103 protein-coding genes and 1 tRNA gene (2 of these 104 cut by a window edge) are annotated in these 115,343 nt (G+C 38.2%); 62 read left to right on the top strand and 42 right to left on the bottom strand.

The genetic code is table 11. From position 1 onward, the window contains the following. The 7 genes from CWD91_RS00220 to CWD91_RS00250 all read left to right on the top strand — a co-directional run. Positions 1-230, top strand: partial view of a site-specific integrase gene (locus CWD91_RS00220; protein ID WP_103438950.1) — the 3' end only. It extends 991 nt beyond the left edge of the window; only the last 230 of its 1,221 coding nucleotides appear in the window; its start codon lies beyond the left edge, outside the window; the stop codon is at positions 228-230. Between the two features lie 765 nt (positions 231-995). Further along, a complete protein-coding gene (locus CWD91_RS00225; RefSeq protein WP_103438951.1) occupies positions 996-2,021 on the top strand; it encodes a hypothetical protein in 1,026 nt (341 codons plus the stop codon). A gap of 4 nt (positions 2,022-2,025) precedes the next feature. After that, on the top strand, positions 2,026-2,961 hold the full coding sequence (locus tag CWD91_RS00230; RefSeq protein WP_103438952.1) for an STING domain-containing protein: 936 nt from the start codon (positions 2,026-2,028) through the stop codon (positions 2,959-2,961). A gap of 165 nt (positions 2,962-3,126) precedes the next feature. Then, positions 3,127-3,468: a hypothetical protein gene (locus CWD91_RS00235; protein ID WP_103438953.1), complete on the top strand. Its 342-nt coding sequence runs from the start codon at positions 3,127-3,129 to the stop codon at positions 3,466-3,468. Between the two features lie 203 nt (positions 3,469-3,671). Continuing rightward, the gene (locus CWD91_RS00240; protein WP_103438954.1) at positions 3,672-4,583 is read left to right on the top strand and encodes a DUF5655 domain-containing protein; all 912 of its coding nucleotides are present in this window, start codon (positions 3,672-3,674) and stop codon (positions 4,581-4,583) included. Between the two features lie 75 nt (positions 4,584-4,658). Continuing rightward, positions 4,659-5,405 carry an ion transporter gene (locus tag CWD91_RS00245; RefSeq protein ID WP_103438955.1) on the top strand — a complete coding sequence of 249 codons (747 nt, stop codon included), beginning with the start codon at positions 4,659-4,661 and terminating at the stop codon, positions 5,403-5,405. An 18-nt stretch (positions 5,406-5,423) separates the two neighbouring features. After that, complete coding sequence (locus CWD91_RS00250) at positions 5,424-6,509, top strand: PH domain-containing protein (protein ID WP_103438956.1); 1,086 nt, start codon at positions 5,424-5,426, stop codon at positions 6,507-6,509. A 112-nt stretch (positions 6,510-6,621) separates the two neighbouring features. Here CWD91_RS00250 and CWD91_RS00255 read toward each other — a convergent pair whose 3' ends face one another. Further along, positions 6,622-7,209: a thermonuclease family protein gene (locus tag CWD91_RS00255; RefSeq protein ID WP_103438957.1), complete on the bottom strand. Its 588-nt coding sequence runs from the start codon at positions 7,207-7,209 to the stop codon at positions 6,622-6,624. 366 nt (positions 7,210-7,575) lie between these two features. On the opposite strand from CWD91_RS00255, the gene CWD91_RS00260 reads away from it, so the two are divergent. The 18 genes from CWD91_RS00260 to CWD91_RS00350 all read left to right on the top strand — a co-directional run bounded on the left by CWD91_RS00260 (position 7,576) and on the right by CWD91_RS00350 (position 26,854). Beyond that, positions 7,576-8,067 carry a hypothetical protein gene (locus CWD91_RS00260; RefSeq protein WP_103438958.1) on the top strand — a complete coding sequence of 164 codons (492 nt, stop codon included), beginning with the start codon at positions 7,576-7,578 and terminating at the stop codon, positions 8,065-8,067. Between the two features lie 57 nt (positions 8,068-8,124). Continuing rightward, entirely contained in the window at positions 8,125-9,354 is a 1,230-nt protein-coding gene (locus CWD91_RS00265; protein ID WP_157943683.1) for a DUF4407 domain-containing protein, read from the top strand. Then, positions 9,347-10,333 carry a DUF4407 domain-containing protein gene (locus CWD91_RS00270; protein WP_157943684.1) on the top strand — a complete coding sequence of 329 codons (987 nt, stop codon included), beginning with the start codon at positions 9,347-9,349 and terminating at the stop codon, positions 10,331-10,333. The genes CWD91_RS00265 and CWD91_RS00270 overlap by 8 nt, the downstream gene beginning before the upstream one ends. Beyond that, positions 10,320-12,074 (top strand): InlB B-repeat-containing protein, encoded by a 1,755-nt coding sequence (locus CWD91_RS00275; protein WP_103438961.1) that lies wholly within the window; start codon positions 10,320-10,322, stop codon positions 12,072-12,074. Before CWD91_RS00270 ends, CWD91_RS00275 begins: the two co-directional genes overlap by 14 nt. A gap of 16 nt (positions 12,075-12,090) precedes the next feature. Further along, entirely contained in the window at positions 12,091-12,549 is a 459-nt protein-coding gene (locus CWD91_RS00280) for a hypothetical protein (protein ID WP_103438962.1), read from the top strand. After that, a complete protein-coding gene (locus tag CWD91_RS00285; RefSeq protein ID WP_157943685.1) occupies positions 12,509-13,441 on the top strand; it encodes an outer membrane protein assembly factor BamD in 933 nt (310 codons plus the stop codon). Before CWD91_RS00280 ends, CWD91_RS00285 begins: the two co-directional genes overlap by 41 nt. Before the next feature lie 11 nt (positions 13,442-13,452). Further along, positions 13,453-13,758: a DUF6804 family protein gene (locus CWD91_RS00290; protein ID WP_103438964.1), complete on the top strand. Its 306-nt coding sequence runs from the start codon at positions 13,453-13,455 to the stop codon at positions 13,756-13,758. 394 nt (positions 13,759-14,152) lie between these two features. Beyond that, on the top strand, positions 14,153-14,506 hold the full coding sequence (locus tag CWD91_RS00295) for a hypothetical protein (RefSeq protein ID WP_157943686.1): 354 nt from the start codon (positions 14,153-14,155) through the stop codon (positions 14,504-14,506). A gap of 181 nt (positions 14,507-14,687) precedes the next feature. Further along, on the top strand, positions 14,688-16,277 hold the full coding sequence (locus CWD91_RS00300; RefSeq protein ID WP_103438966.1) for a type I restriction-modification system subunit M: 1,590 nt from the start codon (positions 14,688-14,690) through the stop codon (positions 16,275-16,277). Beyond that, complete coding sequence (locus tag CWD91_RS00305; protein WP_103438967.1) at positions 16,277-17,602, top strand: restriction endonuclease subunit S; 1,326 nt, start codon at positions 16,277-16,279, stop codon at positions 17,600-17,602. The genes CWD91_RS00300 and CWD91_RS00305 overlap by 1 nt, the downstream gene beginning before the upstream one ends. A gap of 331 nt (positions 17,603-17,933) precedes the next feature. Continuing rightward, positions 17,934-18,482, top strand: a complete 549-nt coding sequence (locus CWD91_RS00315; protein WP_103438969.1) for a hypothetical protein — start codon at positions 17,934-17,936, stop codon at positions 18,480-18,482. Continuing rightward, a complete protein-coding gene (locus CWD91_RS00320) occupies positions 18,483-19,697 on the top strand; it encodes a PDDEXK-like family protein (RefSeq protein ID WP_103438970.1) in 1,215 nt (404 codons plus the stop codon). A gap of 87 nt (positions 19,698-19,784) precedes the next feature. Then, positions 19,785-20,759 carry a virulence protein RhuM/Fic/DOC family protein gene (gene rhuM, locus CWD91_RS00325; RefSeq protein WP_103438971.1) on the top strand — a complete coding sequence of 325 codons (975 nt, stop codon included), beginning with the start codon at positions 19,785-19,787 and terminating at the stop codon, positions 20,757-20,759. Between the two features lie 2 nt (positions 20,760-20,761). Further along, positions 20,762-23,662: a type I restriction endonuclease subunit R gene (locus CWD91_RS00330; protein ID WP_103438972.1), complete on the top strand. Its 2,901-nt coding sequence runs from the start codon at positions 20,762-20,764 to the stop codon at positions 23,660-23,662. 311 nt (positions 23,663-23,973) lie between these two features. Next, complete coding sequence (locus CWD91_RS00335) at positions 23,974-24,648, top strand: hypothetical protein (protein ID WP_103438973.1); 675 nt, start codon at positions 23,974-23,976, stop codon at positions 24,646-24,648. Between the two features lie 3 nt (positions 24,649-24,651). Continuing rightward, positions 24,652-25,554, top strand: coding sequence for a hypothetical protein (locus CWD91_RS00340; protein ID WP_103438974.1), 903 nt, complete (start codon positions 24,652-24,654; stop codon positions 25,552-25,554). A gap of 100 nt (positions 25,555-25,654) precedes the next feature. Continuing rightward, positions 25,655-26,380, top strand: a complete 726-nt coding sequence (locus CWD91_RS00345) for a hypothetical protein (protein WP_103438975.1) — start codon at positions 25,655-25,657, stop codon at positions 26,378-26,380. Between the two features lie 72 nt (positions 26,381-26,452). Then, on the top strand, positions 26,453-26,854 hold the full coding sequence (locus tag CWD91_RS00350) for a DUF3761 domain-containing protein (protein WP_103438976.1): 402 nt from the start codon (positions 26,453-26,455) through the stop codon (positions 26,852-26,854). 27 nt (positions 26,855-26,881) lie between these two features. On the opposite strand, the gene CWD91_RS00355 is transcribed toward CWD91_RS00350, so the two are convergent. Beyond that, entirely contained in the window at positions 26,882-27,613 is a 732-nt protein-coding gene (locus CWD91_RS00355) for a hypothetical protein (protein ID WP_103438977.1), read from the bottom strand. Between the two features lie 342 nt (positions 27,614-27,955). Between CWD91_RS00355 and CWD91_RS22595 the strand changes: the two genes are divergently transcribed. The 3 genes from CWD91_RS22595 (at position 27,956) to CWD91_RS00365 (ending at position 30,738) form a co-directional block, all read left to right on the top strand. Next, positions 27,956-28,114 carry a hypothetical protein gene (locus CWD91_RS22595; protein ID WP_157943687.1) on the top strand — a complete coding sequence of 53 codons (159 nt, stop codon included), beginning with the start codon at positions 27,956-27,958 and terminating at the stop codon, positions 28,112-28,114. 73 nt (positions 28,115-28,187) lie between these two features. Continuing rightward, positions 28,188-30,062 (top strand): sensor histidine kinase, encoded by a 1,875-nt coding sequence (locus CWD91_RS00360; protein WP_103438978.1) that lies wholly within the window; start codon positions 28,188-28,190, stop codon positions 30,060-30,062. 7 nt (positions 30,063-30,069) lie between these two features. Next, entirely contained in the window at positions 30,070-30,738 is a 669-nt protein-coding gene (locus CWD91_RS00365) for a DNA-binding response regulator (RefSeq protein WP_103438979.1), read from the top strand. A gap of 373 nt (positions 30,739-31,111) precedes the next feature. Here CWD91_RS00365 and CWD91_RS22745 read toward each other — a convergent pair whose 3' ends face one another. The 6 genes from CWD91_RS22745 to rseP all read right to left on the bottom strand — a co-directional run bounded on the left by CWD91_RS22745 (position 31,112) and on the right by rseP (position 35,244). Further along, positions 31,112-31,672, bottom strand: a complete 561-nt coding sequence (locus CWD91_RS22745; protein ID WP_192877613.1) for a BfmA/BtgA family mobilization protein — start codon at positions 31,670-31,672, stop codon at positions 31,112-31,114. 304 nt (positions 31,673-31,976) lie between these two features. Further along, positions 31,977-32,639 (bottom strand): P-loop NTPase family protein, encoded by a 663-nt coding sequence (locus CWD91_RS00380; protein WP_103438981.1) that lies wholly within the window; start codon positions 32,637-32,639, stop codon positions 31,977-31,979. A gap of 5 nt (positions 32,640-32,644) precedes the next feature. Continuing rightward, complete coding sequence (locus CWD91_RS00385) at positions 32,645-33,100, bottom strand: helix-turn-helix domain-containing protein (RefSeq protein ID WP_103438982.1); 456 nt, start codon at positions 33,098-33,100, stop codon at positions 32,645-32,647. 10 nt (positions 33,101-33,110) lie between these two features. Continuing rightward, positions 33,111-33,401, bottom strand: coding sequence for a helix-turn-helix transcriptional regulator (locus CWD91_RS00390; RefSeq protein ID WP_103438983.1), 291 nt, complete (start codon positions 33,399-33,401; stop codon positions 33,111-33,113). 347 nt (positions 33,402-33,748) lie between these two features. Next, a tRNA-Asn gene (locus tag CWD91_RS00395) sits at positions 33,749-33,822 on the bottom strand. A gap of 105 nt (positions 33,823-33,927) precedes the next feature. Next, positions 33,928-35,244, bottom strand: coding sequence for an RIP metalloprotease RseP (gene rseP, locus CWD91_RS00400; protein ID WP_103438984.1), 1,317 nt, complete (start codon positions 35,242-35,244; stop codon positions 33,928-33,930). 163 nt (positions 35,245-35,407) lie between these two features. Here rseP and CWD91_RS00405 point away from each other — a divergent pair, with 163 nt between their 5' ends. The 5 genes from CWD91_RS00405 (at position 35,408) to CWD91_RS00420 (ending at position 40,703) form a co-directional block, all read left to right on the top strand. Next, positions 35,408-36,082 (top strand): SCO family protein, encoded by a 675-nt coding sequence (locus tag CWD91_RS00405; protein ID WP_103438985.1) that lies wholly within the window; start codon positions 35,408-35,410, stop codon positions 36,080-36,082. A gap of 217 nt (positions 36,083-36,299) precedes the next feature. After that, positions 36,300-36,542, top strand: coding sequence for a FeoA family protein (locus CWD91_RS00410; RefSeq protein WP_103438986.1), 243 nt, complete (start codon positions 36,300-36,302; stop codon positions 36,540-36,542). Beyond that, positions 36,539-38,776 (top strand): ferrous iron transport protein B, encoded by a 2,238-nt coding sequence (gene feoB / locus CWD91_RS00415; RefSeq protein WP_103438987.1) that lies wholly within the window; start codon positions 36,539-36,541, stop codon positions 38,774-38,776. The genes CWD91_RS00410 and feoB overlap by 4 nt, the downstream gene beginning before the upstream one ends. Positions 38,777-38,879: 103 nt before the next feature. Then, complete coding sequence (locus CWD91_RS22750) at positions 38,880-39,029, top strand: hypothetical protein (protein WP_192877614.1); 150 nt, start codon at positions 38,880-38,882, stop codon at positions 39,027-39,029. A 141-nt stretch (positions 39,030-39,170) separates the two neighbouring features. Continuing rightward, positions 39,171-40,703 (top strand): carboxypeptidase-like regulatory domain-containing protein, encoded by a 1,533-nt coding sequence (locus tag CWD91_RS00420; RefSeq protein ID WP_103438988.1) that lies wholly within the window; start codon positions 39,171-39,173, stop codon positions 40,701-40,703. A 3-nt stretch (positions 40,704-40,706) separates the two neighbouring features. On the opposite strand, the gene CWD91_RS00425 is transcribed toward CWD91_RS00420, so the two are convergent. The 4 genes from CWD91_RS00425 to CWD91_RS00440 are packed head-to-tail and all read right to left on the bottom strand — an operon-like array spanning position 40,707 to position 43,054. Further along, the gene (locus tag CWD91_RS00425) at positions 40,707-41,093 is read right to left on the bottom strand and encodes a DUF423 domain-containing protein (RefSeq protein WP_103438989.1); all 387 of its coding nucleotides are present in this window, start codon (positions 41,091-41,093) and stop codon (positions 40,707-40,709) included. A 4-nt stretch (positions 41,094-41,097) separates the two neighbouring features. Beyond that, a complete protein-coding gene (locus tag CWD91_RS00430) occupies positions 41,098-41,529 on the bottom strand; it encodes a hypothetical protein (protein ID WP_103438990.1) in 432 nt (143 codons plus the stop codon). 44 nt (positions 41,530-41,573) lie between these two features. Then, positions 41,574-42,395 carry a ZIP family metal transporter gene (locus CWD91_RS00435; RefSeq protein WP_103438991.1) on the bottom strand — a complete coding sequence of 274 codons (822 nt, stop codon included), beginning with the start codon at positions 42,393-42,395 and terminating at the stop codon, positions 41,574-41,576. Next, entirely contained in the window at positions 42,392-43,054 is a 663-nt protein-coding gene (locus CWD91_RS00440) for a metal-dependent transcriptional regulator (protein WP_103438992.1), read from the bottom strand. The genes CWD91_RS00435 and CWD91_RS00440 overlap by 4 nt, the downstream gene beginning before the upstream one ends. A gap of 78 nt (positions 43,055-43,132) precedes the next feature. Between CWD91_RS00440 and CWD91_RS00445 the strand changes: the two genes are divergently transcribed. The 4 genes from CWD91_RS00445 (at position 43,133) to CWD91_RS00460 (ending at position 50,688) form a co-directional block, all read left to right on the top strand. Continuing rightward, positions 43,133-45,436 carry a TonB-dependent receptor gene (locus CWD91_RS00445; RefSeq protein ID WP_103438993.1) on the top strand — a complete coding sequence of 768 codons (2,304 nt, stop codon included), beginning with the start codon at positions 43,133-43,135 and terminating at the stop codon, positions 45,434-45,436. 5 nt (positions 45,437-45,441) lie between these two features. Further along, a complete protein-coding gene (locus CWD91_RS00450) occupies positions 45,442-45,930 on the top strand; it encodes a thioredoxin family protein (RefSeq protein WP_103438994.1) in 489 nt (162 codons plus the stop codon). A gap of 114 nt (positions 45,931-46,044) precedes the next feature. Then, entirely contained in the window at positions 46,045-47,211 is a 1,167-nt protein-coding gene (locus tag CWD91_RS00455) for a lycopene cyclase family protein (protein ID WP_239985594.1), read from the top strand. Positions 47,212-47,277: 66 nt separating this feature from the next. After that, positions 47,278-50,688 (top strand): HEAT repeat domain-containing protein, encoded by a 3,411-nt coding sequence (locus CWD91_RS00460; RefSeq protein ID WP_103438996.1) that lies wholly within the window; start codon positions 47,278-47,280, stop codon positions 50,686-50,688. Between the two features lie 43 nt (positions 50,689-50,731). Here CWD91_RS00460 and CWD91_RS00465 read toward each other — a convergent pair whose 3' ends face one another. Beyond that, the gene (locus tag CWD91_RS00465) at positions 50,732-51,706 is read right to left on the bottom strand and encodes a polyprenyl synthetase family protein (protein WP_103439831.1); all 975 of its coding nucleotides are present in this window, start codon (positions 51,704-51,706) and stop codon (positions 50,732-50,734) included. Positions 51,707-51,866: 160 nt separating this feature from the next. On the opposite strand from CWD91_RS00465, the gene CWD91_RS00470 reads away from it, so the two are divergent. Genes CWD91_RS00470 through CWD91_RS00485 form a run of 4 tightly spaced genes read left to right on the top strand, consistent with a single transcriptional unit; the run spans position 51,867 to position 58,554 of the window. After that, on the top strand, positions 51,867-52,472 hold the full coding sequence (locus CWD91_RS00470; RefSeq protein ID WP_103438997.1) for a TetR/AcrR family transcriptional regulator: 606 nt from the start codon (positions 51,867-51,869) through the stop codon (positions 52,470-52,472). A 44-nt stretch (positions 52,473-52,516) separates the two neighbouring features. Further along, positions 52,517-53,857 carry a TolC family protein gene (locus CWD91_RS00475; RefSeq protein WP_103439832.1) on the top strand — a complete coding sequence of 447 codons (1,341 nt, stop codon included), beginning with the start codon at positions 52,517-52,519 and terminating at the stop codon, positions 53,855-53,857. A 31-nt stretch (positions 53,858-53,888) separates the two neighbouring features. Next, positions 53,889-55,058, top strand: coding sequence for an efflux RND transporter periplasmic adaptor subunit (locus tag CWD91_RS00480; RefSeq protein ID WP_103438998.1), 1,170 nt, complete (start codon positions 53,889-53,891; stop codon positions 55,056-55,058). Between the two features lie 7 nt (positions 55,059-55,065). Next, positions 55,066-58,554, top strand: coding sequence for an efflux RND transporter permease subunit (locus tag CWD91_RS00485; protein ID WP_103438999.1), 3,489 nt, complete (start codon positions 55,066-55,068; stop codon positions 58,552-58,554). A 174-nt stretch (positions 58,555-58,728) separates the two neighbouring features. On the opposite strand, the gene CWD91_RS00490 is transcribed toward CWD91_RS00485, so the two are convergent. The 3 genes from CWD91_RS00490 to CWD91_RS00500 all read right to left on the bottom strand — a co-directional run bounded on the left by CWD91_RS00490 (position 58,729) and on the right by CWD91_RS00500 (position 63,553). Then, positions 58,729-59,082 (bottom strand): toxin-antitoxin system YwqK family antitoxin, encoded by a 354-nt coding sequence (locus tag CWD91_RS00490; RefSeq protein WP_103439833.1) that lies wholly within the window; start codon positions 59,080-59,082, stop codon positions 58,729-58,731. A gap of 200 nt (positions 59,083-59,282) precedes the next feature. Beyond that, entirely contained in the window at positions 59,283-60,563 is a 1,281-nt protein-coding gene (locus CWD91_RS00495; RefSeq protein ID WP_103439000.1) for a RagB/SusD family nutrient uptake outer membrane protein, read from the bottom strand. A 17-nt stretch (positions 60,564-60,580) separates the two neighbouring features. Further along, positions 60,581-63,553, bottom strand: a complete 2,973-nt coding sequence (locus tag CWD91_RS00500) for a SusC/RagA family TonB-linked outer membrane protein (protein WP_103439001.1) — start codon at positions 63,551-63,553, stop codon at positions 60,581-60,583. Between the two features lie 179 nt (positions 63,554-63,732). Here CWD91_RS00500 and aspS point away from each other — a divergent pair, with 179 nt between their 5' ends. The 4 genes from aspS to CWD91_RS00520 all read left to right on the top strand — a co-directional run bounded on the left by aspS (position 63,733) and on the right by CWD91_RS00520 (position 67,881). After that, complete coding sequence (aspS, locus tag CWD91_RS00505) at positions 63,733-65,481, top strand: aspartate--tRNA ligase (protein WP_103439002.1); 1,749 nt, start codon at positions 63,733-63,735, stop codon at positions 65,479-65,481. Positions 65,482-65,535: 54 nt separating this feature from the next. Next, positions 65,536-67,329 carry a chloride channel protein gene (locus CWD91_RS00510; RefSeq protein WP_103439003.1) on the top strand — a complete coding sequence of 598 codons (1,794 nt, stop codon included), beginning with the start codon at positions 65,536-65,538 and terminating at the stop codon, positions 67,327-67,329. A 14-nt stretch (positions 67,330-67,343) separates the two neighbouring features. Beyond that, positions 67,344-67,595 (top strand): hypothetical protein, encoded by a 252-nt coding sequence (locus CWD91_RS00515; protein ID WP_103439004.1) that lies wholly within the window; start codon positions 67,344-67,346, stop codon positions 67,593-67,595. A gap of 91 nt (positions 67,596-67,686) precedes the next feature. After that, the gene (locus CWD91_RS00520) at positions 67,687-67,881 is read left to right on the top strand and encodes a cold-shock protein (RefSeq protein ID WP_103439005.1); all 195 of its coding nucleotides are present in this window, start codon (positions 67,687-67,689) and stop codon (positions 67,879-67,881) included. Positions 67,882-67,962: 81 nt separating this feature from the next. On the opposite strand, the gene CWD91_RS00525 is transcribed toward CWD91_RS00520, so the two are convergent. Together CWD91_RS00525 and CWD91_RS00530 are read right to left on the bottom strand one after the other, a co-directional pair. Continuing rightward, positions 67,963-68,346, bottom strand: coding sequence for a hypothetical protein (locus CWD91_RS00525; protein ID WP_192877615.1), 384 nt, complete (start codon positions 68,344-68,346; stop codon positions 67,963-67,965). A gap of 112 nt (positions 68,347-68,458) precedes the next feature. Further along, entirely contained in the window at positions 68,459-68,908 is a 450-nt protein-coding gene (locus CWD91_RS00530) for a nucleoside deaminase (protein WP_103439834.1), read from the bottom strand. A gap of 152 nt (positions 68,909-69,060) precedes the next feature. Between CWD91_RS00530 and CWD91_RS00535 the strand changes: the two genes are divergently transcribed. Continuing rightward, positions 69,061-70,839 carry a 1-deoxy-D-xylulose-5-phosphate synthase gene (locus CWD91_RS00535; RefSeq protein WP_103439007.1) on the top strand — a complete coding sequence of 593 codons (1,779 nt, stop codon included), beginning with the start codon at positions 69,061-69,063 and terminating at the stop codon, positions 70,837-70,839. 1 nt (position 70,840) lies between these two features. Continuing rightward, a complete protein-coding gene (locus CWD91_RS00540) occupies positions 70,841-71,968 on the top strand; it encodes a DUF3078 domain-containing protein (protein ID WP_103439008.1) in 1,128 nt (375 codons plus the stop codon). Here the strand turns inward: CWD91_RS00540 and dgt are convergent. After that, a complete protein-coding gene (dgt, locus tag CWD91_RS00545; RefSeq protein WP_103439009.1) occupies positions 71,965-73,308 on the bottom strand; it encodes a dGTP triphosphohydrolase in 1,344 nt (447 codons plus the stop codon). The two genes, CWD91_RS00540 and dgt, sit on opposite strands and share 4 nt — an antisense overlap. Positions 73,309-73,640: 332 nt before the next feature. On the opposite strand from dgt, the gene CWD91_RS00550 reads away from it, so the two are divergent. The 3 genes from CWD91_RS00550 (at position 73,641) to CWD91_RS00560 (ending at position 77,928) form a co-directional block, all read left to right on the top strand. Continuing rightward, positions 73,641-74,846 (top strand): porin, encoded by a 1,206-nt coding sequence (locus tag CWD91_RS00550; RefSeq protein WP_103439010.1) that lies wholly within the window; start codon positions 73,641-73,643, stop codon positions 74,844-74,846. A gap of 73 nt (positions 74,847-74,919) precedes the next feature. Beyond that, positions 74,920-77,187, top strand: a complete 2,268-nt coding sequence (locus tag CWD91_RS00555; protein WP_103439011.1) for an inorganic phosphate transporter — start codon at positions 74,920-74,922, stop codon at positions 77,185-77,187. Positions 77,188-77,214: 27 nt separating this feature from the next. Continuing rightward, positions 77,215-77,928, top strand: coding sequence for a DUF6503 family protein (locus CWD91_RS00560; RefSeq protein ID WP_103439012.1), 714 nt, complete (start codon positions 77,215-77,217; stop codon positions 77,926-77,928). Position 77,929: 1 nt separating this feature from the next. Here CWD91_RS00560 and nadD read toward each other — a convergent pair whose 3' ends face one another. The 7 genes from nadD to CWD91_RS00595 form a co-directional block, all read right to left on the bottom strand. Then, positions 77,930-78,514 (bottom strand): nicotinate (nicotinamide) nucleotide adenylyltransferase, encoded by a 585-nt coding sequence (nadD, locus tag CWD91_RS00565; protein WP_103439835.1) that lies wholly within the window; start codon positions 78,512-78,514, stop codon positions 77,930-77,932. Positions 78,515-78,600: 86 nt separating this feature from the next. Further along, a complete protein-coding gene (gmk, locus tag CWD91_RS00570) occupies positions 78,601-79,191 on the bottom strand; it encodes a guanylate kinase (RefSeq protein ID WP_103439013.1) in 591 nt (196 codons plus the stop codon). Beyond that, entirely contained in the window at positions 79,191-80,048 is an 858-nt protein-coding gene (locus CWD91_RS00575) for a YicC/YloC family endoribonuclease (protein ID WP_103439014.1), read from the bottom strand. Before CWD91_RS00575 ends, gmk begins: the two co-directional genes overlap by 1 nt. Before the next feature lie 115 nt (positions 80,049-80,163). Continuing rightward, positions 80,164-80,535, bottom strand: coding sequence for an SdpI family protein (locus CWD91_RS00580; RefSeq protein ID WP_103439015.1), 372 nt, complete (start codon positions 80,533-80,535; stop codon positions 80,164-80,166). Beyond that, positions 80,536-81,351 carry a 3-keto-disaccharide hydrolase gene (locus tag CWD91_RS00585; RefSeq protein WP_103439836.1) on the bottom strand — a complete coding sequence of 272 codons (816 nt, stop codon included), beginning with the start codon at positions 81,349-81,351 and terminating at the stop codon, positions 80,536-80,538. Positions 81,352-81,376: 25 nt separating this feature from the next. After that, positions 81,377-82,159, bottom strand: coding sequence for a 3-keto-disaccharide hydrolase (locus tag CWD91_RS00590; RefSeq protein ID WP_103439016.1), 783 nt, complete (start codon positions 82,157-82,159; stop codon positions 81,377-81,379). A 17-nt stretch (positions 82,160-82,176) separates the two neighbouring features. Next, the gene (locus tag CWD91_RS00595) at positions 82,177-83,229 is read right to left on the bottom strand and encodes a sugar phosphate isomerase/epimerase family protein (protein WP_103439017.1); all 1,053 of its coding nucleotides are present in this window, start codon (positions 83,227-83,229) and stop codon (positions 82,177-82,179) included. A gap of 144 nt (positions 83,230-83,373) precedes the next feature. Here CWD91_RS00595 and CWD91_RS00600 point away from each other — a divergent pair, with 144 nt between their 5' ends. Next, positions 83,374-85,077, top strand: a complete 1,704-nt coding sequence (locus CWD91_RS00600; protein ID WP_103439018.1) for a GMC oxidoreductase — start codon at positions 83,374-83,376, stop codon at positions 85,075-85,077. 61 nt (positions 85,078-85,138) lie between these two features. Further along, positions 85,139-85,600, top strand: a complete 462-nt coding sequence (locus tag CWD91_RS00605; protein WP_103439019.1) for an ASCH domain-containing protein — start codon at positions 85,139-85,141, stop codon at positions 85,598-85,600. A 73-nt stretch (positions 85,601-85,673) separates the two neighbouring features. On the opposite strand, the gene CWD91_RS00610 is transcribed toward CWD91_RS00605, so the two are convergent. From CWD91_RS00610 to CWD91_RS00625, 4 genes are read right to left on the bottom strand one after another with little or no spacing between them, the layout of a single operon-like run. Further along, positions 85,674-86,810 (bottom strand): Gfo/Idh/MocA family protein, encoded by a 1,137-nt coding sequence (locus tag CWD91_RS00610; RefSeq protein WP_103439020.1) that lies wholly within the window; start codon positions 86,808-86,810, stop codon positions 85,674-85,676. 17 nt (positions 86,811-86,827) lie between these two features. Continuing rightward, positions 86,828-88,057: a nucleoside permease gene (locus CWD91_RS00615; protein WP_103439021.1), complete on the bottom strand. Its 1,230-nt coding sequence runs from the start codon at positions 88,055-88,057 to the stop codon at positions 86,828-86,830. A gap of 15 nt (positions 88,058-88,072) precedes the next feature. Then, entirely contained in the window at positions 88,073-88,516 is a 444-nt protein-coding gene (locus CWD91_RS00620) for a DinB family protein (RefSeq protein WP_103439022.1), read from the bottom strand. A gap of 11 nt (positions 88,517-88,527) precedes the next feature. Further along, on the bottom strand, positions 88,528-89,517 hold the full coding sequence (locus CWD91_RS00625) for a sugar phosphate isomerase/epimerase family protein (protein ID WP_103439023.1): 990 nt from the start codon (positions 89,515-89,517) through the stop codon (positions 88,528-88,530). 135 nt (positions 89,518-89,652) lie between these two features. Between CWD91_RS00625 and CWD91_RS00630 the strand changes: the two genes are divergently transcribed. The 3 genes from CWD91_RS00630 to CWD91_RS00640 all read left to right on the top strand — a co-directional run bounded on the left by CWD91_RS00630 (position 89,653) and on the right by CWD91_RS00640 (position 93,025). Beyond that, entirely contained in the window at positions 89,653-91,365 is a 1,713-nt protein-coding gene (locus tag CWD91_RS00630; protein WP_103439024.1) for a GMC oxidoreductase, read from the top strand. Beyond that, positions 91,365-92,012, top strand: a complete 648-nt coding sequence (locus CWD91_RS00635; RefSeq protein ID WP_103439025.1) for a gluconate 2-dehydrogenase subunit 3 family protein — start codon at positions 91,365-91,367, stop codon at positions 92,010-92,012. The genes CWD91_RS00630 and CWD91_RS00635 overlap by 1 nt, the downstream gene beginning before the upstream one ends. Positions 92,013-92,110: 98 nt before the next feature. Beyond that, positions 92,111-93,025 carry a hydroxypyruvate isomerase family protein gene (locus CWD91_RS00640; RefSeq protein WP_103439026.1) on the top strand — a complete coding sequence of 305 codons (915 nt, stop codon included), beginning with the start codon at positions 92,111-92,113 and terminating at the stop codon, positions 93,023-93,025. Positions 93,026-93,513: 488 nt separating this feature from the next. Here CWD91_RS00640 and CWD91_RS00645 read toward each other — a convergent pair whose 3' ends face one another. The 4 genes from CWD91_RS00645 to CWD91_RS22600 all read right to left on the bottom strand — a co-directional run bounded on the left by CWD91_RS00645 (position 93,514) and on the right by CWD91_RS22600 (position 102,505). Next, positions 93,514-95,988: a ribonucleoside-diphosphate reductase subunit alpha gene (locus tag CWD91_RS00645; RefSeq protein ID WP_103439027.1), complete on the bottom strand. Its 2,475-nt coding sequence runs from the start codon at positions 95,986-95,988 to the stop codon at positions 93,514-93,516. A 132-nt stretch (positions 95,989-96,120) separates the two neighbouring features. After that, on the bottom strand, positions 96,121-97,110 hold the full coding sequence (locus CWD91_RS00650) for a ribonucleotide-diphosphate reductase subunit beta (RefSeq protein WP_103439028.1): 990 nt from the start codon (positions 97,108-97,110) through the stop codon (positions 96,121-96,123). A gap of 679 nt (positions 97,111-97,789) precedes the next feature. Beyond that, positions 97,790-101,842: a two-component regulator propeller domain-containing protein gene (locus CWD91_RS00660; RefSeq protein WP_103439030.1), complete on the bottom strand. Its 4,053-nt coding sequence runs from the start codon at positions 101,840-101,842 to the stop codon at positions 97,790-97,792. A 489-nt stretch (positions 101,843-102,331) separates the two neighbouring features. Further along, positions 102,332-102,505: a hypothetical protein gene (locus tag CWD91_RS22600; RefSeq protein ID WP_157943688.1), complete on the bottom strand. Its 174-nt coding sequence runs from the start codon at positions 102,503-102,505 to the stop codon at positions 102,332-102,334. Between the two features lie 320 nt (positions 102,506-102,825). On the opposite strand from CWD91_RS22600, the gene CWD91_RS00665 reads away from it, so the two are divergent. Both CWD91_RS00665 and CWD91_RS00670 read left to right on the top strand, forming a co-directional pair. Beyond that, positions 102,826-103,560, top strand: a complete 735-nt coding sequence (locus tag CWD91_RS00665) for a LytR/AlgR family response regulator transcription factor (protein ID WP_103439031.1) — start codon at positions 102,826-102,828, stop codon at positions 103,558-103,560. A 176-nt stretch (positions 103,561-103,736) separates the two neighbouring features. Beyond that, complete coding sequence (locus tag CWD91_RS00670) at positions 103,737-105,554, top strand: tetratricopeptide repeat-containing sensor histidine kinase (RefSeq protein WP_239985596.1); 1,818 nt, start codon at positions 103,737-103,739, stop codon at positions 105,552-105,554. Here the strand turns inward: CWD91_RS00670 and CWD91_RS00675 are convergent. Then, a complete protein-coding gene (locus CWD91_RS00675) occupies positions 105,544-106,119 on the bottom strand; it encodes a DUF3109 family protein (RefSeq protein ID WP_103439033.1) in 576 nt (191 codons plus the stop codon). The genes CWD91_RS00670 and CWD91_RS00675 overlap by 11 nt on opposite strands. A 151-nt stretch (positions 106,120-106,270) precedes the next feature. On the opposite strand from CWD91_RS00675, the gene CWD91_RS00680 reads away from it, so the two are divergent. After that, on the top strand, positions 106,271-106,849 hold the full coding sequence (locus tag CWD91_RS00680) for a MarC family protein (protein ID WP_103439034.1): 579 nt from the start codon (positions 106,271-106,273) through the stop codon (positions 106,847-106,849). Positions 106,850-106,870: 21 nt separating this feature from the next. Continuing rightward, complete coding sequence (locus CWD91_RS00685; protein WP_103439035.1) at positions 106,871-107,074, top strand: hypothetical protein; 204 nt, start codon at positions 106,871-106,873, stop codon at positions 107,072-107,074. On the opposite strand, the gene CWD91_RS00690 is transcribed toward CWD91_RS00685, so the two are convergent. The 4 genes from CWD91_RS00690 to CWD91_RS00705 form a co-directional block, all read right to left on the bottom strand. Next, positions 107,071-108,696 (bottom strand): S41 family peptidase, encoded by a 1,626-nt coding sequence (locus CWD91_RS00690; protein ID WP_103439036.1) that lies wholly within the window; start codon positions 108,694-108,696, stop codon positions 107,071-107,073. The genes CWD91_RS00685 and CWD91_RS00690 overlap by 4 nt on opposite strands. Before the next feature lie 16 nt (positions 108,697-108,712). Further along, positions 108,713-109,147 carry a deoxycytidylate deaminase gene (locus CWD91_RS00695; protein ID WP_103439037.1) on the bottom strand — a complete coding sequence of 145 codons (435 nt, stop codon included), beginning with the start codon at positions 109,145-109,147 and terminating at the stop codon, positions 108,713-108,715. Between the two features lie 211 nt (positions 109,148-109,358). After that, complete coding sequence (locus tag CWD91_RS00700; RefSeq protein ID WP_103439038.1) at positions 109,359-109,943, bottom strand: HupE/UreJ family protein; 585 nt, start codon at positions 109,941-109,943, stop codon at positions 109,359-109,361. 46 nt (positions 109,944-109,989) lie between these two features. Next, on the bottom strand, positions 109,990-110,727 hold the full coding sequence (locus CWD91_RS00705; RefSeq protein ID WP_103439039.1) for a TerB family tellurite resistance protein: 738 nt from the start codon (positions 110,725-110,727) through the stop codon (positions 109,990-109,992). Between the two features lie 136 nt (positions 110,728-110,863). On the opposite strand from CWD91_RS00705, the gene CWD91_RS00710 reads away from it, so the two are divergent. From CWD91_RS00710 to CWD91_RS00720, 3 genes are all read left to right on the top strand, one after another. Next, positions 110,864-111,274, top strand: coding sequence for a BrxA/BrxB family bacilliredoxin (locus tag CWD91_RS00710; protein WP_103439040.1), 411 nt, complete (start codon positions 110,864-110,866; stop codon positions 111,272-111,274). 80 nt (positions 111,275-111,354) lie between these two features. Next, entirely contained in the window at positions 111,355-112,092 is a 738-nt protein-coding gene (locus CWD91_RS00715) for a lysophospholipid acyltransferase family protein (protein ID WP_103439041.1), read from the top strand. Then, on the top strand, positions 112,089-112,745 hold the full coding sequence (locus CWD91_RS00720) for an HD domain-containing protein (protein WP_103439042.1): 657 nt from the start codon (positions 112,089-112,091) through the stop codon (positions 112,743-112,745). The genes CWD91_RS00715 and CWD91_RS00720 overlap by 4 nt, the downstream gene beginning before the upstream one ends. A 212-nt stretch (positions 112,746-112,957) precedes the next feature. Here CWD91_RS00720 and CWD91_RS00725 read toward each other — a convergent pair whose 3' ends face one another. The 3 genes from CWD91_RS00725 to CWD91_RS00735 form a co-directional block, all read right to left on the bottom strand. Further along, the gene (locus tag CWD91_RS00725; RefSeq protein WP_103439043.1) at positions 112,958-114,229 is read right to left on the bottom strand and encodes an RNA polymerase sigma factor; all 1,272 of its coding nucleotides are present in this window, start codon (positions 114,227-114,229) and stop codon (positions 112,958-112,960) included. A 173-nt stretch (positions 114,230-114,402) separates the two neighbouring features. After that, entirely contained in the window at positions 114,403-114,750 is a 348-nt protein-coding gene (locus CWD91_RS00730; RefSeq protein ID WP_103439044.1) for a YciI family protein, read from the bottom strand. A gap of 89 nt (positions 114,751-114,839) precedes the next feature. Then, positions 114,840-115,343, bottom strand: partial view of a PA0069 family radical SAM protein gene (locus CWD91_RS00735; RefSeq protein ID WP_103439837.1) — the final stretch only. It continues 570 nt past the right edge of the window; only the last 504 of its 1,074 coding nucleotides appear in the window; its start codon lies beyond the right edge, outside the window; its stop codon occupies positions 114,840-114,842.

The raw sequence follows: 115,343 nt of genomic DNA on the forward strand, positions 1-115,343 counted from the left end.
ATATAGAGCTAAAGGAAGTGGCCAAATTATGCAATATCACCAAAAACGTAAGCAGTTATGTGGCCCGGCATAGTTTTGCTAACTGCCTTAAACAAAAAGGAGTGGCTACCGATGTCATTAGCGAATCCTTGGGGCACCAAAATCTAGGCGTTACCCAAGCTTATCTCAAAGAACTGGATACTGATATTGTGGACAAAGCACTTGAAGTGCTGTTACAACCATCAAGGTAAATAATCAGAATAAGTTCTCAGCTCATATTTATTTCATTTTATGTGATTTAATGTTAATTTGTTGTGCTACAATTGGCAGACCTTTTTCCCAAATTAAATCGTAAAATGCTTTTCTTGTAATTGCTTTAGTCCTCATATTCTATTTTCAATTAATTAGCTTTTTCATGTAACATGAAAATAGAGCAAAAATGAAAATGGAGGTAGTCGGGGAACAATGAAAAAGCAAATTTATTCTCGTAATTGTACAAGTCGAATGCACATTCTCAACTAACAAAAAATACCATACAACAGATATTATCGATCTTTATCGATTAAGCAAATACAAAAACCAATAATTGCTAACTTAGAAGGTTAGAATCAAATACTTGGTTGTAATATTCCCCCTCTTTACACCAGCGAAAATTTTATAGAATTACAAGACTTCACACACATGTTAATGTGTTATAATGAAGTCTTGGTTACTTCAATAGATAGTCGGAAGTTATTATAGTATAAAGTTGCAAAACATTTTAATGAAACCAAAAAATTAAAAAAGTCAGTAGAAAGCTACTGAACAAAATTAAGTGGGGTACGGAAAACCGCAATGAAAATAAGAACTAATTCTGGAAATTTGACACGCTAAAAATCTGCTAAAAGAATGGATGTATAGATACAAGTTACTATATCCTTCATTGTCAGTAAGGCAAAAAAACAATGAAAATTGTTAAAATGTCAAAAATTTTAAACGGTTTAAAATTGTTAATTATTCATTAAAATCAATATTTCATGGCCAATTTAAATTATTCCAGACGACTTCAGAATTTACAAGACAGAAAATTTGACAGAGAACTAAATGAATCTTTAATTTCTAAATCTTTTAGTTCTAAAGATATTCCTGATAATGTAAAGTATTTAGTGGAATCAATGCGACCAATTGATCAAAAATATGATGCGCGAACTTATGACGCTGCCGCAAGAGTGCAGAAGCACTTGGAAAGTGGATTTGATTTACATTTCAAAAGAGCATACGAAAATCAGGGGTCTGTTATGACAAAAACTAACATTAAAGTTCATAGCGATTTTGATCTTTTAACAATTGTAGAGGGCTACTACTATTCAGAAAATCCAGATCCTGCAAACTCTTATATAAGGTCCAATCCGAATGACGATATAATTGAACTTAGACAACAGGCTTTAAAAATATTAAAAAACATATATGACGAGGTAGATGATAAAGGAGAAAAAAGTATATCAATTTTTAATAAATCATTAAATAGAAAAGTAGATATTGTCTTTTGCTTTTGGTTCCACTCTGATAAATATAAGGAGACTAACAATAAATTTTATAAAGGTGTCTATTTATTCAAATTCCCTACCAAAATAAAGAAAAAGGATTTCCCCTTTGCAACAATCACAAACGTCAATAATAAAGGTGACCGAACGGAAGATGGTTCGCGAAGAGGAATAAGGCTTCTGAAAAACTTAAAAGCTGATTCAGACCCTAAAATTAAATTATCTAGTTTTCAGTTAACTTCTATAGTGCACGCTATTGATGATAACCTAATTAACTATTCAGCAGGTGAAGAATTGAAAATAGCACAGGCTATATCGGGAGAATTACAGATGCTAATTAATGATGGTTTTTATCGCAAAAGAATAAAAAGTCCTAATGGATTGGAAAATCCACTTGAAAATGAAGGTGTTGTATCTGAGCTGAGAAAATTAAAAGTAGACTTAGATGCCCTTATTGAGGACTCTGCAAGAGAAATATTAAGTAGTTCTATTATTAAAAAAGCAATTCTAACATATTAATAAAATGACTGACTTAAAACCTAAAATCTTTATTGGATCTTCTGGAGCAGGAATTCCGGTTGCGAAAAAAGTCAAGAGATATCTTTCGAGTGTAGGTGATTGTTTTCTCTGGCAAGATCCAAATATGTGGGAGACAAATAATAGCACATTCGACAGCTTATTAAAAATGGCTTCACATTTCGATTTTGGAGTTTTTGTAGCCACAGCTGATGATCTAACTTTAACTAAAGATAAAATCGTAATAGAGCCTCGAGATAATGTCATTTTAGAAATGGCACTTTTTTTAGGAGCGATGGGAAGACATAAATCTTTTTTATTAGTTGAAGACGGCATAAAACTACCCTCAGATTTTAGTGGAATTTATATGCCACGTTTTAAAAGTGAAGATAAAAAGACGATAAAAGCTGGTTGTGAAGAATTTAAGTCAAAAATAGAAGAACATTATAGATTAGGGCATTTAAGTTTATATCCTACAACAGCCTTGGCAATAGGATATTTTAAAAATTTTGTACAAGGATTAGTGAACGGAGCAAAAAATTCAGAACCATTAACCATAAATAATATAAAATATTCAGACTTCAAATTAAAAATAGTCATTCCAAAAGATTTAAAAGGTAAGATTAAAGAGAAGGCTTCTTTGTTCTATGAAAGACATGGTTTTGAAGAAAACGCCTTAAAAACCGAATTCAGAAAACATCCAGCTTGGTTCCAATTAGACCCCACTAAGGCACCAACAGCTGTTCTTTATGATATGCCAACTACATTGACAGGAATCGATGATGCTATCGAATTAATCTTGGGGAAAAGTTACAAGGGCAGAACAAAACTTCAAGAAGTTGTTGAACAAAGAGAGCTAAACAATTTTAGAAGGGTTCTACAAATGCAAATTGATGAAAGTCCTTATGCTCAGGCTACTGTTGAGATTATAGATGAATATTGATAATTCAAAATAACCCAACTGCCAACTCATTATAAGATATGGCTTGGTCAGTACGCACTTGGAAAATCCTACGGCTTTTCCAAAGCTAGTTTTTATCTGGAGAGGCTAGAGTAGAGACACATCACTGCTCATATACAAACAAGTTGTCAATAAAATCAATCACCTATGACTGATGAAACTAAAAAATGTCCATTTTGTGCTGAAGAAATCAGAAAAGAGGCTATAAAATGTAAATTCTGTGGTGAGATACTAGACCCTCAGTTAAAAAAGAATCGTGAAATTGAACGGCAACGCTTGCAACCAAAAATTAAGAAATGGAGTCCTGGTATAGCAGCACTTCTTAGTTTTATTATACCGGGGGCTGGACAAATGTATAAAGGAAATGTGGGCTCTGGTTTATTATGGTTAGTATTTGTAGTAATAGGCTATGCCTTCTTATTAGTGCCAGGACTATTTTTACATCTTATTTGTATAATTGCAGCAACTGTTGGTGATCCTTATGAATAGTTTATAGGCTTTAATACACCTTTATAGAATTTTTGCTAAAACAATATTGCACTCAAAGGTTTGTGAAAGGTTTATTACCGGTTTTCGAAGGACATATCCGTCCAAATTAAAGACAAAAAAGAAAAGAAGGATTAACCCATTTTAAGCGTATTTCATGAGTAACATACAAACAGTTGGCATTCACTAAAAAACTTAAAAAATAAATGGCATTATTCAAAATAGAAAAATCATTAGAGTATATAAAAGAAAAACCTTTCCGACTTGAAAAGGAAATTCAATACATGACAGAAAGTAATCTAAAGACAATTCTCGGACTCGACTTTGTAAAATCTGAATTTGCCTTAAACAATTTTCGAATTGATACACTTGCTTTTGACAAGGAGGCAAATGCTTTTGTAATAATTGAATACAAAAGAGATAAAAATTACAGTGTAATTGATCAAGGATATGCCTACCTATCCTTAATGCTAAATAATAAAGCCGACTTTATTTTGGAATTTAATGAAAATCTTGACAAAACACTAAAACGGAATGATGTAGATTGGTCACAATCACGAGTTATTTTTGTGTCACCTGCATTTACAAACTATCAGCGTGAAGCGATAAATTTTAAGGACTTGCCAATTGAACTTTGGGAGGTGAAAAGGTTTGAAAACAATACCGTGTCATTCGAACAAATTCAAAAAGCAGGTGCACAAGAAAGTATAAAAACAATTTCCAAAACAGACCAAACAATTGATTCAGTTACCAAAGAAATTAAAGTGTACTCAGAACAAGAACATTTGGATAATGTAACTGAAGAAATAAAGGAGCTTTACGAAAAATTGAGAAGTGCAATTCTGAATCTCGACAACATTGAAGTAAAACCTAAAAAGAAATATATCGCATTTGTTTCAGGACGCAATGTAATTGATATTAACCCACAACGAAAAGCTTTGAAATTATGGTTGAATCTGAATATTGGTGAACTTGATGACCCAAAGAATTTAATGAGAGACGTTTCAACAACAGGTCATTGGGGAAATGGTGATTATGAATTGCAGATTAATTCAGACGAAGACTTGGAATATATTTTAAGCTTGGTGAAGCAATCGATTAAAAAGAATAAAAAATAACGAATTTGCAACAAGAACTGTAGTGCAATAACTTCGGGTTATGATATAGTCTAAATGTTAAACCCATTAAAGCCCATGATAGAAAAAATTAGAACATTAATTGACGATAACACCACCAGGAGTGGGAAAATATTTGATTATTTCATTCAGTTTCTAATTCTTATCTCATTAATATCTTTCTCTGTAGAGACACTCCCCAATAACAGCGCAAATACAATACGTATTCTCAACCTAATTGAAATAAGCTGCGTGGTGATATTTTCTGCTGAGTATTTGTTACGAATTTTTGTTGCTAAAAACCCGCTTAAATACATTTTCAGTTTTTATGGTATAATTGATTTACTAGCAATTTTACCATTTTATTTGAGAGCTGCTATTGATTTAAGGGCGCTGCGAGCTTTCCGTATTTTTAGAATATTTCGAGCCTTAAAATTGATTCGATACAATAAAGCATTAAAACGGTTTCACATTGCAGCAGGCATAGTTAAAGAAGAAATAATCCTGTTCTTTATGGTAACATCAATTTTAATATTCTTGTCGGCCTCGGGAATCTATTTCCTTGAAAATGAGGAACAACCTGAAGTTTTTAGTTCAATTTTTCATAGCCTATGGTGGGCGGTCGTAACACTTACCACTGTAGGTTATGGTGATGTGTTGCCGATGACCACGGGCGGAAGAATATTCACATTCTTTGTTCTAATAATTGGCATAGGAATAGTAACAGTGCCAGCTGGACTTGTTGCTACAGCACTCACAAAAGCTAGACAAATCGAGGAGGAAGAAAGACAAGAGAAAATTGAAAAGGTGCGAAATAATTATTAATAAAAAAAGTAATAAATAATGGCCAATTTCATTTTAAAAGATCTCAAAAGACCGTCTTTAGTCCAAAAACTACTTAAAAGGATACCAAAAGAAAATGCAGTAATTGAAATAAATAATTTGATTGCAAAAAACCAAGACAACCTTACCAAAATTTCGCTAGAGGAAATTGAGCAAATAACAAAAAAATATAAAATCAATCTCAATAAAAAGTTTAAGATTTTCAGACTGGACTTATTCCATAAATACTTGGATTATTGCCTAACTGACCAAACATTAGATGAAGATGAAATAGCATCAATTGGTCATTTAAGCAAATTATTGTACTTAAGCGATTCGGAAATAAAAAATATACTTAGCGCAAAAACACAGCGGATTTTTAATCAAGAAGTTCAAAAGGCAGTAGCGGATGGACAACTCGATAAGAATGAAATAGAAAATCTTGAAAAAATTAAAGAGAACTTATTGATTTCAAATGATGTGGCTGACTCCATTTTAGAAAAGGAATCCAGAGTTATACTTCAAAAATTTATAGATGAGGCAACTTCAGACGAGAGGTTGAGCGTCAAGGAAGAAAGAAGGATGGAGGAAATTGCCAAAAACCTCAATATTGATATTAAACATAGCGACAAAACCCAAGCCCAATTAGACAAATTTAAGTTGTATTGGCAAATTGAGAACGGTAATTTACCAACCATTGTACCTTCAATTAACATACAAAAATCTGAAAACCTTCACTTTCAAACTCAATTAAAATGGCTGGAACAAAGAACAATTACTAAACGTGTGGATTACGGTGGCCCAACAGCACGAATTAAACTTGCCAAAGGAATTTATTATAGAGTTGGTAGTATTCAAGCGAAACGCATTACTGAGGATGTTTGGAAAACAATAGATTCAGGAACACTTTATTTAACAAACAAGCGAATTATTTTTATGGGTAGTAAAGGGAACAAAACAATCCCGATAAACAAAATACTAACCTTTAAACCGTTTAAGGATGGGGTGGATTTGCAAAAAGAAACAGGAAAAAGTCCATTTTTGCAATTTGGCTTGAATGTGGACATTTTCTCTATGATGTTAGCGCGACTAATGAACGAAGGGTAGAAAAAACTGCAAATAAAAATAGTGCGTAAATTTCTAATTATTAAAGACTTCTTCATGTTTTTGACGTCCACCAAGGTATCATGAACATAGGTATTGACTGCATAAAAATAACCTACCTATAATCCCAGGGCGCTATAGGATTGGGGTCACTCCACAAACCCACTTTGGCCGCTCGTGCTTCCCTTTCCAGTGCGTCATAGCTCATATCATCTGAATATTTTTTAAAGTGCCAAGCCATACCCAGTCGCACCATTTCTTTATTCACATTTAAGCTGTCCTTATTGAAAATAACTCCGATTAATCTTCCGTTGCGGTCAAATTTACCATCAGATGAAACACTTACCATTTGGCCAAAACATAAGTCGGAAAGTGCTATTTTAGCCCTATTCCCAAACGGTTGTTTTCCTCTTTTTTCAGGACAATCTATATGTTCTAATCTCAGTTTAATTGGCAATTGACCATATAATATTTCTGCAGTATCACCATCCAATATTCTAATGATTTTGGCCTGTAAATGCTTCATTTTGGTGGAATCGGATTCAGAAAATGAAACAAAATTTTCCTTTCCATGATTCTTCAAATTGAAGTTCTCACTTAATAGTGTTTCATTTTTTGGTGTATTATCCCTACAACTTGAAATAAGTGCAAGTAGTATTACTATAGTAATGTATTTACCTATTTCCTTTATTAGCTTCCCCATAAAACAATTCTACTGTTTCAAAATTTTACTTATAAAATATCAAAGTTACTCGATATAAATTCAATGTCCATATTTCACAAACAAAACTAAAAAATATGGATATCCCTTGCGACTTTCCGTAGTATAACGATTCCAATTTTTACAATATTTCTCGGAATATAAACAATTCATCAAAGAATATCTCAGATTGCGGAAAACCGCAATACACTCTCAAGTATTTTGACTTATTTCATACTCCATAATATTACCAATTAACAATATATAGAGCAACAATAATTAATTATAAACTTCTTATAAAGAGTACTTATAATTTAGTATCATTACCATGATTTAACATTTCAAACTGTAAGCTTAAAAAATATAGCATTGAAAATAATATTTCAAAATTGGAATTTAATCAGCTTCTATAGATGCCGTCTAAAGGTTATTGACGCAACTCCATTTTCCAATAATCAAAATCAACTAAGATCGCTATATGTAGAAATAGAAAATTGCCTTTTTCTATATGTAAATAACCAACGTATTCCCAAAAGTACTTTAATCAGGGTGGCACCCTTGGAAAACCAAAATACAATACCTGTTAGAGCTGTTGGTATTTTCCAATCAAAAACAATTGATGTACCAGTGGGTGATCAAAGAATAGCTATCCACTCAAAACGATTTGTAAAAACCAAATCACTATTATTAAATCCACGAAAAATACAGATCAAAAACCCTCAAAGGCCTATTATAAAATCTAGAGAAGTACTAAATAAAATAACAGAAATAAGTTGGAAGAAAGGTAACCTTTCTTCAAAACCTAAAAATTATCATTTAAAATCGCAGTGCACCACTTTAAATACACTAACAAACCAATAATCAACCACATAAAAAATGCAAAAACTAACTTACCAACCGCCTAAACCATCACGTATCATGAAGCTTTTCTGGAAAGCCGCTGGAGGTGATGCATACATTTTGAGTCAGGCAACCTACAGTGATCAAATTAAATATTTCTGCCTAGGAGGAATAGTCGTAGCCACTGCAATAATGGCAGGCCTTTCAGGTGGTTATGCATTCTATGTTATTTTTAGGCCAAAAGACATTACGGAAAATAGGTATACTGAGAAATTAGCTGAGACTGCCGTAAATTCAATGGATACCGTTTCAACAGCAATACAGGAAGTCACCCATTATCCAACAATTGCTACCGCTATAATTTTTGGTTTAGTTTGGGGCCTAATAATATATAATATAGACCGCTTTATTGTCACGAGCACTGGAAAGGGTGATGGAACGGAAGCAATTACTTGGGGCGAACTTAAAGGAGCGTTACCACGAATTATTATGGGGTGCATCATAGCAATCTCAATATCGAAACCGCTTGAGATACGCATATTAAAAGGTGAAATAGATAGGCATTTGAGTTCTATCCAAAAGGATTTCATTACCGATGAAATAGAAAAAGTTAGAAAAACAGATAAAGTAATTCTGACCCAACTAGAGGAAGACATATCAACTTATACGAAAAGAGTAAACGATTATCAGGAGGACTATGACAGGCTTCAAGTACAAATAGAATATGAAAATGCAAATGGTGGTTGTAGGGGTAAATGCGAAGAATTCAAAAGACAACAAGAAAAAATTCAAAGTAAAATAGATGAAATCAAGGAAGATGGAAATTATCTTTCATTAATTAATCAAAGGAAATCAATATTTAGTAAAGAGAATAGTGAGCTCGAAACCATTACTAAAGAAGCAAAGCTTTTAGATGGTCTTGCTATAAGGGTTACCTTGGCTGAAGAACACTATCCTGCAGTTTCACTTTTTCTTACGTTATTGTTCCTTGCCATTGAGCTAACTCCCATCTTTTTTAAACTGATGCTTATTAAATCACCTTATGATTATCTATCTGATAATTATAAACAATTGGAACTTGCTGAAAATGGAATTTACATAGACGAGGATTATTACGAAGATAAGGAGGGTATACAACGTGAACTTGTAAGATACCTCGCTGCTGAAAAGTTAATTGAGGAGCAAAAGGAATTTCATGACGCTCAATTGCGCATTACGAAGCATGCCATTGCAAAATTTGAAGAACGGGAAAAGAAAAAAATAGACGAGAATCCCGATGAATATATCACATACTCTTCAAATGCATAGATTTCTTGATAATAAGAAACTTTGGTGGTTTGCAGGAGAGGATCCCTATATTTTAGGACAGTGCTCAAAATCCTTGCGAAGAACATTCAGCATTGTTGGTATTCTAGTTGTTATAATTAGCCTTCTTTCTGCCGCTAGTCTAGCTTATGGGGTACATCAGATTCTTGAATCCACCTCTGCAGATATAATAATTGGCATCTATTGCGGCTTATTTGTTTTTGTGCTCTACTTATTCCTACTGCACACATTGAGCAGAAATGTATTACCAACTGACGGTACAAATTGGAGAGGCAATCTAGCTTCCTATATTATACGGATAGGGTTTTTAATTTTTTTAGGTTTTTTGGTTGCCCAACCAGTGAGTTATCTCTTGTTCGAAAAATCTGTGGAAAACGAACTCGTAGCCTTTAAGACCCAAGAAATACTTAATGTTAATAGACAACTTAATATAAAATATGCCAAGACACTCTCTGAAAGAAAATCTGAATTAAAGTCTAAAAATCAGATTTTAAGTGAAATTGAAAATAACAACCGCCTTAAAAATAGAGAATTACGGTCTTTTATAAGGAGACAAGAAGAAAGCAACTTTTTTATTCGAAAAATCTTAATTCTGAATACCCTTTTTCACTTTGACAAAGAGGAACATGCAGATATTAATGTTCCCTTAGTTATTTCCTCTTGGGCACTTAGTTTATTCTTGATTTTCATATTTATTACTCCTGCTATTTTGAAAATTTTAATTAGTATTTCATCAGAATATTACATAATCAAAAAAACAATCGAGACTAAACTAATTGATACCCATTTCAATAAGTTTCTTAATTCCTATAATGGCATTTTACAGGAACGATATCCAGAAAAAAACCTAAGTTATTCTTCTCAATTTATAGACCCCCCATACAATACTCGATTAAAATCGAAACCGGAGCTTAAAAATAGAAATGATTTTTTAAAATGGCTTCTGGATGAAAGTAATTGAAAAGATCATAAAATATGATGATTACAATTACGTTGAAGGCATTCTTCAATTTAAGGCCTATGGAAAAAAAACACAGGATTTTACTCATGCAGAACATTTTTCGATCGATAGTATTTCAAGTGTAAGGCTAGAGGTAGAACAAAAGTACCTTGCCCCAGAAATACCTCCTGGAATAAATAAGTATAAAGTATCAACACTAAGCTTACCAGAAAAAATTCCAACGATTGTAAATGGCGATTATAGTAGGCCTTTTGGAGTCTCCTATGATGAAATAATAGTAGATGATTCTTTTGTAGATGGCAATCAGAATATCATAGGTCCACGATTCAATAGTACTAAAAATGGCAGTGAATTGAATTCTACCGTAGAGATTAAAGTCTACGGGCTAATTAAAATTGCAAAAGAGCGTATTGAAACCGAAGTGCAATTTGAAGTAAATACCATAGCACATGGCCCTGGTAGCATTGAAGTAGTGCCAAATCAAGAAAGTTACAGATCAGGGGATAAAATAACCATTAAAGCTATTCCCAATCAGAAAGGAGTATTCTTAAGTTGGCGTGACAATTTTGAAGTTTATCCAAAGGCATTTGATGTAACTATTTCAGACTACGACATTACCGTTGAAGCTAACTTCCTGGAAGACGATAAATCTTCAAAAAATGCTCGAAGTTCTATACAAAGAGGACAGGATTTTTGGAAAAACACTTCCTATAAAAGTAAATCACTTGGTTTTGAAGCAAATGGTTGTTGGGAGTTTATTGGTTGGCTCTTTACCGCCATTTTTTATATTTTCATACTAGTAGTTCTCATCAGCATTTTTGGAAAATCCTTATTTATAGTAGCGGGGATAGTTTTGTTCTTTTGGCTGTTAAGCCTTATTCCTACAGAAGTTTTTTCATGGCGTATTTTTCATTGGCTGCTAGGTTTTGGATTACTAATTTTATTTATAGCCGGAGCCACAAATTTCATGAACAATTTTGGTAGATATCGAAGCGATCGTATAAAGGAGAATGTAAAACCTGTTTTCCAGACCAAGGAAATAGAAAACGAAAATACATCTATTGATTATACACATCATTTGGAATGGAAAGATTACGATAGCATTCCTTATGAATTAGATGTGGTTATAAATAGCGATTTGGTAAAAAACGCAACAATTTTCAAAAATTCCCAGCCAAACATTACTACCGAAACTTCTTATAATAGGTTGTTGAGTAATTTATACAATAAGGCCAAAAAAGATGATTATGTGCGTTTGTTGGAACAACTAGATAGCATACAGCTTGCACATAGCATAGGTCCACAACAATTTGCAGAAGTTATGGTGAGTATGGTTCAATCTATTCCTTATTATGCAGTTGTTGAGAATAGCTGCAATCCATTTTCATATCAGGACCCGGTGATTAGAGCTTTGTTAAGCGAAACTCCCTGCGAGCCAAATATCCGCCATGGCATTAAAGCTCCCGCTGAGTTCTTGATGAACCTTAAAGGTGACTGTGACACTAGAACACTTTTTCTATATGGACTTTTGAAATCCAGGGGCTATGATGTAGCCATTTTTGGGAGTAAAAAATACAAGCACTCATTGCTTGGGATTGCCTTGCCTTTAGATAAACCACATTTTAAAATAATCAATAATAAAAAATACTATTTATGGGAGGTAACTGGAAAAAACTTTACACCAGGTGTCATACCTGTGGAGGTTGCAGACTTAAAGTATTGGGAATTAAACTTAAACTAAAACTAAAATACAACTTATGAAACCAATTTTATATACCACAATTATTACCTTGTTCTATTACATCGTTCTAATTTTTGCTGCGAATAAGATAGTCCTCAAAAAGCACAAACAAGTAAACCCTGAAGAAGATAATATTGTAAACTTATCCAATCAGATGTTATTTGCTGTAAATTTAAATATCATCTTTTTGCTTTTTCTGACACATGATTCTGTCATGAATTATGTAACCTATTTAATAGGTGATGAATCTGGATTTTTCAATATTTTTTCATCTGGATCTGTACTTATATTAGTTTATGGAGCAATGCTGTTCATCAGCTTTTACATTTCTAAACTGTTGTCCGGGGCAATTGGGAAAAATGCTCCATCATTCCTACTCCCTATCCTATGGATAACAATTAACTTGATTCTTTTAAAACTAACCTCTCTCTATTATGAAGCATATATCAGCACACAGAGTTTCACAATACTTTAGTTTCCTATTCCTTGTTATAGCTTTGCAATCCTGTAAATATGAAGCTAAAAAGGAATTTAGCCTTGAAGAAACACGCACACTTGAAAAAAATTCAATCCTTAGTCTTTTAAACCAGGCTAAACAGGAAATTGAAGACAAAAATTTTGAAGATGCTATTGTATTGTTGGATTCTATCATCAACAATTATGGAACATATAATGAAGTGGAAGATGCCTATTCGTTAAAAGAGGGTGCCCAACAACATTATGTACTTAATAAAATTATCAATAGTAATAATATAGATAGTCTAATTGTCTTTATAACAGATTATGAATCCAACGAAATAAAAGATCAGGCGAAAAACCGAATTAAAGAAGTAATTGAAACCACCCAAAATCCGAAAACACTGCAGGATTTTTTGGATAGCAATCGCTTGCCCGAATATCGTTCAGCTGCCAAAAGAAGGCAAAAAGATCTTCTAGAACAAAAGGAAAACGAATTGTATGCTGAAGCACTAAAGGCCAATGATGCCAAGACATGGAAAAATTTTGTTGCCATGTATCCAGACCATCCAAAAAACAAACAGATTGAGGATAAAATTATAGAATTGGAAGTAAATGAAATTTTTGCTGGAACCTATGGTGAAATTCCTAGTTCCGACCAGTCAGGAGTAGCTAATTATGTAAGTTCAGATATCAATATTAAAAACGACACACCCTACACTTTAACCATTAGATATAGTGGTAAGGAAAATAAACGAATTATAATATCTTCTGGAGAATCCCAAAAACTGATACTGAAAAGTGGTGAATATCGTGTTACAGCGTCGGTAAGTGCATCAAGAGTTTCTAACTATGCTGGAAGAGAATCTCTAAATGGCAGCTATTCTAGTAGTTATTTTCTAGCAAATTAATCCACATCGCTATGAACAATTTAGAAAAAAGTATTAAGATCGTCTTGGCCGTTGCATTCTTTCTATGTCTTCTTAATATGCCCTACGGATATTACGAATTGGTAAGATTTGCGGCACTAGTTGGCTTTGGCATTTTAGCCTATGACGCGCACAAGAAAAACAATATGACCCTCGTAGTTGTATATGCTGCCCTTGCCCTACTTTTTCAGCCGTTTATTAAAATTGCATTGGGACGCATGCTGTGGAATATAGTGGATGTCGTAGTTGGGCTTTTTTTACTGATCAGTCTAATCATAAAGAGGGAGAACAAAAGCTAGATAAGAAGAAATCTCCTTCTTTAATAAAGTTAAATAAAAACACTATTAATATCCCTATGCGGAAAGCCACAATTGCATTTTAGAAACTTTAACCTTATTTGTTGAGTTCAATCCAAATAGACGTATAAACCAATTCATTTTAACGAAACAATATAATATGAACTTACCCAGCTTTTTTATCGATGATTCCGAATCCTTGAAATATGAAGAAACCATTGATTTCTTTATGTCTTGGACCATACGTTGTGCTGATGAAAAATACTGAAATGGAAACAAAAAGGTTTATGAAAGTTCCCGAAAAATTGTATGTAAATTAATAGGTGAAGAATACTCTGATAAGCATCAATTTTCAAATATAGAAGTTTGGAAGCAACATCAGAATATTGACTTGTGGGTGGAGTTCAATTTTAATAGCCAGGAGTATGCACTTATAATCGAAGATAAAATGTATTCGGGTGTCCGACATAATAAATTAGTTGACAATCAATTAAGTAGATATAAAGGAATAGTGAAAGACCACTATTTGAATAGTCCATCAAGAATTGATAAATACGTTCTTTTACGACCAGACTATGAATCGGAAAAAAAAGATGAACAATTTATTGAAGCATCTAGTTTTAAGTATCTCAATTTAGAACAAATTGCCGATGTCCTGGATTCTGAAAAGACAGGCAACGAATTGTTCGATGAGTTTTGGTTTAATTGGACCAAGGACAGCCAAGCCAAAAGAGAAAAAATTAAAGGATAGGACAATATGAAAAACTAAATGTAAATTAATAGATTGGAGTTGGTAGCAATTCAGAATTAGACAACTATGGAAAACCACCAATCCAAGTCAAAAATTTTCCCCTTTTTAGCAGCTAAATTAGGCAAGAGTTTTATTCTAAATGGATATCTTTAAAACCAAATTGAATTAGTAAACCCAATTAATGACAGAACAAAAAGCACAACTGGAACAACAACTCTGGAACATTGCCAATACCCTTCGCGGTAAAATGGATGCCGATGATTTTAGGGATTATATATTAGGTTTTATTTTCTACAAGTACCTAAGTACAAAAATGGATCTGTACGCTAACCGTATTCTTAAACCCGATGGATTAACCTTTCAGCAAGTAGAAGGTCATGCGCAAGAGGCTGCGTTCATGGAGGCCATTAAAGATGCCGCCTTGGATAAACTCGGTTATTTCCTATTACCCTCAGAATTGTTTAGCGAACTCGCACGAAGGGGAAATGGTGGAGGAAAGCACCAATTTATTTTGGGAGACCTTGCCAAAGTACTGAACCATATAGAACAAAGTACCATGGGTACCGATAGCGAAGATGACTTTGGCAACCTGTTCGAAGATCTGGATCTTACTAGTTCCAAGCTGGGTAAATCTGAAAACGACAAAAACGAACTTATTGTAAAAGTCCTTACCCATCTCGATGAAATAGATTTTGATCTGGAAAATACTGAAAGTGATGTCTTAGGAGATGCTTATGAATATCTAATAGGGCAATTTGCCAGCGGCGCAGGTAAAAAAGCAGGAGAGTTTTACACCCCACAACAAGTATCCAATGTGTTGGCACAATTGGTAACCCTGGGCAAAGACAAATTAAAATCTGTTTACGATCCCACCTGTGGATCAGGTTCCTTGTTATTGCGCGTGGCCAAACAGGTAAAGGAAGTAAGTGGATTTTACGGGCAAGAAATGAACCCAACTACGTACAACTTGTGTAGAATGAACATGATCATGCACGATGTACATTACAAGCGGTTCGATATTAAAAATGAAGACACCCTAGAGCGACCACAACATATAGACCAACGTTTTGAAGCCATAGTAGCCAACCCGCCATTCTCTGCCAAGTGGAGTGCTAGTCCCTTGTTTATGAGCGACGACCGTTTTGCTGCATATGGCAAACTGGCTCCGAGTTCTAAAGCCGATTTTGCCTTTGTACAACACATGGTACACCAGTTGGATGATAACGGCACCATGGCTGTAGTGTTGCCACACGGGGTATTGTTTAGAGGAGCTGCCGAAGGGCACATCCGTAAATTCCTTATAAAAGACCGTAACTATTTAGACGCCATCATAGGCCTCCCGGCCAATATTTTTTACGGTACCAGCATACCTACTTGTATATTAGTATTAAAAAAGAATAGGTCCCAGAGTGGAGCCGAAGGGAACATCTTGTTTATAGATGCCAGCCAGCATTTTGAAAAGGTGAAGACGCAGAACATGCTACGCGAAGAAGACATTGCCAAGTTAATTGACACTTACAAGCTTTATTCCAACGGGGACTTTAGGGAAGCCCAAATAGAAAAATACAGCCATGTAGCCCCCTTAAAAGAAGTAAAAGAAAACGACTACAACCTTAACATCCCGCGATATGTGGACACTTTTGAGGAAGAAGAACCAGTAGACCTGGCAGCCGTTTCTAAAGAACTTAAGGCCATAGATTCTGACATGGCAACTACCGATGCCACCATAACTGATTACTGTAACCAATTAGGAATAGACACCCCGTTTTAATGGCAGTACAAAACACAAATAATACAGTTATCGTGATGAGGAACGACGACGCAATCATACCAAACCAAGCGTCATTGCATGATACAAAGCAATCTGCTTCACTAACCCCAAAACTACGTTTTAAGGAGTTTGAACGGGAAGCCAGATATAATTCATATAAAAAATATATATTCAATGAAATTTTTCTCTTTGCTACAGGTAAAAATATAAAGCAGAGAGAAGCTGCTCCAGAATTCAAAATTCCTTGTGTTAGATATGGAGAACTATATCATATGTATAATGAGGTGATTTATGAAATTATTAATAGAACTAATCTAGATAAATCAGAACTGCACTTTAGTAAGGGAGATGAAATTTTACTCCCTTCAGCAGGTGAAGACCCTTTGGATATTGGCTCAGCTTCGGCTTTAACTATTGCAAATGTAGCTATTGGTAGAACTATTAATATATTAAAACCTAAGAAAGATAACATTTATTCACAAATCTATGCATCATACTATATCAATGAAAAGTTAAGAAAGAAAATATCTACTCTGGCTAAAGGTTCTAGTATAAGTAATGTATATAATTCTGATTTAAAAAATTTAGAAATAATACTTCCTAATCTCCCCGAACAACAAAAAATAGCGACCTTTTTATCTGCAGTAGATCAAAAAATAAATCAGCTAAGCAAAAAGAAAGAATTGTTGGAGCAGTACAAAAAAGGTTTAATGCAACGACTCTTCTCTGGTAAATTAAGATTTAAGGATGACGAGGGGAAGGAATATCCGGTTTGGGAAGAGAAGAAGTTAGGAGAGGTAATGCAAATACCCAAAAAAGTGAAGCCAAAAAACTTTGACATCAACAAATTGCTTACTGTTAAGCTACATACTAAAGGATTGTTTAAGAACAATAACACTGAAAGTTTAAAACTAGGAGCTACTATTTATTTTGTAAGAAAGAAAGGCCAATTTATTTATGGTAAGCAAAATTTATTTAACGGTGCTTTTGGTATAATACCTGATAAATTCGATGGATTCTGTTCATCAGGTGATATTCCGTCAATTGAGTTTAAACAAAAAAAAGTGATTCCGAAATTTGTCTTGCTTTTTTTAAGTCGGAAAAATTACTACTCTAAACTAGAAAATATAGCTAGTGGTTCAGGAAGCAAGCGTATTCATGAAAATACTTTTCTTGAAGTTGAAATTAATTTCCCTTGTATAGAAGAACAACAAAAGATATCCAATTATTTATCGGCCATAGACACCAAAATAGAAAGTGTCAACCAACAAATAACCCAAACCCAAACCTTTAAAAAAGGGCTATTGCAGCAGATGTTTGTGTAGTCATTGTAAGCGAAACAGCGTGGCAATCTGCTGGTTGAGAACATCAAAGGAACAGATTGCTTCGGCCAAAGAGCCTCGTAATGAAGAATAAGAGAAACAGTAATAAAATGACTTCGACCATATTTTTAATTTGTTTTAATTGTTTGCATTTCAATGAAATTGAAGGTGGTTGTAAGGCATTTGGCGAAAATATTCCTGATAGGATTCTACGAACAAATAAACATGCCAAACCACTAAAAGAACAAACAACCTTGTATACACACCAAAAGACCAAACACTATAATTAAATAATCCAGCAACTAGAAGCACTAATAAATTATGCTAAAAAAATATGAAAAATACCTTTATTAATAACGAAATATGGATGCTCACCTATGGGGCCTCTTTTCAAAGAGCATATGCCTATACTGAGAATGCTTCTGAAGTAACAAAAGGATATTTTAAGAACATGACCTCTGGTCTTATCAATAATATGTTGGATCAATATAAAAAAGGGAACGTTTCTGATGATCAGCATATTGAAAACATAGAAGCTGTTAGAGATAATAGCAGGAATTTTTCTGAAATATTTACTGGAGGGGAAATCAACTTTGGTATATCCCAAAAAATTCTCAACCTCTATTTAAAATACCAATGGTGCTTGGGAAACATTCCTGAGCCACCTCATTTTCCAGTAGACAGGATTATTCAACAAAAATTGAACAGACATGTTGAAAACACTACAATGGTCTCTCTTCAAATAGAACCTTGGACACGTTTTAAAGATGAAACACATTATTTAAAGGTCATCAATTTTTCTAGAGAGTTGGCAAAACTAGATTCCTCCGTTCATAACCTAACACCAGCCAATATAGAATTAACCTTATTCCAAAGAAGATAAATGACACAGACAACGGAAGCTGTTTATAAAAACGCAAAGAGAATTCTAGGTAGTGCCAATCAGATACTGAAACATCAACAGGAAATAGCTGTACTTAAAGGAGAAACCTTCAATCTGTTTTCTATCCTAAAAATGGAAAGTAAAGAAAACGACACCCATTCCGCCTTTCTTGGGGAATTGCTAAATCCTAATGGTTCGCATAATTTTGGTGCTTCCTTTCTTCAATTGTTTTTAAATCAAATTGATGACGAAACTTTAGATGCTGATTCATCAAAGGTGATTCTAGAATACCACATTGGATTAAATAATCACGATGAAAAAACCGGAGGTAGAGTTGATATTTATATTAAGGATGGCTCAGAGAATACAATTTGCATTGAGAATAAAATTTATGCCAATGATCAGCCAAACCAACTAAAGCGGTATGCCAACCATAATAAAACAAAAAATAAGGTGTATTACCTCACACTTAACGGAGATGATGCCTCTAATGGAAGCAAAGATGATTTAAAGATAAATGAAGATTATACATGTATATCATATCATACAACTATCATTGATTGGCTAGAAGCATGTTCTAAAGAAGCTTCTGACCAACCTATATTAAGGGAGACTATTAAACAGTATATTATTTTACTTAAAAAACTAACCAATCAACTTTCAGACGCTAAGATGGAAAAAGAAATTAAGGACCTAATTATTACGAATTATACTGCTGCAAAGACTATAAGTAGCAACATTGAATCCGTTGAGCTGGAATATACCAGGTTGTTTTTAATCGAAATAGAGCAAAAATTAAATGAAACTTTAAATGACAGACATAAGGATTGGACTATAGAAGTAAGTGAAGATTTAAATGTGATATGGAGTGGTATTAAAATTTTCCACAAAAATTGGCGTCAAAATATCTATGTGCAACTACAAGGCAACAACAAAATACATTCTTCAGATACTGGATATGGCCTAGTTACGCACAAAAGTTCTATTCATAGATTGGAGATTGAAAGTGAATTAAAAAATAACATCATATTTGAAACTGGTTTCAAAAGCAAAGAGTATTGGCCTTTTTATAAATTGATTTTGTGGTTTGGTAGTACAGAGGAAAGAGCTAAATTATTCGACAAAAATCTGCGAAGTGAACTTGTCACATTTACCGTTGATAAATTGGTTGAAATATCCAGAGTTTGCGAAAGACCACTTTCAGAGCTTAAATAAAGTAAACCTTTAAAAAAGTACTGCAGCAGATAAAAACGTTAATTTCAAAAAGGGTACTACTTTAGCAATAGTGTCAAATTAAAAGGTATGCAAGAGATTATCATATATGAGGCAATAGGCAACCAAATTGAAGTTCAGGTTCAGTTTGATGGTGAAACAATGTGGTTAACCCAAAGCCAATTATGCGAATTATTTGAGCAAACCAAACAAAATATTAGCTTACATATTAATAACTGTTTTAAAGAGGGGGAGCTGGATGCCGATTCAGTTGTCAAGGAATCCTTGATAACTGCTTCAGATGGTAAAAAGTATAGAACAAAAAGTTACAACCTAGATGTAATTATATCTGTTGGTTACAGGGTTAAATCGAAAAGAGGAACACAATTCAGGATATGGGCCAACCAGGTCTTAAAAAACTATTTGGTACAGGGGTATGCCATAAATGAAAAACGTCTTCAGCAAAAAACCCATCAACTGGAAGCACTTAAAAAAGTAGTGGCCCTACAAGAAAGGGTACTAACAGATTATACCTTGGACACCAATGAAACCCAAGGATTAATACATGTTATAAGTCAATACAGTAAGGCACTGGATATACTTGATGATTACGACCACCAGCGCTTAGAAATCCCTAAATCAAAGCAAAAGGAAGTCTTCAAAATTAGTTATGATGAAGCAAGAAAAGCCATTGACCAATTAGGAAAACAAACTCATTTTAAAGGATTGTTTGGCAAAGAAAAAGATGACTCCTTTAAAGGGTCGCTAGCCAATATTTATCAAACATTTGATGGAAAAGACCTATATCCTTCTTTAGAAGAAAAGGCTGCACATTTACTCTATTTTGTAGTTAAGAACCATTCCTTTACCGATGGCAATAAAAGAATAGCCGCATTCTTATTTGTTTGGTTCCTGGAACGAAATAAACTGCTTATTAACAAACAAGGTTTTAAATGCATAAGCGATAATACATTGGTAGCATTAACATTGATGATCGCCGAAAGCCATCCAGGCGATAAGGATATGATGGTAAAAGTCATAACTAATCTATTAATTGAAAATTAGCTATGACCAAACAACCCGAAACCCTGTTAGAATACAACTTAATCCAACAACTGCTTGGCTTGGGGTATACTTCCGTAAAAGTACCAGATGGCGAAGCATTGGTGACCAATCTTAAATCGCAACTCGAAGCCTTTAATAAGGCAACCTATACCGATAAAGAGTTTGATGCCATCCTTAATCATTTGGCCAAAGGCAATGTGTTTGAAAAAGCAAAGACCCTAAGAGACCGTTTTAGCTTTACCCAAGAAAATGGGGAGGTGTGTTATGTGCGCTTTTTCAATTCAGAGAATTGGAACAACAACCTGTTCCAGGTCACCAATCAAGTTACCCAGGACGGTTCCTTCAAAAATAGGTATGATGTTACGCTATTGGTCAATGGCCTGCCGCTGGTCCAAATAGAACTAAAACGTAGAGGGCTGGAAATTAAGGAAGCATTCAACCAAATAAATCGCTATCAACTACATTCGTTCTGGAGCAATCATGGTCTGTTTCAATATGTGCAGTTGTTTGTTATTAGCAATGGGGCAAATACCAAATATTTGGCCAATAACAAATTACAGTCGGTAAAGCAAACCTTCTATTGGGCCGATAAAAACAATAGAAACATTACCGAGCTTCCCCATTTTACTTCCGATTTTCTAAACCCCAATCATCTGGGCAAAATGATTGCCCAATATGTAGTAATGAACGAAACCTACAAAAACATGATGGTGCTTCGCCCCTATCAATACTTTGCGACGGAAGCCATTATTAATCACGTAAAAACGAGCACAGACAATGCCTATATATGGCATACCACGGGATCCGGGAAAACCTTGACCTCCTTTAAGGCGAGTCAGATCCTAATGGATGTTCCAGAGGTATACAAAGTAGTATTTGTAGTAGACCGTAAAGATTTGGATTACCAAACCATGAAGGAATTCAACGCATTTAAGGATGGCAGTGTAGATTCTACGGATAACACCAGTAGTTTGGCAAAGCAGTTTCTTGGAAAATTCAAGGATAAAAAGGGCGTACGCAAAGATTCGGACTTGATCATCACCACCATTCAAAAACTGAACAACGCTATAACCGGTCACCACGGAACCAAGTTGGAACATTTAAAGAATGAACGTTTTGTGTTTATTTTTGATGAGTGTCACCGTAGTCAGTTTGGGGATACGCATGCCAGAATAACCGAGTTCTTTGCCAAAAGTCAGTTGTTTGGCTTTACCGGCACCCCTATTTTTGCGGATAATGCTTCCAAAAACGATTTGGGTAAACGCACTACAAAAGATCTGTTTGGTTCCTGTTTGCATAAATACGTAATCACAGATGCTATAAGGGATGAAAATGTATTGCGATTTGGTATTGAGTATGTCGGAAAATACAAAAACAAGAGTCAAACATTTGTTGATATTGAAGTAGAGGACATCGATAAAAAGGAGGTGCTGGATTCCACTAAGCGTTTGACCACAATTGTAGATTACATTATTGCGCACCACAATCAAAAAACATTTAATAAGGATTACTCTGCCCTATTTGCTGTCAGTGGAATAGATAACGTTATTAAGTATTACGACATCTTCCAACAAAAAAAGGAAGCTGGAGAGCACGATCTGCGTATAGCCACCATATTTACCTATGGAGCCAATGAAGACAATGAAGATGCCCAAGATTTTTTACCAGGTGATGAAATTCTTGCGGCTGCAGAACCAAAACTGTCCTATAGGGCCAGCCATACCCGGGATAAACTGGAAGGCTATATCGGGGATTACAATAAAATGTATAATACCAGCTTTACCACAAAGGACAGTCAGCAGTTTGAAAACTACTTTAAGGATATTAGTAAGAGGCTAAAGGAACGGGAGAAAGAAACCTTTAATGACGAAAAGGACAGATTGGATATTGTTTTGGTGGTAAACATGATGCTTACCGGTTTTGATGCAAAAAAGGTAAACACCTTATATGTGGACAAGAATCTAAAACAGCACGGTTTAATACAGGCCTTCTCACGTACCAATAGAATTTTAGGGGAGCAGAAGTCGCAAGGAAACATATTATGCTTCCGCAACCTTAAAAATGCGACGGATGATGCCATCACCTTGTTTTCGAACAAGGATGCTATAGAAGTAGTTATCATGCCGGATTATGAGGCCATTGCCGAAAAATTTGATGAAGCATTAAAAAATCTAAGGGAAATTGCACCAACCTTCCTGAGTGTTGACGATTTGAAAAGCGAGGAGGACGAAGCAGCATTTGTGCAGGCCTTTAGAAAGCTTATGAGGAATATGAACGTTTTGCAATCCTACACTGATTTTGATTGGAACGATCTACCGATAGGGGAGCAAGAATTTGAAGATTACAAAAGCAAGTACCTTGATCTTTATGAAAAAGTAAAACGGGATACAGCAAAAGAAAAAACATCTATTCTGGATGATATAGATTTCGAATTAGAACTCATCCACCGTGATAGAGTCAATGTCGCCTATATTCTAAAACTGCTGGCCAAACTGAAGGACACAAATACCTCAGAGGCCAAAGCTCAGAAAAAGGCTATTATTGATTTGTTAGGTGGCGACATCATGCTGCGCAGTAAGCGAGAATTGATTGAAAAATTCATTGAAGAAAACCTACCCAAGATTGACAATGTTGATAACATTCAGGAGGAGTTTGAAACCTATTGGCAGGAACAAAAAGTACTTGCACTGGGCAAGATTTGCGAAGAGGAACACTTGGACAAAGCACAGTTTAAATCACTCATCGATACCTATATTTATAGCGGTCAGGAACCCATTAAGGATGACGTTTTTAAATGTTTGGACAATAGGCCAAGTATTTTAAAAGCAAGGGAAATAGGCGAACGAATCCTGTCCAAAATGAAGGAGTTTGTCCAAGTCTTTATTGAAGGGATGACTGGGTAAAATCGAATTGAAACAACCCTTGTCAGTTATTCCCATCATTCCCCCCATCAAATTATCTAGACCACCTCATTGCATTAGGGCTTTTTCCAAGTTCTACAAATGAAAAATTTTTCTTCCTACTAATCACCACACTTCACAACATTTCTTGTATTGCGGTTAACCGCAATGCTTTTTTCGTTTTTACCTCTACATTGCCTTTTTAAAAACAACAAGGTATCATTAATGTTCCCTGTTTATGATAGTTGGCTACACTTTGCGAAACTGAGGTTGGTCGCAATTATATATTCCGAACTTAATATTTATAATAAGATATGGACAAAATAACTGTAAAAAAACTAATTGACTTTCGTAATAAATCTGAACGATCAAAGAAGACCTTTGCAAATAACCTTAAACAAGATAAGAAATCTGAAAACGCCTCTGGAGGAGATTATTGGATAAGTAGTTTAAGCACAATCAGTAATATTTTTAAAACTAATAATACCGACCTATTCGCTGATAAGATTGAATTATTATACAATAAAATTGAAAATTCTGAAGACAAAAGAACCAAATTGATGTTCCAACGGAATATTGATATTTTATACAGCTTTGAGGATTTTGATTTTCATAATATCAAACCAAATTTGGATTTGGAATTTCTAAAAAAACCAGAATCTAAATCAATAATTGATATTCAAGGTTTTCCTATCCATGTAAAACCCAATCACGTTTTTACATTTCACAATAATGGTAATTATGAAATCGGGGCTATATGGTTTATAGCAAAATTACAAGGGTATAAAAGAGTTGAGTTAGGAATGTTCGCCGATGTCCTATATAGGTATTTAACTAAAAACTACTCGAAAGATTATAGTGTTAATCTCTCTTATTGTTGTGCAGTAGATGTTTCTAATGGCCATGATGTTAACTACACAAATATCCAAAAAGGTGAAATTCCAATCCTAATAGACCAAACAATAGAAGATATAAAAACAACTAAATAAATTATGGATGCATTTTTAGGATTTTTAACTTTTGTTCTTTTCATTGCTTTAATAGTTGGTCTAATTAAACCTTCAATTATACTAAGATGGTCAAAAAAACCTACAAGAATAAAACTCTTTGGATTTTGGATTCTGGCAATAATTACTATAGCAATAATTGATGCTCTTAGCGCAAGTGCTGATGATCGTGCTAAATCGAATATTACATCTGCGCATAAGCATATTGTTAAAGGTTTATATGAAAACGCTATATCAGATTTAAAAAATATCAAAAAAGAAAATTCGTTTTATGAAGAGGCGCAACAGCTTCTCAAAAAGACCGATAGTTTAATAAAAATAACCGAGGAAAATAAATTACTGGCAAAAGAAGCGGAAAGAGCAAAATTAAAGGAGGATGCGCTAACAAACCAAAAGGAACAGCTTGAACGTGAGCTAAATTCCGTTAACGCGGGCGTAGATTTTTCGAGCTATCGAGAAACAGTGGAATCATTACAAATTGAACTTATTTTATTTGGTACTTGGGCCAGAATTATAACTGATGGAGAAAAATCAGAAAATTCTGAAATTCAAAAATTGGCTAAACAACTTAAACCAAAAGTGGTGAAAATGCAGTTAAAAGAATTTCCGATTTTAAGAAAAGAATATTCGAAAATAGTTGCTGCAAAATTATGGGAAAATGACATCGAAGTTTCAGTTAGCGGCAGTGGGAATAAGCACATAAATTTTTCAGGTGGAATCTTTGCTGCAAATAAGAACAAACAAGAATTTCAGAAACAAATAAACGAAGTAGTAACTATGTTCAGATTTAATCAAGCTAGGTACAGATGGTACAAGGGAGCGGATGAATATACCTATTATACTATGTATGTGGGCAAGGATTCTGATTTATATCTTAATGAGAAATAAAAGCAAGCATAAGAAATTAAAATGATATGACCAGAACCTAATTCACATAGCTACCAATTTCGATAATTTTTATTATTACTGAATCCAATTACCGATTATTATGAAAAAAATTACCTTACTATTTTTACTTGTCATCACTTTTTTAGTCCCAAAGAATACACAAGCCCAAGATAACGGAGCTGCTATAGCAGCTGGAGCGGGAGCTTTGTTAGCCATTGGTGCAGGTATAGCAGCGGTGGAGCAGATGAAGGAACGCGCCGAGTTAACGGCAACCGAATGGATTCTATCCAATAATCCGGAATTGGTAAATTTTTCCTTACAAACCCTTGATTTCAATGGTAAAAAATTAAAGGACATGTCAGAAACATCGGTAATCTCCTTTAAAATCCAAGAATTTGTTCCACAGGACAAACCAGAGTTGGATGGAAAAAAACAAATTTTGCTTGGCTTTACCAGCTATGGTTGGATAAATGAATTCGGTATCGACTTTGATAAAGTCCGCTGGTTTTTAATAGATTCCAAAGAATGGATCAAAATGATGACTTCCTATACCAAGGTTGCCTCGGGAGAAAAAAATGACAATTTTGTTAAAGAACAATTGACCAATGGGAAAATTGTAAATAAAGGAATAAAAGTAAAAAGCAAAACTATAATCCCATTTTATGAACTCTCGGGTGACATGTATGTAACTACCGATTACAATGAAGACATGAAATTTATTTATAATGAAAAATCCCTGGGTATTTATTTGAAGGAAACCAAAAATTTAATTCAAATTAAAAGGGGTAATATTATAGAAATACATGATTTCTTTTTTGATGAATAATTGAATATTTTCAAAACTTAAAAAGCATTAGTTCAGTTTGAACTAATGCTTTTTTACGGTAATTAACTAATTATGACTTTGGTCGGCGGCATAATACTTTTAGGGATAGTCATAGGAATAGCCCGTGCCTATCCCAAAACCAGTATTTTAATTGCCTTCGTACTCCTTATTTGCTACGTAAACAGTGATGCTGAACCTACTCCGGAAAAGCAAACCAACATTTCCAAATCCATAGAAAGTCCTAGCAGTTCCAGCCGTATCCAAGAAAATCCGGGCAATTACTACAGGCCCAATACCCTAGAGAATAAAAATGATTTTAATTATACGCCCTCGATTGAAACTTCAACCAAGACAAAAACCAATACTACAAAAATAAGAATCGGAGCGGTTTGCAACGATGGAACAACTTCTAGGGCAACGGGAAGAGGTGCCTGTTCACATCACGGAGGGGTTTCTTATTGGCTTTATGAATAAACTTGGCCCAATGCAAAGTCCAACTACCTAATCTGAGAGCCCAATCTCCAGGGAATCCTTGCTTTTATCCAAAGCATAGGTCTGAAAGATATGGTCCGTTACATTTTTTAAGGCTTTCTTATTTTCAGGATGATAGCCGTGATAAGTGAAAAACTCTACTTTACCATTCGATTTGTCATACCAAAGCTCTTTACGTTTCTCCTTTCTTTCCAATAAGGAATCAATTTCTGTAATTCTTCTAAGATTTTTTAAAATTAATGCATTAATAGGTATTTCCATGGGATCCCCTGTGCATACGGTTTGCTCATAATGATTCTCTCTCCATATCATGCAATTTTGCTCCTCCTTTACAAATCCAAAATAAGTTAAACAAGTAATAGTGATTGCCGAAAAAACTAATATTAAAGCCTCTTTATATTTTTTAAATACTCCTACATCATTTACTTCCACTTTTTCTTCATTCTTTTCTTCAGTTGAGACTTCTATCTCCGATGGATGCTCTGCAATAAAATGGGCATAATCCTTAAATCCCAAATATTGACAAAAACACTTGATCAGTTGAGGTTTCAGATCTTCATTATTAGCCTCTTCTTTTTCAATATAATTCGTGTAATAGTCCCGAAGTGTCCTTTCATTCAAGGAGTATTTATAATTCTCCTGAAGCATATCCGAAAGATGTGTCGCCAATCTCGTTTTCACTGGAGACCCAATTTCTCCTTCAGCTTTTTCAAAAACAAGTGTTATTAATTTTTTAGACATAGCTACTATTACCAATACCCTCTAAAACTACTACAAATTTGGAAATTCCATGGAAAAAAACTGCTGGAATTTCTTTTCCACATGATCTCCATTCCTTCTGACGCAAACCTTATTTCTTTGTCTTGTAATTGATTATGTACTCATGATAGCATACCAATTACTATAAAGGAAAACAGTTACAGTAGGCGAATAGCCATTGGGAAGTAGCTCCTAGCTTCTGTAAATGTTTTCCACTTCCCAACCTAAAAAAAGGAGTACTCCAACACACTTAATGTGTTGCTGAAAAATATTTGGACCAGTCCGAACAGCAACACCTATGTCTAATTTTTAACAATAGAAAACATGAAAAAAATAGCTTTATTACTCGTTCTTGTAATTTCAAATCTGTCCTTTATTTCGTGCGACAAAGATAACGTAGCAGATACTGACGCTTTGTATCAAAATCTTTCAGCCACGGAAGGGGATGATGGTGATGTGAAAAAAAATCCTGATGAAGATTAATCTTCCTTTCCCATTATTGGGTATTTAATTAAAAGCGTTCCTATAATGTGAACGCTTTTTGTATTTTGGAGGGATGAAACTTAAGTTTGGTTTGTCCCTCTTTTTTGTACTCATTTTCAGTTGCTGCCAGGCAGGGTTTTCCACTGAATATGTTGTGCATAATTATGACCACAATTATGCTGTTACCTTAAAAAAATCAACGGATTCAATAGCCCAACTAAAAAAACAAATTGGTGCTTTTGCAAAAAACAAAGACTATGGGAAGGCCATTATCCATTCCAAAAAATTACTCGAACAAGCCCAATTTCTAGCCGATAGCAATCATATAAGTAATGCCTATTGGAGACAAGGTTACTATTTTAAAATAATAGACCAATTAGATTCTGCTTATTACTATTTAGACAGATCATTTACCATAAATTTAAAATTAATGGATAGTATCGGTGCCGGTGACCGATTATTGGATATGGCCAATATTCAGAAAAGCTTAGGCGATTATAATGGAGGCATGATAACGGCTACGGAGGGTTTACAATATTTGGAAGGCTCCCAAGAAATAGAATCCATTACTGGTCTGTACCAAACTATTTCAGTCTGCCAGAAAGAATTGGGTAACTACCAAGAAGCCCTCCGATGGAACAATAAAATTTTTAGTTTGTTAAACCAGCATCCTTCTCCGGACATATCTACAGAAAATGTGTATGCCATGAGAATTACAAGAGCAAATATATTAGCGCTACTAGGTGAATTTAATACCAGTTTTGGCATTTTAGATAGTATTGCCAATAGCACCCAAGAAAACAATCAAGAACAATATTCACGCGCCATATGCAATAAGGGGCATTATAAGTGGATGGAAAATAAGAGCAACCCGGATAGTGAGTCCCTCCTTTTAAACTCCTTACAAATACGTCAAGAATTAAATACCGTTTCTGGACTAATATCAAGTAACGTTCATTTGGCAGAATATTATTTTGATTCCAATCCACCCAAGGCCTTGGCTTACGCTCAAGAAGCCATGAACAACTCAAAAAAACTAAATAATTCTGTCGCCATATTGGAATCTTTGGATCTTATATTACCCTTAAAAAAAGCCCTTGCCCAAGATGTATCCGAAGAGGCTATATTTTACTCGAATGTGCAAAATAAGCTCGAAAAAACAAAACAGGGAGTGCGTTCTATTTATGCTGCAACAAAATATGATAATGATTACTTAGAAAGAAAGAACCTTATCCTATTGGCCCAAGTTGCCATTAAAGAGAAACAGAAAATTATGGCGTTTTCAGTTGCTTTATTTTTATTGGCACTGATAGGCTTCGTTATATATTTTAAAAATCAGCAGAAAAAAAAGGAACAGTTGGAGACAGCTTATAAGACTGAACTACGCTTGTCTAAAAAATTACATGATGAGCTCGGCAATGATATTTTTTACTTAATGACCCAGGTACAAAAAGACTCTCCCGAAATGCCGGCTTCTAAAAACACAATAATTTTGCAAGGTTTGGATAGCATTTATAAAAGAGTAAGGGATATTTCCAAAGAATTTACGGCCATTAATACTGGAGAAAATTTTGGAAAGGAATTTTTTGCCCTGCTTAATTCCTATAGCTCCATTACAACCAAATTAATAACCAAAGAACTTGATCCCAATTTTTGGGACGATATCTCCGCAAAAGCTAAGATTGAAGTGTATAGGGTATTGCAAGAATTATTGGTAAACATGAAAAAACATAGTCAGGCTTCATTGGTTGCCATTACTTGTACAAAGACCAAAAAACAAGTTACCATTAACTATAAAGACAATGGGGTAGGCTTTTCCGTGAAGGAGAATTATTCTGGAAACGGTCTTAAGAATGTGGAAAACCGTATGAACGGTTTAAAAGGAAATATTAATTTCGATTCAAAACCAAACGAAGGTGTCACCGCCACCATTACGTTTGCCATTTAAAATACATATGCAATTCAACAGGATATTTGTTTCGGAGGATATAGACAGTAACAATCTAGGGGTCATTACCATGCTTCAATCTTTGGGATATACCAATATAGGACATTCCCAGTACTGTGATGAAGCCCTTTTGAAACTAAAAAAGGCAATAATGGATGGCAGTCCATATGAGCTTTTAATAACCGACTTATCCTTCGATAATCCTAGGGATAAAAAAAACCTCCTAAGTGGGCAAGAGCTTATTTCGGCAATAAAAGAAATTTATCCAGAAGTCAGAGTAGTGGTCTTTTCTGTGGAAGACGATCACAACACCATAAAATCTTTGTTTGAGGACCAAAAAATTGATGGGTATGTATGTAAGGGATTGAACGGTCTAAAAGAACTCAAGAATAGTCTTGAAGCCATTTCCCAAAACAAACAATTTACCTGCCCTATCGCCACAGCCGTTTTACAACGAAAAAATGTACTGGAACTGGATGCCTATGAACAGCAGCTCCTCCTGTTTTTGGCCCAAGGTCACAAACAAAATGAAATAAGTACGTTGCTAAAAGAAAAGGGAATAACTCCCAACAGCATACGATCTATTGAAGCCAACATCAGTAAATTGAAAGATTATTTCAATGCCTCCAACACTACACAATTGGTTTATGTAGCTTCGAGTATGGGGCTGATTTAGTAAATGATTAACTTCAAATTTGAGTGTCCCGCAAAACGAACTTTAAAAAACGGACACAACCCCAAATCCTTACCATAACTTACCTGCGCCTGGATCCTGCCCGATTTTTGTAGTGTTCGGGAAGATAATCGTAAAGCAAAAATCGGACAGGGCGCACTTGCCTAGGTAAATTTGGAACATCATTTTTTTTGATTCGTGGCAATAACCGTGCGTTGGCAAAGATAAAGGCCAAGGGCGTTCTTTCTACGCCCTTGGCTTTTATGAGTGGTTCCGAGGGGGTTGGAAAATCCAGAGGTTTTTCAACTTCCACAGGAAATTGGATGTATTTTGTCCAATCGCCCCTCTCAAATTCTCTTTGCCCATACTGATATTCCTAGTGCAATTCTTTTTCTATCTTTATTTTAAGCTTTTCGAAATCTTCAGGGCTCATGTCCAATTGCAATCTGGACTTTCCAAAACTGCTCTTTACGAATTGTACCTTGTTCAAAAGAGCAATAAATTCTGCCCTGTTCTGCCTTAGGTCTCGTTTTAGATTGGTATATTTTCTTTCCATCACAAGGGCCTCCTCCACCTTTTTAAAGAACCTATCCCTTTCTGGGTCGTCTTCCCCACCCTCCATCAATAAGGGTGCTTGACCACGTTTTTTTCGGGGCGAGTGTTCAAATAAAAGTTCTATCATTGCCTTGGTCGGAAGTACCCCATTCTTTTCCATATTATTCATCATGGCCGCCATTGCATTGAACCTTTTCTTGATCAGGTTTGTTATGGTCCTCACATTGGGACCAAGGGATTCCCTAGGGGAAATCTCGTTATAGATAAAAAAATCCAGCATCGTCTGCAGTGCTTCCGTATGGGTCTTGAAAGACCGCCTCGAAAATTTTTGGAAATGCTTAGCTGTTTCACTCTTAAAGCGTATACTTTTAAATGAGTTCATAATTTTCTGATTTGTCGCAAATTCTTCCCTAAGAATGGGTGTTTACAGGGCATTTGTCGCAAATTTATAAAATGTAAAAAATCAAAATATACATAACCATCTATAAATCAATATGTTATGAGCTTAAATAAATACGTAACGTGGCTTTGCCCGTTACCCTCTTGCTATTCCTTTGCTCCGTTTTACTTCGCAGCGGAAGACCTTCTTTAAAACTTCTAAAAAGCTTCTCCCTAGTTATGATTTTTTTAATGTCCCCTCCAAACGGTACATAAACTCCAATAAGTCCTCTTTTTTCTTTCACCAGCTATTTTCTTCGGCTCGGGCCGTCCAACTTTAGCCGGTTGAACATCCTTATGAACCTATCCGAGATCTGTGTTCCGTAGCGATTCCCAATCTGGGAAAGGCTTAAATTCGTCGTGACATGTGTTTTTGTCCCAAGGCTTTCAAAATTCCGATAACGGTTTAAAAGTATCCTAACAAATATTTCCTCCTTCCCGTACTGGTAAACATTGTTCCCCACAGTTTCCGATCCCAGATCATCGAATAGAAATGTCCCCTTGGAATAGTAATCTATAATGTGGTCCTTGTTCTTTTCAGCATTGTATTTTGCAACTACCTCTTGTGCCGCAATAGAGGGAAACCACAATTCCCGCAACCCATATTGTTTGGACATGTTCTGGATGATCTTAAAACTAGATGTTTTTCCCGTTCCATAGGAGCCAAAAACTATCAGGCCTTTCCTAAGCGATATGTTGTCCACATTTTCGAATTCGGGGTCACGGTTCCAATACCGACAGAAATGTCCCAAGAAAGTCTTGTTAGTATCGTCCACCTCGAAATCGAGATCCATCCGGGCATAAAATTCCTGTGCAGCCCTAAAAAAAACTTTTTTAAAAAGTTCTGGGGCGCATAACGGTTTAAGTTCCGTTTGCTTTTTTAAAAACTCGTCTGACCATCCTTTTTCCATATCGCCTATTCCAATATTGGACTTCTATTATCTTCTTCTTCTTCTTTTAAAAAGGTAAATTCTTTTTTTTCTTGTTTTATCACTTGTTTATTATACCCGACACTTTTGACCATACTGGCCTGACAAAAGTGTCCAGGCTGCACCGATAATACTGTCCGGGCCGGGTCGCCAGTTTTAAACCCAAAACTCAACAAACTTTTGAGGTAGCGTTTTCTTCCATTAAAGGAAGTCTCCTCTATCCAGCCCAATGACTTTAGTTGGGAAATGTACCTGGTGACCTGTCGTTCGGAAATATTTAGAAAGGAAGCGATGTACTTATTGGACATGTAGCACTCCATACCGTTTTCGGTAAAGCTGTGTATCTCCAGGAACAAGATCTTGGCATACCAGTTCACCTCCGTGTTCAGGTAGATCGATCTGGGTATCCAGATCCCCTGAAAATTTCTCTCCGTAGTTTTCATACCAGAGAAATTATCTCTTGTTCTTGATTAGGGACTCATTGAAACGGTGCTCCAAGGTCTCGTCCGATAGATCTGGTTCCCCCAATAGCCAAGCATCTATGGTATCCTTGTCAAAAAATTTCTGGCGGATATGGGGATTGTTGCCCATGGGAATCAACTTTAGCTGGGTCAGCTTGTAGATCTTGCTTTTGGAGAGTCCTGTGTAAAGCGCCAGGTCTTCCACGTTCATTGATTTCTTGTTGTGGGAAAGTAGCCCCTTAATTTCCGTTAAGAGGTCCACCACTTTTTCTTGTTCTTCCATGATATTTGCTTTATGATTTTCTTCAAATTAGAAAAGCAGATAGCACCAAAAGAAGAACCAGAAAATTTTAACTAAAAAAAACAATATTATTTGAGGGATTGATAACGATTATTGAAAATCTGCTAGAATAACGCAACACGCAATTATCATCTGGAAGTATATGATAGTGGAAGCTATCCATGATTTACATTAATCGCATGGTGGTGATTAATGCTGTAGGAGCTTAATCAAGAATAAATTGGGGAGTTTTTGATATAAAATCAAACGGAAAAAAAATGTTGTACCTATGTTGTACCCATGAAAAGAAAAAGGCCTCACGATTTCTCGCAAGGCCTATTCTCATTAAGCTCCCCCTCTTGGGCTCGAACCAAGGACCCTCTGATTAACAGTCAGATGCTCTAACCAACTGAGCTAAGGAGGAGTGTATTTTTATCGCCTAAGCGGGTGCAAATATAAAATGTTTTTTCAAATACGCCAAACAAAAAATGGCCGTTTTACACCTAAAATTTAAAAATATTTATTTCTCCTATAAAAACTTCTTGATGATATTCCAGATATCGTTCCCGAATACCACTGCCATAAGCCCCATAAGTATAACAAAACCAATTATTTGGCCTGTTTCCAATACTTTCTCGCTTGGCTTTCTGCCAGAAATTATTTCGTACAATAAAAACATTACATGCCCTCCGTCCAATGCCGGAATAGGAAGAATATTCAAAAATGCCAACCATACCGAGAACATGGCCATAAAATTCCAAAAGAAAATCCAATTCCATTTTTCAGGCATCAATTCTACTATTCCAATGGGCCCTTTTACCTGTTTGTAAGCTCCGGTCTTAGTGTTGAAGATTACCTTAAATTGCCTTATTTGATCCGTCAATACCTGTATAGTCCTGTTATAACCTGCCGGTATAGCTTCAAAAATGCTATAATTATCGGTTACCCGTAAATCGGTATCATCCAATTCAATTCCTATCACCGCCTCTTCGGGAACTGTTAATTGTAACTGCTGGGTGACCCCATCCCTAAGAACGTTCAGGGTCAACTTCTGATTGGCAGAGCTCCGTATTTTCGGAACCAATTCATCCCAAAACACAGTGGATACCTCATTTACCCCTATAATTTCATCTCCTGACAATAGACCTGCTTTTTCGGCTACCGAATTGGGAACCACTTTGGCAATAATCGCTTTTTTTCTATAATCCAAGAAATTTTTACCCTGGGTAGCAAAAACGGTCTCCTTGCCTTCATCCGACAAAGGAAAAGTAATTTCCTGGCCGTCCCTATTCACCGTTACCTCATCTCCGAGAATGATATCCAAAACAGCCTCCCTAAATTTCCTGGTTTTCTTATCGTCCACCATCAAAATTTGATCGCCTGTCTTTAATCCCAATTGTTCGCCAATAGAATCTACTACAATACCGTATTTTAGGCTATCTGAAGGAATATAGGTATCCCCATTACTTGCCAACATGGTAGTATATATTACCCAAGCCAACAAAAAGTTTACGATTACCCCGCCTGTCATTATAATAAGTCGTTGCCAAGCCGGCTTGCTTCTAAATTCCCACGGTTGTGGTTCTTGCTTCATTTGCTCGGTGTCCATGCTCTCATCGATCATCCCGGCTATCTTTACATAGCCTCCCAATGGCAACCAGCCAATTCCATATTCCGTATCCCCTATTTTCTTCTTGAACAGGGAAAACTTTACATCAAAAAACAAATAAAATTTCTCCACTTTGGTCTTGAAATATTTCGCGGGAAGAAAATGGCCCAATTCATGGAGAATCACCAAAATGGATATGATAAGTACAAACTGTACAATCTGTATTGCTAACGTCATTAAGTATTTTTTTTAAACTATAAAAGCGCACAAAAGTACATTATTACGCGGTCTTAAAAAAAAACTATTCCGCCCAAGGGTTTTTTTTAAGAAAGATTTAGTAGCGTTCCACCTAAAGAATCTTGAATTATCTTGGCATCTACACTACCTTTGCCAAAAAAACATGCGTTCGTTTTTTGCCAAATTTAAATTCTTGGGAATTGTTCTTCTCCTCATTTCCGGGGTCATCGTTTCCCTTTTCTACAATGCCCTTCAACCCAAAAAATTATTGCCCGTTTACCAACCTGCCATGGTAAATTTCGAATTGGTGGACAGCACCCTACAGCATGTTAAAAAATACCATACTATTGCTGATTTCGCATTGACCAATCAAAATGGGGAATTGGTGACCCAAGAGGACTACCACAACAAAATTTATATTGCCGATTTTTTCTTTACCACCTGCCCCACAATTTGTCCCATAATGACAAAAAATATGGTCGGTATTCAAGATAAAATTATAAATGACCATGACGTATTACTGCTTTCCCATTCCGTGACCCCGGACATTGACTCGGTTCCACAGTTAAAAAAATACGCCTTGGAAAAAGGGGTCAATGATAGTAAATGGAATCTTGTTACCGGAGACAAAGGGCAGATATATGAATTGGCCAGGAAATCCTATTTAGCCGTTAAGACCGATGGTGATGGAGGCCCTTACGATATGATCCATACAGAAAACTTTATTCTAGTGGATAAAGAACGTAGAATTAGAGGATTCTACGACGGTACCAACTCGGACGAAATGGAGAAATTGCTGAGCGACTTGGAAATATTGAGATCTTCTTATAAGGACTAATATTTTATAGCGCTCCTGACCATTGAAGGGGCCGGGCAATATTTGGCCTTTCCAATTCCAAAACCCCAATTACCTGCTTTGTTTCAATAAAAAAACAGTTACTACCCATCAATCGGAAGCAACAGCCATTCAAAGCGTCAACTTTTTATGGTTTTACCTGAATACTTCATCTTTTTCTTTTATTTTTGTGCTTAATTAAAATCAATCTAAATAAAAATTGACTACAACAGTAGCACATTTAAGGCGAGGGCAAAAGGGTATCATCAAGGAATTTGCTGATGGAATTCTTCCTATTAAACTATTGGAATTAGGTTGCCTCCCTGGCAATGAAATAGAATTGGTACAGGTGGCCCCTCTGAAAGATCCCATATACATTAACGTTAACGGCACACATATCGCTATTAGGCGTTCCATGGCCGCCTTAATTGAGTTAGAAATTATTGAAGATTCCCCACTATGAGCAAACAGATCAAGGTTGCTCTTATAGGCAATCCCAATACTGGTAAAACTTCGGTTTTTAACCAACTTACCGGTTTAAAACAAAAAGTTGGGAATTACCCAGGTATTACCGTAGAGAAAAAGGAAGGGATCTGTAAACTGCCCCGTGGCGTAAAGGCGCATATATTGGATTTACCCGGCACCTATAGCCTTAACACTACTTCCTTGGATGAAAGTGTAGTGGTAGAACTTTTGCTCAATAAAAATGATAAGGATTTCCCAGATGTTGCCGTTGTCATCAGCGATGTTGAAAACTTAAAAAGAAACCTTCTTCTTTTTACCCAAATAAAGGACCTTAAAATTCCGGTTATCCTGGTCATCAATATGGCAGATCGTATGTCCAGAACTGGAATTTCCTTGGATATAGCGCTACTGGAAGAAAAGCTGGATACCAAAATTGCATTGGTAAGTACTAGAAAGGGAACGGGTATAGACCGAATTAAGGAATTGATCGCCGACTATAAAAACCTATCTATTTCTCCCAATGTTGATACAACGGTAATTGCTCCGGATTATTTCGAAAAATTGAAAGCAACATTTCCTAAGGAAGATCAATATAAACTATGGCTTGTAATTACCCAGGATGTAAATTTTATGCCCATAGAGAAGAACCCGATCACCATTACGGCCTCTTTTGCCACCAAATCCAAATCGGAACTAAAAAGGCTGCAACAAAAGGAAACCATTCTTAGATATCAATTTATAAATGGTATCCTAAAACAGGCATATAAGGTAGATATTAACGCTGCCAAAGGTCTCAGGGCTACCTTGGACAAGATCTTGACGCACAAAATATTTGGATATGCTATCTTTTTTATTATCCTACTCACAATTTTTCAAGCCATTTACGACTGGAGCAGTTACCCAATGGATTTCATTGACGAATCCTTTGCTTCTGCCAGTGAATGGGTCAAAGACACTTTACCCCCAGGAGTATTTACCAATTTAATTGCCGAAGGAATCCTTGCCGGGATAGGCGGAATTGTCATTTTTATTCCCCAAATAGCCTTTTTGTTCCTTTTTATTGCCCTCTTGGAGGAATCTGGCTATATGAGCCGGGTTGTATTTTTAATGGACAAATTGATGCGTCCTTTTGGCTTAAGCGGCAAGAGCGTAGTGCCATTGATTTCGGGAACGGCATGTGCAATTCCAGCTATTATGGCCACTAGGACCATTGAAAACTGGAAGGAGCGACTTATTACCATTTTGGTTACCCCCTTTACTACCTGCTCTGCCCGCTTACCGGTTTATCTGATCATTATTGCCTTGGTTATTCCTGAAGGTAGATTTCTGGGGCTTAGCTATCAGGCATTGACCTTAATGCTCCTTTATCTGATGGGATTTGGAGCCGCTATATTTTCGGCGATGATCTTGAACAAGATCATGAAGATCAAGAGCAAGACCTTCTTTGTCATGGAAATGCCCAATTATAAACTCCCTCTCATTAAGAATGTTGTTTATACCGTTTGGGAAAAAACTAAAAGTTTTGTGCTAGGGGCCGGAAAGATTATTTTGGCCATCTCCATAATACTTTGGTTTTTGGGATCGAACGGATTTTCGGATGATTTTGCCAATGCAGACGAAATTGTTAGTGAGCAAATTGAAGAACAAGGATTTTCGGAATTTAATAAAACCAATATTGAAAGTTCGATGACTGCCTACAAACAGGCACTTCAGGATAGCATTGGGAAAAAAACATATGTTTTGGACCCTGTTGCAATAAGCGACTCCCTAAGACTGAAAGAAATGGCTCTAATTGAAAAAGCTACCAATCAGGAAATTGCAAGTTACAAACTGGAAAACTCCTATATGGGCTATATGGGCAAGGCTATAGAACCTGTTGTGCGCCCACTGGGGTACGATTGGAAAATTGGTATTGCCGTCCTAACTTCCTTTGCGGCCAGAGAGGTCTTTGTGGGTACCTTAGCCACTATATATAGTGTGGGTAGCGATGAAGAGGACACCATAAAGAACAGAATGGCGGCCGAAATAGACCCTAGAACCAAAAAGCCCCTATTTAATTTGGCCTCAGGTATTTCCTTACTGCTTTTCTACGCCTTCGCCATGCAATGCATGAGTACGCTCGCAATAGTAAAACGGGAGACAAATACCTGGAAATGGCCAGCTGCACAACTGGTATTTATGAGTCTTTTTGCGTATATTGTAGCATTGATTGCATACCAGATTCTAAAGTAATCCGGACAATCAAAAAAGAAAAAATGTAACGGATTTTGGTTCCTATAAGTAAATAAGCGGCATTAAACCTTTTTCCTTTCAACACCCAAAGCGGATAATAAAAATGAGCATTCTTCAACACATATTGGTCTATATCACAGTGGCCTTGGCCTTAGGGTATCTAGTAAAGAAATTCCTATTGCCAAAATCTTTGTTTGCAGGAAAGAAACGCAGCTCCAAATCTTGTGGTGATGGGGATTGTGGCTGTCATTGATCTTAGTAGAAAGCATTTATTTCTTCCATCCATGCTTAAAAATACTTTTTATAAAGTATAATAAATCTGTCTTAAAATAATCACAAGTCCATTGCTTTAAGAAATCCAATTCCTTAATTTGGTGTTCATTAGATGACCTGTATGCTCAATTTTAAAGCCCTATTTCCCATTTTTATAGTTGCATTCGGATTCAACTTTAATCAGGCCCAAGTAATCTCCTCTGTGGTAAGGGACTCTGCCACGCAACAGCCCATTCCCTACGCCACTATTCTTCTATCCAATAAAAAAGGGGTTATTACCAATGAAGAAGGCCGATTTAGTTTGCTATTAGATCAAAATAGTAGAGATACCGACTCCCTTTTTATTTCGTGTATAGGCTATGAGGGTTTACGCAAGCCATTGAATCAATTTACGGAAGCTGTCATTTTCCTAAGTGCCAAACCCATAGCACTAAATCCTGTAATTGTAAGTAACAAACAATATACCGCGGAAGAGCTTATAGAGCAGGTAAAAGAACATATCAATAAAAATTACAGTACAGCCCTCACCAAAAAACGCTTGTTCTTTAGGGACTCCTATCATCAAAACCTTACCAAATCCAATTATACTTTCAAAGAATCTACCATAGATGCCCTCAACGAGAAATTCTTGGACAGTGTCCTGAATACCATTCCAAAAAAATCGAGCCGATACACCGAAATATTGGGCGACTTTTATGGCAATTATGAAAAGGACAATCAAAAACTAATGTTGATAAAGGCTTCAGATCTTTATGATAAGCAAAGCGAATTGGACCTAACGGCTTTGGAAGAAAAGTTCAATGATATTCTAAAGGAAAATATAAAGCCCGATTCCTATTTCAAAATTAAATCGGGCCTATTCGGCACAAAAGTGGATGCCGACGAAATAATTACCACCGAGAGTGAAGGTGCAGATGCCGAGGCCTTGAAAAAAGAATTGGAAGAAAAGAAAAAAAAGGAAGAAAACCGAAAGAAGAATTTCGCTTCCTTTAAAAAAGGAAGCCTAGCCAAGATTTTGGAAAAACAGTTCTTTCTAAAAGATTCGGACCTCAATTTCATCCATAAAGACAATAGGTACAATTTTACATTGGTAGATTTTACCTATATAGGGAATGATGCAGTTTATATCCTTGATTTTGAGCCCAAAAGGTCTGCGGACTACCAGGGTAGGCTGTATATCCATGCCGATGATTTTGCTGTAATCCGATTGGATTACAGCAATGTTAAATCCCTGAGGACCTTTAAGCTTTTGGGAGTCTCTTTGGACCAATATTTGGATAAGGGGAAGATGATATTCTCCAAGAATGAAGCAGGAGTTTACCATTTACGCTATTTTGAAGAAGAACTGGGCGCGAAGGTGGCCATAAAAAGGCCTTTGAAAATCATTGAACTAAACAAGCGCGTAAAGGGAAGGAACAAACAGAACGAGCTTTCCTTAAAAATAGATATGGCTAGCAGTGGGGTAAACAGGCACGAAGTGATCCTTTTTGACTCTGAAGCCATAACTACCCAACAATTCAATGCCGTTCTGGAAAACAATACCGTTCTTCCTACCTATATGCCCAACTACGATCCTGAATTTTGGAAGGGGTATAACATCATAGAACCCAACCAGGCAATAAAGGATTTTACGGCCCAAGTGGAGGTTAAATAGACACTATACCAAATTTTGAATAAAGGAATAGAACAATAATCCCCAACCTATTGCCAAAAGTAATCCGCCCAATGGCGTAATAGGTCCTAAAAATCTGAGTTTTTTACCTTTGGCCGCACTTATGGATAGTCCATAAATACTAAAGGAAAATAGAAATACCCCAATTATAAGGCAATAAATCATATAACGTTCCAAAGCTGTTTCCAGATTTAAATTAAATCCCAAAACAAGCAATAAAATGGCATGGTACATTTGATACTTTACCCCCGTTTCAAAACTTTTCAACTGCTGTTCGTTCAAGGTTTTCTTAAGTGCATGCGCTCCAAAAGCACCGAAAACCACTGCCAAAAGACCGTAAAGCGAACCCAGAACATGCGCTAAAAGTACCATATTTCTATTCTTTGGGGGGATTAATTTTATTGGATAAAAACCGATACATAGTTTCCGTTTCCGTACTATCGGGCATGTTCAAAAATAATTTCATGGAATCTTGATAGACCAACCTTATTTTGGGTTGGGAAAGTCGATCCACGTAAACATATACCTTATTCAAACTTAAGCTATCTTCTTTAAAAACACCTTTTTCCCTTTCCTTAACAGAAAATCCGTTGATACGTTCCATGGAAGGAATCTTTTCCACCATAGTAACACTGTCCATGTCGGAAAATGGAATCTCGACGAAATAGATTCCAGATAATATTTCCAATTCCTCATTTTCGGTCTTGATCCAATTTTTGTAATGCGCCGTAAATGCCAGGGCAACTACAATTATTGTGACCACAATAAGCAAGTTTAAAAACCAATGCCTTTTTTCAGTATTTCCCATAATTTAAATGAAGATAAATGATTACACCAACAAACCAAAATAATTCAACTAAGCCCCACATCGAGCATCATCATAATTATAAATCCTCCTATAAAACCCATGGTTGCTATGTCCGTATACTTATCCTGTTGGGTTTCCGGGATTACCTCTTCCACCACTACAAATATCATAGCTCCTGCCGCAAAAGACAGCGCATAGGGCAAAATTGGCTGAAAAGTAAGGACCGCCCAAGCACCCAATACCGCAGCAACAGGTTCTACCAAAGCTGAGGCCTGACCGTACATAAAGCTCTTTCTTCTACTTAAGCCCTGCCGCCTTAATGGCATGGCAACTGCGAAACCTTCGGGGAAATTCTGAAGCCCAATTCCAAGTGCCAGGGCAACGGCCCCTCCAATAGTTGCTCCGTCAAATCCTGCGGCCACCCCCCCAAACAAAACCCCAACGGCAAGTCCTTCGGGAATATTGTGCAAAGTAATTGCCAAAGTTAATAAAGTGGTTCTATGCCATGGTGTTTTAATACCTTCCTTTTCATTCTCCTTAAAGTTAATATGTAAATGGGGCAATACCTTATCCAAGCCAAAAAGGAACAAAGCGCCCATGAGAAATCCAACCGCGGCCGGAATCACCTTTACAAATCCTTCCCCGGGGCTCATTTCTATACCTGGCGCCAACAAACTCCAAAAACTAGCGGCCACCATGACCCCGCCCGTAAAACCCAACATGCCATCCAAAACAGCACGGTTCATGGTCTTAAAGAAAAATACCAATGAGGCTCCCAAGGCCGTAAGTCCCCAGGTAAACAAAGTGGCATAAAATGCAGCTAAAATTGGGTCGATAGATTCAAAATAGTCTATAATCTCGTTCATATGCCATCATTGGTTTTAATGTACAAATTAGAAGCAATGACATGTGAAATTTGCATGTTCCTCCCGTCTATTTCAATATTTAAGGAACCATCAAACTCCTCTCTTTCCATCACCTTTATTTGGTTTCCCAGGGCTATCCCGTTCTTGTCCAAAAATTTTAAAAACGTGGCCGATGAGTCCTTTACCCCAACACATACCCCAACAGTTCTTATTGGAACTTCACTTAATAAATCCCTATCCCTTTCTTTAAACCCTCCGTTCTTATCGGGTATGGGATCTCCGTGTGGATCGAACTTGGGGAAAGCCAATAGACGATCTAGACTATCTATTAGTTTGTCACTTTTAATGTGCTCCAACTGTTCCGCCACCTCATGAACCTCATCCCAGGAAAAATCGAGCTTCTCCACTAGGAAAACCTCCCATAGCCTATGTTTTCTGATAATGCTCAACGCCGTCTTATTACCTAAAGAAGTTAAAGAAACTCCTTGGTATCGTTTGTAATTCACCAAATCTTTTTCGGACAGTTTTTTAATCATATCGGTAACTGAAGAAGGCTTGGTTTCCATTAGCTCCGCTATGGCATTGGTAGCTACATCCTGTGTCCCCTGTCTGCCTAAATGAAAAATAGTCTTAATATAATTCTCTTCTGAACGCGTCATTAAATACAATTTATGCAAAAATACATTTTTATTTGTACAAACAAATTTTTAGATTTGCCTAAATTTTAATTTAAATAGATGAAAAATATAATCTGGATATTTCTTTTTTTGCCACTGTCCCATCTTCTTTCCCAAACCGGAACACTGGAAGGAGCGGTTATATCCAACGGAGATGTATTAGCCTGGGCCACCATACAACTTAAGGGAACCCAAATTGGCACCACTACCGATGAATCAGGAAAGTATAGCCTTAACGCCCCATTTGGAACCTATACCGTGGTTTGCCAAAGCATAGGATATAAATCCACCCTAAAAGAAATTACCCTGGAAAATACCCGTCCCCTAAAATTAAATTTTGAATTAAGGGAGGACGTTATGGGACTTGAACAAGTAGTGGTAACCGGTACCCGGACAGACAAAAGACGTACGGATTCCCCTGTAATCGTAAATTTGATCAATAGCAAAACATTGGATAACGTAGTGGCGACCAATCTTTCCGAGGGCTTAAGATTTCAACCAGGCCTGCGGGTAGAAACCGATTGCCAGACCTGTAATTATACCCAATTACGTATAAACGGGCTACAAGGTGGCTATTCACAAATATTGATCAATGGCCGACCCATATTTAGTCCCCTTACCGGCTTATACGGTATGGAGCAAATACCCACCAATATGATCGAGCGTATAGAAATTGTTCGCGGCGGCGTATCGGCACTCTATGGATCCAGTGCCATAGGGGGCACCGTGAACGTAATGACCAAGATCCCGAGGCAAAACGACTATTCCCTTACCTATACCTATCAAAATGTGGGGAACAATGGGAACGACCATCTTCTGGTAGGTAACGCCACCGTAGTTAACCCAAAACGAAATGCCGGGGCCACTTTTTTTGTCAGCAAGAGGGACCGTGACACCTATGACGCCAACGGTGATAATTTTTCAGAGCTCCCACAGCTCATAAACAATTCCTTTGGTACCAACTTTTTTTATCTACCTCAGGAAAACCAAAAGCTCGAGGTAAGCCTCAGTAGTATCAATGAATATAGATATGGTGGTGAAATAGTTGATAAACCCGCCTACTTGGCACAACAATCCGAAGAACGGACCCATAATGTACTTATGGGCAGTTTGGATTATCAGATAAATTTTAACGAAGAAAAAAGTGCCCTAATCCTTTATTATGGAGGTCAATATACCGACCGTGACCATTATACGGGCATAATTCCGGATGATGAACCCCAATTGGGGGAATTTTTGGCCGACCCACCCTATGGCATATCAAATGTTACCACACATCAGGGTGGCACTCAATACAATCACAGATTTAAGGAGTTTCTTGGAGGCAAAACCGTATTGACACTTGGGTCCGAATTCGTATATGACCAGGTGTTGGATGTTATTGAACCCTATAATTACAAAATAGACCAGACAACAAGGAATTTGAGCGGTTTTGTACAGAACGACTGGGATATTAACGACAAATTAAATTTTCTTTCCGGTTTTAGAATCGATGACCACAATCTAGTGGATAAAACCATTATAAGTCCTAGGCTCTCACTGCTCTACAAGTGGAATAAGGAGACTCAATTGAGATTGGGCTGGGGTACAGGTTTTAGGGCGCCTCAAGCTTTTGACACCGACTTGCATATTGCCTTCGCCGGCGGAGGCATCTCCCGTATCTCTCTTTCAGACGCCCTAAAAGAGGAACGTTCCAACAGTTTTACCGGATCTATTAATTATGATAAGGCCTCCGAACATTTCATTGCCGGTTTCACCCTAGAGGGATTTTATACCCAATTAAATGACGCCTTCTATCTTTTCCCTTTGGGAGAGGACGAATTTGGACAGCGCTTTGAAAAGCGAAATGGCAGTGGTGCCACTGTAAGTGGTGTTACCCTGGAAACAAGGGCCAATTTTGATTATTTGCTTCAGATCGAAGCTGGCTTTACACTACAGTCAAGCCTATTCAATGATGCCGTGGAGAATATTGGGGGCCTGGAGGCAAAAAGGGCATTTTTAAGAACCCCAAACGACTATGGCTATGCTACTTTTACTTATACACCCACTAAAAAACTAAGTGCAAGTGCCAATATATTATATACCGGGCCAATGGAAATTGCCCATTTTAGTGGTGAAGGAACAGGGCAGGACGTAGATGAATACTCTAAATCTCCATCGTTTACGGAACTCAGTCTACGCCTGGGTTACAACCACAGCTTTCCCGGAATTGACACAGGAATAGAGATATTCGGAGGGGTCAAAAACTTAACCAATGCCTACCAGGACGATTTTGATTTGGGCAAAAATAGGGATAGTAACTACGTCTACGGCCCTGGAGCCCCAAGAACTGTTTTTATAGGACTAAGGATAAAATCTTTATAGGAATAATGGGAACTAAGACAACAATTTTAATATTGATGGTTTATTTAATGCTGCCCTGCTCAAATGCCCATGCCCAAGAAAAGACACAAGTTAATTGGATCAGTTTTGAACAATTGTATGATTCCCTTCAAGTAAACCCCAAAAAAGTATTCATCGATTTTTATGCGGATTGGTGTGCTCCCTGCTTAAAAATGGATGAAGCAGCTTTCAAAGACCCTAGGGTGGTCCATTTACTAAATAAGGATTTTTACGCTGTAAAATTTAATGTGGAAACTACAGATACCATTGTTTTTGGGCAACAAAGCTTTTCCAATCCAAGAGCCAACAGACGTAATCCCGTACATGAAATACCCCTTCTATTGGCCAGTAGAAAGAATGCACCCTTTACCCTACCTGCCTTAGTATTACTGGATTCTACCTTTACTGCCCAAGCACGTTATTTCCAATATCTGGATGCCGAACAATTACTGGGGATACTGGAAAAAACACCCTAAACATACTTGATAGTTCCCTCTTATTGGATTTATAAATGCTACCAATAGAATTTGTACTTTTGGATTGCATCCTTAAAACAGACTCAGAACCATTTCTAAACTTGGTATAAACCCTTGACACTAGAGACCATTAGCATGGCAACCTACGATTATATTATTATTGGCGCAGGTGCCTCTGGCTTGTTATTGGCCGATGCTTTGGGCAAGGATAATTTTTTTGCACAGAAATCAATTCTTTTACTGGACAAAAATTTGAATAGACAAAATGACCGTACCTGGTGTTATTGGGAAATTGGCCAGGGAGATTTTGATGCTATCCTTCACAAAACTTGGGACCATATTTTTGTCGCAGATGACAGATTTTCCAAACGTACACCAATAGCCCCATATCAGTATAAAATGATCCGGGCAGAGGATTTTTACCATACTTACCGCAACAAAATAAATGAACATACCAATATCACTTTTTTGGAAGGGCACGTAAAAGACATTCAGGATATGGGTCACGAAGTATTGGTCTGTACCGATTCCGAGACTTTTAAGGGCAAAAGGATATTCAATAGTATTTTTGACTATAAGCCTCTGTTAAAACAAAAAAGATATCCCGTCTTACAGCAACATTTTATAGGCTGGTTTATAAAAACCGGCAAACCTATATTTGATAAAGATCAGGCTACTTTTATGGATTTTTCCGTCCCACAAAATGGAAACACCCGCTTTATGTATGTTTTGCCATTTTCACAAACAGAAGCCTTGGTGGAATACACCTTATTCTCTGAAAATGTGCTCCCCGATCAAGAATATGAAGCGGCTCTAAAATCCTACCTAAATAATCTGGATTGCAAAGAATACGAAATATTGGAAAAAGAAAAAGGAAGCATCCCCATGAGCTGTTATAATTTTAACGTCCACAACAGCAAAAACATTTTGCATATTGGGGTTGCCGGAGGATGGGCAAAACCAAGTTCTGGCTATACCTTTATGCGGACACATCAAAAAACAGGGGCTTTAATCCCATTTTTAAAAAAGGACAAACCGCTAAATACTTTTTTCAAAAAGGATCGATATTGGTTTTATGACCTCCTATTATTGGATATACTATATAGGAACAACAGTAAGGGTAGGTTAATTTTTGGCCAATTGTTCAAGCGTCGTAGGGCTCAAAATATTCTTAAATTTTTGGATGAAAAAACCGGTATCCTAGAAGACTTAAAAATAATAGCCGCCTGCCCCAAAAAAGAATTTATTCAGGCCTTCATTCGTAGGGTTTTTTTAATTTAACAAGCAATATTTTATAATACTGTTATATACCCGTATATTTTACTCTTTTTAAAACCAATTATTCCCATGCAAACCATATCTACCTTCAGAACCGTCTTAGTTCTATCCCTTATTGGCATTTTTGCCATATCCTGTGACACAAAACCCAAGCAACCACAGGAACCCTTATTGGTAATAAAAGAAGATACCACAACTGCCTTAAACAGGTTTAAGGAAATAAGAGAAAATGTTCCCGCCCAAGTTGCAGAAGGCCTAACATTGTCTTTATGGGCTTCTGATTCCTTGGCTCCGGATCCGGTGGCCATGTCCGTGGACGATGAGGGAAACATATACCTAACTAGGACCAACCGTCAAAAAAACTCTGAATTTGATATCAGAGGGTTCAGACATTGGATGACCCCATCCATTGCCCTACAATCGGTAGAGGATAGAAAAAACTTTTTACATGAAACATTCGCTACAGAAAAAAGCGAAGAAAACGAATGGCTGAAGGACCTAAATCATGATAGCATCCACGATTGGAAAGACCTTACGGTACAAAAGGAGGAAATATGGAAATTGGAGGACCAAAATGCTAGTGGTTATGCCAATGTTGCCACAAGAATTGTGAATGATTTTCATGAAGAAAAATCGGATGTTGCCGGAGCCCTATTGGTCAGAAAAAATGATATGTTCGTAGGTATTGCCCCGGATATGTGGAGAATTACCGATGAGGATGGCGATGGCATTATGAACGATAAAACTTCCATATCCCATGGTTACGGGGTACATATCGGTTTTGGGGGACATGGAATGTCCGGAGCTATAGAAGGTCCTGACGGAAGAATCTATTGGGGAATTGGAGATATAGGGGCCAATATTACCACCGCAGACGGAACACATCACAAATACCCAAATCAAGGGGTTATTGTTAGATCAAATCCCGATGGTAGCGATTTTGAGGTTTTTGCCGCCGGTGTGCGCAATACCCACGAATTTGTATTTGACGAGTACGGCAATATTATTACCGCGGATAATGATGGGGATCACCGTGGAGAAAGCGAACGATTGGTATATATTGTGGAAGGATCTGACGCAGGTTGGCGCTCCAATTGGCAATATGGCAAGTACACCGACCCAAAAAACAATGGGTACAACGTTTGGATGGATGAAAAACTTTTTGTCCCCCGTTGGGAAAACCAAGCTGCCTACATTATACCGCCCATTATGAACTTTCATAATGGTCCAACAGGAATGGCCTACAACCCTGGCACTGCCCTGGGAAAGGAATGGAAAAACAAATTCTTTCTGGTAGAGTTTGTTGGTAATCCAAGTAGATCGCACATATGGAGTTTCGACCTTAAACCAAAAGGGGCCTCCTTTGAACTAAATAAGGAACAAGATATACTCAGCGGAATTCTCCCCACAGGAATTCGTTTTGCTCCGGATGGGGCACTTTATATTGCAGATTGGATGAACGGCTGGGATACCAAAAATTACGGCCGGGTATGGAAGTTGGATGTTGCAGCGAACAAAAACGACCTGAAGTTGGAAAGAAAGGAAACGGAGCGATTAATGACCTTGGACTATACAGATCAAAATGTTGACAAATTAATCCAATTCCTTTCATATCCCGATATGCGAATTCGCCAAAAGGCCCAGTTCGAATTGGCAAATAGGGACAATAAAGGCCAAAAGGCTTTTACCTCAGCCATTGCACAAAAGGAAAACCAATTGGCCAGGGTCCACGGAATTTGGGGTATAGGGCAATTGGCAAGGCTAAAATCGGAAAGGGCCGAGCCATTAATGAATCTTTTAAAGGACAGCGACTCCGAAATTGTAGCCCAGGCTGCCAAAACCTTGGGAGATGTTAAATATAGTAATGCCGGCAACGACTTAATATCCTTACTGGAACACCATAATGCTCGGGTTAGGTTCTTCGCCGCCCAAGCTATAGGTAGAATTGCGGAAAAAAATGCGGTTCAGCCGCTTTTGACAATGTTGGAGGCCAATAATGACGAAGATCTTTATTTAAGACATGCCGCTGTTTTGGCGCTTGCGAGAATTGGGGAAACTGCCCCGATAATTGCCTTGGCCGACAGCGAAAACAGAAGTTTACGTATTGCCGCTGTTTTGGTATTGAGACGATTGCAAAATGAACAGTTGGCACTATTTTTAAAGGACCAGGATGAATATATAGTTACCGAAGCGGCCAGGGCAATCAATGATGATTGGTCTATTGAAGCCGCCTTGCCAGCTTTAGCCTCCTTGTTGAAAGAGGAAAGATTTACCTCTGAACCATTGTTGCGTAGAAGTATCAATGCCGCACTTAGGGTTGGTGGGGATAAGGAGTTGGACCTACTTATCGACTTTGCACGGAGAACAACTGTTTCCAGCACACTTAGAGGTGAAGCATTGGCCGCCATAGGTACTTGGGCCTCCCCTTCTGTCCTGGACAGGGTAGATGGGCGTTATAGGGGCGAAATTAAAAGGGATGCCATTGCAGTAAAACAGAAAATAGAAAAGTATATTCCCGACTTTTTGAAGGATGAAAACCCGGATATTTTAGTGGCAGCAGCGAAGGCCATAAGCGCCCTCAAAATAGATGGATACAATGCCCAATTGGCAACTATAATGAAAAACAATTCTTCTCCTGTAGTGCGCTCGGCCATGTTAATGGCACTTGGAGATCTAAATTATGCCAATATTGAAGAAGCCATGAGAATTGGTATGGCAGATAAAGATCGGGATGTTCGTACCGTTGCTGTTGGATTAGTAACCCAAGTAGATATTCCCAAAGAAAAATTGCCCGCTATTGTAGAGCCTATATTTAAAAGTGGATCCATTGTTGAACAACAAAAAATGCTAAGCGTTTTGGGGGAAATGCCCCTTGAAAAAAGTAAAGATGTCCTAAGTTCCCTAATAAAACAAGGAAATAACAAGAAGCTATCCAACGGTGTTATCTTGGACCTAACGGAAGCTGTTGAGGCTACCAAATCCGAAGAATTGATTGCACAATTGGGTAATCTAAAGGCCCATGGAGATGGTTTGGCCGCCTATACGGAAACCTTAAACGGCGGAAACATACGGGCAGGTTATGAGTATTTCAATACCAATTCCGCTGGGCAGTGCGTTCGATGTCATGCCGTTCGAGGTGCTGGTGGAACCGTGGGTCCTGCACTGGACAATATTGGAAATATATTGAGCAGGGAACAAATTCTAGAGGCATTGATTAACCCAAGTGCCCGTTTATCTCCAGGTTACGGAATGGTTACCGTTACCCTTAAGGATGGACAAACCATAACAGGAATTTTGGAAGAAGAAACCAAGGATGAGCTTATTCTTAAAACTTCAGATGCAGAGCCCATGGAAATTGCCCTATCAAGAATTGATAAAAGACAAAATATAGCTTCAGGTATGCCCCCAATGGGAACCATTATGTCCAAAAGGGAAATAAGGGATGTAATAGAATTTTTGTCCGTTTTGAAAAAAGAATAGCTTTTAAAACCAAGGCTGGCCAACAAGGTGCTACAAAGGTAATTTAGACCTCGCGGTTCATTAAGGCAGTTCCAAACTGCCTTAATATTTCCTTTTTCCTTGGTTCTAGGCTAAGCATTTCCAAAGTTTTAAATGCCTTATCGGTGTAACTTTCCATCTCTTTTAAAGTAAGGGAAAGGGCTCCGGTTTCCTGAAACAATTCTTTAACCGTGTTTATTTTGTTGGCGGCATCCATTGGCTTAATAGAAAAGAGATGCTCCAACTCCTGAGCCTGATTTGGACTTCCCAATTCCAGTGCCTTTAGGTACAAATAGGTCTTTTTGTTTTCAATAATATCGCCCCCAAGCTGTTTCCCAAAGCTCTGAGGGTCTCCAAAAGCGTCTAAATAATCGTCCTGTAATTGAAAGGCGATCCCGAGGTTCTTCCCAAAATCATATATCAAATCTTGGACTTCGTCCGATTCATCGGCAATGATAGCTCCCATTTTCATGGCCGCAGCCACTAAAACAGCCGTCTTGTTTTGAATCATAACCAGATATTCGGGAATGCTTACCTCTTCCCGGTTCTCAAAGTCCACATCATACTGTTGTCCTTCACAAACCTCTAGGGCAGTTTTACTGAACAATTTCATCAATTTCTTATAAGTGGCTGCAGGATAACTTTCCAACAACTGATAACTATATATCAACATAGCATCGCCCGAAAGAATCCCGGTATTCATATCCCACTTTTTGTGCAATGTCTGTTTCCCCCTTCTCAATGGCGCAGCATCCATTATGTCATCATGAACCAAGGAAAAATTATGAAATACTTCAATGGCCAATGAAGCATCCAAGGCCTTTTTATAATCTCCCCCAAAAATATCGGTGGTCATTAAAGTTAAAACAGGCCTAAGTCGTTTTCCTCCCAAATTAAGAATATAGGAAATAGGCTCATATAGATTTATGGGCTCTTTAATTTTGAACCTGTCCTTCATATGGGCCATAAAATCCAACCTGTATTGTTCAATGCTCTGCATAATGGCAATTTTTTTCAAAAATACATTAAAAGAAATCACTTACCATAAAGAAACAATTCCCAATACAGAATGAAGGAAATCGACTGAAATGTTAAGAAAACGTAAAACTTAGGAAACTTTTTTTGTTTTATAAGTTTCCTGGTTTATCTTTGCCGACTCTATGAAGGAAAAAATTTTAGAAAAGGCAACAGATATGTTTTTGAACTTAGGGTTCAAAAGTGTTACCATGGACGATTTGGCAAATGAAATGGGAATTTCCAAAAAAACGATTTACACCCATTTTGAAAATAAGACGAAGTTGGTACAGGAGTGCACTTTTAGTCTTTTTAATCAAATTAATACAGGAATAGATTTCATATGTGCCAATGTCAAAAATCCTATTGAGGAATTGTACGACATTAAAAAATTTGTCATTTCCCATTTAAAGGATGAAAAGTCTTCCCCCCAATACCAGTTACAGAAATATTATCCAAAAATTTTTGCCAACCTTAGGGAAAAGCAATATGAATTAATGCAGGAATGCACTGTAAACAATATAAAAAGAGGTTTGGAACTTGGAATCTACAGGGAAAATTTGAACATCGAATTCGTATCGCGCATCTATATATCGGGTGTGGCCAGTATCAAGGACGAACGCTTTTTTCCGGAGGGCAATTTCGTGGCAAAAGAATTACAGGATTATTTTCTTGAATATCATTTGCGTGGAATTGTAACACCAAAGGGCAGAAAGATACTAAATGATATCATCGATTCCACACACGAATAAAAAACAGCTAAATGACCCAATTAAAAAACATTAAATCCAATTTTATGAAATACAGCTTTTTAGCACTTATGATGCTATTTACAGTTACTTGGACCTACGCCCAAGAACAGACATATAGCTACTCCCTTGAGGAAGCTATAGCCTTTGCTTTGGAAAACAATTACAGCTCCATAAATGCGGATAGGGATTTGTTGGACGCCAAAAAACAAAAATGGGAAACTATCGCAACTGGACTTCCGCAAATAGACGGGGCCGTAAGCTATCAAAACCAATTAAAGCAACCAGTATCCCTGTTGCCCGGTGAATTGGCAGGCCAAGAGCCCGGAACCTTTATTCCCGTTGTGTTTGGACAACCCCAAACAGCCAATGCTACTGCTACCCTTAAACAACAGATTTTTGACGGGTCCTACCTCGTTGGCATTCAAGCGGCAAAAACCTTTATAGCCTATAGCAACAACAGTAAGGAGAAGACTGAACTGGAGGTGCGCAAATCTGTTGTTGAGGCATATGGCAATGTTCTATTGTCGCAGGAAAGCGTTGCCATTTTGGAAAAAAACAAGGTGAATTTGGAAAAAAATCTATTTGAAACCCAAAAGCTTTTCGAAAATGGGCTTGGAGATGAAGAAAGCGTGGAACAATTGCAGATTACCTTATCCTCTGTTGACAATCAATTAAAAAACTCACTCCGTTTACAGTCGATTACCCTTCAAATGTTAAATCTAATCATGGGACTGGACATTGATGTTCCCACAAAATTGAAGGAAAAACTATCCGATTTGGCCCAAGCACAAATACGTTTGGATCTGTTGGAGGAAGATTTGGTGATAGACAATAACATCGATTTTAAAATAGTGAACAATCTGAACCAACAGAGGGAATTGGAACTTAAGCTACAAAAAAGTATGGCCTTGCCAACCTTGAATGCCTTTGTAAATTACGGAAGCACCTCCTATAGCGATAAGTTCAACTTTCTAAGCAACGATACTGATTGGTTCGATTCATCGGTGTTGGGTTTAGACCTGCATATTCCAATTTTTAGTTCCTTTGGGAGAAGCGCCAAGACCGCTAGGGTAAAAATTGCACTTGAAAAAGCCAAGACTCAAATGTCCGAAACGGAACAGAGCATTCGCCTTCAACATAAAACAGCCAAGAGCAACTACCTCTTTTCTATAGAAGAGTACAACACTGCAAGCGAAAATTTGGGCTTAGCGGAACGAATTGAATATAAGAACCAGCTTAAATATAAGGAAGGACTTGCCTCCAGCTTCGAGTTAAGGCAGGCACAAACACAGTTGTATGGGGCACAACAGGAATACTTACAATCCATGGTAGAAGTAATAAATAAGAAAACGGAATTGGAAACGGTACTTAACAGAAAACTTTAAACATAAAACGTCAACCTATCAATAAAAAATTATGAAAAATATACTTCAAATATTCGCTCTTGGTGCCATTCTGGTCTCATGCGGTTCCGACAATCAACAAACAGTAGATCAACTAATTTCCGGTGGAGACCTCAACGCATTGCGCGTCAAAAAAAGTGAACTTTTCGAAAAACAAAAAGTCATGGAATCCGAACTAAAAAAGTTGGATTCTGTAATAGGGTCTATGAGCGGAAATGAAAATCTTCCCCTAGTTACTACAGTTGTTGCCAATCCTAAAAAATTTGACCATTACCTGGACCTACAAGGCGATGTTAAAACGAAACAAAATGTACTTATCTATCCAGAAATGCAAGGTGTTTTGCAAAAAGTATATGTGAAAGAGGGTCAAAAGGTGAGTAAAGGTCAAATTCTGGCTAGCATAGATGATGGTGGAATGGGCAGTCAATTGGAGCAATTCAAAACTCAAGCACAATTGGCTAAAACCACTTTTGAGCGTCAAAAAAGATTATGGGATCAAAAAATAGGTTCCGAAATCCAGTATCTGCAGGCCAAGACCAATTATGAAGCCACTGAAAATAACGTTAAGCAAATGCAGAGTCAATTAGGGAAGTCGAACATTAGAGCCCCATTTTCCGGAATTATAGACGACGTTATAAAGGACCAAGGTACCGTAGTTGCCCCTGGTCCCGGATCGGAGGTATTCCGAATTGTAAACCTATCGGATATGTACATAGTAGTAGAAGTACCTGAAACCTATTTGGGCAGTATAAAAAATGGAAAGGAAGCTAAGGTATATTTTCCTGTATTGGGAGATAGTATAATCACCAATATAAGACAGACAGGAAACTTTATAAACCCTGGTAACAGATCTTTTACCGTAGAAATACCCGTGCCCAATGAGACAGGAAGCATTAAGCCAAACCTGAGCGCCAAGGTACAATTAAACGATTATACCAGTGAAAATGCCATTCTTATTCCTCAGAGCATTGTTTCCGAAAATGCCGATGGAGAACAGTATGCCTATGTGGCCGAAGAACTGAACGCCGACAACGAGGCGGTGGTCAAAAAGATGATAATCACCACTGGCAAGACCCAAAACGGCTATGTGGAAGTACTTTCCGGCATCAGTAATGGCAATCACATCATAAAGGAAGGTGCCAGAAGCGTTAAGGATGGTCAAAAAGTTAAAGTTTTAAACTAAAAAGTCCATGAGCAAACTACAAAAAAACGCAGACAAAGAATTTAGTTTATCGTCCTGGGCCATAGACAACCCCTCCGTTATTTATGTAATGATAGGTATCTTTTTATGGATTGGATTATCATCCTATTTTGCCATGCCAAGGGAAGACTTTCCAGAGATCATAGAAACGAAAATATATATCAGCACCCCTTATCCAGGTAATACCGCCGAAGATATTGAAAGGTTGATAACGGACCCTCTGGAAGATGAATTGAAGAATATAAGCAATGTGGTAGAGATTGTATCTACTTCACAAGAGGACTATTCCATTATCACTGTTGAATTCAATGAAGAGATTTCGGTAGAATCGGCAAAACAAAGGGTAAAGGATGAAGTTGATGGTGAAAAAGCCAGCGAGGACTGGCCTACTTTTAACGGCGCCAAAGTAGAACCAAATGTATTCGACCTCAATTTTTCTGAAGAAGTCCCGATCATGAACATCAACTTTACCGGGGATTATCCAGTGGAAAAGTTAAAGGAATATGCCGAATACCTGCAGGATGAAATTGAAAATCTTCCAGAGGTAAAAAAAGCCGACATTCGTGGAGCGCAGGAAAAAGAAGTAGAGGTAGCTGTTGATGTCTATAAAATGATGGCGGCCAAGGTAAGTTTTGACGATGTTATGCAGGCCATAGGCAACGGTAACATGACCATGTCTGCTGGAAATTTAAAGATTGGTGGACAAAGACGTACCATCCGTATATTGGGTGAGGTAGAAAATCCAAGCCTGCTAAACGATTTTGTAGTAAAATCAGAAAACGGGGCCGTATATCTAAAAGATATTGCCGAAGTACATTTTGATGAAAAGGACAAAACTACCTATGCCAGGGAATTTGGGGAAAGTGTAGTGATGTTGGACGTAAAAAAGCGGGCAGGTCAAAATTCCATATCGGCCTCCGATCAAATTAAGGAAATAGTAAAAACCACCAAAGCCAACTATTTTCCTCCCGATCTGCACATTTCCATAGCCAACGATTCATCCACAAGAACTCTTAACCAAGTGGATGACCTGGTCAACAATATTATTTTTGGAATTATTTTGGTAGTAGGTGTCCTAATGTTCTTTTTAGGCTTCCGCAATGCCCTATTTGTTGGTTTTGCAATACCAATGTCGATGTTTATGTCCTTTATGATCCTGTCATGGTTAGGCTATACCCTGAATACCATGATTCTTTTTGGAATGATCATGGGATTGGGAATGTTGGTGGATAACGGAATTGTGGTAGTGGAAAATGTCTATCGTTTAATGGATGAGGGCATGCCACGTATTGAGGCGGCGAAAAAAGGTATTGGTGAGATTGCCTTTCCAATTATCATTTCCACAGCCACCACTGTTGCAGCCTTTGTTCCCTTAGGATTATGGCCGGGGATATTTGGACAGTTTATGATCTATTTCCCGATTACCTTATCCGTGGTATTGGGGTCGTCCTTGTTTGTAGCCATATTTATGAACTCCATGTTAGTGTCCAATTTTATGGATACCGATGAAAAGGAACTAACGGTAAGGCAGTTGGTACGAATTAGTATCATTATGGGTGGAATTGGATTTTTGATCCTATTCTTCGGCGGAGCCATGAGAGGCTTTGGCTCGGTAATGATCCTAACGGCGGGCATGTTCTGGATATACAAATATGCCGTGAAAAAATGGGCCGTGCGTTTTCAAAAAAACACTATGACACGCTTTGAAAACTGGTACGAAAAAAGATTGGTACATGCCTTAAGGGGTAAAAATGTATACTGGTATTTTGGAATTACGGCAATGTTATTGGTAGTTGTTTTTATGCTATTCGGAATGTCTGTAGGAAGTGGAAGAACCAAAATTGAATTCTTCCCCGACAATAAACCCAATGAAATTTATGTATACATTGAATATCCCGAGGGAACAGCCATAGAAAAGACCAATGACATTACCCTTGATATTGAAAAAAGGGTCTATGCCATTGTAAATGACAAGGCATATATGGACAATGGTAAAAACTTTATGATGACCACTGCAGTATCTCAAGTAGGTGAAGGAGCTGGCAATCCTTTGGCCGATGGAGGTTCTGCAGCCGAAATGCCCCATAAAGGAAAAATCACTGTTAACTTTAGTGAGTTCAAATATAGGAGAGGATTGAACACGGAAGACATCCGTGCCAAAGTGCAGTCCGGACTTAGCGGTATTTATCCCGGTGTTGCCATATCTGTGGAAAAAGAGGCCAATGGCCCACCAGCAGGTTATCCCATCAATATTGAATTGGAAGGGAAGGATTACGACCAATTGATCAATACTGCCGAGGATATAAGAAACTTTATAAATACCAAAAACATCGCGGGTATTGAAGAAATAAAAATCGATGTAAATAAAAGCAAACCTTCCATGCAAGTCGTGGTAGACCGTAAAAAAGCGGGTGAACTTGGGGTCTCGGTAGGGCAGGTCGGAAACCAATTGCGCAGGTCCTTATTTGGGGAAAAAGCCGGTATTTTTAAGGAAGACGGTGAGGATTACGATATAAATGTTCGTTTTAATGAGGATTTAAGGTACAACAAAAGTGCCCTATTCAATCAAAACATCATTTTTAGGGACCAGGCCACTGGAAAAGTCAAGGAAATTCCTGTTTCCGCAGTGGCAACCGAGAGAAATACGTCTGGTTTTAGTGCTATAAAGCACAGGGACAATAAACGTGTGGTTACCGTTTATTCCGGCCTGCAACCTGGTTTTACGGATGCCGCCGCAATTGTGGCCGAAATTCAGAAGGAAATGGAGGAATTTAAGAACCTTCCACAAGGCATAAAAATAGATTATACAGGGCAAATAGAAGAGCAAAACAAACAGATGATGTTCTTGGTAGGAGCATTTTTTACCGGATTGGGACTTATCATGCTCATATTGATATTTCAGTTTGGCGGTATTTCAAAACCACTCATTATTATGATTGCCATTTTCCTGAGTTTTATAGGGGTATTTGGAGGGCTAATGATTACCGGATGGTCGTTTGTTATTATGATGACAATGATGGGTATAATTTCCCTGGCGGGAATTGTTGTAAACAATGGAGTGGTGCTTTTGGATTATACCCAGATTCTTATTGACCGTAGGAAGGTAAAACTTGGAATGGATGATAAGGCCCTATTGACAAAGGAAGATGCTACGGAAGCCATCATTAAAGGCGGAAAGGCAAGGCTTAGGCCGGTTATTCTAACCGCGATTACCACTGTTTTAGGATTAATTCCATTGGCAATAGGTTTAAACATCGACTTCTTTGCGTTATTTTCGGAATTTAACCCCCACATTTACATGGGAGGAGACAATGTGGTATTCTGGGGTCCTTTGGCTTGGACCGTAATTTTTGGTTTGATCGTTGCCACCTTTCTTACTTTGATTATTGTACCAGTGCTATTTAATATTACCTATAGGATGAAAATTGCCCTTAGAGGAAGCAGCAAGATCAAAAATGAGGCTGTAACCACAGCTTAAGATATTTTTAACCAAATAGAAAAGTGCCTATTTAATAATAGGCACTTTTTTTGTGCGCTATTTTGACTTTAGAGATAACCTGTAAAACTACACCTCATTTTCATACAGAAATCGTTAGATCATAAACTAAAAACCCGGCGAATATCGCCGGGTTCCTATTTGTACAATTATGTCCTATTGTTTGTGAATTGCCAATTCTCCAACTCCGTTCCATTGGGTAACATTGGCGATTTTACCATCCACAAAATCAACCTCCTTTAGCATCTTAGTATCCCAGAAGAACCATTTTCCAGTTTTCTTTCCTTGGGTATATTCACCCATGGCAATTTTCTTTCCATCTTCACCAAACATCTTCCATTCACCATGAAGTTTTCCATTTAGAAAATGACCCTCCTGGGAAACTACACCATTGTCGTGGAAATAAGTGGCCTTCAACACATCACCATCTTGTTCAAAAACAGGTTTTATGTCCTGTGCATTAATTACAACTGAAAATATAAGTGCGAAAATTAGGGTAATTCCTTTCATTTTATTCGGGATTTTAATTTGTTTATAAACTATCGACTTAATAAATATACCTATTATTTTACGAAAAATATACATTTAATTAACATTAAATTTACATTGGAAAGTTATTTTTCTGTTTTACAGTTACTTACAAATAAAAAAACTCCCCGAAATAGGGAGTTTAATTTCAATTCATTTAAATGGTACTTTAAACCTTATATTTATTGGCCTTCATTCTGCGGAATAGGAAATTGGGTAACTCGGTTATCCCCGGTCCTATCTATCACCAGCTCGTCCAATCTGTTGAATCTTCTTAAATCTATCCAACGATGCCCTTCAGCAAACAAAGAATATCTTCTTTCGTATAGAAGCCTATCCTCGTCTACAGTGCCCGAAAGAACAGGACCAAGTCCTGCAGCATCTCTCACTACGTTGATCGCCATTTCCGCTTCACCTGGATTATCCGCCATATTCGCTTCTGCATATAACAATATAAGCTCCTCATTCCTAATCATGGCAACTGGGTCCGTGCTGGATTGATAAATATATACATCATGTGTTCCTGGAGTCAATCCTGCAATATTAAGTGCCCCGTCCGTTCTCAGAACCGCTTTTCCCAATCGGCCATCTCCTGCCTCAGCAGAATTAACAAAATCAGGATGTGCAATTCTCGCATTGGCCCCAGTGGAATTTAAGGCAAAAAATAACTGATTCAGCTCATCCGATCCTGCGGCAGAAAACCTGTAATATGCTCCTAAATACATATCGCCCGCAAAATCCATAAAGGAGTCGTCCAATGCACTTAAAACAAGTGGGTAATTCCCCTGATATGCTGCCGCTCTTGCTGTTATGGCCCTATTGAATTCCAAATAGGAGACTCCCAAAGTATTTGGGGATACATCCCCTCCGGTTGCCAAATCAGTAGCTGCGGTATTCAATAATCCTATAATGGTTGTCAAAGCGGCATCATAGCCTTCGAAGCTACCTAAATTATCAGGATCGGCCACATCGGTCCGTATTCCATTTTGATACAACAAATTGAGAACTGTCAGCAATTGATGGGCCTTAATGGTGTTTGCAAACCCCCTAATCGATGCCTTTTCAGCCTCCGAAAAATCTGTTGTCGTATTCTCCAATCCTTCCAACAAAAGATTACATTCCTTGACTACGGCATAACGAGCTGCATAAGGTGTAGTAAGATAAAAGGCGTTATCATCCAAAACCCCGGTCATAAGATCTCCAGTCCATCTGGGGTCAGAGCTCTGATGCCTCCAATAGTCCCGTCCAACTACCGAAATAACATCTTCTTGGGTATTTAAACGATCTCTCATATCGGCCAATATTCCAGACACCACCTGAGGAAGTTCTGGTCTGGAAAGTCCCCCTGAAATTGATACGGTTTCCGGACCGTTTAAATCTTTCCCGTCTTCAATAGTACAACCAAAAATCAGCAATCCGATTAAGGTCATAAATAGAACTTTTAATTTATTTGTGATTTTCATATTATTTTTTTTAAATGTTATAGTCCAATAGATAAGTGAAACATAAATCTTTTGGACGATGGAAATGGTGCCACTTCAATTCCTATCCCTGCAGCTCCTGAACCAAAATTTGATACTTCCGGGTCATAACTGTTGTAATCAAAAATGCTAATGATATTGTGGCCTGAAAGACCAATCTTTACATTGGAAACAGTCCCTTTAAAAAGTTTTTGAAGTGTATTTTCCGGAAGATTGTAATACAATCCTACTTCCCTTAATTTTAAATAAGAAGCATCTTCCACAAAGGGCCCGGCGAAACCTGCACCAAATGCACTTTTTCTATAATCTCCATTGTTCAATGCGCCTGAAGGGTCTAGCGACACCTCATCATAATCGGCACTTGTGTTACCAAAATCCGAAAGTAGCCTACTTAGGTTTACGTTGTCGCCACCTTTCTTCCAGTGCCATAAAAAGGATAGAGTGAAATCCTTGTATTTAAAATTATTGTTAAATGACATTTGAAAATCCGGTTCGGCATCTCCTAATGCCACTACATTACCATTTTCGTCATTCCCAACAATTTGGGTAGCACTTTTGCCTTCTTCAATTCTAAATGTTCCCAAGCCCGTACCAAAACCTTGTGTATCAAATGAAGCTACCGTTAATTCGGTGATTTCAGATTTGTTTTTAAACCAACTGATTCCAGATTCCCAAGAAAAGTCCTCTGTGTCAAAGGCATTTACATTTATGCCAAGTTCGGCACCCTTATTCTCCAAAGCACCGGCATTGGCCCAACGAAAGGTATGACCTGAAGAGGGTTCGTTATCCGCTTGGAGAATCAAGTCTTCCACTTTTTTGTTATACCAAGTAAATTCCAGGGTTACCTTGTTGTTAAAAAATCCCGCATCCATACCAATTTCAAACTCCTTTTGTCTTTCTGGCTGAATGGAAGGATCTCCAAGAGTTGCTGGGGTAATTATCCCAACATTCCCATCTATCAAGGAGTTTATATAAGTAGTAAAAAGTGCTCCATTTGGAGCGAAGTTGCCAGCTTCCCCATAAGCGGCACGCAACTTAACCTGATTTACCTGCTCCAGATTCCAAAAGTCGAAATTGTGAATATTCACTGCAGCGGAAGCCTTAGGGTAATAAAATAGCTTATTGGCATCACCGTTGTTGGAGGACTTATCTCCTCTTATCCCAAGTGTTCCAACTATTTTATCTTGAAAGTTAACCTCTTCCTGAACGAAAAAACCGGCATCTTCCTGTTCCAACCTAAATTGATCCACCTTAACATTGGCCGCTTGATCCACATTTTGTTCAGAGGCTATTAAACCCGTTGAGGTAACCCTAACCGTATTTTGGGAAAACTGCTCATTGGTCACCCCCGCCTGGGTAGTAAAGCTGAGTTCATTATCTGTTCGAAAATTATGCACCAAAAAACCCGAAAAATTGGCATCGGTGTTCTGCGTTGTACCATCAGATGACAATCCGTCCACTCCGCCAACAGCCGGACTCATAAACTGTAATTCCCGAGGGAAAAAAACCGTTGTTTTAAGAGTGTAGGTATCCAATCCTGCTTTTAAAATCATTTTTAAACTTTGATTTTCATTGCTGAACAAATTCACATCCAAGGATCCACCAGCAATTAAACGGCTAACCGATTCATTGTTCGTCATAATATCACGAGTATGTATCTGATTGGAGGAATTAGCTGGATGATCGGGATAATTGCCGTCAGCATCTGGCAACAAATAGTCCCAAGGCCTGGTAAATAATAGGGAAACCCCTATTGTGGTATTGGAATTATCATTATTGAAGAACCCCCTATCCGCACTTGACTCCAAATAATTTCCAGTTAAAGACAATTTAATATTGTCTGTTATCCTGTGATCGACATTTAACCGAAGCGATTGTTTGGATGCCCCGGTCCTTTTTACAATACCATCCTCCTCGTTGTTGGTAAAGCTTCCAAAAAAAGAGGTTTTATCGGACCCACCTGATATACTTAAATTTGTATTGGTAAGAAAGCCCTTTTCCCCATATATCTCCTTCTCATAATCCCTTAGTCTACCTGCAGATTCAGCTGCCGTGTAAAGTGCACCTTCGCCATAAACATCCTCTGCCAATGCTGCGGTCCAATTTCTTTGACCCAATAAGTTGACTGCCTCGTTAAATCCTACGGCTTGGGAAAAATTAATTTTTGTTTTTCCTGCTTTACCTTTTTTGGTCGTAATAATGATTACACCAGCGGCTGCCCTAGAACCGTAAATTGCTGAAGCTGAAGCTCCTTTCAATATCTCAATATTTTGAATATCGTCCGGATTAATATCCGCAATCCTATTGGATGCGTTGTCCTGAGAATCGGTGGAGGAAGCACCACCACCAGCGGCATTGGAAATCTCATTTAGACCCCCAGCATAAACACTGTTGTTATTCACGTACACGCCATCAATAATATATAATGGCTGACCTTGTCCATTAATAGAAGTTACCCCCCTTAATTTTACAGACATACCACCACCCGGAGCTCCGGAGGCTGCTGTAATTTGTGCTCCTGCAAATTTACCGGCCAAGGCACCATCCAAAGTTTGTGGCGGCGTCCTCCCCGTTAACTCGTCTGCCGATACAGAGGCAACAGAGTTCGCAGAATTACTTCGTTTAACTGATGTTGCCAATCCAGTTACTACTACTTCTTCCAAACCTGTTGCCGATTCCTCCATGGCAACATTTAAAGTGGTAGGACCAGTCACTTGCATTTCCTTTGGGGCATATCCCAATGAAGAAAAAACCAAGGTAGCGGGGAAATTATCCACGGAAATTTCGTAATTACCGTCAAAATCCGAGGTGGTACCCGTTGTGGTTCCTTTAATTACCACATTTACGCCTGGAAGCGGATCGCCAAGGCCAGTGTCTGTTATCTTTCCCTTAACAACATCCTGAGCCAATAATAGCAGAGGTGTCACTAAAAAAAATAAGAACATGTTTGTCTTAATAAATTTCTGTTTCATATTAGTGAGTTTCGTTAGAATTATATACTAAAATAGTTAAGTTTTGTTAATATTCTCTAAAAATTACAAGAATTTGACAAAATATAGTAGTCAAATTTTCTAATTTCTCAATTGCAGATATTTTTTTCAGCTTACCCTATTACTTCTTACATTTGCCTTTTCATAGATGAAACAAAATGATGTATAGAAGTCATAATTGCGGTGAATTGCGGGAAGCCCATCAACAGGTACAAGTTACCCTATCTGGATGGGTACAAACGGTTAGGGACAAAGGTTTTGTGATATGGGCCGATTTACGCGACCGATACGGAATTACCCAACTCATTTTTGATGAGGAACGCTCCTCAAAAGAGATTATGGAAATTGCAAGGTCCCTAGGTCGTGAATTTGTGATACAGGTTAAGGGAACCGTAATTGAAAGGACCTCCAAAAATCCAAATATTCCTACCGGAAATGTGGAAGTACTGGTCTCAGAGATCAAAATACTCAATAAATCCTTAACCCCCCCTTTTACCATTGAAGACCAAACAGACGGTGGGGAAGACATCCGAATGAAATTCCGATATCTGGACATTCGAAGAAATCCCGTCAAAAACAACCTTATTTTTCGACATAAAGTAACCATGGAAGTTAGAAAACATCTCTCCGACCAAGGTTTCATTGAAGTTGAAACGCCATATTTGATCAAATCCACCCCAGAGGGTGCCCGTGATTTTGTGGTGCCCAGTAGAATGAACGAAGGTCAATTTTATGCCTTGCCGCAATCACCGCAGACTTTTAAACAGTTATTGATGGTAGGGGGAATGGATAAGTACTTCCAGATCGTTAAATGCTTTAGGGACGAAGATCTTAGGGCCGATAGACAACCCGAATTCACCCAAATAGATTGTGAGATGGCCTTTGTGGAACAGGAAGATATTTTAAATGTCTTTGAAGGTCTTACCAGACATCTTTTAAAGGCAATAAAAGGGGTTGACGTGGACAAATTCCCCAGAATGACCTACGATGAAGCCATGAAGAAATATGGCAACGACAAGCCCGATATCCGTTTTGGAATGGAATTTGGCGAGCTTAATGCCTGTGCCCAACATAAGGATTTTGGCATTTTCAACGATGCCGAATTAGTAGTGGGTATTGCCATTCCAGGAGCAGCTACCTATACCAGAAAAGAAATTGACGCGCTTGTAGACTGGGTACGCCGGCCACAGGTCGGTGCCAAAGGTATGGTCTATGCCAAGTATAATGAAGATGGCTCGTTTAAATCTTCCGTTGACAAATTTTATGACGAGGAAGATCTTGCCAAATGGGCAGAAACCACGAAAGCAAAACCTGGCGACTTAATATGCGTACTGTCTGGGGACGCCAATAAAACCAGGACTCAGTTAAGTGCCCTAAGAATGGAAATGGCAGAACGGTTGGGACTGCGCAAAAAGGATGAATTTGCACCACTTTGGGTAATAGATTTTCCACTTTTGGAACTGGACGAGGAAACGGGTCATTACCACGCTATGCACCATCCATTTACCTCACCAAAACCTGGACAGTTGGAGTTGTTGGATACCGACCCAGGGGCAGTAAAGGCCAATGCGTACGATTTGGTGTTAAATGGCAATGAAATTGGTGGAGGCTCCATACGTATTCACGATAAACAAATACAGGCCACAATGTTCAGACATCTTGGCTTCAGCCCAGAGGAGGCCAAGGCACAATTTGGGTTTTTAATGGACGCCTTTCAATATGGCGCCCCGCCACATGGAGGTTTGGCATTTGGCCTTGACAGATTGGTGGCCATTTTGGGCGGACAAGAAACTATTCGGGATTTTATTGCTTTTCCAAAAAACAACAGTGGCCGTGATGTCATGATCGATGCCCCTGCCCCTATAGATGGCACACAGTTAAAGGAACTTCACCTAAAATTGGATTTATAATCATATCTTTAAAATCCTGCTATATAATAATGTAGCAGGATTTTTTTCAAAATCATGGCAGCATTAAAAAAATCCTGGCTAAACAACTTTTTGGTTTGGCGCGCAAAACATATATCCCAAAGGCAGTTTATTTATATCCTTAGTATTTTGGTTGGGTTTACCTCCGGGATAGGTGCTGTTGTCCTAAAAAATTTAACCCACTTCTTTCAACATCTATTGGAAGGTAATCTGGTAAAATATTACCACAACGCCTTTTATTTTGTTTTCCCTATAATTGGCCTTACCCTTGTTTATTTGATCATTAAATATGTGATTCGGAACAAAGTGAGCCATGGTATTCCTTCCACCCTCTTTGCCATTTCCAAAATGAAGGGAATAATGCGGAAATATCAGATGTTCGGATCAATTCTAACAGCTCCCATAACAGTTGGTTTCGGGGGATCGGTTGGTTTGGAGGGGCCTACGGTGGCAACAGGGGCAGCAATAAGCTCCAATATTTCAAGAATGTTCCACGTAAACCAGACGACTAGGAATTTACTTATCGGCTGTGCCGCTGCGGGGGCCATGTCTTCCATATTTAAAGCTCCTATTGCGGCCATTATTTTTGCCATTGAAGTCTTCAGCCTGGATCTAACCATTGCCTCCATGTTACCCTTGCTTTTAGCTTCCCTTTCCGGAATCATTACTTCCTATTTTTTCTTTGGCAGCGATATACTTTTGCCTTTCAAAATTGAGGACAATTTTATTATATCAGACATCCCCTTCTTTATAATCCTGGGCTTGTTTGCAGGTCTAACTTCCATTTATTTCACCGAAATATATGAGCGTGTCCAAAAAATATTCGACAAAATAGATTCTCCTATTAAAAGATTGCTCTATGGGGGTATTGCTATTGGCATTTTGGTCTACTTAGTACCTCCACTATACGGCGAAGGTTTTGATGTTATCAACAACCTCATCAAAGGAAGCCCTGAAAAAGTATTGGAAAACAACATTTTTAATCTAGACCTTTCGCAGGTGTGGGTAGTAATAGGCCTGCTAGCCGGATTGGTTTTTTTCAAAATTATAGCCTGCGCCCTTACATTTGGAGCGGGAGGGGTTGGGGGAATCTTTGCCCCAACACTTTTTATGGGTAGTATAATGGGCAATTGCATTGCCAAAATAATCAACAGTATAGGAATATTTCCATACCAAGTTTCTGAAAGCAATTTTACATTGGTGGGTATGGCTGGACTTATGGCCGGCGTTCTCCACGCTCCGCTTACCGCAATATTCCTCATAGCCGAAGTTACAGGGGGATATGAATTATTTATCCCACTAATGGTAACCTCTGCAATCTCTTATTCAATTACCAAATATGTACATCCTCATTCTGTTTACAACATGGAGTTGGGCCGAAAAGGAGAATTAATTACACATGATAAGGACCATGCCGTATTGACCTTGATGGATATTGATAAAGTAATTGAAGATAATTTTGCCCCTATTTATCCTGAAATGAATCTAGGGGAAATTGTGCACGAAGCAGTCGTAAAATCCAATAGAAATATATTCCCTGTAATTGACAGGGAAGACAACACACTGCTTGGGATAATTTTATTGGATGATATACGCCCCATAATGTTCAATCAGAAATTGTACAAAGAAGTGATGGCAATAGACATTATGAATACCCCCCCGGATATTATTGAATTGGATAAAGATAAAATGACCGATATCATGGAGAAATTTCAAAGTAGTGGCGCTTGGAACCTACCGGTTATTAAGAATGAAAAATATATTGGTTTTATTTCCAAATCAAAACTGTTGACCGCATACCGAAGGAAATTAATAAATTTAACCTCTTAAATCCGCTTTTCAGCATGAAGTATATCATCTCCTTAATTCTTTTGGCTTCCTTGGCTTCAATTATTTATGGGTTTAGCATAAATGAGGAAAATAAGGCCTTATCCGACAAATGTATTGGTTTTGGGACAGTAGGAATTTTTTTGGTGGCCATGCCCCTATTTCTTATTAAAGTTAGTAAAGGCAAAAAAATGAAGGATTATATGCTAACGGAGGAAAACATTAGAAAAATGCAAGGAAAAGAAAAGGAAACCACTGATAATCAATGATTTTGATATTTTTTTAAATCGATTACATTCAATTTTGCCCAAAAAAACATAAATTAGTAATCTAAACGATTATTATTTTAATTTCATTGGAATGACTGGAACAGTAAAATTTTTTAATGAATCCAAGGGATTTGGCTTCATTACCAACGATGACACAGGTAAAGACATTTTTGTTCATGCAACCGCATTAAACGGAACTGAACTTAACGAAGGTGACAAAGTAGAATACCAGGAAGAAGAAGGCCGAAAAGGAATAGTTGCTGCGCAAGTGCAAGTTATTGGCTAATAATATTTTATTTTGAAAGCATTGAAAACCCTTGGTTCGTCCAGGGTTTTTTGTTTTTATGCCCTTAGTGATACATGATGCCTATCTTTCCAAAACAAGTACAAATCCATCTGCCCCACTACCGGACGTGGTACTATTTTGGTCCAGGACCAATTTTGTTTCGTCCACCAAAATTCCACCCATCTCCTTGTCATTTACCAATAAATAAAATTTGTCTTTCTCCTGTAGAACGGAATAGGTATAGGTTCCTGTTGGCAAGCCATTATATATTGAATTGGACTCGTCATTATTGACAACTACCAATGTCTCACCCTTGCTATCAAATTTCCAAACAATTTTACCTTTAAGAAAATCATCATCAATCCCTGCGAATCCGCCACTTATATTGGTCAGGTTCCAACTCCCGTTGACTAGATTATCATTACCATGGGTATTCTCCTTTGTGCATCCCAGTAAAATGAGCATAAAACCCAAATACAATATTAGACCGCGAACCTTCATATTCCAAAAAGATTATATATAAATAGACCCCAATTCCCTAAAATGGTTGCGTAACGTTTAACATTAAAATAAATAACTAGTTCAAATTTCGTTTTTGAATAAAAAAGCGCTTTAGAATTTCAGCAGCTTCCTCTTCCAAAACCCCACTAAGTAATTCTGTTTTGGGATGTATTTTGGTCCCCATGGCTACAAAGCCCCTATCCACATCCTTTGCGGCATAGACAATCTTCGAAATTTGACTCCAATACAGGGCACCAGCGCACATTTGACATGGTTCCAAGGTTACATATAGGGTACAGTTGTGTAGATATTTCCCACCCAAAAAATTAGCTGCAGCGGTTATGGCCTGCATTTCGGCATGTGCAGTAACATCATTCAACCGTTCGGTTAAATTGTGAGCCCTTGCTATTATTCTATTCTCAACAACGATAACCGCCCCTACGGGAACCTCCCCTTTTTCAAAAGCGGCCTCTGCCTCTTGCAAGGCCTTTTTCATAAAATAAGTATCGTCGAAGGGGTTGATCATAAAAATCATTTTAAGTCACAATAGTAACAAATATTGGCATAGGGTCAAAAAAAATACAATTTGTTTAAGATTTCCGGAAAAACCATTAATGATACCCCAAGAAATATACAATTCAACATTTAAATAACTTAGTTTTGCCTAATATTTTAAGTATGCCTAGCGGAATTCTCCAACATATTAACTACCCTAAGGATATTCGAACCTTAGAAATTGTCGATTTAATACAACTCGCCCAAGAATTACGGGCGTTCATAATAGACATTGTAGCTACCAAGGAAGGACATTTAGGAGCTAGCTTGGGAGTGGTGGAACTAACAATTGCCCTGCACTATGTATTTGACACCCCTAACGACAAGTTAATTTGGGATGTGGGCCATCAGGCTTACGGTCATAAAATATTAACCGGTAGAAGGGAAGTATTTAATACCAACAGACAAATGGGAGGTATTAGTGGATTCCCAAAACGTACAGAAAGCCCATATGACGATTTTGGTACAGGACATAGCTCTACTTCTATTTCAGCTATTTTAGGGATGGCCTTGGCTTCACAGCTAAAGGGCGAAAAGAAGAGACAGCATATTGCAGTAATTGGCGATGCATCCATTGCCAGTGGCATGGCCTTCGAAGGGCTTAACCACGCAGGGGACACCAATGCCAACATTCTTATAATACTCAATGACAACGCTATAGGAATAGACCCAAGCGTAGGAGCCCTAAAAAGATACCTTACCAATGTTAAAAAAGGGACTGCCAAAGATGAAAACATTTTTGAATGTTTAAATTTTAACTATTCAGGCCCTCTGGATGGCCATGACTTGGCCGCCCTGATTAAGGAATTGAACAGGCTTAAATCTATTGAAGGCCCCAAACTACTTCATATCATAACCACCAAAGGCAAAGGCCTCAGAAAAGCGGAGGAAAATCAAGTAGTGTATCACGCCCCAGGAAAATTCAACAAGGAAACGGGTGACCTTTTGCCCCAAACTTTTGAAAAGCAGCCTCCTAAGTACCAAGATGTATTTGGACAAACCTTAGTGGAGTTGGCTAAAAAAAATAAAAACATCGTGGGTATAACTCCGGCCATGCCTACTGGTAGCTCCTTAAAGTACATGATGGAACAATTACCGGAAAGGGCTTTTGATGTTGGCATAGCTGAGCAACATGCAGTAACCATGGCAGCTGGTATGGCCGCGGAAGGATTGGTGCCTTTTTGCAATATCTACTCTACTTTTTTACAACGTGCATATGATCAGATTATCCACGATGTGGCACTACAGGATCTCCCTGTTATCTTCTGTTTGGATCGTGCAGGTATCGTGGGGCAGGACGGTGCAACCCATCATGGCATCTATGATATGGCCTATTTACGCTGTATTCCAAATCTTATTATTTTTGCACCGATGAATGAAATTGAGCTCAGGGACATAATGTATACAGCTCAACTGGGATTAGGGCATCCTATAGCAATAAGATACCCAAGAGGAACTGGCGCAATCCTGGATTGGAAACAAAATTTTAATAAAATACCAATAGGAATATCGCAAGAATTAAAAAAAGGAACGAAAATTGCGGTACTTTCGATCGGTCATATAGGAAATATGGTCAGCAGTTTGCTGAAAAATCTTAAAGATAATAGCCTTATTGGTCATTACAACATGCGTTTTGTAAAACCTTTGGACACTGTTATGTTGAGGAAAATATTCACTACCTATGAGCAGGTCATCACCATAGAGGATGGTTGCAAAATAGGTGGATTTGGAAGTGCAATTTTGGAATATGCCAATGAGATCCATAGTTTTGTGCCCATAAAGATTTTTGGTGTTGAAGATGTTTTTATAGAGCATGGCACAGTGGAAGAGCTCCAAAAATTGGCTAAAATAGATATGTCGACCTTTAAAAAATATATTAACAACCTTTTGAATTCTGATTAGCATGTACGGTAAAATTTTCATTATTGTCCTTCTGTTTCTAAATTTTAATTTCTTATTTGCCCAAGATACTATACCGGCTCCACAAGTTCCCGATTCTACTCAGGTAGACTCCATGCGAGTCGATTCTATGCGAATAGACACCATAGTGATAAGGACCTTGCAGGACAAAATAAAATATATTCCAAGGGGTGCCGACCTTACCAATCCAGTAGTTTCCTTTAAGCGCACCAAACCTTTGGAAGAAAAATATAGGCGCTTTAGTATTCCTTCCTTCTGGGATAAGGAAAATAAACTTGGATTTAATTTTAGTGAAGTAGCCTTTGTAAACTGGAATGCAGGGGGTAACAATTCCATTTCCGGTTTAGCCAGTGCAAAATTTGTACGTAATTACAAGTTTCGATATATACAATTAAATAACAATCTTGACATCCGATATGGCCTTAATGCACAGGAAGGTTTTAAATTAAGAAAATCTGACGATGCACTTCGGTTTTCATCCACTTTTGCTTTTAGAAGGGATACCATCAGCAATTGGTACTATTCCGCCAGTGCCGAATTTAGAACGCAATTCTCCAATGGTTACAAATACCCCAATAGAGATAAACCAATTTCCAGATTTATGGCTCCTGGTTATGCCCTTTTGGGTGCTGGTACTTCCTACATTCCGGAAGGCAAGAAGTTCAACCTGCGTTTGGCACCGCTTACCTTCAAGTCTACTTTTGTAATGGACCAAACCTTAGCAAACGGTGGTGCTTTTGGGGTACAAAAAGCATTGGTAGATGTGGAGGGTAACATCATAAAAGAGGGCGAAAACGTTTATCTGGAATTTGGTTTTCTGGTCTCCAATAGTTGGGAAACCATGGTTTATGAAAATATAAAATTAAATCATAGGCTACAATTATATTCGGACTACGTAAAGAATTTCGGAAATATTGATGTGGACTGGGAATTAAACCTGGACCTGGCAGTAAACAAATACGTAAAGGCCTCCATTGGTACCCATGTTTTATACGACCACGATATTATATTCGACGAGGTAAAAGCTGCAGATGGCACCGTTACAACCCCGGGCAAACGCAAAATTCAATTCAAACAATTGCTTGGTGTTGGTTTAATATATGATTTTTAAAGCTGTTTTCCCATAATCTTATTATGGATATGTACCGCCGCACTATCCGATAAACTGGCAACATAACAGCACGTATTCAAGAGAATTGAATATGTAGAATTTGTTATTTCCCTATAGGATTCGGGCAAAGTGGATATCATTAGTCGGTCGTAATTGGAACTATTTCCTTCCTTTTCCCTTATCAAAGCCGTGGTGTACACATCCAAAATATCCGAGATGATCTTATAACCGGCTATTTCCTTTTCTATTACTTCCTGGGACTGGTAGATCTTCTGCACACTTAATTTAATAATGTCCTCGATCTGCGCCTTGAATCTACTTTTTTCCAATAAGGACACCGAAAACTCGCCTTTTAGGATAGCTTCCTCATTTTCAATAAAAATAGCAATGGCATCCGTAATCAAGGTGTTGATCGCCAAAGCCCTTAAATAGCTAAGTCGATCTTCCATATAGACCAAATCGTTATACTTCTTTATATTGATGCTGTCCTTTACCAACTTAATTAAATATTCCAAGGCGAAATCCTCTGAAATAAGCCCCAAATTGATTCCGTCCTCAAAATCGATTATAGTATAACAAATATCATCCGCCGCTTCCACCAAGAAGGTAAGTGGGTGTCTGCAAAAGCCAACATCCTTTCCATTTCCCCTGGGTTCCAAGCCCAATTCCACCGCTACTTCCCGAAAAGAAACAACGTCTTGTTGAAAAATCCCAAATTTCTTATCTGCAATATGTTGGGTCGGTTTTTTGGGCAACGATTCTTTTGGGTATTTCATAAAAGCGCCCAAGGTGGCATAACTTAGTCGCAAACCACCTTCTACCCCCTTTCGGGTCTCCGTCAATAACTTGTAACCATTGGCATTGCCTTCGAAATCTATGATATCCTGGTATTCCTTTTGGGTCAAAACATCTTTAAATTGTTGGCCTTTCCCCGTTTTAAAATATTCGCCTATAGCCTTCTCACCACTATGTCCGAAAGGCGGGTTTCCTATATCGTGGGCCAGGGCCGCAGCAGCCACTATGGCACCGAAATCATTAAATCTATAGCCGTGTACTTCACCTAGGTAAGGGTGTATTTCAAGAATTTTCTTTCCGGCAATTCTACCAAGGCTCCTCCCCACTACCGAGACTTCCAAGCTATGGGTTAGGCGGGTATGCACAAAATCGGTTTTGGATAGAGGTATTACCTGGGTCTTGTCCTGTAGACTCCTAAAGGCAGTAGAAAATATTACTCTATCGTAATCCACCTCAAAACCCAATCGAGTTTCATCCTGTTCCTTCCGTAATCTTTTGTGGGTATCACCAAAGCGTTTTAATGAAAGGAGTTGTTCCCAATTCATAATCTATATTTAGTTGCCGCAAGATACATTTTTAGCCATTCAACACATAATAAAACCCCAATCCACATTGCACAAACAAAATTCGTTTGCTCCATTTTTAACGATTAATTAAACTTAAGATTACAATAGGGTTATTAGTAATCCCCATCTTAGCACTTGTCTTTAGACTATTTTGGTTTCATTTTAATTATTGGTTTTTGTCGACTATAGAATTGAAATCAGAAGCTACCTCTGGCCAAGGTAGCTTTTTTATTTAAAGTAATATTGTTTCTAAATTAACCTTAAATTAACACTTATGTAAGTTCTTTGTGCTCGACAAAAACTAATATAAAATGAAAATGAAATGCTTAGCCCTCGGGCTAATATTATGCTCATTTTTTAACTCTTATTCCCAGGAAACCAATGCCCCTGAATTTGGCAAAGGCCTTTTTAACTTGATGGGTAAGGACAGTACCTGGAGTGCGAAGATCTCTGCTAGAATGCAACTTTTGAGTGGCACAACTTGGACGGAAAATTCGGATGGGAACTTTGCAGACCCTCATTTCAATGCGCTCATCAGGAGGGCCAGGTTAAAATTTGATGGCTTTGTTTATTCACCTAAACTCAGCTACAAACTGGAATTGGGATTATCCAATAGGGATATCTCCGGTGGCTCCCAATACACGAGTGACGCTCCCCGATATATATTGGATGCCGTAATAATGTGGAATTTTTATCAAAATTTTGAACTTTGGGTAGGCCAAACCAAACTCCCTGGCAACATGGAGCGGGTAATTTCCTCTGGCAACCTTCAAATGGTAGATCGTTCTCTACTAAATAGCCAATTTACCCTGGACAGGGATATGGGCATACAACTTAGACACCATTCCAACATAACGGATACATTTCTTATAAGGGAAATAATTGCCATTTCTCAAGGCGAAGGCAGAAACGTTACCACTGGAAACTTAGGTGGGCATCAGTACAGCGGACGTTTGGAACTACTCCCCTTTGGCGAATTCACGGGCGGCGGTGAATATAGCGGTGCCGATTTAAAAAGGGAAAAATCCCCAAAACTGATGTTGGCAGCTACCTACAACCTTAATCTTAATGCTGTTAAGACCAGAGGTAGTCAAGGAACTTATATGGTAACCGATTACGGATTTCACAAAACCAATATCAACACCCTTTTCCTGGATGCTATGTTTAAATACAACGGGTTCTCATTTATGGCAGAATACGCCCATAGGGATGCCGATGACCCATTTGCCACAAATATGGATGGATCCCTTACCGGGGATGTGGTTCAAGTTGGCCATGGAATAAATCTGCAAACAGGATATCTTTTTAACAGGAATTGGGAGATTTCAGGGAGATACACAAACGTAGAATTAAACAATAACATTACTGGTGCAAACCCGGAAAATCAATATACCCTGGGGCTTTCCAAATACATTGTAGGCCACAAATTAAAGGTACAAACAGATATTAGTTACCTTTCTGTTGGGAATGGCCCTGATGAATTGATGTATAGACTACAACTGGACGTTCATTTTTAGCAAAAAATATAACCTTAAGATAACGTTACGAACCTAGAGACTTTAGATATTTACAAACTATTTTTATAAGATAATGGACAATTTATATTTATTAATGATTATTGCCCTTGCCTTCTTGGCAATAGCAGATTTAGTAGTTGGGGTTAGTAATGACGCCGTAAACTTTTTAAACTCCGCAATTGGCTCCAAAGCCATTTCATTTAGGACCATAATGATTGTTGCCAGTTTGGGTATTGCCATAGGTGCCATTTTTTCCAGCGGTATGATGGAGGTGGCCCGAAAGGGTATCTTTCATCCCGGCGAGTTCATGTTCAGTGAGATCATGATAATTTTCATGGCTGTTATGATAACCGATATCCTGTTGCTGGATTTTTTCAATACGGTTGGGATGCCCACCTCCACCACAGTATCCATTGTATTTGAACTTTTGGGAGCCTCGGTTGCTATGTCCTTTATTAAAATAGCTTCAAGTGGGGGGGATTATATTGATATATATAACTACATAAACACTTCAAAGGCTACGGAAATAATTCTGGGCATATTGCTTTCGGTCGTTATTGCCTTTTCCATTGGGGCCCTGGTGCAATATTTGTCGAGGATTCTACTTTCTTTCGACTTTAGAAAAAAAGCTAAGATCATAGGGGCACTCTTCGGAGGTATTGCCTTGAGCGCAATCACTTATTTCATTCTAATAAAGGGTTTAAAAGGGGCCACTTTCGTAAGTGGTGATGTGCTGGATTATATTCAAAATAATACCCGTACCATTATCATTGGAAGTCTAGTTCTTTGGACCTTGGTATCTTATTTAATTTCGGTGGTATTGAAATACGACGTGTATAAACTCATTATTATCGTAGGAACTTTTGCCTTGGCACTTGCTTTTGCAGGGAACGACCTTGTTAATTTTATAGGAGTCCCCATAGCCGCATGGCAGTCTTTTGAAGCCTGGCAGGCCTCAGGTATTCCAGCCAATGAATTTAGTATGACCGTATTGGCCGAAAAGGTTCCTACCCCAACAATTTTGTTGTTCGTAGCGGGAATGGTCATGGTGCTCACCTTATGGTTTTCCAAAAAAGCACGCTATGTAACCCAAACAGAAATTAACCTATCCAGGGAAGGTGAATCCAAGGAGCGCTTTCAGCCAAATTTTCTATCTAGAGGAATAGTACGATCAGCTATGGCTCTGTCATCTGTTACCTCCGCCCTGTTACCAAAATCTTTGCAGGAAAGAATAGATTCCAATTTTAAAAAGCCTGTCATAGCACTTTCCAAGGATAAAACTTTTGAAATGCCTGCTTTTGATATGGTTAGGGCTTCTGTTAACCTAATGGTTGCCGGTATATTGATTTCCTTGGCCACGTCCTATAAATTACCATTATCTACCACGTATGTTACCTTCATGGTGGCAATGGGTTCATCATTGGCCGATAGGGCCTGGGGAGCAGAAAGTGCCGTGTACCGTGTTGCAGGGGTATTGAATGTTATTGGAGGTTGGTTCTTTACAGCCATTATCGCTTTTGTTTCCGCTGCAGTTATTGTTTCCCTTATCAATATTCATGTTCCGTCCATGGTGGCAATCCTATTATTGCTTGCAGTGCTATTGCTGGTGAGAAATTATATTTCACACAACCAAAAGTCCAAGGAAATAAAAGCGGAAGACAGTTTACGAAAGGCAGAAAGCAGTTCTATCCAAGGGGTGATCGAGGAAAGTGCCGACAATATTTCCAACGTTGCAAAAAGAAGTAACAAAATATACACAAACATCATAGACGGACTTGCAAAGCAAGATTTGGAACTTCTGAAAAAGAATAAGAAAGGTGTTGGTAAGCTTTCGGATGAAATAGACGAATTAAGAGATCATATTTTCTATTTTATAAAGAATTTGGACGAGGCCAGTGTAGGTGCAAGTAACCTATACATTAACATTTTAGGGTATTTGCAGGATATGGCCCAATCATTGGAATATCTAAACAAAATAAGCCATAAGCACATCCACAATAACCATAAAAAATTAAAATACAATCAAATTAAAGAGCTCAAAGAAATAGATCTTGAATTACAGAAATTGCTCAGTGCAACAAAATCGGCCTTTGGAAGTAGATCATTTCATCTAATAGGTGACATTTTTTCAAGCAAACAGGAACTTTTGGATATGGTTTCACAAAAAATTGAAAAACAAATTGCTAGGACACGTACCGAAGAATCCAGCCCAAAAAACACCACCTTGTACTTTACCTTTCTTTTGGAAACAAAAGATTTTATTAACGCCACTATGAACCTTCTGGAGCTTTACTACAAGGAGCACGATAGCACGGTTAAACCTGCAAAGCTTGAAGTGTAATAAGATCAATGACTATATAAAGAGTATATGAAATATGTATTCCTAATTGTCTTTTTTGGTTGTATTTCATGTTGTATTGGGCAAAATATAGGAGGAACGGAGCTTCTGGAAAAGGCCATTTCCTATCATGACCCCAATGGCCGTTGGAGTTCGTTTAAGGGTAACTTTAGTGTCACTATGGAATCCCCAAAAGGGGACAAAAGAAAAAGCCACATAGCAATTGATCTGCCGGCCTCCAGTTTTAAATTGACCACAAATAGGGACAACAATGCCATAGAACAAACTGTGGACAAGGGTGAATGTCTTGTAACTCTTAACGGCATTACAAATATTTCAGATGCTGATAAGGCCGCTCATAATATCTCTTGTGAACGGACAAAAAAAATGAAGGACTATTACACCTATCTCTATGGACTTCCCATGAAATTAAGAGATCCCGGTACCATTATTGAATCCCGTGTGGAGACCAAAACCTTTAAGGGCAAGAAATACCTGAGACTTAAAGCAACATACTCAAAAGAAGTTGGGACTGATACTTGGTATTTTTATTTTGACCCAACGTCCTATGCCATGGAGGTCTATCAGTTTTTTCATGATGAATCCCAAAATGATGGGGAGTACATTTTACTGTCAGGCGTAGAAATCATAAATGGCATTAAAATGCCCAAGACCAGGGCATGGTATTACAACAAAAATGATCAATATCTGGGGACGGATGTCCTAGACCAAAACTCCAATTAAACTATCTATAAAAATTCATTTCATCCATATACTTCCACACGCCTTCTGGCAATAAGGGTCTAATATTTTTGCCCATTTTATGTTGTGCCCTTATAAAAGTAGATGATATTTCCATGATAGGGGCCGCAACATGATGTATCTTGGCATGGTCTCTAAATCTTTGTTCTACTTCCCCTTCCGAAATCCTGGGGTAGACGTAAATGGAATGATTTTCCAGAATAACCTCAAAGTTCTTCCATTTGTGCAAGCCTTTTAAATTGTCCTCCCCCATAATCAAACAGAAATCATGATCAACTTCATATTTTTCCTGCAAATACGCCAGGGTATTTACGGTATAATTGGGTTGTGGTAGGTCGAACTCAATTTTGCTCGGTTTTAATTTTGGATAATCATGGGTGGCTTCAACTACCAATTGATAACGATGATGATTGTCCAGCAGGGTCTTTTTGGTTTTAAAGGGACTTTGAGGGGTTACTACAAACCAGACCTCATCCAAGTCGGAAAATTCCACCATATGATTGGCAATCACCAAATGCCCAATATGAATTGGATTAAAAGTACCGAAATAAAGCCCTATTTTCTTAATCATGCGAAACTTGATTCAGCATCATTTTTCAATGAATTATTTTAATTTTAATTTGGCGGAATAGATTTGTAACGGTTAACATCGTCCTAAATTTTATTCTTAATTTCAGTGCCTACAAAATCTGCTACCAACTTATGTGCCTGGTTTAGGGCAGTATCCAAATCATAATTCTTTATTACAGTATCAAATTGCGGGGCAGTGGCCAGTTCTACAGAGGCCTTGGCTATTCGCATATTTATTTTATCGTCCGATTCCGTACTTCGCTTTTTCAGCCTAATCTTAAGTTCATCTACACTGGGAGGCTTTACAAAGACGGCAAGGGTCTGCTCCGGAAACTTCTTTTTTATTCGCAAACCTCCCACAACATCTATATCAAAAATTACATTCTTCCCCTCGGCCCAAAGGCGGTCTACCTCACTTTTTAAAGTCCCGTAGAAATTATCCCTGTAGACTTCCTCCCATTCAAGAAAATCATCGTCCTTTATATGCTGCTTAAATTCGGACAAGCTCATAAAATAATAATGCTCGCCGTGTTTCTCCTTGCCACGTCTGGGCCTTGAAGTAGCCGAAATGGAAAAAGCCAAATTGAGCTCGGGCTGGTTTAATAAATGTTTGACTATGGTTGTTTTTCCACTACCTGAAGGGGCAGAAAAAATTATTAGTTTTCCTCCTTCCATTATAAAACATTAAGCATTTGTTCTTTAATCTTTTCCAATTCGTCCTTCATCTGTACCACTAACTGCTGCATTGGGGCAAAATTTGCCTTGGAACCTATGGTATTGATCTCCCTTCCAATTTCCTGACTGATGAATCCCAATTTCTTACCGTTGGAGTCATCCGATTTCAACGTACTGGCAAAATAATCCAAGTGATTTAGCAAACGGACTTTTTCCTCGGTAATATCATATTTCTCAAGATAATAAATAAGCTCTTGTTCAAAGCGATTGGCATCCAGGTTAGTCTTAAGGTCTGCAACAGCCTTTTCCAGACGCTCCCTTATCGTTAAAAGCCTATCGGGGTCCATTTGTGCAACCTTGTCCAATAAATCCTTTAAAACGTCTATTCTAGCCTCAAAATCTGCTTCCAAGACCTTACCTTCTTCCGTTCTGAAAATATTTATTTCCTTGAGTGCCTCCTCCAGCGTTTCCTTTATTACCTTATATTCCTCTTCGTCAATGTCCTCACGTTCAGTTTTCATGGTATCGGGCATACGCATAGCTATTTCCAAGAGGCCCATTTCATTTCCAGAAACAATATGTCCCAATTGCTTCATATATTGCCTTACCACAACTTCGTTGACTTCGGAAGAGGTCTCAGCTCCCGTATTTTCAATATAGAGACTAAAATCTATTTTTCCCCTAACCAAAGAACCGGCAATGGTCCTGCGTAATTCCAATTCCTTTTCCCTATAGGTGGAAGGTATACGTGCATTTAAATCAAGACTTTTACTGTTGAGCGATTTGATTTCAATGGTAATTTTTTTCGAAGGAAGTTGAATAACATGCTTCCCAAACCCTGTCATTGATTGGATCATAAAATATTTTTAAATTTTGTCAAAGGTAAATAAAATTGGGGTTTGTATAGCTTAATGGCCAAGACCCGTGTAAAGCCATTAATAAACGTGATCTAATACCATTTAGATCTCTTCCCTAATTGATTGGGCTCCCACTATTTAACCGTTTACCGCTTTTGTCAAAATGAAACCTGAATTGCCTCTCGCACCAAAATATACCCACAAACATGGCAACAACCAGGAAAAAAAGGGAAACACCCAAGGCCCAATTTGGAGAAATGAAATAGGTGGCAGTACCGACCGTTAGGGTGGACACACCCACAAAAAACATCATTTTGGCTCCAATTTTGTTGCCAAAATCCCAAGTCTCCTGGTTCCTCATGCTTTTCCAGGTGCGATAGCCATAAATAAAATTTATATTTTTGGGAGGGTATGCTCTATAGAACAAGGCAAAAATCATTAATAGCAGGCTGGGAGCTGTGGCTCCAATGAATAACGCCCATTCCATCTAAAGCTCCCGCACCCAAATATTCCTATAACTCACCCTGCTATTGTCCCCATGGTCCTGTAGTTTTAAAGGACCCTTGCCATGGGCTGGATTCTTGGGCCAGCCTATATAAGGTGTTGTTCCCTTAATTTCAACATGGTCCTGTACCAGAACACCATTATGCAAAACCGTTACTGTTCCCGATCTAATTTTATTCCCATCCTTATCGAACTCGGGCGCATGATAAATGATATCATAGGTATTCCATTCCCCGGTTGGTACGGAGGCCTTGGCAAGAGGAGTATGTTGCTTGTATATGGAACCCACTTGGCCATTAACATAGGTATCGTTATCGTTATTGTCCAAAACCTGAACCTCGTACAGGCCTTGTAGAAAAACGCCGCTATTGCCCCTACTTTGCCCTTTGCCCTGAATTTCCGCAGGAGACTTCCATTCCAGGTGCAATTGCATACTGCCAAAATTTTGAACAGTTTGTATATCCCCAGTCTTGTTATTGACCGTCATACTACCGTCATTGTTTACAAACCATTTGGCCGCAGTGCTATCCCTTGAAGATATCCAATTGTCCAGATTTCCTCCTCTAAAGAGTACAATGGCATCACTTGGAGCTCCTTTTATTGGGTCATGTGGATTTACGACAGGCGGCACCGGCTTATAGAATTCGGTCTCCTCAGGAGTAGTAGGCTCTGTACCGGAGTATTCACCAGGAACCTCAGTATCTTTCTCAATTGCCTTTGGCTCCAATGGGTCCACGGTAATCTTTTCCTTACAGGCGAACGCCAATATCAATATAAAAGTGATATAAATAGATCTCATTTTCATAGACTTATCTAGTATTGGATCAGTCCAATGATTTTATCTTAATATTTCTGTAGGACACAATGTCCCCATGATCTTGCAATCCAATCCTGCCGGTCTTATATTTTCCAAAATGCTCCGACCCTTTAAATTTAGACTTGTCGATCATTGCCTCCCATTCCTCTCCATGTACCGGGAAAGAAGCTATTTCCGTACCATTCAACACTACATTCCCTTTATTGGTTTTATGATTTACCGTAATAACACAGGTGTTCCATTCCCCAACAGGTTTGGTTACGTCCTCACTAGGACCAACCATATCGTACAAAGCCCCTGCCTGTCTTACAGGTCCATTTTTTGCGTCAGGGTGTTTTTCATTGTCCAATACCTGTATTTCCGGTCCGGAATGGTAGGCCTCCGGAAGACTTTCCACCTCTTTAACGCCCCAAAAAATACCGCTATTTCCGCCTTCTGAAATTTTCCAATCTACGGATAGTACAAAGTTGGTAAAATCCTCCTTGGTCACCAAGTTGTATTTCTCCCCTTTTTTACGCTCTTTTGGTGGATAGTATACCATGGCACCATCCTCGATTTTCCATGCATCCCCAACACCATCTTCCAAATACCGCTTCCAGGCATCGAAGTTGGTTCCGTCAAAAAGTACTTGCCATTCCCCTGCAATTGGAGCTGGTGGAGGTGGGGGTGGAGTTACTTTTTCGGAATTTGCCAAAGGATCGGAGTCTATGTCCATGTTTTTCTTATCCGTTTTATCCTTGCAGCCCATAACCATAACGGCTATCAAGGCACTAAATATCAATTTTTTCATTTCCTTATTTATTTATTTTAAAGTCCTAATATTTTCTTTAATACTGTTTTATCTATAGCTGCCCCTGCAAAATCGTCAAAGGTCTTTTCCGTAGCCTCAATGATATGATCCTGGATGAACTTGGCACCTTCCCTAGCCCCCTGTTCCGGACTCTTAATGCAACACTCCCATTCCATTACCGCCCAAACATCACAGCCATATTGGGTTAATTTGGAGAAAATGGACTTAAAATCTATCTGTCCATCACCCAACGATCGATATCTACCTGCGCGGTCACCCCAATCATTAAAACCACCAAAGGCTCCTTTTTTGCCAGTTGGGTTAAATTCCGAATCCTTAACGTGAAACGATTTTATAAACTCGTGGTAATGGTCTATATAAGTAATATAATCCAACTGCTGAAGTACAAAATGACTTGGGTCGTACAAAATATTAACTCGTTTATGGTTCCCGGTAGCGGCCAAGAATCGCTCAAAGGTATCCCCGTCATGAAGATCCTCGCCTGGGTGGATTTCATAACATACATCCACACCTTCCTTGTCAAAGTGATTTAGAATGGGCAACCATCTTTTTGCCAATTCTTCGAAGCCCATCTCTACCAATCCCGCAGGTCTCTGCGGCCATGGGTGGGCGGTATGCCATAGTAGTGATCCCGAGAAAGTGGCATGTGCATTTAGTCCGAGCCTACGACTCGCCGTGGCTCCTTTTTTAACAACATCAATGGCCCATTCGGTACGTGCCTTTGGATTGTTCTTCACCTTGTCCGGCGCAAAATTATCGAACATAAGGTCGTAAGCAGGGTTCACCGCCACCAATTGTCCTTGCAAATGAGTAGACAACTCGGTTATTTCCAAACCATAAGAATTTATCTTTCCCTTTAACTCGTCACAGTAGGTCTGACTCTCGGCAGCCTTATCCAAATCGATTAAAAAATCTACCCAAGTTGGAATTTGTATTCCTTTATATCCCAGATCGGATGCCCATTTACACATGCCATCCAACGAATTGAATGGTGCTTTTTCATCTACAAATTGTGCTAAAAATACTGCCGGCCCTTTAATTGTCTTCATTTTAAATTTTTATTAAGTGTAATTGAAAATAACCCTTGTTAACATTTAGGATAAAAATCCTATATTTAAAGTTTGTAGCATATGCCTACAAATGCGAAGTCATAAATATAGGAAAAGCATCAGAATTAATACAAGAAATATAGAATGAATCAAAGCGAAATGTTTGATGCCATTGTTGTAGGTACCGGTATTAGTGGAGGTTGGGCAGCTAAAGAACTTTGCGAGAATGGGTTAAAGACTTTGGTGCTGGAAAGAGGACCAATGGTAAAGCATATCGAGGATTACCCCACAATGAACGATGACCCATGGGATTATCCATTAAAGGGTAAATTATCCAAAGCCGATAAAGAAAAATATCACATACAAAGTAGGTTGAATTGGGCACCGGATGAGAGCAATAAGCATTTCTTTGTAAACGATTTGGAGCATCCTTATGTTCAAACCAAACGATTCGATTGGATAAGAGGATATCAGGTAGGCGGGCGTTCCTTAACATGGGGAAGACAGAGTTACCGTTGGGGCGATATTGATTTTGAAGCCAATAAAAAAGAGGGCATCAGTGTTGATTGGCCTGTTCGTTACAAGGATATTGCGCCATGGTATGACAAAGTTGAAGAATACATAGGGGTCAGTGGTCAAGCCCTCGGGCTAAAACAATTGCCAGACGGTAAATTTCAACCCCCCATGAAATTGAATTGTGTAGAGGAAGACTTTCAAAAATCCATAGCAGAAAAATTTGATGATGGCCGTTTGGTGACCATTGGCCGTACGGCACACATTACAGATCCAAATGCAGATTTTGAAGGTCGCGGAGTGTGTCAAAATCGAGATAGATGCTCGCGTGGATGCCCTTTCGGAGGCTATTTTAGCAGCAATTCATCCACTTTGCCGGCCGCAGAAAGAACAGGTAATATGACGCTCAGACCCAATTCCATAGTATGCGAAGTCGTCTATGATGATAAAACAAAAAGAGCGACCGGAGTAAAAGTGATAGATGCGGAAACCAACGAAAAAATTGAGTTCAAGGCCCGTATTATTTTTCTTTGTGCTTCAGCCATGGCTTCCGTAGGTATATTATTGCAATCAAAAAGTGAACGCTTCCCGAATGGTCTTGGAAATGACTCTGATGCCTTGGGTAGAGGGATCATGGACCATCATTATAAATTAGGGGCAACCGCTAAAGTGGATGGATATTTGGACAAATATTATAAAGGTCGCCGTGCCAATGGTTTTTATATTCCCCGATTCGTAAATATGGACGAAAAGACCAAACGCGATGGGTATATTCGAGGATTCGGTTTTCAAGGTACGGCCAGTAGAGGCGATTGGTCTGAAGCCATTGGGGAATTGGGATTTGGAAAAGAACTCAAAGAAAGCATTCTAAAGCCAGGTCATTGGACGATCGGTGTCACCGGATTTGGAGAATTCCTCCCATATGACGATAACAGGGTTTCTTTAAGCCCTACAGAAAAAGATAAATGGGGGCTTCCACAATTGGCATTTGATGTTGAATTCAAGGAGAACGAGCTGAATATGCGCATGGATATCAAAAAAGTTATTGTAGAGATGTTTGAAGCGGCAGGGTTTAAAGATGTACAATCCTATGAGGAACCTTCCGGGCCTGGATTGGGAATACATGAAATGGGCGGTGCCCGCATGGGACATGATTCCAAAACCTCAATCTTGAATAAAAATAATCAAGTGCATCTGGTTCCCAATGTATATGTCACCGATGGTGCTTTTATGACCTCCTCCAATTGTGTAAATCCGTCGTTGACCTATATGGCATTTACGGCTAGGGCAGCAAATCATGCTGCCAAACAATTGAAAGAGGGTAAATTTTCATAACATCCTTCGAGAAATAATTAATGTATTTTACCGTTACTGTTAAAACTTAGACCTAATTAGAATGGACAATGCTTCGGCTAGAAATATGTGGGGTGATTTTTTAGACGCCCACTTGGAATTTGCTTTTGAGGAAGCACCTAAAGTGTTTCACTTTAGCGACAATGAACAAGATGCAGACCAGGTAGTGAATCTAGTCATCAAAAACCTTAAGAAAGCGGCCTCTTTTTCCCTATTGGGCCTTCAATACCGAAAAGAGCCACTTCCTAAAATAGGTGCCTTTATGATTATTACAGATTGGAACGGCAAAGCCAAGTGCATCATAAGGACCAAATCCGTAAAATTGAAGCCATTTTTTAGTATTAGCACGGATTATGTACAATTGGAGGGCTTAGGGGACAAAAGTCTAGAGCACTGGAAAAAATACCATTGGAATTATTTCACCCGTGAATTGGCCCCTTATGAACGTGTTCCCAGAGACAGCATGATCGTTGTTTGTGTAGAGTTCGACAAAGTTTACGGGTAATCCTCGGGACTTATAATATATTAATAAGAAATGGCCGCTATTGCGGCCATTTCCATATCAAATTCATCTCCATTTATTTCAAATCGATCCAAATATTGCCTTTTTTGTTGGACTCCACCGTACTTTCAATAAAATCCAGACCGCGAACCCCATCCAGCATAGTTGGGAATTCACCATCGTTATATTTTTCACCTCTAATTGCCCTTGCAACACCTAAATAAATATTGGCCATAGAATCAAAAATTCCTTCAGGATGTCCTGGAGGTAATTTAGTTCCTGCCAAGGATAACTTAGAATTATACGCATGGCCAGGCTTGTAGACCTGAAGAGGTTTATCATCACTTAAGACATACAGAGAATTGGGATTCTCCTGCTCCCATCTAAGGCCACCCTTCTCTCCGTAAATAGCAATGGAAAGTCCGTTTTCTTCCCCAGTAGCCACCTGACTAGATCGAATAACCCCTTTCACATGCTTGTCCATACGGATCAATACCGTACCGTCTACATCCATTTGATTATCCTCATATAAATAATTGAAATCTGCCAAAATGGACTTTATTGTCAAACCGGTCGTATACTCGATCATATTGAAGGCATGAACCCCAATATCCCCCATACATGAACTGATTCCGGCTTTTTTGGGATCTAATCTCCAAACGGTTGAACGTTTGGCCTTATCATGGATAATGGAGTTGATCCAACCTTGATAATATTGTGCATCTACCTTGTGTATTTTTCCAATAGCCCCGGCCTTTATCATCTCGCGCATTTGTCTAACCATGGGATACCCGGTATAGGTATGGGTAACCGCAAAAACGGTTTTTGACTTTTCCAAGGTTGCCTGTAAAATTTTAGCTTCCTCATAGGTGGTGGTCATAGGCTTTTCACAAATGACATGGAACCCGTTTTCCAGTAACTTTTTGGCCATAGGAAAATGCAAAAAGTTAGGAGTAAGTACAGAACATACCTGAATACGTTCTTCCTTGGGAAGTTTCAATTCCTCCTCTACCAAGGTGTCAAAATCCTTATAGATCCTATTGGTAGGCACGTCTATTTCCTCGGCAAAAGCAACATTCGCTTCAAAGTCCGGATTAAAAACTGCGCCAACAATTTCGTAATTATCATTAATCTGTGATGCCACTCTGTGCAACACTCCAATAAGGGAGTCTCCTCCACCCCCTAAAATTCCTAGTTTAATTTTTTTACCCATAATATAATTGTTCCTAATTACTCTTTATATTCTACTTCTTCGTTTTTAAAAAATATTGCGAACAGTACCATTGCCCCAAATGCAAAAATAGCTGGAAAAGTCCAAATATCCGTCCAGTTGTGAACACCTTCACTTAACAAATAACTATCCGTTATTCTTCCGGCCACCCAAAAACCTATCAGCATTCCAACGCCATAGGTCGCCAAGGTAATTAAACCTTGGGCCGCGCTTTTAAATTTATCACCCGCCTTTGAATCCGTATAAATCTGCCCGGATACAAAGAAAAAATCATAGCAAATACCGTGTAGTGCAATCCCCAATATTAACATAAAAGCCAAATCTCCACCATTTCCATATGCAAAAAGGAGATATCTAATGGTCCAAGCCAGCATCCCGGCGATCATGGTCTTTTTAAATCCAAATTTCTTAAAGAAATACGGCAATAACAACATAAACAAGACTTCTGAAACTTGGCCAAGCGTCATTATTCCCGTGGGATTTTCCATTCCAATCTCCGATAAAAATGGATTTGCGTTTTGATAATAAAAGGCCAGTGGAATACAAATCAAAATGGATGAGACAAAGAATATAAAGAAATTTCTATCCTTTACAAGTTTTAGTGCATCCAGTCCCAAAATTTCTGAAATGGACACCTTTTCATTTGTTTTAACCTTTGGAGGTGTTTTAGGTAAGGTAAAACTAAAAAGCCCCAGAATGGCCGAAGCGATCACCACCATTAAAAAGGTATTTCTCAATAGGCCTTCGCCCCTAGAGGCTTCGGAATCCCACAGGAATACATAACTAATTATTAAACCGGCGGCTATCCAACCTATGGTACCAAAAACCCTCACAAATGAAAATTCCTTGGCCGGATTCTTCATCTGACTAAAGGAAATTGAATTGACCAAGGCCAAAGTAGGCATATATAGAATCATGTATCCAAGTACATAGGGATAAAAACCTGCAAAGTCGACGGCTGTATACATCTGGTACATCATAACGGCACCCAGTAGATGCAACACCCCTAAAATGCGCTCCGCATTAAAATATCTATCGGCGATCAATCCTATAATAAAAGGGGCTATAATTGCACCCCAGGATTGCGTTGAATACGCCATTGCCGATTCCGCTCCCGTAGCCCTGAGGTTTTGCCCCAAGAACGTGCCAAGCGTCACGAACCATCCCCCCCAAATAAAGAATTCAAGGAACATCATTATGGACAACTGTACTTTGGTTTTAACATTCACGGTTCAAAAGGGTATTTATCGCTTATAAAAAGCATAATCCAAGACCAGGGGTTCAATGGAGTTATTTCTAAAATCAACGGAAATTTGGGCCCTATGATGGGTTGAGTGGTTTATGATATGAAATAACATATCCTGAATGGTATTGGTAAACAACCTACCTTGGGTATTCTCATAGTCCAATCGCTTTTCAAAACTATCCACATTGGTAATTATCTCAAAAGAGCTTCTTTGATTTTCGTAATGTATATCTCCCCAATCCTTTAGCGGCTGTAACTGAAAAACGCCATACTCTATTTTTTTACCAAGAATCCTGGCATTCCATATATGGTGGGCATTTAAAATATGACTAAAGAGCTCCGTTGTCCTATCTGGAACCTGTTCCAGCTTTTGGCACTCTTCAATCAATTTCTTATTGCAGTAAAAGTTATAATCGAAAAGCTGATTGAAAAAAGCCTTCATAGGATATAATGCTAATTTAGTTCCTTACCGGCCTTTATCAATAAATCCCTTGTAGCAAGAATTCCTTGCTCCTCACTCAAAACACTACCTTCATATTCCACACCTATGAAACCAGTATAACCTGCGTCCTTAACCATTTTAAGTATTCTAGGGTAGTCCAATTTCGTTTCATTGCCGTCCGCATCAAAATCATGGGATTTGGCACTTACCGCCTTGGCATAAGGCATTAATTCCGCTATGCCTTTATAATTGTCATACTCCTCCGCACAGCCATTCTCGGATCTTGTTATGCAGAAGTTTCCAAAATCCGGAAGGCTTCCGCAATTATCCATATTTACAGCTTTCATCACTTCAGCGTGCAATACCCCATTGGATGACAATCCCCCGTGATTTTCGACCAAAACATTAATATTCTTGGTTGCCGCATAAGTTGCCAACTTGGTAAGTCCGTCCACGGCATTCACTTTCCATTCCTCGGGAACGCTACTTCCGTTCAGATTTACCCGAATCGCATGGCATCCCATTGCCGCAGCAGCGTCCACCCATTTCTTATGTTTTTCTACAGTTTCATTTCTTTCTTTCTCATCGCTAACCGCCAAATTCCCTTGGCCGTCAATCATGATCAATACATTTTGCAAACCATATTTTTTTGCCTCTGCATTGGATTTCTCAACAAATGCGGCCATGGCCTCCTCTGAATAGTTGGCCTTTTCCAACTCAGGGTTATATAATTGACTAACATACTCCAGCCCGGTAAAGCCCCAGTTCTTGGCCTTTTCCGCAAAAGTATAGGGATCAACACCATCTTCACGTATCATCTTATGTATGGACCACTGGGCCAACGACAATTTAAAAAATGGATCTGCAGTCTTCATGGCTACCTCTGAGGCCTCCATATCCTTTGGCTGCTCCTTAGGAGCGTCCTTACAGGAAAAGACACCCATAAATAAGGCTATTAAAACTACCTTAGTTCCATTGATTTTTAAATTTTTACACTTCATAATACGTTTTGAGATTAAATCCAAGAATTAACAATTACTATAACGTTATAGTGTCATAGTATTAATAAATATAGGGTTTAAATGTAGAAAATTAATTTTATATTTAATAAATTTATTAAATAAACAATTTCATAAATGAGCAAGATTTATAGCAATGAAGTGCAGGATTCTTATGATGCAATTGTCGTAGGTACGGGGATTAGCGGAGGGTGGGCCGCCAAGGAGTTATGTGAAAAAGGACTCAAAACCCTAGTTTTGGAGCGTGGAAGAATGGTAAAACACATCGAAGACTACGAAACTGCCAATTTAGACCCCTGGGACTTTCCGAACGCCGGAGAACCTACCAAGGAAGATGTTGCAAAACAACCTAAACAGAACAGAACAGGTTATACCACAAATGCTGCCAGTAAAATGTGGTTTGTAAATGACCTGGAGCACCCCTATAATGAAATAAGGCGATTTGATTGGATGAGAGGTTACCACTTAGGTGGGCGTTCATTACAATGGGGACGGCAAAGTTACCGATGGAGCGACATCGATTTTACCGCCAACCAAAAGGACGGTATTGCAGTTGATTGGCCGGTACGCTATAAGGATATTGCACCATGGTACTCTTTGGTGGAAAACTATATTGGAGTTAGTGGAGAGGCACTTAACCTACCTCAACTACCGGATAGTGATTTTTTGCCTCCCATGGAAATGAATTGTGTTGAAGAACATTTTAAGAATAAAGTTACAGAAGGTTTTGACGACCGTGCCGTTACCATAGGCCGTGTGGCGCATATTACCGGGACCAAAAATTTTGACGGACGCACCAAATGTCAATACAGAAACCGCTGTATAAGAGGGTGTCCTTTTGGAGGCTACTTCAGCAGTTTGTCATCTACCCTGCCAGCGGCAGAAGCAACAGGAAACATGACCTTACGAACAGACTCTATTGTTCATGAAGTAATATATGATCCCAATACCAAGAAAGCTACAGGGGTAAAGGTTATAGATAGGTTGACCAAGGAAACTTTTGAATTTAAGGCAAAGGTTATTTTCTTATGTGCCTCATCCATAGCTTCCACTTCCATATTAATGCAATCCAAATCTGACCGATTCCCAAATGGTATGGGCAATGATTCAGATCAACTGGGCCGCAATATTATGGACCACCATTTAGGTGTAGGTGCTTCCGGTAAATTCGATGGTTTCGAAGACAAATATTACAAGGGCAGAAGACCTAATGGAATATATATTCCAAGATTTAGAAACCTTGGTGGAGATTCCGATAGAAAAGATTATAAACGTGGATTTGGTTATCAGGGTGGAGCCAGTAGGGGCAATTGGGAAGAAACGGTTGCAGAACTTTCTTACGGAAAAGACCTTAAGGACAATATACTTAACCCTGGAGGCTGGAGAATGGGCATCGGTGGATTTGGCGAAGTGCTCCCTTATGAGGATAACAGAATGACCTTGGATTACGATAAATTGGATGGCTGGGGACTTCCTACTGTAACCTTCGATGCCGATTTACAGGAAAACGAATTCAACATGCGTAAAGATATGCAGCAATCTGCAATAGAAATGCTGGAAAAAGCAGGATTACGAGATGTCAAAGGGCATGATGGACCAACAGGTTTAGGTTTGGGAATTCATGAAATGGGCACGGCCAGGATGGGGCGCAATAGAAAAACCTCCGTGCTTAATGGGAACAATCAATTACATGATGTACCAAATGTTTATGTAACTGATGGGTCATTTATGACTTCGGCCAGTTGTGTTAACCCATCATTGACTTATATGGCCTTCACAGCTAGGGCCGCTGACCATGCGGTCAAAGAACTTAAAAAAGGAAATATATAATGGATAGAAGAAAAGCACTTAAAAATATGGGGCTGGCGTTAGGATACACCGTAGCCACCCCAACCCTGATCAGCATCGTTCAAAGTTGTAAAAAGGACGCTGCAATTGTATGGACCCCAGATTTTCTAACATCTGCTGAAGGATCTGTTCTAACCCATTTGGTAGATATTATACTTCCAAAAACCGATACTCCTTCTGCCTCCGAGGTACAGGTGCATATCTTCATAGATCGCTTTGCCGACCAGGTAATGGAAAAGGAACAGCAGGATCTGTTAAGGATGACCATGGGGAAATTTATGGACAAGGCCTTGCAGGACTCAGGCAAGAAGGAAATTGCTGACCTAACTCCAAAAGAACTGGAACCAGTCCTTGCCAATGCGCTAAAAGTTTCGAAAGAAGATGAGGCCAAAAACTTCAAAGCAATAAACACTTATACGGAGGCTGTAAAGGCTGGTAAAACGGCCACCTTGGATGACGGACTATCCAGGTTTTCCTTCACCAATAATTTGAGAGGTCTAACAATTTGGGGCTATAAGTCATCAGAATTTGTCGGCGAGAATGTATTACCTTATTTACCTGTACCAGGAGAATACATTGGATGCGGAGATCTTCAAGAATTAACTGGGGGAAAGACCTGGTCACTGTAAATTAACAACTAATCATGAGCTATTAGAGCAAGGTTGGTCCATAGACCACTTAGTTCTATTAGCATTATTTTATAACAAAATTCCAACCTTATCCTAAAATGAAAAGAAGAGATTTTATTCAAAAAACAGCCCTTACCAGTAGTGCAGTTACATTGGGAGGCTCCTTAGCTTATGGAGCCGGACCTATAATGAAAACAAAACACTCGTTCAACTTAAAATATGCCCCTCATTTTGGGATGTTTAAAAACCTTGCAAGTGATGACCTTATTGACCAAATAAACTTCATGGCCGATCAAGGGTTTACGGCGTTTGAAGACAACGGCATGATGGGCAGGGACGTGGCAATGCAGACCAAAATAGGAGAAACCTTAGCCAAACGCAATATGACCATGGGTGTTTTTGTTATAGACAAAGGAGGAAATATGGCAAACACCCTTGCTGCGGGAAAACAGGAATATATTGACATTTTTTTGGATGGTTGTAAGCGAGCTGTTGAAGTGGCCAAACGTGTAAATGCCAAATGGATGACCGTTGTTCCGGGCGGATTTGAAAGAAAACTACCGATCGGTATTCAGGATGGAAACGTAATTGAAGCATTAAAAAGAGGTGCCGAGATTCTAGAACCCCATGGCTTGGTCATGGTATTGGAACCTTTATCCGATTCTCCCGATCTATATTTGCAGAATTCAGATCAGACTTATATGATTTGTAAAGGCGTAAATAGCCCTTCCTGCAAAATATTGTTTGACATCTACCATATGCAGAAAACCGAGGGTCATTTGATTCACAATATGGAACTTACCTGGGATGAAATAGACTATATTCAAATAGGGGATAATCCAGGAAGAAAAGAACCCACTACCGGGGAAATTAATTACAAAAATGTCTTCAAGTTTATACATAACAAAGGATTTAAAGGAGTCTTGGGTATGGAACACGGCAATTCCAGACCCGACAAGGAAGGGGAACTGGCGGTTATAAACGCTTATAAGTCCGAGGACAATTTTTTGTAGTTTCTAATACCTTTCAGGACTTTTAGTCCTGGATTTTAACGTTGCATTTAGAAAGTTTCCATCTTGTTTCTTCGTCTTAAGGGTAAGATGGAACTTTACATTTACACCATAACAATTTACCTTATATTATTGGTCCTAGGGCGAATAATATATTACCATCATTTTAAAAAATGACAAGGATATGTTATGTTAAATTATTGTTTTGGAGATAATTATAATCCATTTACCCATTTCCTTCGTATATAATTTTAAATAAGTTATTTAATACGGGGCAAAATGGATAAGTACATCACAATTCTAGTAATTTATTGTATAGCGTTCCTGTGTGCGTTTATACTAAAACCCTATATATTCAATAGACGGGCAGCTTCTAAATAGTTCGGAAGAACAACCATTAAGGCTATTCTTGTTAACTATATGAAATAAAAAATCCCCAAAGATTTTACTTTGGGGATTTTTTATTGATTGATTCCGGTAATTTGAGCCCTTTAGGAGCCACACATTAAACAATCGTCATCTGCCTGACCTTCCTTAGCCTGAGCTATCAATTCCTTCATCTCAGCTGCTGTCATTGGCTGTACCTCAACTTCCTGTTGGTTGGGCGAAGTGGCTTCAACATTTATAGTCTTTGTAACTTCCGGAGCCACTATACTAGCCTCCATTGGCACATCAGCTACAGGCGTCTCCTGTTTCTTTGTATTGTCCAAAGTAAATTTAATGGCATCCGCCGCGGCTTTAGTCCTTAGATAGTACATTCCCGTTTTAAGCCCACTTTTCCATGCGTAGAAATGCATTGAGGTCAACTTGGAATAATTGGCGTTCTCCATGAACAAGTTTAGGGACTGGCTCTGATCAATGAAATAGCCACGTTGTCTGGACATGTCAATAATATCTTTCATACTCAATTCCCAAACCGTCTTATATAACTCCTTAATTTCAGCAGGTATATTTTCAATATGTTGTACGGAACCATTGGCGCGCATCAATTCCTGTTTCATATTTTCGTTCCAAAGGCCAAGACCTACCAAATCCTCCAATAAATGCTTATTCACTACAATAAACTCCCCGGACAACACTCTACGGGTATAAATATTGGAAGTATAAGGCTCAAAACATTCATTGTTACCCAATATTTGCGAGGTAGAGGCTGTAGGCATAGGAGCTACCAATAAGGAATTTCGGACTCCGTTCTTTTTTACTTCTTTACGCAATTTTGCCCAATCCCATCTACCGGATAACTCTTCATCCTTAACACTCCACAAATTATGCTGAAATTCTCCTTTGGAAATTGGCGAACCTTCAAAGGACGAGTAAGCCCCCTCCTCTTTTGCCATTTCCATGGAAGCCGTAACCGCAGCAAAATATAAAGTCTCAAAAATCTCTTGGTTCAATTCCTTGGCAGCATCGCTGGTAAAAGGCAATCTCAACATAATAAACGCATCGGCCAAACCTTGAACCCCCAAACCAATAGGTCTGTGACGCAGATTGGAATTTTCAGCCTCCTTGATTGGATAATAATTACGATCTATTACCTTATTTAAATTTCTAGTAACCCGTTTTGTGACCCTAAACAACTCCTTGTGATCAAACTCTCCATTCTTAATGAACATGGGAAGCGCAATGGAAGCCAAATTACATACTGCCACCTCATCGGGGGAAGTATATTCCATAATTTCGGTACAAAGGTTGGAGGAGCGAATGGTACCTAAATTCTGTTGGTTACTTTTCCTATTTGCTGCATCCTTATAAAGCATGTACGGAGTACCTGTCTCTATTTGTGACTCCAAAATTTTCTCCCAAAGTTCGCGGGCCTTAACCGTTTTACGTCCTTTGTTTTCAGCTTCGTACTTAAGGTATAAATTCTCAAAATCCTCACTGTGATGGTTAAAGAGTCCTGGACATTCATTAGGACACATCAGGGTCCAATTTTCATTGCCCTCAACTCTTTTCATAAATAAATCTGGAATCCACATGGCATAAAATAGGTCTCTTGCCCTCATTTCTTCCTTGCCGTGATTTTTCTTCAGATCCAAAAATTCATATATGTCCGCATGCCATGGCTCAACATAAATGGCAAAACTGCCTTTGCGCTTTCCACCACCTTGATCCACGTAGCGTGCTGTATCGTTAAAAACCTGAAGCATTGGCACAATACCATTGGAGGTACCATTGGTCCCTGCAATATAGGAACCCGTAGCCCTAACATTGTGGATAGAAAGACCTATTCCACCAGCCGATTGCGAAATTTTTGCTGTTTGCTTTAGTGTATCATATATACCATCAATACTATCATCTTTCATTGCCAATAAGAAACAGGAAGACATTTGAGGTTTTGGGGTACCGGAATTAAATAAAGTAGGTGTAGCGTGGGTAAAATATTTTTTGGACATCAACTCATAGGTCTCCAAAGCCGAATCCAAATCGTTTAGATGTATTCCTATGGAAACCCTCATTAGCATATGCTGCGGCCTTTCTGCGATCTTTCCGTTCAATTTTAAAAGATAGGAACGTTCCAAAGTCTTAAATCCGAAATAATCGTAGCCAAAATCCCGGTTATAAATAATGGTAGAGTCCAGTTTATCCGCATTCTCAGAAACTACATCATAAACCTCATCGGACAGCAATGGCGCTTTTTTTCCGGTTCTTGGATTTACGTATTCATATAGATCCTTCATGGTTTCCGAAAAGGATTTCTTGGTATTTTTATGAAGGTTGGAAACGGAAATACGTGCAGCCAACTTGGCATAATCTGGGTGCGAAGTGGTCATTGTAGCCGCAATCTCCGCTGCCAAATTATCCAGCTCCGAGGTTGTTACCCCATCATAAAGCCCTTCAATTACTCGCATGGCCACCTTTAATGGATCTACCAGATCATTAAGGCCATAACACAATTTTCTTACTCTGGCCGTGATCTTATCGAACATCATCAGCTCTTTTCTGCCATCTCTTTTTACTACATACATGTTGCTACAATTTTTTTAAATGATACATAAGTTTGGGTTATGGGGCAATATGTTAAAAACATTAACATATTAAAATCGACGCATAAAAATCCCCTTATAACCCAAAGGGGATATTAATTGTACCACTATATCTTAAAAATCAGCGTCGAAACTAATTTTCTGAGAATCGCCGTCCTTATCTTTGTTGTTCGAGACCCCTGCCTTTTGATATTCCGCAACTCTTTTTTCAAAGAAATTGGTTTTGCCTTGCAGGGAAATCATGTCCATAAAGTCGAACGGATTGGTTGAATTGTAGACCTTGTCACATTCCAACTCCACCAACAAACGGTCAGTTACAAACTCAAGGTACTGTGTCATCAACTTAGAGTTCATCCCTATTAAGCTGGCAGGAAGGGATTCTGTGATAAATTCCCTCTCAATATCCAAAGCGTTTACCAGAATCTCAGTTATACGTGCCTTGGGCACTTTGTTGATAAGGTGTTTGTTATGGAGATGAACGGCATAATCACAATGCATGCCCTCATCCCTTGATATTAATTCATTGGAAAAAGTAAGTCCCGGCATCAAGCCTCTTTTCTTTAGCCAAAAAATTGAACAAAACGCACCAGAGAAGAAAATACCCTCAACTGCAGCAAATGCAATAAGCCGTTCTGCAAAACTTGGCGAGTCTATCCATTTTAAGGCCCAATCGGCCTTTTTCTTTATAGCTGGAAAATTCTCAATAGCGTTAAAAAGCAAATCCTTTTCCTTTTCATCCTTTACATAAGTATCAATTAGCAGCGAATAGGTTTCGGAATGAATGTTTTCCATCATTATTTGAAAACCATAGAAGAACTTCGCCTCGGCATATTGTACTTCACTGACAAAATTTTCAGCAAGGTTTTCGTTCACAATGCCATCGGAAGCTGCAAAAAAGGCAAGAATGTGTTTTATAAAATAGCGTTCGTCACTATTCAGCTTGTTGCTCCAATCGTTAAGATCCGTGTGCAGATCAATTTCTTCAGCCGTCCAAAAACTAGCCTCACATTTTTTGTACCAATCCCATAAATCATGATGCTTTATAGGAAAAATAACAAATCGGTTAGGATTTTCTTTCAGAATCGGCTCTATAGCTGCTGACATATCTTATTTAGATTTTATTGGGTTTCTTTAACTTAGGCGAAAAATTGCCCTCGATCGGAGATAACAAAGATTGCAAAATACCCCCAATAACTAAAGCCCAATATGCATTATTAACCACAAAGTTTTTAACACTAAATGTTGAAATGTATGTTCGCAAGTGATGTTCATTACCTTTATAGAACAAAGGCAATTCCAATAAATTGGATATGTCCTGTTGAAAAAATTAGAGCAAAAAAAATAAACCAAAAAGTATATAAAAACATACTATTTGGTTTATGTTAGCAATACCCACTACCATCCATGGATTTGGATGAAAAGGTATCCATTTATCCTTAATTTACTATTTCAAATTAAATTTGAAAATCTAAAGGGACAATGCTGCAAAAATCATAAATACGGAAATAGCTATCATAGCCAAAAAAACTACGCTTATAGCTTTAATATTTGTAGTAATCATAGTGGTGGAGTTAGAGTTAATTTAGTTTATGTTGATCATACCATTGTTTTTTTTGCAATGGAAATTATTATTATCGAGCAGTACCTCTGCGAAAGCATCCAAATTTCTTAATATAAATCTCCTGAATTAAGTCATCATCAGGAAACCAAATTTAATGGAAGGAACTTTAAGTATATGCCTTATATGTAACAAAGTGTGCAAGAAATGTAACACGGATACACCTTATTCCAGTTCGGTCGATTCCAAGTATTCTGTTGGGGTTTTCTTATACACTTCCTTAAAGCATTTAATAAAATAAGAAGGTGTGTTAAAGCCAACGGAATAAGCAATCTCATTGACCGAGGCATCTGAGGTTTTTAAAATATGAATAGCTCTTTTTAGGCGCTGCGACCTTATAAATGCTGTTGTTGAGAGACCAGTATATGCCAAAAGCTTTCTATGTAATTGCATTCTGCTCATCCCTAATTTTGAACAAAAGGCGGCGGCATTAAATTGGGAATCCAACAGGCATTCATCCAGAACCTTTTCTAATTTATTAAGAAATACTTCGTCGGTTGGGGTAATTGCAATATCCTTTGCCTCCAAAATCAATTCGTGGCTGTATCTTTTGCGAAGCTTTTTTCTGGTTCCTATTAAATTTTCCACTCGTGTTTCCAGACTACGTACCTTAAAGGGTTTGGTGATAAAATCATCTGCCCCGGACAATAATCCCTGCAGCTCCTGATCCTCGCCCATACCCGCTGTAAGCAGAATAATGGGAACGTGGCTAGTACGCTCATCGGTCTTTAATGTATTACAAAGTTCTATCCCGTCGCAAACTGGCATGCGGACATCAGAAATAATGAGGTCCGGAACCACTTCCAGGGCAATTTTTATGCCTTCCAGACCATTTCGCGCTTGCAGTATTCTATACTTCGTACTCCAAACAGCATATAGAAATCCCCTTATTTCTTCATGATCCTCTACAATCAATAAAATAGGCAAGTCCTTTACCTCCTCTTTATTCGCCTTTGAATTTTTGGGCACCATTAAACCGACTTCTTGATTGTTTAAAACCAGATCACCAATTTCCTCGTCTACCTCTATTATTTCCAAATTTTTAAATTCTGACCTTACTATCGGCAAGCTTACCATAAAATGAATTATCCCCCCTTCTTCCATTTGTACCGATATATTGCCTTGATATATATTTACTAATTCCTTCACCAAGGAAAGACCAACACCTGCACCATCCGAATATTCATCCTTTTGGTAAAAGCGTGTGAAAAGTAGGTCTATATCCATATCTGAATAATTATCTACGGTGTTTTTGACACTTAACACCACTGTGCCTTCTTTTTTAATGGCAATAAACTGACACAAACCCCCTTCACTCACATATTTAAAGGCATTGGAAAGAAGGTTGACAATAATTTTCTCCATTGCATCCTCATCGAACCAAACATTGGGTAAGGGGTCAATTTCAACCTTATAATCAATCTTACCCATCAATGCCCTATGTCTAAAGGAAGAGGTTAACATACCCAAAAAAAGGCTTAGGTCACCTTTAGCAATCCTCAGTTTCAATTTTCCCTTTTCCAATTTTGCCAGATGTAAGAGTTGATCAACCAAGGCTATTAATCTATTAATATTCCGCTTTATCATAGAGAAATTTGCGAAATCCGCCTCGGTAAGATTGCCTTGCCCCAATTTCACATCCACTGGTCCCGATATTAAGGTCAACGGGGTACGGAATTCATGGGAAATATCGGTATATAGTTTGGACTTAAATTCATTAAGTTCTTTAAATCGTTCTGTCTCCTCACTTTTTAAACGTAGGTTAAGCTGCATACGCCATCTCCACTTCAGGTAAGCATAAACCCCATAAAGCATCATAAAAAACAGTAGTATATAGACCACTTTGGCCGGAAGTGTTAAATACCAAGGCGCCAATATTGAAAATGAATAGGTGACGGGTTCGTTGTTCCAGACTCCGTCATAATTACTACTCTTCACTTGAAATTTATAGTCCCCAGGTGGTAACCGCGTGTAGCGGGCAAAGTTCTTGTTCCCGGAAAAAACCCATTCATCATCAAAATTAACCAGCCTGTATTGGTATTGATTTTTTTGGGGAAGTGAATATTGAAGGCTGGAAAAGGTAAAGGAAATGGTATTTTGTTTGGCTTCCAGGGCTAGTCCATTCTCCAATGGAACAGGTGTATTAAATACATCGAAGCCTGTAATCATGGTTTTTGGCAAGACATTATTCTCCTTCAATTCATTAGGCCTAAACCAGTAAAATCCGTCCAAACCACCAAAATAAAGATTGCCTTCTGAGTCCTTATAAGCTGCCCCAGTATTAAATTCAGTGGCCAACCCCTCGTAATTTGTGTAGTTTACTACATCTGGAGCCTTATCCAGGAATTCACCTACTGTAAATTTCGTAATTCCCTTGTTGGAGCTCAACCATAAATTACCTTCATTATCGGGCAATATCCCATATATGACATTATTGGCCATGCCATCCTTTTCACTATATTGGTAAAATAGCTTATTCTTAACATCATAGGCATTGAGACCATCGCCGTTAGTGCCGATCCATAGGATTCCATTAGGTGCATAATACAGGGATTTTACGCTATTTGATGATAGGGAATTTGCATTGGTCAAATATTGAAATGCCTTAAATGTTCCCTTTTTTACATCAAAAAAAGCTATTCCATGACTCTCTGTCGCAATCCACAAATTGCCTTCCCCATCTTTCGTGATGGCCCTGATGTTATTACTTGGAATCCCATTCTTTTTGTGTGAATCATAATTATACTTGCTTATGACCCCTTTTTTTTTATCAAATAAAATTAAGCCCTGGTCACGTGTTCCCAACCAGACCCTATTGTCCATATCTCCTAAAATATACCAAATGGTATTTGAATTTAATTTGATTTCTGAACTATTGGAAAAATGTAAAATATTACCCCCGGGCTCCATAATATTTAAGCCTCCCTCCTGGGTTCCTATCCACAAATTATTGTCCCCGTCCACATAAAGGCTCATGATCCGATCTGAAGAAATTGTTTTATTATCTCCCGGCAAGGACTTATAGGTCTTCCAATTATTGGTTTTTGGATTGTACTGTGTAAGCCCCTTGCCAGAGGTACCTATCCAAACAGATTTTTCCCTGTCCACTGCAATAGACCTCACCACATCTATACTTACGTTCTCCGGGGTCTGATAATCTGTGAAAGAATTGAATTTTTCCAAATACTCATCGTAATAGCTCATTCCCGCCCCATCCGTACCAAACCACAAAGTGCCGGTATAATCTTCATATATGCTGAGTATATCATTGTAATGAAGAGCGGTTGGGTTGTGTTTTTCGGTAATAAAATTTACTATTGACAACTGCTGAAAATTAACCATATATAGGCCTTGACCATAGGTAGCAATCCACAGCCTATCTTTGGAATCCATATACAAATCGGTAATATTCAGATCAGTTGGCAATGGATCTGCAATAGATAAATCATGGATACGATTCAGTGGCCCTCCTGCCGAAGATCTAAAATAAAGTCCGTCACCAAAAGTCCCAATCCATTCCCTTGCCAAACCATCCACCACAATATCACTGAAATTGGCATTAACCCTGCTACCATCCTCCGTACGTGCCCTTACGTATCCAAATATATTGTTACGGGCATCGTATTCGGCAATTTCATTTTCCATAGCCAACAATAAGTCACCTTTATCATTTTGGGTCAAATTGTAAATGGTATTATTGAGAACTGTTGGGGGAATTACTTGTTTTACTTTCTCCTGACCATTTTTTAAGGCATACAGCCCATTTGAATAGGTCCCTATCCAAAGATTATACTCCCTATCCATAAAAATGGCACTGGCATCGGCCACGCCCTCAAAGGGAGCAAAACTGTTTGTTTTTGTGTTTAGTTTATATAGTTGGCGATTTATGGGGATTATCCAAACATCTCCCCGTTTATCTGTAAAGACTTTTCCTAAATTACTGTAGTTTGATCGTGTAATATCCACGAAAGCAAAAGGATAGGTAGTAAACATTCTACCGTCATATTTGTTTAGTCCATCTTGGGTAGCAATCCACAGATATCCTATACTATCTTGGGTAATGGATATAGCACTATTTTGTGAAAGTCCATCCTGTACGGAGCGTTGTCTAAACTTAATTTGGGATTGCGATTGGGCCGTAAATATGGTATTGAAATACATCAATCCCAATAATATAAGTCCCAATAGTGGTGAAGTAATTTTTTTGTCTACAGCCATCCCCTTCTGTTATAAAACCTATAACAAGATATGCTTTATTCGAGTAGAAATCAATCCTAACCTAATATTGATACTTCTTAAACAGAATATAGGAAATTAAAAACTAGGGACAATTTGTATTTCTTAATTAAAAAAAAAGATGTCAGATGGTAATAGCGGCCCATACCAATAAAAAAACTACCAAATAAAGTGCGATCCAACCGATGTAAAGAGATTATGAATTACGAGAATCGGATTCACATGTTTAGGTAGTTCCCCCGAAACCTAAATACTATGCGAATTCCAAAACCTACAAGTTGATTGCGTTTTTCAAATTTACATTTACATCCTTCGGATTGATTTTAAATAATGACATGTTCATATTAAAAACTAAATCCTGCAGGACCACACTTTATTTGATAGTTAATTATAGTTATTTATTATTATGGTCATTGAATTCAATTAATATTTATCCAATTTAAGTTGTTTAAACCGGACCTCTCTAAATCCCTAATATCTCCTGTCAGCTTCGGCCTTATTTTCTACAAGGGTCCTATTCATATTCGTATCCATCTTGTGTTCCACTAAGTTGTTGTCTAGGGAAGTAGTGCTCTTATTATCCGTAATTACGGCTACAACAAGAACTAAAACTAAAACGATAAAAAAAACTATACATTTATTCATCACCAGGATTTTTGCACTGTAGGTTATACATTATCTCTATTCAGGGAAACAAATATGTCTTCCAAATGTAGATGAAATGCATAAGTTGATGTTACGTAATTGTGTAAATGGTAAATTATCCTGTGTAAATGACATTGGGCAAATTCAAGATGTCTTTTCATCCAATCCTTATTTTGAAAACCAATAGCCCGTAACCCCCAATCCCTAAAGATCCAATCTTAAACCATTTTTCACCAACTATACTCAATTCATTTCCATTGATACAAAATATAGGAAGCTTAACAAACAATAGTTTTAATTTTGAGTATCTTTCCTAAACTATGTTAGAAGCGGTATTAGTAGACGACGAAATTAAAGCCCTCCAAAGTCTTTCTTGGGAGTTGACCAACTTTAGTGATGAAATAAAGGTAGTTGCTTCTTTTACGGACCCTGTTGAGGCATTAAAATATTTGGAACAGCACCCTCCGGATTGTTTGTTTCTGGATATAGAAATGCCCACTATGGATGGTTTTCAATTTATTCAGAAATTACAGAAAAAGGAATTTCCAGTGGTTATCACCACAGCTTATAACCAATACGCAATAAAGGCCCTTAAAAATGAGGCCATAGATTATCTTCTAAAACCAATAGATACGGACGATTTAAATGCCACCATTGCCAAAATAAAAAAGTTCAACAATAAGAATTACACTGCCGAAAAACTGGAGAAAATTTTATTGAAATTCAATTCAGATTCACTTCAAAAAAAGATTACTATCAATACCGACGGGAAATTATTATTTTTACAGAGTGATGAAATTCTTTTTGCGGAATCCGACGGAAATTACAGTACCTTATTTTTAAGTGATGGTCAAAAAATATTGCTTACCAAAAAATTAAAGGAAGTAAATCAAATACTGCCGAAGGATACTTTTTTTAGAATTCATAACTCCTTTATCATCAACCTAAATAAAATAAAGGAATTTCTTAAAACAGATGGTTATGTAATTTTACAATCCAACCATAAAATACCTGTTTCAAGACAAAAAAAATCCGACTTTTTAGATTTAATATAATCTATCATCAAAACATGAAATTTCCCTCCTGCATATTTCCATTTATACGGAGATCTTTATTATATAAATCGAGGAAATTCCTTCTATTCTTAATTCTTGTCTTTATTTCTGTAAGCCTAGGCCATTCCCAGGAAGTTTCCGAAGAATTTAAAAGAGTTGCGGATAGCCTTATAAAAATGGCCCCAGAAACTTACCAGGAGTTGGATTCAATTCTTCATTCCAAAAGAGGCGATACTATTTATATGCACTTTTTTAACAAGGAGTCTGCCAGAAAACAGTATTTCATAGGGCAGTCCTACGCCTTAAATCAGCTCGGGAGAAAATATAGGGATATTTCGCAGAACGCCATGGCCATTACATTTCACGAACAGGCACTACAGGCGGCAGAATTGGCCAAAAACCTCGAATTCAGGGTTTATAGCCTAAATATGCTGGGCGTGGTTTATCGAAGAAGTGACGCTATTAAAATAGCTTTGGATTACAATCAGGAAGCCCTGGAGCTGGCACAGACCGAGGAGAATCCCTCGGACGGCCTTAAACGAAGTATAAACGTTTCCCTTAACAGCATTGGCAATCTTTATTTAACCCTTAAACAGTACGATATTGCCATTGCGCAATTTAAAAAGTCAATGGAATTGGAAAAAGAGCTTGACAATAAGTTAGGTCTCGCCATTAACTATCAAAATATCGGGGAATGTTTGGAATATAAGGGAGAATTGGAAGAAGCACTGCACTACTATAGAACCTCCTTGGATTACAATAATGAAATAAACAGTGATAAAGGTAGGATCATTTGCAAAAATAGCATAGCCCAGGTATACATTAAACAAAACAAACTGGATGAAGCCATAGAAATTCTTGAACCCAATCTCTTGGCAGCGGAGACGCTGGGAGATAAATCCATTATCACAGCTATCAACATAAATATGGGCTGGGCATTAATGGAATTAAAACAATACGATGAAGCCCAAAAATTTCTAACTTCTGGATTGGAAATGTCCAAGAAAAAACACCTTCCTAGTTCCATTGCACAGGCCTACACCTTCCTTTCCAAATTATTCACCTACAAGGCAGATTATAAGAATGCCCTGGAATATTACCAATTGGCGGAAAAATTTAACGAAGAAATCAATAGTGAGGTCAATCGCCGTTATATTACAGACTTGATCATTAAATATGAAACCGAGAAAAAAAGCAATCAAATAGAAGCGCTGGCCAGGGAAAACGAGTTTATAAACCTTCGGCTGCGCAAAAAAACCAATACCTTAATTATTGGCGCATTGGGTATGGCCCTTCTGACTTTTATATTGTACATTCTCTATAGGCAGAAAGAGCTTAAGAACGAAAAACAGATACTGACCTTGGAACAAAGCATGTTGCGCAGCCAAATGAATCCGCATTTTTTGTTCAATTCTTTAAATTCCATTAAGCTCTATATCATAAATAATGAAAAGAAGAATGCCGTGCACTACCTCAATAAATTCTCAAAGTTGGTGCGCAAAATTCTTGAATCTTCTTCCTTAAAAGAGATATCCTTGGCCGACGAATTGGAAACCATTGACCTTTACATGAACATTGAGAATATTAGATTCTCAAATGAAATAAATTTTAAGGTGCGTGTGGAAGAACCCATAGATGAGCACACCGTCAAGATTCCTTCATTAATTCTTCAACCATTTCTAGAAAATGCCTTGTGGCATGGGCTTTCTTCCAAAGAGGGGGAAAAGAATATACTGCTTCACGTAAGCCGGGCCAACGATAAATTTATTCAAATAAGTATTACCGATAACGGTGTTGGGAGGGAAGCCTCCGAAAGGATAAAGGAGAGTAAGATTTTGAAACGAAAATCCATTGGCATTGATATCACTAAGGAAAGGTTGGCGAATTTCTCCAAAGACTTCGAAAATTCCTTTCAGGTAGAAATAATAGACCTTTATGACGTTAATAAAGTGGCATTGGGCACTAAGGTCGTACTGCACATCCCTACCCATTAGTAGTATGCTCTTGTGCAATTTGCTCCAATTCGGCATACCATTTTTTCCCAAACTTGCGGATCAATGCCTCCTTAACAAATTTATAAATAGGAACTTTAAGTTCATTTCCCAATGAACATGCTGGATCACAAATTTCCCATTTATGATAGTTGACTGCCGTAAGTTCCGAATACTCACGTACACGGATGGGATATAAATGACAGGATACAGGCTTCTTCCATTTGGTAACCCCTTGATTATAAGCTTCCTCGAGTCCACATTTGGTTATTCCCTTGTCGTCAAAAACCACATAGGCACATTCACTGCCATTTACCAAAGGGGTTTCCCATTCGCCATCTTCACCGCGAATAAAGGCACCTTGCTTTTCTATTTCAGCAATGCCCTCGGCCCGCAAGAAAGGTTTTACCCTGCTATAGATGTCCACTAATATCTCTGTTTCCCGATCTTCAAGGGGTGCACCAGCCTCCCCATCAACACAGCAGGCCCCTTTACAGGCACTTAGATTACAAACGAAATCGTTTTCAATAATTTCCTCGGATACTATTGTTTTCCCTAGTTGGAACATACTATTTTATTAGGCAGCAAATATAATTCTTTAAGGGGATATATTTTCGCTTAATTAAATCCAAATACCCCTAATTAAACGTAAATTTGCCGCGTCTTTGGAGGAAAGGGATAAACAAACACCTTTTGGACTAAGATTATATTTTTAAGCTATGGAATTCAATTTTAATTTTAGGGAAATTGTTACTGCAAGTATGGTCCTTTTTGCAGTAATTGATATTATTGGGAGCATTCCTATCATCATTAGCCTGAGGAAGAAAGTTGGGCACATACAATCTGGAAAAGCATCGTTTGCCTCGGCCTGCATTATGGTGGCTTTCTTGTTTGTGGGAGAAGAAATCCTAAATCTCATAGGGATAGACGTCAACTCATTTGCTGTCGCAGGGGCTTTTGTAATTTTCTTTTTGGCAATAGAGATGATTTTGGGGATTACCCTTTACAGGGACGAACAACCGGAAAGCGCATCCATTGTTCCAATTGCCTTTCCTTTAATTGCCGGTGCCGGTACGGTAACCACTCTTCTTTCCCTAAGGGCGGAATACTACGTAGAGAATATCATTGTCGCCATAATAATAAATGTTATTTTTGTATACCTAGTCCTTAAATCCTCTAGTAGAATAGAGCGAATTTTAGGTAAAAATGGGCTCAATGTGATCCGAAAAATATTTGGAGTTATTCTTTTGGCCATTGCGGTCAAACTATTTACCTCAAATATCAACCAGTTGTTTTAAAGAATTAAGAAAGAAGGTAACATGAACAGAATACTAATAGTAATACTTATTGTATTGGGATTGGCCCTGATGGCCTATAACGTAACTTTGGTGGATTTTAAAGACCCTTTTCAGGGAAATAGTATAATAGCCCTAATAGGAATAGTGGCTTCCTTATGTGCCATTGCGCTATTGTTAATTTACAGTACCTCTAAAAAAATTCAGAAAAAAATAGAACAAGATTAATTCTTAGCTTCAATTTTATCTACCACCTTTTGGCTTATGGTTGGTTTATCCAATTCCAAAACTTTTTTCAGCATATCATCTTCCCCGCTTTTTATTTTAGCATAGGTATTGGGGTCGAACAATTGCTCTGCCAAAGTTGCCTTTATATATAATTTTATTTTTTCCTCAAAGGCATAAAAGTCCATTTTAATATTTCTGGCCAAGCAATAGTCTATAAATACCTCAAAGAGGATATCATCTACCCTAAAGTTATGTACAAATTCTTCCTTTGAATAGTCTTTGTACTGTGCCCTATTTTCATCTAAATGCTCAAATACAAAATAAGACAAAAAGCCTACACTTTCCATACTCTCAAAATATTCGGATTCGTTTGTACCAATAGGCACAAAAACATCCGGTATTATGCCGCCCCCGCCATAGACAACCTTGCCTTTGGGAGTCTTAAACTTTAGCGAATCGGCCACTTTAATGCTGTCTACCGAGATTAGTTCCCCGCTATGGTAGCGATCTGTAAATTTCTGATAATAATCCTTGTTCCCCTTGTCATAAGATTTCTGTATGGAACGTCCCGTTGGGGTGTAATATCTGGACACCGTTAAGCGCACTGCGGAGCCGTCTCCCAGATCCATCTCACGCTGCACCAGCCCTTTGCCAAAAGACCTACGTCCTATTATAGTACCTATATCATTGTCCTGTAAGGATCCTGCAATGATTTCGCTGGCAGATGCGGAACGCTCATTGATTAAAACGTACACGGGTTTATCCTCAAAATCCCCTTTTTTTGTAGCAAATACCTTATCTATCTTGCCCTTTTTGTTTTTGGTAAACAAAATCAACTTACCATCCGACAGAAATTCATCAGCCATCTGTTCGGCAATGCCCAAATAACCCCCGGGGTTATCCCTTAGGTCCAAAGTTAATTTTTTAGCTCCCTGGGCCTCTAGCTTCCTTAGGGCCGTTCTAAACTCTTTATAGGTAGATTCGGCAAAACGATTTATTTTGATATATCCCATATCCTTGGTAAGCATATAATACGCCTCCACACTTTTTATGGGCACCACATCTCTTTTTATGTTTACATTAAAGGTGGATTTATTGTCCTTTCTATATACCTGCAACTTAACCGGTGATCCTTTTTCCCCTTTAAGTTTACTGACAATAACATCATTTTCAATATTTTGACCAAATAGCGTGTCACCATCTGCCATAAGAATTTTGTCCCCTGCCTGTAGACCTTTCCGGTCGCTTGGGCCGTCCTCAATAGCCCTAATTACTGATAAAGTATCTCTATACATTCGAAAACTAACCCCAATCCCTACAAAATCCCCTTTCATATTTTCGGAAACCTTATCCATTTCCTGTTTTGGGATATATACTGAATGGGGATCCAATTTTTCGAGAATATTGTTTACCGTAACATCTACAATGCTATCCGTATTAATCTCATCCACATACTCATAGTCTATATAATCTATTAGTCTATTGAGTTTGTCCTTTTTTGAATTGGTTGTGAAAAGCTTTTCCGGAGAATCATTAAAGTTCAATTTTCCACCTACAAATATTCCCATGGCAATTGCCAGAGCTATTACGGTGGGCCATATGTAGGTATTTATTTTCTTCATGATTCAAATTAGCATTTTACACGTTCACAATAATGGGCAGGTGAACTAGTTGGACTCCAGCCTTTTCAAGAAATTGCAGCCCAGAGTCATCCTTATAAGCTGTCTGATATACTACACGTTTTATGCCAGACTGATGTATTAACTTACTACATTCCTTACAAGGAGACAATGTAATGTACAATGTGGCCCCTTCACAGGATTGGGTGGAGGAGGCTACCTTTGATATGGCATTGGCTTCGGCATGCAAAACATACCATTTGGTATAACCCTCTTCGTCCTCACATATATTTTCAAAACCAGTTGGAGTTCCATTATAACCATCAGAAATAATCATCCTATCCTTTACAATGATGGCCCCGACCTGTTTTCGCTTGCAAAAAGAGAGCTTTCCCCATTCACTAGCCATACGTAAATACGCTTTATCGTACTTTTCTTGTTTACGTTCTTTCATTCAATAATTTTTCCCGTTACCGCATAGGACCATTTCCGAGTATTGTGCCTATAGCCCCCTATTTATCTATCCCAATGGTTTGTTTCCACAAAGGTACGGCAACTTTGTTTTGAAAATAATGGCTATATGGGATTAAATCAACATTGTATTCACTAAGATAGACCCTACTTATAATTCTCACAATCCTGAAAGGTTAAGATTTAGCCAAACTCTACCAAGGAAACGTAGTAATCAACATAGGTATTGTAATGCATAGAACAATAATCGACATTATTTGTATAAAAGAAGATTGTTTCACCTTAAACAAGGATTTTACGATATAGTTCCCTGAAAGTACAGCAAGTAGAATTAATAATTGGGAAATTTCTATCCCGGCCGCAAAGCCCAATAAAGGTGAAATTTTCTCCTCTTCCCCTGCCATCAACATCTTAAAGTAATTGGAGAACCCAAAACCATGAACGAGTCCAAAAAAACCAGTAGCTATTAGGTATGCCACCATATTTTTTTGATCGGTGGCTTTCTTGGAACCAATTAAATTATATATACCTGTAAAAAATATGGTGACCGGAATCAAAAATTCAATCAGACCAACATCCACTACCACCACTTCATATACGGAAAGACCCAGTGAAAAACAATGTGCTATCGTAAATACCGTAGCCAGCACCAATACTTTTTTCCAATCCACAAATGTAAAAGGTAGTGTTAGGGCCGCCAAAAACAAAATATGATCATAGGCATCCAAATCCAAAACATGTTCCAATCCCAACTGAATATAAAACCCAAAATCTCCCATACTCAATAATTAATGTAATTATATTTACTTTCCATGAGCCGAATTATTACAAACCCCTCTCTTGCTGGATAATTTCATAGGCTTTCTGAACCTCTTTAAATTTTTCCTCAGCTCCTTTCTTAATCGCTTCGTTTTCTGTATTCACCCTATCTGGATGATACTTTTTGGCCATGGTCCTGTATGCCTTCTTAACCTCCTCGTCCGAAACCGATTTCTCAATTTCCAAAATTTTATAGGCATTATCGGCCGATTTGATAAACATGGCCTTAATACTTTCAAAATCGATAAGGCTTACCCTAAAGTATCCAGCTATTTCCCAAATTTTATCTATTTCCGCAGGGCGCAAAGTCCCATCAGCTTGTGCAATACCGAATAAAAAATGCAATAATTGAAGCCTAACTTCATATCTCGTACGTTGATTAAGATAGTTGCATATACGTTCCGCAGACACTTCCCTTTTTTTAACAACCTCATTAAAGGTCCTGAAAATAGCATTTGCCTTGTCCTTGCCATAGGTACTGACAAAATAACGCCTTACATAATCCATTTCTGTCTGGCTAACGGAACCATCCGCCTTTATGACAATGGAACAAAGGGAAAGCAGATTAATCTCAAAATCGGCAGGGGATACATTCTGCTGGGTAATATCCCTAAAAACAGACCGTGCACCTCCCCCACCCGAGCTTTTTAGATTATCAAAAAAACTACCAATTATAAATCCTAGAATAGCCCCGGGAAACCTAAATGTGTAATATCCTAATATTGCGGCAAACCATTTAATCATCTTATATCCAAATTTTGGCAAAGATATAATTTTACAGTACAACCTAAGGTCTAATGAAAAGTTAAGTATTTCATTGGAATGACCTAAAATGGTTATCTTTGAAAACTTATATTAATAATCGAAAAAAATTAATACTATGTATCCTGCAGAATTAGTAAAACCTATGAGACAAGACTTGGCAATTGCCGGTTTTGAAGAATTATATACAGCCGATGCGGTTGAAAGTGCACTGAGTAAAGAAGGAACTACTTTGGTAGTGGTAAACTCGGTTTGCGGTTGTGCCGCAGCCAATGCGAGACCAGCAGCCAAAATGAGCCTACAAAACCCTAAAAAACCAAGTCATTTGGTTACCGTATTTGCGGGCGTGGATACTGAGGCCGTTAATGCGGCAAGGAACGCAATGATTCCTTTTCCACCATCTTCACCGAGCATGGCATTGTTTAAGGATGGAGAATTGGTTCATATGATAGAACGTCATCATATTGAAGGTAGACCTGCAGAAGTTATTGCAGAAAATTTGATGGAAGCCTACAACGAATTTTGTTAATGAATTGAGAACTCATTAATATTTGGAAATATTCTTGAATGAAACCGCTTTGTAAAAGAGCGGTTTTTTATTTTTGTAGCATGCGAAAAGTATTGGCATTTCCTTTGTCCACCCTTTACCTCATATTATTTGGGCTTACCTTGTTCCTGTTCCATCCCATTCAATGGGTCTGTTTTAATTGGTTTGGTTATAATGCCCACAGAATGAGCGTGGCTATTTTGAACCTAACCCTAATGAGGTGCACCCATATACTTGGCACCCGTTATTCCTTTAATAATACCCAAGATATACCAACAGATAGACCGGCAATTATGGTGCTCAATCATCAAAGTATGCACGATATTCCACCTATTATTTGGTTCATGAGGAAACATCATCCCAAGTTCGTAAGTAAAATGGAACTGGGCAAGGGCATACCAAGTGTATCCTATAATCTCAGACACGGTGGTTCGGTGCTAATAAATAGAAAGGACAGCAGGCAGTCCTTGACTGAAATAGCAAAGCTGGGGAGTTATATTGAAAAACATAAACGTTCAGCTGTGATCTTCCCTGAGGGTACAAGAAGTAAGACGGGCCAACCTAAAAAATTCCATACCACCGGATTAAAAGTTCTTTTAAAAAAGTCACCCTCTGCTATAATAATCCCCATTAGCATCAACAATTCCTGGAAAATGTTGAAATATGGCAAATTTCCTTACGGATTATGTAACCACATTACATTTGAGGTGCACAAGCCATTGGAAAATACTGGGGAAGCGGAATTACTCATAGAAAAAGTTGAAATGACCATAACACAGGCCATAATTCCATCTTCATGACCAACACACAGATAATAGAAGAAACAATTGCCTTTGTAAAAGAAACGTTGAAGGGTGCAGAAGGGGGGCACGATTGGTTTCATATCCAACGTGTCTTTAAGAACACGCTGCTTATAGCCAAGGATGAAAAGGCAGATGTGCTTGTAGTTAGTTTAGGAGCACTTTTACACGATATTGCCGATGCAAAGTTCAATGGCGGGGACGAAACCATAGGCCCAAAAATGGCTACTGACTTTTTAAATTCCTTACAGGTAGAAAAAAAGGTATTGGACCATGTGGTGAAAATTATTGAAAACATCTCCTATAAATCCAGTTTGGGTTCCAAAAAGTTATTTACATCCAAAGAACTCATGGTGGTACAGGATGCCGACCGTTTGGATGCCATTGGCGCCATTGGAATTGCCCGTGCCTTTAACTATGGAGGGTTTAAGAACAGGGAACTTTACAACCCGGAAATTGCCCCCAACCTGCAAATGACCAAGGAGGAGTACAAAAAATCCGACGCACCCACCATAAATCATTTTTACGAAAAATTACTGCTCCTTAAAGATAAAATGAATACGAAAACAGGTACTGAACTGGCGGAAAAAAGGCATCAATTTATGCTGGATTATTTGGAGCAATTCTATATGGAATGGAATGGCACTGCCTAATGTCCCTGAATTAATAAAAATCACCACTGGCATATAAACCTGGGAGCTACCAAAGGAATTCAAAAATGGAGCTTTCAAAAACTAGGTGAATTCCGGAAGACACATATTAAAAAATCGTTGGTAAATGATACCAGGTAATTTATAAGGTGATCGCCTCAACTACCATACGTAGAAAGTACAACTTATTGTGGAAAACTAATTGCGGTCCGCGGTTATTGATCATCCAACATTACTTTTCTCAATTCCACCATTTTTTTTAGAAAATGTTTTTGTTCCATTTCATTCTCTGTTAGGTCGATGGCAGCTTTTAATGCCCCCAATGTTTCCTCTTTACTTCCCAATCGTAATAAAAGCTCCGCTTTAATGGCATAATAGAGGACACTAACCTTGAAATAGGTACTGCTTTCAAATTCAAGAAGCTTGCCCATTGCCTTTTTAGCCCCATTTACCTTATAATATGGCACTATCCTGTTCAATTCCACTACAGGGGAATATTGCCTTTTTAACTGTAAATTATATAAATTCAAAATACTATTCCAATTTGTTAATTCGAATGTCTTTGCAATGCAATGATAATATGAGACAGCTGCTTCCAAGTGGTAATTGGATGGTTCAAGAACAGCTTTGGAGGCCTTTTCCAAATGCTCTATGCCTATGGCAATAAGGTCGTTGTCATATTTTGTTCTATCCTGATGTTCCAAATCCACCAATTCCCCATTTTCATTTACCCTGGCATCAAATCTGGAGGTATGAAAACACATCAAAGCGAGCAGGGCGTTAACATTGGGTCTATTGCAATATTCATTTTCACTCAACAAAAGAGCCAATCGGATGGCTTCCAAACATATGTCTCTTTTAATAATTTCTGAGCCAGTGCTTGAGGCATAGCCCTCTGAAAAAAGCAGATAAATTACCCTTAAAACTATGGAAAGCCTTGATTGCAACCCTATTTCAATGGGAATGTCCAATGTGGTGATATTCGACTTCAACTGCCTTTTGGCCCTAGTATAGGATTTTGCCACAGAATCCTCCTTTTTCAGTAAAGCCTTGGCTATTTCCCCATTACCAAAACCGCCTATTAACTTTAGGCTTAAAATAATTTGATAATCAACGGAGAGTGAAGGGTGACAACATGCAAAAATCATTTTTAATTGACTGTCCGAAATAGCACTTTCCAAAACAATCTCTGGAATCCTGACGTGATTTTCCGTTAAAATAGTAGTGTCATCTCCTTTTAGCAATATTTTCTTATCTCTTCGGAGTACATCAATAAGATTGTTGGTGGCCACACGGTAAAGCCATGACGTGGGATTGTCTGGAAGGTTCTTATATCCCCATACCTGCATAGCCTTTAAAAGGGCATCCTGCACTGCATCCTCAATTCTTTCTAAATTGCTTGGTCCAAATTTATTTATAAGTACGCCTATAATCTTTCCATATTCATAACGAAATAAGTTTTCTACCTGTTTCTTTGTTTCGGTCATATCCAAAAAATTAAAAGCCGTTAAAAGCAAGTGGTTGTCAAAGCATTGATTCTTTCAACTTTGATCAAGAAATCCTAAAATCAGTGTTATTCACATTTCCAGAACATAGATTTTATACTTAAACGCCCAATAACCCTACTTTTAAAACGGCTTTTAAATCAATTTTAATCGTACTACATGTCCATGGACATTATCTGTCTTACCTCAACATTTCCACCATGCTCAAATATTGGACATCCCCTGGAAATTTCTACGGCACCTTTTTGATCATTGGCCGTTACAATAAGATACCCCCCAACAACTTCTGTCCCCTCAGCGAAGGGACCATCGGTAATCACTTCCCCTCCTTTTTTAACAACGTTACCTTCCTTTGCCAATGGCAGACCATCCACTAATTGTCCTTTTTCCTTTAATCCGCCCATCCAGGCTCCCCATTTCTGCATATGTTCCTGCATTTCTTCCGGTGTTTGATTAGTTCTTGCTGCATCACCGCCCCTAAATAAAAATAAAAAATTGCTCATAGTATTAAATTTAAATTAATAAAATAGTTTTTATGTTCGCTTTAAAGACGAACAGCAACCTTCGCTTTGGACATATCTTACTATTATTTTCAAAATAATTTCATCTGCCCTAATTTATATTGTTCATGAAGGCATGTATTAAGTTTGGGAAAGGATTTGCCCTTAAAATACTTTTGTCGCGCCAAATGGGCCATATCATTGATTTGTTGTGCTATTTTGCCCTCACCTTTGTTGCGAATTCCAAAACGACTATCGTTTAAAGTTCCCCCATGGCATTCAGCTATCTGCTGCAATACTTTATTTGCCCTATGTGGCAGGGTCTTTTTTATCCAATCCTCAAAAATCTGGCCTATAGCCCCGTTTAACCGAACCACTGTAAACCCAAAGGAAAGTGCCCCATTGTCCGCTACTGCTTTGGCCAAATTAAGTACTTCATGACTATTTATACCCGGAATAATTGGAGCCAGCATGGCATTCACCGGAATATTATTTTCGGATAATATCCGAATGGTCTCCAGTCTCTTTTTAATGGTAGTCGTCCTGGGCTCCAATATACGTCTGGTTTCTTCAGATAAAGAAGTTACCGAGATATT

Source organism: Arenibacter hampyeongensis, assembly GCF_002909255.1.
Classification (GTDB): Bacteria; Bacteroidota; Bacteroidia; order Flavobacteriales; family Flavobacteriaceae; genus Arenibacter; species Arenibacter hampyeongensis.

Coding starts and splice junctions, on each gene's coding strand:
- CWD91_RS00225 (WP_103438951.1), top strand. CDS start 996: ATGGCCAATTTAAATTATTCCAGACGACTTCAGAATTTACAAGACAGA.
- CWD91_RS00230 (WP_103438952.1), top strand. CDS start 2,026: ATGACTGACTTAAAACCTAAAATCTTTATTGGATCTTCTGGAGCAGGA.
- CWD91_RS00235 (WP_103438953.1), top strand. CDS start 3,127: ATGACTGATGAAACTAAAAAATGTCCATTTTGTGCTGAAGAAATCAGA.
- CWD91_RS00240 (WP_103438954.1), top strand. CDS start 3,672: ATGGCATTATTCAAAATAGAAAAATCATTAGAGTATATAAAAGAAAAA.
- CWD91_RS00245 (WP_103438955.1), top strand. CDS start 4,659: ATGATAGAAAAAATTAGAACATTAATTGACGATAACACCACCAGGAGT.
- CWD91_RS00250 (WP_103438956.1), top strand. CDS start 5,424: ATGGCCAATTTCATTTTAAAAGATCTCAAAAGACCGTCTTTAGTCCAA.
- CWD91_RS00255 (WP_103438957.1), bottom strand. CDS start 7,209: ATGGGGAAGCTAATAAAGGAAATAGGTAAATACATTACTATAGTAATA.
- CWD91_RS00265 (WP_157943683.1), top strand. CDS start 8,125: ATGAAGCTTTTCTGGAAAGCCGCTGGAGGTGATGCATACATTTTGAGT.
- CWD91_RS00270 (WP_157943684.1), top strand. CDS start 9,347: ATGCATAGATTTCTTGATAATAAGAAACTTTGGTGGTTTGCAGGAGAG.
- CWD91_RS00275 (WP_103438961.1), top strand. CDS start 10,320: ATGAAAGTAATTGAAAAGATCATAAAATATGATGATTACAATTACGTT.
- CWD91_RS00280 (WP_103438962.1), top strand. CDS start 12,091: ATGAAACCAATTTTATATACCACAATTATTACCTTGTTCTATTACATC.
- CWD91_RS00285 (WP_157943685.1), top strand. CDS start 12,509: ATGAAGCATATATCAGCACACAGAGTTTCACAATACTTTAGTTTCCTA.
- CWD91_RS00290 (WP_103438964.1), top strand. CDS start 13,453: ATGAACAATTTAGAAAAAAGTATTAAGATCGTCTTGGCCGTTGCATTC.
- CWD91_RS00300 (WP_103438966.1), top strand. CDS start 14,688: ATGACAGAACAAAAAGCACAACTGGAACAACAACTCTGGAACATTGCC.
- CWD91_RS00305 (WP_103438967.1), top strand. CDS start 16,277: ATGGCAGTACAAAACACAAATAATACAGTTATCGTGATGAGGAACGAC.
- CWD91_RS00315 (WP_103438969.1), top strand. CDS start 17,934: ATGAAAAATACCTTTATTAATAACGAAATATGGATGCTCACCTATGGG.
- CWD91_RS00320 (WP_103438970.1), top strand. CDS start 18,483: ATGACACAGACAACGGAAGCTGTTTATAAAAACGCAAAGAGAATTCTA.
- rhuM (WP_103438971.1), top strand. CDS start 19,785: ATGCAAGAGATTATCATATATGAGGCAATAGGCAACCAAATTGAAGTT.
- CWD91_RS00330 (WP_103438972.1), top strand. CDS start 20,762: ATGACCAAACAACCCGAAACCCTGTTAGAATACAACTTAATCCAACAA.
- CWD91_RS00335 (WP_103438973.1), top strand. CDS start 23,974: ATGGACAAAATAACTGTAAAAAAACTAATTGACTTTCGTAATAAATCT.
- CWD91_RS00340 (WP_103438974.1), top strand. CDS start 24,652: ATGGATGCATTTTTAGGATTTTTAACTTTTGTTCTTTTCATTGCTTTA.
- CWD91_RS00345 (WP_103438975.1), top strand. CDS start 25,655: ATGAAAAAAATTACCTTACTATTTTTACTTGTCATCACTTTTTTAGTC.
- CWD91_RS00350 (WP_103438976.1), top strand. CDS start 26,453: ATGACTTTGGTCGGCGGCATAATACTTTTAGGGATAGTCATAGGAATA.
- CWD91_RS00355 (WP_103438977.1), bottom strand. CDS start 27,613: ATGTCTAAAAAATTAATAACACTTGTTTTTGAAAAAGCTGAAGGAGAA.
- CWD91_RS22595 (WP_157943687.1), top strand. CDS start 27,956: ATGAAAAAAATAGCTTTATTACTCGTTCTTGTAATTTCAAATCTGTCC.
- CWD91_RS00360 (WP_103438978.1), top strand. CDS start 28,188: ATGAAACTTAAGTTTGGTTTGTCCCTCTTTTTTGTACTCATTTTCAGT.
- CWD91_RS00365 (WP_103438979.1), top strand. CDS start 30,070: ATGCAATTCAACAGGATATTTGTTTCGGAGGATATAGACAGTAACAAT.
- CWD91_RS22745 (WP_192877613.1), bottom strand. CDS start 31,672: ATGAACTCATTTAAAAGTATACGCTTTAAGAGTGAAACAGCTAAGCAT.
- CWD91_RS00380 (WP_103438981.1), bottom strand. CDS start 32,639: ATGGAAAAAGGATGGTCAGACGAGTTTTTAAAAAAGCAAACGGAACTT.
- CWD91_RS00385 (WP_103438982.1), bottom strand. CDS start 33,100: ATGAAAACTACGGAGAGAAATTTTCAGGGGATCTGGATACCCAGATCG.
- CWD91_RS00390 (WP_103438983.1), bottom strand. CDS start 33,401: ATGGAAGAACAAGAAAAAGTGGTGGACCTCTTAACGGAAATTAAGGGG.
- rseP (WP_103438984.1), bottom strand. CDS start 35,244: ATGACGTTAGCAATACAGATTGTACAGTTTGTACTTATCATATCCATT.
- CWD91_RS00405 (WP_103438985.1), top strand. CDS start 35,408: ATGCGTTCGTTTTTTGCCAAATTTAAATTCTTGGGAATTGTTCTTCTC.
- feoB (WP_103438987.1), top strand. CDS start 36,539: ATGAGCAAACAGATCAAGGTTGCTCTTATAGGCAATCCCAATACTGGT.
- CWD91_RS22750 (WP_192877614.1), top strand. CDS start 38,880: ATGAGCATTCTTCAACACATATTGGTCTATATCACAGTGGCCTTGGCC.
- CWD91_RS00420 (WP_103438988.1), top strand. CDS start 39,171: ATGCTCAATTTTAAAGCCCTATTTCCCATTTTTATAGTTGCATTCGGA.
- CWD91_RS00425 (WP_103438989.1), bottom strand. CDS start 41,093: ATGGTACTTTTAGCGCATGTTCTGGGTTCGCTTTACGGTCTTTTGGCA.
- CWD91_RS00430 (WP_103438990.1), bottom strand. CDS start 41,529: ATGGGAAATACTGAAAAAAGGCATTGGTTTTTAAACTTGCTTATTGTG.
- CWD91_RS00435 (WP_103438991.1), bottom strand. CDS start 42,395: ATGAACGAGATTATAGACTATTTTGAATCTATCGACCCAATTTTAGCT.
- CWD91_RS00440 (WP_103438992.1), bottom strand. CDS start 43,054: ATGACGCGTTCAGAAGAGAATTATATTAAGACTATTTTTCATTTAGGC.
- CWD91_RS00445 (WP_103438993.1), top strand. CDS start 43,133: ATGAAAAATATAATCTGGATATTTCTTTTTTTGCCACTGTCCCATCTT.
- CWD91_RS00450 (WP_103438994.1), top strand. CDS start 45,442: ATGGGAACTAAGACAACAATTTTAATATTGATGGTTTATTTAATGCTG.
- CWD91_RS00460 (WP_103438996.1), top strand. CDS start 47,278: ATGCAAACCATATCTACCTTCAGAACCGTCTTAGTTCTATCCCTTATT.
- CWD91_RS00465 (WP_103439831.1), bottom strand. CDS start 51,706: ATGCAGAGCATTGAACAATACAGGTTGGATTTTATGGCCCATATGAAG.
- CWD91_RS00470 (WP_103438997.1), top strand. CDS start 51,867: ATGAAGGAAAAAATTTTAGAAAAGGCAACAGATATGTTTTTGAACTTA.
- CWD91_RS00475 (WP_103439832.1), top strand. CDS start 52,517: ATGAAATACAGCTTTTTAGCACTTATGATGCTATTTACAGTTACTTGG.
- CWD91_RS00480 (WP_103438998.1), top strand. CDS start 53,889: ATGAAAAATATACTTCAAATATTCGCTCTTGGTGCCATTCTGGTCTCA.
- CWD91_RS00485 (WP_103438999.1), top strand. CDS start 55,066: ATGAGCAAACTACAAAAAAACGCAGACAAAGAATTTAGTTTATCGTCC.
- CWD91_RS00490 (WP_103439833.1), bottom strand. CDS start 59,082: ATGAAAGGAATTACCCTAATTTTCGCACTTATATTTTCAGTTGTAATT.
- CWD91_RS00495 (WP_103439000.1), bottom strand. CDS start 60,563: ATGAAAATCACAAATAAATTAAAAGTTCTATTTATGACCTTAATCGGA.
- CWD91_RS00500 (WP_103439001.1), bottom strand. CDS start 63,553: ATGAAACAGAAATTTATTAAGACAAACATGTTCTTATTTTTTTTAGTG.
- aspS (WP_103439002.1), top strand. CDS start 63,733: ATGTATAGAAGTCATAATTGCGGTGAATTGCGGGAAGCCCATCAACAG.
- CWD91_RS00510 (WP_103439003.1), top strand. CDS start 65,536: ATGGCAGCATTAAAAAAATCCTGGCTAAACAACTTTTTGGTTTGGCGC.
- CWD91_RS00515 (WP_103439004.1), top strand. CDS start 67,344: ATGAAGTATATCATCTCCTTAATTCTTTTGGCTTCCTTGGCTTCAATT.
- CWD91_RS00520 (WP_103439005.1), top strand. CDS start 67,687: ATGACTGGAACAGTAAAATTTTTTAATGAATCCAAGGGATTTGGCTTC.
- CWD91_RS00525 (WP_192877615.1), bottom strand. CDS start 68,346: ATGCTCATTTTACTGGGATGCACAAAGGAGAATACCCATGGTAATGAT.
- CWD91_RS00530 (WP_103439834.1), bottom strand. CDS start 68,908: ATGATCAACCCCTTCGACGATACTTATTTTATGAAAAAGGCCTTGCAA.
- CWD91_RS00535 (WP_103439007.1), top strand. CDS start 69,061: ATGCCTAGCGGAATTCTCCAACATATTAACTACCCTAAGGATATTCGA.
- CWD91_RS00540 (WP_103439008.1), top strand. CDS start 70,841: ATGTACGGTAAAATTTTCATTATTGTCCTTCTGTTTCTAAATTTTAAT.
- dgt (WP_103439009.1), bottom strand. CDS start 73,308: ATGAATTGGGAACAACTCCTTTCATTAAAACGCTTTGGTGATACCCAC.
- CWD91_RS00550 (WP_103439010.1), top strand. CDS start 73,641: ATGAAAATGAAATGCTTAGCCCTCGGGCTAATATTATGCTCATTTTTT.
- CWD91_RS00555 (WP_103439011.1), top strand. CDS start 74,920: ATGGACAATTTATATTTATTAATGATTATTGCCCTTGCCTTCTTGGCA.
- CWD91_RS00560 (WP_103439012.1), top strand. CDS start 77,215: ATGAAATATGTATTCCTAATTGTCTTTTTTGGTTGTATTTCATGTTGT.
- gmk (WP_103439013.1), bottom strand. CDS start 79,191: ATGGAAGGAGGAAAACTAATAATTTTTTCTGCCCCTTCAGGTAGTGGA.
- CWD91_RS00575 (WP_103439014.1), bottom strand. CDS start 80,048: ATGATCCAATCAATGACAGGGTTTGGGAAGCATGTTATTCAACTTCCT.
- CWD91_RS00580 (WP_103439015.1), bottom strand. CDS start 80,535: ATGGAATGGGCGTTATTCATTGGAGCCACAGCTCCCAGCCTGCTATTA.
- CWD91_RS00585 (WP_103439836.1), bottom strand. CDS start 81,351: ATGAGATCTATTTATATCACTTTTATATTGATATTGGCGTTCGCCTGT.
- CWD91_RS00590 (WP_103439016.1), bottom strand. CDS start 82,159: ATGAAAAAATTGATATTTAGTGCCTTGATAGCCGTTATGGTTATGGGC.
- CWD91_RS00595 (WP_103439017.1), bottom strand. CDS start 83,229: ATGAAGACAATTAAAGGGCCGGCAGTATTTTTAGCACAATTTGTAGAT.
- CWD91_RS00600 (WP_103439018.1), top strand. CDS start 83,374: ATGAATCAAAGCGAAATGTTTGATGCCATTGTTGTAGGTACCGGTATT.
- CWD91_RS00605 (WP_103439019.1), top strand. CDS start 85,139: ATGGACAATGCTTCGGCTAGAAATATGTGGGGTGATTTTTTAGACGCC.
- CWD91_RS00610 (WP_103439020.1), bottom strand. CDS start 86,810: ATGGGTAAAAAAATTAAACTAGGAATTTTAGGGGGTGGAGGAGACTCC.
- CWD91_RS00620 (WP_103439022.1), bottom strand. CDS start 88,516: ATGAAGGCTTTTTTCAATCAGCTTTTCGATTATAACTTTTACTGCAAT.
- CWD91_RS00625 (WP_103439023.1), bottom strand. CDS start 89,517: ATGAAGTGTAAAAATTTAAAAATCAATGGAACTAAGGTAGTTTTAATA.
- CWD91_RS00630 (WP_103439024.1), top strand. CDS start 89,653: ATGAGCAAGATTTATAGCAATGAAGTGCAGGATTCTTATGATGCAATT.
- CWD91_RS00635 (WP_103439025.1), top strand. CDS start 91,365: ATGGATAGAAGAAAAGCACTTAAAAATATGGGGCTGGCGTTAGGATAC.
- CWD91_RS00640 (WP_103439026.1), top strand. CDS start 92,111: ATGAAAAGAAGAGATTTTATTCAAAAAACAGCCCTTACCAGTAGTGCA.
- CWD91_RS00645 (WP_103439027.1), bottom strand. CDS start 95,988: ATGTATGTAGTAAAAAGAGATGGCAGAAAAGAGCTGATGATGTTCGAT.
- CWD91_RS00650 (WP_103439028.1), bottom strand. CDS start 97,110: ATGTCAGCAGCTATAGAGCCGATTCTGAAAGAAAATCCTAACCGATTT.
- CWD91_RS00660 (WP_103439030.1), bottom strand. CDS start 101,842: ATGGCTGTAGACAAAAAAATTACTTCACCACTATTGGGACTTATATTA.
- CWD91_RS22600 (WP_157943688.1), bottom strand. CDS start 102,505: ATGAATAAATGTATAGTTTTTTTTATCGTTTTAGTTTTAGTTCTTGTT.
- CWD91_RS00665 (WP_103439031.1), top strand. CDS start 102,826: ATGTTAGAAGCGGTATTAGTAGACGACGAAATTAAAGCCCTCCAAAGT.
- CWD91_RS00670 (WP_239985596.1), top strand. CDS start 103,737: ATGGCCCCAGAAACTTACCAGGAGTTGGATTCAATTCTTCATTCCAAA.
- CWD91_RS00675 (WP_103439033.1), bottom strand. CDS start 106,119: ATGTTCCAACTAGGGAAAACAATAGTATCCGAGGAAATTATTGAAAAC.
- CWD91_RS00680 (WP_103439034.1), top strand. CDS start 106,271: ATGGAATTCAATTTTAATTTTAGGGAAATTGTTACTGCAAGTATGGTC.
- CWD91_RS00685 (WP_103439035.1), top strand. CDS start 106,871: ATGAACAGAATACTAATAGTAATACTTATTGTATTGGGATTGGCCCTG.
- CWD91_RS00690 (WP_103439036.1), bottom strand. CDS start 108,696: ATGAAGAAAATAAATACCTACATATGGCCCACCGTAATAGCTCTGGCA.
- CWD91_RS00695 (WP_103439037.1), bottom strand. CDS start 109,147: ATGAAAGAACGTAAACAAGAAAAGTACGATAAAGCGTATTTACGTATG.
- CWD91_RS00700 (WP_103439038.1), bottom strand. CDS start 109,943: ATGGGAGATTTTGGGTTTTATATTCAGTTGGGATTGGAACATGTTTTG.
- CWD91_RS00705 (WP_103439039.1), bottom strand. CDS start 110,727: ATGATTAAATGGTTTGCCGCAATATTAGGATATTACACATTTAGGTTT.
- CWD91_RS00710 (WP_103439040.1), top strand. CDS start 110,864: ATGTATCCTGCAGAATTAGTAAAACCTATGAGACAAGACTTGGCAATT.
- CWD91_RS00715 (WP_103439041.1), top strand. CDS start 111,355: ATGCGAAAAGTATTGGCATTTCCTTTGTCCACCCTTTACCTCATATTA.
- CWD91_RS00720 (WP_103439042.1), top strand. CDS start 112,089: ATGACCAACACACAGATAATAGAAGAAACAATTGCCTTTGTAAAAGAA.
- CWD91_RS00725 (WP_103439043.1), bottom strand. CDS start 114,229: ATGACCGAAACAAAGAAACAGGTAGAAAACTTATTTCGTTATGAATAT.
- CWD91_RS00730 (WP_103439044.1), bottom strand. CDS start 114,750: ATGAGCAATTTTTTATTTTTATTTAGGGGCGGTGATGCAGCAAGAACT.